The organism is Lentzea sp. NPDC004789, from assembly GCF_053601075.1.
Genome location: NZ_JBSGBE010000006.1, coordinates 1 through 114,548 on the forward strand (window position 1 = coordinate 1; position 114,548 = coordinate 114,548).

The following is a 114,548-nucleotide window of genomic DNA, read 5'->3' on the forward strand; positions in this document are numbered from 1 at the left end:
GGTCTTGCTACTCAAAGGAATACTCCTGACGAGGAGTATTCATATTACTGGCTGTGTTTCGGCACGCTGTTGAGTTCTCAAAGAACACGCGCTCACCGCAGCTCGTCTCCGAGGAGAGCCACTTCCGGGGCTGTGTCAGGCTTAGAAGTCTTTCACCGCGCTCCGTTCCGGTGTTTCCCGGCCCGTTCCGCGCTGGCAGAGAGAAATTTACACGGGCGCCTCCTGAGATCCAAATCGGGGGTCACCGACCGAGTAACCGCAGGTCAGACACCACACGGACGGCCCAAACGCGGCAAGATCGACGCGCAGTGTGACCGGGGCCACGTCGACAATCTCGCGGCCGGTCCTAGCGAGGCGCGCTCGGCAGGTGCACGGTCACCGACAGACCACCCGTCGGCACGGCCACTGCCTGCGCAAACCCGCCGTGCGCGGCCACCGCGGCGCGCACGATCGACAGCCCGAGACCCGTTCCGGACTGGCCGGTGCGGTCCTTCACCCCGCGGCGGAACGGTTCGAACAGCTCCTCGACGCGGTCCGGCGGGATGAGCTGACCCGACGACGACACCCGCAGCACCGACCACTGCGGCCCGCTCTCCACCACGGTCTCGATCCACCCGCCGACCTGGTTGTGCCGGACGGCGTTCTCCAGCAGGTTCCCCGCGATGCGCTCCAGCAGCGCGGGATCGCCGACCGCGAGCGCCGGCACGCACCGGAACACCGCGCGCAGGTTCCGTGCATCGGCTTCCACGCGCACGGCCTTCCACGCGGACTCGACGACAGCCGAGAGATCGACCGGCTCACGCACCGCGAGCCCAATACCGTCCGTGCGCGCGAGCAGCAGCAGCGCGGACACCAACTGCTCCGCACGCTCCCCGGCCGCACGCACGACACCGGCCATGCGCCGCAGCTCCTCGACGTCGGCATCCGGATCGGACAACGTCACGTCCAGCTCCGTGCGGATCACCGAGAGAGGAGTGCGCAGTTCGTGCGACGCGTTCGCCACGAACCGGCGTTGTGAGCCGAAGGCGGCCTCAAGCCGGTCGAGCATCGCGTCGAACGTGTCCGCGAGCTCCGCGACCTCGTCCCGCGGCCCCTCCAGGCGCAACCGGGACCCCAGCGACTCGGCGGACAACTGGCGCGCGGCGCCCGTGACGTCGTGCAGAGGCTTCAGCACACGGCCGGTGAACGTCCACGCCAGCACGGCCGCGGCCAGCACCATGCACGCGAACGCGATCAACCCCGCGCGCAGCAGGTCCTGCCGGGCGGCCACGGCCAACGCGTCCGTCAGCGTCTTCACGGTGACGGTGACACCGTCCACCGTCACCTGGGTGTCGGACGGGAACGACGGCGAGGCGTCGAAGACCCGCCCGACCAGCGTCCACCCGAGGAAGAGCAGCACAGCGCTCACCACCGCGACGAGCGCGGTGGTGAGGAGCGTGATCCGGAGCCGCAGTCCGGGTCCGCGCCTGCGCATGGGGCTAGTCCTCAGCTGGTCCGATCGACGCACTCGGCACCCGGTACCCGGAACCGACGACGGTGTCGATGATGCCCGGCTCGCCGAGCTTCTTGCGCAGGGTCATGACGGTGACGCGCACGGTCGTGGTGAACGGGTCGGCGTTCTCGTCCCACACCCGCTCCAGCAGCTCCTCGCTGCTCACCACCGAGCCCTTGGCCGCGAGCAGCACCTCGAGCACCCCGAACTCCTTGCGGGTCAGCTCGATCGGCTGCCCGCCGCGCGACACGGTGCGCCGCGCCGGGTCCAGTTCGACGTCCTGCGCGGACAGCACGGGAGGTGTCGCCGGCGTCGCACGCCGCGCCAACGCCCGTACGCGCGCTACGAGCTCAGGGAACGCGAACGGCTTCGCGAGGTAGTCGTCCGCGCCCAGCGACAGCCCGGCCACGCGGTCCTCGATCGTGCCGCTGGCCGTCAGCATCATGACCCTGGTCAGCGCGCCGGAGCTGAGGATCTCCTTGCACAGCTCGTCACCGGACATCCCAGGCAGGTCCCGGTCGAGCACGACGACGTCGTACCGCGTGACGGTCGACTTCTCGTGCCCGGTCTCGCCGTCGTAGGCGACGTCCACGGCCATACCTTCGCGCCTCAGGCCGCGAGCGATCGCGTCGGCCAGAGGAGCCTCGTCCTCGACTACCAGAATCCGCACGCCACAAAGGTGCCACATCAGCCTGAGAAGGCGCTTAACGACACCTTCACGTTCGCTGGTGGTAGGTGAGCAACCGCGTCAGGGTCTGCCGGTCGTCCGGCAACGGTGCGAGCAGGTCGCCCTGAACCGCGCAGGGCCAGCGGCTGCGCGAGTCGCGCACCGCGCTCAGCTGGATGCGGTGATCAGGACTTGCGGGCCGGGCGGTCCACCACGACCGTCGAGGCCGTCTGCAGTGCGCGCAGCTCCAGCAACGCCGGGTGCTCCTCCGCCAGCCGGGCCGCGTTGAGCAACGACCGCAACGCCGCCGTCTCCCCGCGCGCCCGCTCCAGAGCCGCACGTCCCTCGGACGCCGCCACCAGCTCGGCGAGCGCGGCCCGGCGCAGCTCACCGGGCATCACGACATCGCGGACGGCCACGTCGGCGACCGAAACACCCAGCTCATCGGCACGTGCGGCCACGCCCGCGAGCACCTCGGCAGCGATGACGTCGCGCTCAGGGTCAATGGCCGAGTGCGTGCGCGTGAGCACCGCACCGCGCAATGCGAGCTGCACGGCCGTGTAGAGCTCGGCCTCAGGACCGGACGCCTCCACCACGAACCTCGTAGGCGACGTCACCGCCCACCGGACGACGACCGTCACGCGGACCAGCACACCGTCGGACGTCGGCACGTCCTGCGCGGCGGGGGTCATCGTGCGCGGACGGACGTCGACGCGGTGCAGCACGGCGTACCGCGGCAGCTTGTGCTGTCCCGGGCCCACCTCGCCCACCAGCACACCGCGATCGAACCTGACGGCCCGCTCCCACGGGTACAACGTGTGCTTCATCGTCTCTACCTCCGTCCGGACAGACCACGACCCCGGCCGGCGGGGCGGCGAGCGGGAGTCCACAAGGGACTCGCAAAGCTCGGCACCCCCGTGTGCGACCGGGGTCATGGCTTTCAGGGATCGAACCTGATGCTCCATAAGGCACCCACCACCCGCCTCGATCGCGGGACCCTGACCAGGGAGACCTGCCGGGCCGCAAGAAAGCGGGCGTGAGGTGGAGACTAGCCGACCTACTTGTCCGCGGGCGCGTCGATTTCGACGGGCAGGCACTCCAGGCGGGAGGCCCACTCGGTGACGCGGCGGGCGACGTCCTGCGCGGTGATGCCGCACACCGCGAGCACCTCGCCACGCGAGCCGTGATCGTGGAACTGCTGCGGCAGAGCGATGTCGCGCAACGGCACGTCGACGTCGGCGTCGCGCAGCGCTGCCGCGAAAGACGAACCGAAGCCACCGTGCCGGCCACCGTCCTCGACGGTCACCACGAGCTTGTACGACGCGGCCATCTCCACGAGGTCGGTCGACATCGGATAGATCCACCGCGGGTCGACGACCGTCACGCCGATGCCCTGGTCCTCCAGCCGTTGCGCGGCCTCAAGACCGAGCTCGCCCAACGCGCCGACCGTCACCAGCAGCACGTCGGAACCGGACCGCCTGAGCACGTCGACGGAACCCACGCGCTCCAACGCCGGCAGGTCCGGGCCGACGGAGGCCTTCGGGTAGCGGATCACCGAAGGCGCGTCCGAGATGGCCACGGCCTCGCGCAGCTCCTCGGCGAGGGTGGCGGCGTCGCGCGGCGCGGCGACGTGGATGCCGGGGACCACGCCGCAGATGGACATGTCCCACATGCCGTGGTGCGACGCGCCGTCCGGGCCGGTGACGCCCGAGCGGTCCAGCACGACCGTGACGCCCTGCTTGTGCAGCGCGACGTCCATCAGCAGCTGGTCGAACGCGCGGTTCAGGAACGTCGCGTAGATGGCGACGACCGGGTGCAGGCCACCGATGGCGAGACCGGCGGCGGAGGTCAGCGCGTGCTGCTCGGCGATGCCGACGTCGTAGAAGCGCTCGGGGAACGCCTTGGCGAAGGCGTCCAGGCCGGTCGGTCCCTGCATCGCGGCGGTGATCGCCACGACGTCGGAGCGCTCGCGGCCGATCTCCACCAGGGAGTCGGAGAACACGTGCGTCCAGGTCCGGCCGGCGGGCTTGACGTCCTCGCCGGTGATCGGGTCGATGACGCCCGTGGCGTGCATCTGGTCCGCCTGGTGGTTCTCGGCCGGGGCGAACCCCATGCCCTTGCGGGTGACCGCGTGCACGATCACCGGACCGCCGAACGACTTCGCGCGCTGCAGCGCGGACTCCAGCGTCGTCAGGTCGTGGCCGTCGACCGGGCCGATGTACTTGAGGCCGAGGTCCTCGAACATCGCCTGCGGCGCGAGCGCGTCCTTGATGCCGCGCTTGGCGGCGTGCAGGGCGGCGTAGAGCGGCTTGCCGAAGAACGGCGTCTGCTGCAGCGCGCTCTTGCCCTTCTCCAGCACGCGCTCGTAGCCGGGACGCAACCGCAGCGAGGACAGGTGGTCCGCGAGACCACCGATCGTCGGCGAGTACGAGCGGCCGTTGTCGTTGACCACGATCACGACCGGACGCGTCTTGTCGGCCGCGATGTTGTTCAACGCCTCCCAGCACATACCGCCGGTCAACGCGCCGTCACCGACGACCGCGACCACGTGGCCGGGTCCGCCGGTGATCTGCTTCGCCTTCGCCAGACCGTCCGCGTAGGACAGTGCCGTCGAGGCGTGCGAGCTCTCCTGCACGTCGTGCTCGGACTCCGACCGCGACGGGTAGCCGGACAGCCCGCCCTGCTGGCGCAGCCGGTCGAAGCCGTCCCGGCGACCCGTGACGATCTTGTGCACGTAGGACTGGTGCCCGGTGTCGAACACGATCGGGTCCTGCGGCGAGTCGAACACCCGGTGCAGCGCAACGGTCAGCTCGACGACGCCGAGGTTCGGGCCCAGGTGCCCGCCGGTCTTGGAGACCTTGTCGACCAGAAAACGCCGGATCTCGTCGCAGAGCTGCCGCAGCTCCGCCTCCGTCATCCGTTTCAGATCAGCCGGTCCGTGCACGGACTCCAGCAGGGTCACCACGCCCACCTCACTCCTCAAGACTTCGGCCCAGTCTACGGAGGCTCACCTGAGACGACTTCTCAGCCAGTGCCAGGAACGAGCAGCGCGATGCACTCCATGTGATGCGTCATCGGGAACGCGTCGAACGCCCTCAGCTCGGCGAGGCGGTACCCCTGAACTGTGAATTCGGCCAGGTCGCGGGCCAGCGCCGCGGGGTCGCAGGCCACGTAGACGACCCGCTGCGGCCGCCGTCGTGCGACTTCAGCCACAACGACCTTCCCGGCCCCTTTCCGAGGCGGGTCGAGCACCACGACATCAGGGTCCTCAACGGGCAACGGACGCGTCACGAGACGCTCGACCTTGCCCACCACCCACTCGATCTGGGGCAGGCGGCGGAGGTTGCGGCGACCGTCCTCGACGGCACCGGCGAAGGACTCGACGACCAGCACGGATCCGGTCTCGCCGACCTGACGGGCGAGCACCGACGCGAACAACCCCGCGCCGCCGTAGAGATCCCACGCGCGCTGCCCCGGTCCAGCCGCGGCCCACTCCCCCACGACGGACGCGAACGTGTCCGCGGCGGCGGGGTGGACCTGCCAGAAACCGTCGGCGGAAATTCTCCACTTTCGTTGGGCGGCGGTCTCGACGGCCGTACCCGTTCCGGCGCGTCGCACGGTGTGTCGGCCGCGCACCTCACCCACATGCCGGTTCCCGTCACCGTCCTGGGTGATCGTCAGCTCCTGGGCGCGCCACCGTCGGTCGGTCACCGCCTCGACCATGCCCGGCCGGGAGATCACACAGTGGTCGACCGGGATCACATCGTGGGAACGGGTGCCGCGGAAACCCGGCCGCCCGTCGGCGTCGACGGCCATCCTGATCCGGGTCCGCCACTCCAGCGGGCCGCCCGGCAACGCCTCCACGACCACGTCCCGCTCGATCTTCGCGAGGCGGCTCAGCTGCTCGCGGACGACCTGAGCCTTCAGCTCCCGTTGCGCGTCCCACGACACGTGCTGGAAGTCGCAGCCGCCGCACATCCCCGGCCCGCTGAACGGGCACGGCGGCTCGACGCGGTCCGGTGACGGCACCAGGATCTCGACGGCGTCCGCACGGCAGAACGACCCGCCGTTGTCCTCGTAGACCGAGGCGATGACACGTTCACCAGGCAGTGCGTGCCGCACGAACAGAACGCGTCCCTCGTGCCGTGCGACGAAGTGCCCACCGTGAGCGACGGGTCCGACCTCGACCTCGAACTTCTCCCCAACCCAGCTCATCGGTCGTCAAGTCCCCTTCGGACGGCGCCCGGCGCGATGACGTCCTTGTCGCGGACCTTCGTCGACGACGCCAGCTGCCACGGCACGCTGGTGACCATCACACCCGGCTGGAACAACAGCCTTCCCTTGAGCCGCAACGCGCTCTGGTTGTGCAGCAGCTGCTCCCACCAGTGACCGACGACGTACTCGGGGATGAACACGGTGACGACGTCGCGCGGGTTGTCGGACTTGACGCGCCGCACGTAGTCGAGGACGGGCTTGGTGATCTCGCGGTACGGCGACTCGATCACCTTCAGCGGGATCTTGAAGTTCTCCTTCTCCCAGTCCTTCACCAGCTGGCGCGTGTCGCCGTCGTCGACGTTGACCGTGACGGCCTCCAGCACGTCCGGCCGCGTCGCCTTGGCGTAGGACAACGCCCGCAGCGTCGGCATGTGCAGTTTGGACACCAGCACCATCGCGTGGTTGCGCGCCGGCATCGTCCGCATCCGCTCCTGCTGGCGCAGCTCCTCGGCGACGGTGTCGTAGTGCTTGCGGATCGCGGTCATCAACGCGTAGATGGCGGCCATCGCGGCGATGGCGATCCACGCGCCCTTGGTGAACTTCGTGATCAGCACGATGATCAGCACGGTCGCGGTCATCACGAGGCCGAACGTGTTGATCGCCTGCGAACGGCGCATCCGGCTGCGCGTCTGGGCGTCGGTCTCGGTCTTCAGCAGCCGCTGCCAGTGCTTGATCATGCCGAGCTGGCTCAGCGTGAACGACACGAACACGCCCACGATGTAGAGCTGGATCAGGCGGGTGACCTCGGCGTCGAACGCGATCACGAGGACGACCGCGAACCCGGCCAGGAACAGGATGCCGTTGGAGAACGCCAGCCGGTCGCCGCGGGTGTGCAGCTGGCGCGGCAGGTAGCGGTCCTGGGCGAGGATCGAACCGAGCACGGGGAAGCCGTTGAACGCCGTGTTCGCCGCCAGCACCAGGATCAGGGCGGTGACGCCCGCGATGAAGAAGAAGCCGGGCGGGAAGTTGTCGAACACCGCGTGCGCGACCTGGGCCACCATCGTCTTCTGCTCGTAGCCCTTGGGGGCGCCCGCGAGCTGCTCGTCCGGGAACTCGGCCATCTTCACGCCGGTCAGCTGGGCGAGCACGATCAGGCCCATCAGCATCGTGACCGCGATCAGGCCCATCATGAGCAGCGTCGTGGCGGCGTTGCGCGACTTGGGCTTGCGGAACGCCGGCACGCCGTTGCTGATCGCCTCGACACCGGTCAAAGCGGCGCAACCGGACGAGAACGCCCGCAGCACCAGGAACACGAACGCGAGGCCCATCAGGTGGTCCTGCTCGGCGTGGATCTCGAAGCCGGCACTCTCCGCACGCATCTGGTCACCGAGCACGAACCCGCGGAACAGGCCCCACGCGATCATGGCCATAATGCCGATCATGAACGCGTAGGTCGGGACCGCGAACGCGCTGCCGGACTCGCGGATGCCGCGCAGGTTGATCGCCGTGAGGATGACGATCGCGGACACCGCGAACAGCGCCTTGTGCGTCGCGACGAACGGGATGGCCGAGCCGATGTTCGCCATCGCCGCCGAGATCGACACCGCGACCGTGAGGATGTAGTCGACGAGCAGGGCGCTCGCCACGGTCAGCCCCGCCTGGCGGCCCAGGTTGACCGTCGCGACCTCGTAGTCACCGCCGCCCGACGGGTAGGCGTGCACGTTCTGCCGGTAGCTGGCGACGACGGTGAGCATGACCACGACCACTGCCACGCCCACCCAGGGTGCGATGGCGTAGGCGCTCAGCCCCGCCACCGACAGCATCAGGAAGATCTCCTCCGGCGCGTAGGCGACCGACGACATGGCGTCGGAGGCGAACACCGGCAAAGCGATGCGTTTGGGCAGGAGGGTGTGCGCGAGGCGATCACTGCGGAACGGCCGTCCGACCAGGAGGCGTTTGGCAGCGGTGGCGAGCTTGGACACGGCCAGAGCGTAAGGGGTCCGCTCACCGGGACGGGCTAATGCTCGGTAGGTTCTGCGCAGAGTTCGCCTGAGGAGGCATGTCGTGCACGTGGTGATCATGGGGTGTGGCCGGGTGGGAGCCTCCCTGGCCAGGGCCCTCGAGCGACTCGACCACCAGGTCGCCGTGATCGACAAGGATTCGCAGTCGTTCCGCAGGCTGGGCAGCGACTTCCAGGGTCAGCAGGTCGTCGGCAACGGTTTCGACCGCAATGTCCTGATCGAGGCCGGAGTGGAGCGCGCGGGCGCGTTCGCGGCGGTCTCCAGCGGCGACAACTCGAACATCATCTCGGCGCGGGTCGCGCGCGAGACGTTCGGCGTCGAGCACGTCGTCGCGCGGATCTACGACCACAAGCGCGCGGCCGTGTACGAGCGGCTGGGCATCCCGACCGTGGCGACCGTGCCGTGGACGACGGACCGGTTCCTGCGGATGCTGCTGCCCGAGGGCACGGCCACCGCGTGGCGCGACCCGTCCGGCACCGTGGCGGTGCTGCCCGTCGAGTTCGACGAGGCCTGGGTCGGCCGCCCCGTGTTCGAGCTCGAAGGGGCCATCGGCGCCCGTGTGGCGTTCATGATGCGGTTCGGCACCGGCGTGCTGCCGGACGCCAAGACCGTCGTGCAGGCGGATGACACCATCTACGTGGCGGCGCTGTCCGGCACGATCACCGACGTCGCGGCGGCGGCGCAGCAGGCACCGGAGGAGAGCTGATGCGGGTCGCGATCGCTGGTGCGGGCGCGGTGGGGCGGTCCATCGCGCAGGAGCTCGTGCAGGACGGCCACCAGGTCATGCTGATCGAGCGGGACCGGACGCACTTCGACCCCAACTCCGTCGAGCAGGCCGAGTGGGTGCAGGCCGACGCGTGCGAGCTGTCCTCTTTGGAGGACGCGGGCATGCAGCTGTGCGACGTGGTGATCGCCGCGACCGGTGACGACAAGGTCAACCTCGTGGTGTCGCTGCTGGCGAAGACCGAGTTCGCGGTCCGTCGTGTCGTCGCGCGCGTGAACGACCCGACGAACGAATGGCTCTTCACCGAGTCGTGGGGTGTCGACGTCGCCGTGTCCACGCCACGGCTGCTCGCCGCGATGGTCGAGGAGTCCGTGACGATCGGTGACGTCGTGCGGCTGCTGACGTTGCGGCAGGGGCAGGCGAACCTCGTGGAGATCACGCTCGACGAGTCGACGCCGTTCGCCGGCCGGGCGGTCTCGGAGCTGACGCTGCCCCGCGACGCCGCGCTGGTGACGATCCTGCGCGGCGGGCGGGTCATCGTGCCGCAGCCCGACGACACCCTCGAAGGCGGCGACGAGCTGCTGTTCGTCACGACGGCCGCGGTCGAGCAGGACGTCAAGAAGGCCCTCGGGTACTGATGATCGGCAAACGGGGCCGGGTGACCGGCAGGGTCGGGCCTGGCCTCGTGGGCGAGGTGATGATTTCGGTGCGGGGTGGCGCGGAGGCCTTTTACGCCTACCCCGCCGACGAATCAAGTGTGATTGAAATCGGTCAGCAAATCCTCGTCGTGGACTTCGAAGAACCCCGAACGGTCTACGTCCAGAGGTGGCGTCCGTTGTAGAGTTCTCCCTGGTGTGCCGGGAAGCCTGGTCGGCGACTTTGTTGTCGTGGGAGGCTTCCGGGTGAGGTCTCCCTCGGACTGATAGGGGGACTGAAGAAATGGACGAAACTCTCTTATTCGGCATCGGTGGCGGCGTTGTCGCGGTACTGGTGCTCTTTTTGCTCCTGCGCGCTCTGTGGCGGGTGGCTGAGCCGAACGAGGCGTTGATCATCTCCGGCCTGGGCGCACGGGGACAGCGCGAGACCGCGGACAGCATGACGTTCAAGATCGTCACCGGTAAGGGCGTGCTGGTGCTGCCTGGGTTCCAGACCGCGCGGCGGCTCTCGCTCGACACGCGGGTCGCGGACCTGCAGGTCTCCTGCGTCACCAGCCAGGGCATCCCGGTGCACGTGCGCGGCGTGGTGATCTACAAGGTCGGCGACGACTACGCCTCGATCGCGAACTCCGCGCGGCGGTTCCTCGACCAGCAGGACCGCATGGACGACAAGACGCACTCGCTGTTCGCGGGCCATCTGCGGTCGATCGTGGGCAGCCTGACGATCGAGGACATGCTGCACAACCGCGAGGCGCTGACGGCCCAGGTGCGGCAGTCGTCCGCGGACGAGATGAGCAAGCTCGGCCTGATCGTCGACTCCCTGCAGATCCAGGAGATCGAAGACACGACCGGGTACATCACCAACCTCGGCAAGCCGCACGCCGCGGCCATCGCGGCGTCCGCGCGCATCGCCGAGGCGCAGCGCGACCAGGAGGCCACCGAGGCCGAGCAGGTCGCCAACGCCAAGAAGGCGGCCGCGTGGCGCGACTCGCAGATCAAGACGGCGGCCTACCAGGCGGAGATCGACCGGGTGAAGGCCGAGTCCCAGCAGGCGGGCCCGCTGGCCATGGCGACCGCGCGGCAGCAGGTCGTCGTGCAGGAGACCCGCGCCGTCGAGCTCGAAGCCGACCTGGCCGAGCAGAAGCTGCAGGCCCAGGTTCGCAAGCCCGCGGACGCCAAGGCGTACGAGACCCGCACCCTGGCCGACGCCGAACGCGACGCGCAGATCGCCCGCGCCGAGGCACAGGCACGGGAGATCGAGCTGCGGGCGGCCGCCGACGCGACGCGGGTGAAGGCCGCCGCCGTCGCGGAGGCCGAAGCGACGCGCGCCACCGGTGAGGCGGAGGCCGTCGCTGCCAAGGCCCGCGGTCTGGCGGTCGCGGACGCGACCAGGGCGCAGGGTCTCGCCGAGGCCGAGGCGCTCAAGGCCCAGGGCCTCGCCGAGGCGGAGGCGATCAGCGCGCGGTCCTCGGCGCTGGCCGAGAACCCCGACGCGGTCGTCGCCCAGCAGCTCGCCGAGAAGTGGCCGGAGATCGTCGAGGCGGCGTCCAAGGCGTTCGGGAACGTCGACCACATGGTCGTGTTCAACGGCGCCGACGGCGTGTCCGACCTGTTGACCAAGGCGCTGTCGATGGGCGGGACGGGCCTCGGCCTCGCCCGGCAGCTGATGGACGCGATGAAGAGCTCGCCGGAGAGCGTCTCGGGGAACGGGGTCCCCGCGAAGCTCACCAACTGAGCGCTGGGCTGATATATCGCATATCGGTGTGATCGCCGATATGCGATATATCGGATATCGGCGGTCACAGGCTCCAGCGCTGGTGGTTGCCGCCCGCGCAGTCCCACAGCTGCACGGAGGCGCCCTGCCACCAGTTGGCGCCGGAGATCTCGACGCACCGGTTGGGGCTGAGCATCGTGCGGATGCGGCCCTCCTCACCCGCCTGACCGGACTGGTAGAAGACCTGCCAGCCGCCGCCACCGCCGAAGTCGCACGTGAACATGCTCAGGCTGGCGCCGTTGTCGCCGTTGCCGATCGACGGGACCAGGCACTTGTCGCTGAAGACGTTGCGCAGCCGCCCCCGGTCCTTCACCCACTTCTGCGTGGCCGCGCCGTTGCAGTCGTACATGTGCACCGATGCACCGTCGCCCGCGTTGAAGTGCGCCACGGTCAGACACCGGTTGTTGTACCAAGACTTGATCTCGACACCCTCCTCTGCCGCTCCCGCCGACGACGACGCGGTCGCGAACACCGCCCCGGCGAGCAGTGCGAGTGCACCGAGGACCGCTGCTTTCTTCTTCATGACTCCCCCCTCCACGTGCCGGTTTTCGGCACGAAGGCATCTTCTGAGCGGCCACGGGTCGTCGTCATGAGCATGGACATGCTCAACTTGACGGGTATCTGCGCAACGGAAGCGAGCACTTACCAGCTGTGAGCGATCAGTTGCCCCTGGTCGGGCGCGAGAGTGAGCTTCGGACCGCGCTGCGGGCGCTGGGCGTGGACGGCGCGGTGCTGCTGTCCGGGCCTCCCGGGGTCGGCAAGACCCGCCTGGCCGCGGAGGTGCTCGCCGCGGTGCCGCATCCCGTGGCGCGGTGCTACGCCACGGTCGCCACGTCGCGGATTCCGCTCGGCGCGTTCGCGTCGCTCGTCCCCGCGGATCTGCCCGCCGGCCCGCACGGGCCGTCGATCCTGCCCGCGTCTTCGGTGCGCGCCGCCGCCGAGCACCTCGCACGCGGAGGGCGGCGGGTGTTGTCCATCGATGACGCTCATCTGCTCGATGACGCGTCGTTGTTGGTGTTGCAGCACGTTGTGCGTCACAGGTTGACGCGGGTCATCTGCACGGCGCGTCAGGGGTGGGGCGTCGAGGGGTTGACGGTCGTCCACGTCGACGCGCTCGACCAGGAGCGCGCGGACGCGTTGCTCACGTCGGCGCTGGGCGGGCCCGCGGACGCCTCCACGAGGCACCTGGTGTGGACGAACAGCCAGGGCAACCCGTTGTACCTCAAGGAACTCGTCGCGGCTGGGCGGCATTCGGGCGCGCTCACCGAGACCCAGGGCGGCTGGAGCTGGCACGGGCCGCTGGAGCTCGACGGACGGCTCGCCGAGCTCGTCGACCTGACGCTCGGGCGCCTGGCCGAGCCGCAACGGCGGGCACTGGAGCTGCTCGCGTACGGCGAACCGCTGGAGCCGGAGCTGATGCCGGTCCCGCAGGACCTTGTGGCCATGGGGTTCGTGCGCATCGGCGACGACGGACGCGCGCGCGTCGCGCACCCGCTCTACAGCGCGCGCCTGCGGGCCACGTGCCCGACGTTGAGAGCCAGAGCGCATCGAAGAGCGCTGGCCGACCGGCTGGAGGCGGAAGGCGCGGACCGGCCCGGCGACGCGGTGCGAGTTGCGACGTGGCGGCTGGACAGCGGGACGGCCGAGTCACCGGACGTGCTCGCCCGCGCCGCGGAGCAGGCGTTGGCCGCGCAGGACTGGGAGCTCGCCGAACGGCTCTCGCGCGCGGCCGTGGCGCGTGGGGCGACCTCACGCGTGGGGCTCGTGCTCGGACTGGTGCTGATGTACCAGCGGCAGTGCGCACAGGCCGAGGAAGTGCTCGCCGAGACGATGGCGGCGGGCGGCGACATGCTCACGTTGCTGCAGGTGGGCTGTACGCGCGCGTTCAACCTGTTCTTCGGCCTCGGCGACGAGGAGGCAGCCGTCGCGGTGCTGGACGAGGTCACCGCACGGGAGCTGCCGTCCGAGCTGGAGCACGCGGTGCTGTTCTTCGCGCTCACGTTCGCGCTGGAGTCCGCGCCGCTGCGGATCGCCCGGCTGGGCGGCGAGCTGCTGATCGCCGAGGGCGGGTGGGCGGCGACGGCGGGACGGCAGGTGCTGGCGTTCGCGGACCAGTTCGCCGGCCGCTACCCCGAGGCCATCGCGCGGATCGAGGACAACCACGAGGCGGTCGCGGCGACGGCCGGGCGGTTCCCGTCGCTGGTGAACGCGGCGAAAGGGGTGCGCAACGAGTGCATCCTGCGCTGCGGTGACCTCGCCGGGGCCGAGCTGCGGGCCGCGCAGGCGCTGGCCGAGGTGATCGAGGAGGACCGCTGGTCGGTCACCCAGGTGCCGCCGCGGGTGTTGCTGAGCCAGAGCGCGCGGTTGCGCGGGCAGGCGGCCTCGGCGGTGCGGATCACGGCCGAGGGCATCCCGGAGTCCGGTGCCCTGCCGATGATGTGGGACGTGTTGCTGCTGGCCGAGTTCGCGGCCGGCGCGGCGCTGCTGGGCCAGTCCGACCGGGCGGAACGGGCGTTGGCGCGGGCTGAGGAAGGGCTGCGTCCGGCGTGGCGGATCGCGCGGTTCGCGGTGGGTGCCGCGCGCTCGTGGGTGCTCGCGGGCGCGGGGCACGTCAACGAGGCGATGCAGGCCGCGTTGGACAACGCCGCCGCCGCACGGGAGCACGGCGCGCACTCCGAGGAGATCGGGTCGCTGCACGACGCGGCACGGTTCGGTGCGGACACCTCGCCACGGCTGCTGGAGCTGGCGAAGTCGCGCAAGGATCCGCTCACCACCGCGTACGCCTCGCACGCGCAAGCGCGCGCGTTGCGTGACCCGGCGGGGCTGGAGGAGGTTGCGGCGGCGTTCATGGCGTGCGGTGCCACCTTGTACGCGGCCGAGGCGCTCGCGGAGGCCAGCAGGCTCTCCCGGCTGCACGACCGGCCGCGCGACGCCGAACGGCTGGAACGGCAGGCCTCGTCGCTCGCGGAGTCGTTCGACGGCGCCACCACGCCCGGTCTGGTGGTGACGAGCACGCTCGCCGCGTTGACACCGCGGCAGCTGGAGATCGCGCGGCTGGCGGTGGCGGGGCTGACCAACGTGGAGATCGCCGAACGGCTCGCCATCGCCAAACGCACCGTCGACAACCATCTGCACACCACCTACGCGGCGGTGGGTGTCACCGGACGGGGTGGACTGCGCGCGCTCTTCGGGCAAGGTTGACGCCAACGCGCCCAAAACGATGTGCGCGTACGGGCGAATCTTCGGCACACTGCGGGTTGTGTGGCCGTTCGTGGGCAGGGCGCGGGAGCTTCAGGACGTGATGTCCGCGCTCACCGGACCGAACGGCAAGGGCGCCGCGCTCGTCGGACCGGCCGGGGTGGGCAAGACCAGGCTCGCGGACGAGGTCGTGGCGCGGTTGGAGAGCACCGGTGTCACCGTGCGGCGCTGTTATGCGACCGTGGCGACGTCGTCGATCCCGTTCGGGGCGTTGGCCGCGATACTGCCCTCCGACATGCGCACGGCGAACCCGCTCGGTCGTGCCGTTGAGCACCTTCTTGCAGAACCGCAGCCATTGGCGATCGTCGTGGATGACGCGCATCTGCTCGATGACGCGTCCATCGGCATGTTGCATCACGTGATCCGGCACGGACACGCACGGGTGCTGGTGACGTCACGGCCCGGTGAGCGCGCCGAGCTGTGGCAGGAGGGGCTGCTGCAGCGGTACCCGATCGGGGACCTGTCCCGTGCCGAGTCCGACGAGGTGCTGGAACGCGCGCTGCAAGGCCCGGTGGAGGCGCGGTCGTCGGCGCTGCTGTGGTCGGGCAGCGCGGGAAACCCGTTGTACCTCAGGGAACTCGTGGTGTTCGGGCGCGCGGTCGGGTCGTTGCGCGCGGCCGAGGGCATCTGGTCGTGGCACGGCGCGATCGAGCTGGGCGGCCGGCTCGGCGAGCTCGTTCAGGAGAACCTCGGCCGGTTGGAGCCGTCGCACCGGCTGGCGCTGGAGCTGCTCGCGTACTCCGAACCGGTGGAGCTGGACCTGCTGGCGTCGCTGGTGCAGGAGGAGGCGCTCGACGACCTGGAAACCCGCGCGCTGATCCGGGTCGAGTCGTCGGGGCGGCGGTCCGTGGTGCGGCTCGGACATCCCCTGTACGGCAGCCTGTTGCGGGCGACGTGTCCTCCCGTGCGCGCGCAGTCGCACCAACGCGCGTTGGCCGCCGGTCTGGAGGCGACGGGAGCCCGTCGGCGTGAAGACCTCATGCGCATCGCGACCTGGCGACTGGACGGCGGCTCGCCGATCTCGCTCGACCTGCTGGTCGCGGCCGCCGAGCAGGCGTGGGCCGCGCGGGACGTCGCTCTCGCCGAACGGCTGTGCCGTGCCGCGGTCGACGTGGGCGGGCTGAGCCGGGTCGGGCACGTGTTCGGGCAGGTGCTGATGCACGGCCGCGCGCCCGACCAGGCAGAGGCCGCGCTGGCGGACGTCATGGCCGGCCCCCTGTCGGCCGAGGACCTGAGCCGTCTCGGCGCCACCAGGTCGCTGAACCTCTACTTCGCGCTGGGCGACGCGGACGCCGCGACCGCCGTGCTCGACCGCGTCGACGTGCCGGACCTCCCGGACGAGCTGCGCGGCCTGCTGAAGGTCAGCCGAACCCTGCAGGAGGCCTACCGCGGCAACGTGGCCGAGGTTCTGCAGAGCACCTACGAGCCCCTCCCACCGCCCATGTCCGTCCACATGCGACTGGTCAGGGCGCTGTGCCTCGTCCACTCCGGCCGGTACCGCGAGGCCGCCGAGGAGGTCGACCGCTACGAGGCCGAGATCACGGCGCTGACCGGCGAGCCGGCACCGCCGGACCGGGGTGCGCTGCAGCTGCGCTGCTTCGCGCTGGTCTACAGCGGCCGCCTCGCCGAAGCGGAGAGTCTTTCGCTGGCGACGCTCGACCTGTCGTTCGACGAGTTGGCCTTCATCGGCCCGACATCGCTCTACAGCGTGTTGTCGCTTTGCGCGCGCATGCGTGGTCACGGAGCCCAAGCCCTGCGCATGGCCCGTGAAGCCAGCTCGAAGACGGAGGAGAGACCACGCACCTTCGACACGGTCGCGCTCGCGAGTCTCGCCTCGTCCGCGGCGATCTCCGGTGACACCGAGCTCGCCGGGCAGGCCCTGGCCCGTGCGGAGAAGGCACGCCGCCCGGCCTGGCGGCTGACGGGCCTCGCGGTGCCGCTGGCGCGTCCCTGGGTGCTCGCCGCCGCGGGCGACGTCCGCGGCGCCGCCGACGCGGCGATGGCGGCCGCCGACGAGTGCGCCGAACTGGGCGTGCACGGCAGCGAGGCGGTCGCCCTGCACGACGCTGCCCGCTTCGGCGTCGACACGTCCCTGCGCCTGGCGGCCCTCACGTCCACGATGGACGGCCCGCTGCCGTTGGCCTACGCGGCACACGCGACCGCCCTCGCGCACGCGGCACCGACCGTCCTGGAGGCCGTGGCGGCCGATTTCCTGCGGCTGGGCGCCAGCCTGTACGCCGCGGAGGCACTGGCTTCCGCCGCCCGCCTGCACCGGGCCCAGGGCAACGTCCGGGCCGCGTCGCAGGCCTCGGCCCGGCAGGCGTTGCTGATGCGCGACTTCGACGGCGTCCGCACCCCGGCCCTGCGCGTGGACGGCCTCACCCACCTGACGCGCCGCCAGGCGGAGGTCGCCAGGCTGGCCACGTCCGGGCTCACCAACCAGCAGATCGCCGAGAGGCTGCACACGTCCAAACGCACGGTCGACAACCACCTGCACGCGATCTACGGCGTGCTCGGCGTGACCGGACGCGACGAGCTCCGCACGGTGTTCGGGCCCGACTGAGGACACGTGTCGCACGAACCCGCCGAGACAACGCGGCCGACGCCCTGGGGGTGGCGCCGGCCGCGAAGATCAGTGCGAGATCAGTCCCGGGACTTGTCGCGGGCCTCGGCGTCGACGGCGCGCTGCAGCTCGTCCATGTCCGGCGTCAGCAGGTCGTCGGCCGTGCGGGCGAGCACCTCCTCGGCCTCGGCCTCGGCCGCGGCCGCTTCCTCGGCCTCCTTCAGGCGCTTGTCGGCCCGGCGGACCGCCCAGACGGTCGCCAGCAGGGCGACGGCCATGAGCGGGTAGCCCATGGCGAGACGGGCGACGGCGAGCCAGCCGACCTGGTCGCCCTCGTAGAGCCACCGCTGCACCACGAAGCGGGCGAAGAACACCAAGGCCCAGACGAACGTGGCGATGTCGTAGTCGCGGACGGAGGCCTTGTCGGCGCGCCAGGAGCGGTCACGGCCGTTGAGGAACGTCCAGAGCACACCCGCGAGCGGCCAGCGCACGATGATCGACAGCAGGAACGCGCTGCCGTACACGACGCTCTGCCAGATGCCGAAGAGGAAGAAGTCCTTGGCCTCGCCGGTGCGGTACGCGATGAACGCCGCGACGCCGACACCGAGGACGGCGGAGATCGCCGGCTGGACCGTGCCCTTGCGGACGGCCAGGATCACGCCGATCACGACGGCGGCGGCGAGCGCGCTGATGATCGCGGCCATGAGGTTCTTGGCGGCGAAGTTGACGATCACGAAGACGACGACGGGCAGCGACGAGTAGAGCATGCCGCTCACGCCGCCCATCTGCTCGAGGACGGTGGGCTGCTTTTCTTCGGTCTCAGCTGAAGTCATGAAGCGTTCTGCAACTCGTAATAGGGGTTGTAGAGCACCTTGCGCCCGTCGCGCACGGCGATGCGGCCTCGGGCCTTGATCGTCCGACCAGGCTCGATTCCGGCGATGCGACGGCGGCCGAGCCAGACGAGGGTCACGCCCTCGGTGCCGTCGTAGAGCTCGGCTTCCAGCGTGGCGATCGCGTCCCTGGGACAGAGCTCCACGCTGCGGAGCCTGCCTAGGACGGTGACCTCCTCACCGGACTTGCAGTCGCAGGCCTTCACCGCGCCGACGGCCTCCGCTTTTCGCGAGAGGTCGTCCGCGTCGAGCTCGGATACGTCACTGGTCAAGCGACGCACCAAGCGGCGCCAATAGCCGCTCATCCCCGACTCCTGCATTGCTCAAGTGGCCCCGTGGTGTGGACCGTCTGTGAGTGAGGGTACGCACGAGGGCCGACAATCTCGGGCGTGCCTGTCGAGACCGTCGTCCTTCTGCCCGGAACAGCCTCGGACGAGGTGTTTGTCCGTTCCGTGTTCGCCGAACCGTTGTCGCAGGTCGGCGCCGTTTTCACCGCTCCACGTGTCCGCACACTCAGTGAACGGTTGACGGCCCTCGAAAATGCCTTCACAAGCCACCCGATCGTGGTGGGTGGCGTCTCACTGGGCGCTCACGTCGCCGCCGCCTGGGCCGTGCGGAACCCGGCCAGGTGCGCGGGACTGATCCTCGCCCTGCCCGCGTGGACCGGGCCCGCGAACGGCGCGCCCGCGGCCATGGCGGCGAAAGCCAGTGCGGAGATCGTCACGCGCCACGGCCTGGACGCGGCGCTGGAAGGCACGTCCGGCTGGCTGCGCGACGAGCTGAGCAGGGCGTGGCGCGGCTACGGCGACCAGCTGGTGCCGCACCTCGAAGAAGCGGCCACGTCCGCGGCACCCACCCTCGACGAGCTGAAGACCCTCGACGTGCCGACGGGAATCGTCGGGTGCACGGACGACCCGGTGCACCCGATCGAGATCGCGCGGGAGTGGGCGGACGCCATCCCGCGCGCCGTGCTCACGACGACGACGCTGGCCGCCTACCCGCACGCGCTGGGGGGCGCGGTGCAGGCGTGGCACCAGGCGCGTTAGCCCTGCTGCTGCTGGATGTGCCGGGCGATCGCGTCCGGCAGCTCGATCGGCAGCGGGGTGCGGGGCGGCATCGGCTGCTCACCGCGCACGACCACGGTGCCGCGCAGCATGTCCCGCAGCGCCGCGGAGTTGTGCTCGAAGTGCTCCTCCGGGCCCGCCGCGACTCCGCGCAGCATCCAGCGCGGCCCGTCGACGCCGACGAAGAGGATCTGCACGCCCTGGTTGCGCGCGGTGATCTCCTCGCCCCACTCGCCGTTCTCGCGGTTGATGCGGGCGCCGTCCTCCTTGAGGCCCTGGATCAGCTCGGCGCCGACCTCCTTCCACAGGCCACCCGACTTCGGCGCGGCGAACGCGCTCACCGTCAGCTGACCAACGGACGTGAGGACGTGCACGGCGCGCACGGCGCCGGTCTGCTGGTCCATCTCGACCTGCAGCTGGGCCTCGTCCGGCATCGGCAGCTGCACCGATCCCAGGTCGAGCCGCTGCACATCGTCACGGGGCGCCACGGTCGAGTCCCACGGGCCCTCGACGTCCTCGTCGAACGCCTCGTCGTGCTCCGGACCGGTGTCGACCGCCCCCGAGGAGTGACGACCGCGCTTGCGGCGCCTTCCGAACATCCCACTACCCCTCTGTCTGCGTGCGGGCGAGCACTGCGTGCCCGCCGGTCGAGCCATAGCCTCCCGCACCGCGTGCCGTCTCCGGCAACTCGGTGACCTCGCGGAACACCGCGTGCTCGACGCGTTGCACGACGAGCTGGGCGATCCGGTCGCCGCGCGACAGCGCGATCGGCTCACGGAGATCATGGTTCACGAGGCAAACGCGGATCTCACCGCGGTAGCCCGAGTCGATCGTGCCGGGCGTGTTGACCACGCTCAGCCCGGCGCGCGCGGCCAGTCCGGAACGGGGGTGCACGAACCCCGCGTACCCGTCGGGGAGCGCGATCGCGACACCGGTGCCGACCACCGCGCGCTCACCTGGTGGAATGACCACGTCCGACGTGGTGACCAGATCGGCGCCCGCGTCGCCGGGACGGGCGTAGGCGGGCACGGGAACCCCCGGATCGAGCCGGGTCAGCAACACCTCGACGCTGGACACGGCGGCCGAGATTACCCTGACGACGTGAGTGAGACTGCCGTGACCGCCACTACGACCTTCCGCGAGCGCCTGTACGTGACGCCGTGGATCTGGCCGCTCCCGCTGCTGGCGGCGGGCCTGCTGGCCGCCGAGGTGCACATGGGCTTCCCCGGTGTCCGGTCCTGGCTGCCGTACGTGATCCTGCTGCCGCTGACGGTCGTGCTGATCGTGAAGATGGGGTCGGCGAAGGTCGAGGTGTCCGGCGGCGAGCTGAGGGCCGGCGACGCCCACATCCCGCTGAACCTGCTCGGCGACGTCGAGATCATCGCGCCGGAGGACCGGCGCAAGGCCATGGGCCCGCACCTGGACCCCGCCGCGTACGTGGTGCACCGCGGCTGGGTGAAGCCGCTCGTGCGGGTGCGCGTGAACGACCCGGACGACCCGACGCCGTACTGGATGATCAGCACGCGGCGGCCGGAGGAGCTCGTCGCCGCGATCAAGTCCTGAAAGACACAACTGGGCGCCACCCGTGCGGGTGAGCGCCCAGTCTCGACTGGCGGTTGTCAGGCGCAGTCGCGGCAGATGTACACGCCGTTGTTGTCCTCGGCGAGCCTGCTGCGGTGGTGCACCAGGAAGCACTTCGAGCACGTGAACTCGTCGGCCTGCTTGGGCAGGACCTTGAACGTGAGCTCCTCGCCGGACAGATCGGCGCCGGGCAGCTCGAAGTTCTCCGCGCTCGCGTCCTCGTCGACGTCCACGACGCCGGACTGCGTCTCGTTCCGCCGGGCCTTCAACTCCTCGAGGGAGTCTTCAGCGAGTTCGTCCGCCTCGCTGCGACGCGGCGCGTCGTAGTCGGTCGCCATCTTCTTCACCCCTGCGGTCTACGGAGACTGTTCGTGTCGCTGGTTAACGCTCCAGCGCCCTCTTTTGTGCCCCACGTCAAGGTGACGTAGGTCTCCCTCACCCGGTGGCAAGCCAACCCCCTAGACGTGACCGTCGGCTTGATCCACATGTGTGCGGAGCGCGCAGAGGGTAGCTCATTGTCCGAGTGACTCGACATCGGGTTACCCCTTACCGACCGGACGGGTGACACAACCTTTCTACGCTGGACCGATACCCTGTGCGGGAGCACGTGAACCCCGGCGTGCAACCTGGCGCCGGGCCGGTACCGTCCTGACTGTGAGCAATCAGGCCGGTGCGTTGGGTCACGCCCGCCGGGGCGCGCGACAGCCGGGCAGGGCCTAGGCTGATCACAGGGGACGGAACACGGGGAGGGCTTCGGACGTGGGACCCGCATCGGGAAGTTTGACGCCCTACAAGCGGCGTCGGCCCGTACCCGCGCTCGTCCTGTTCGCGGTGCTGTTGGTCAGTTCCGTGTTCGTGTGGGTGAAGGTGCTGGGCAACGCAGGCGACGTGGACGCGGCCATCAAGTGCAACGCGCCCGGCCACGTGCAGACCTCCGACACCCCGGGAGCCGATCCCGCGGCCACCACGACGGCGCCCCCGCCCGCCCTCGGCACCGTGCTGGAGCACGACGCGCTCGACCGCACCAACCCCGTGCCGGTCGGCGAGGTCAACTTCAAGGTCGTCAACGCCTCGACCCAGCGCAACCACGCCAAGACCGTCGCGACCCAGCTCAGCGACCTGGGCCTGAAGCAGGCGGCCGACCCCGGCAACGACCCGATCTACCCGGCCGGCGACATGAACTGCCGCGGTCAGCTCCGCTTCGGCGCCCCCGGCGCGCAGGCGGCCAGGACGCTGTCGCTGCTGGAGCCGTGCCTGGAGCTCGTGCGCGACGACCGCCAGGACGCCACCGTCGACGTCGCGGTCGGCAAGAAGTTCGACGAGGTCAAGCCGAACAGCGACGCCCGCAAGGTGCTCGACCAGCTCAAGGAGTGGGCCGAGCAGCAGCCGGAGCAGCAGGGCGGCCAGGTCGCGGCACCCACCCCGCCGACGCTGAACCCGGACAACCTGGCCGGCGCACGCGACGTGAGCTGCTGACCTCCCGCACGGTCGCTCGTCGTCTCATCGCACCCGTTCCAGCGCTTCCTCATGTTGCGCCGTCCGCGTCAATGTTGACTGAATCAACATCGGTGTTGATTCAGTCAAGCTCGACGTTGACGGCGTCCATGTCGACTCAACGGCTCACGTTGATCCGGACGCCGACGTTGACTCAGCTGTCCACGTCGACTCGGCCCGTCCACGTTGATTCGGCCGTCCACGTTGACTCGCCCCGTCCACGTCGACACGCCCCGTCCACGTCGACACGCCCCGTCCACGTCGACACGCCCCGTCCACGTCGACACGCCCCGTCCATGTTGATGCAGCTGTCCACGTTGACTCAGCTGTCCACGTTGACTCAGCTGTCCACGTTGATTCAGACCTTGCCGAACCCGGACTCGACGAGCGCGTCGTGCATCGCGTCGGCGATGCCGGGCGCGGCCGCGAACGTCGCGTCCTCCCCCAGTTCCGGCGACGACCCCGGCAACCGCACGACGGCACCGGCCTCGGCCGCGATCAACGCGCCGGCCGCCCAGTCCCACCGCCCCAGACCGTGCTCGGCGTAGGCGTCGAGCCGTCCAGCGGCGACCGAGCAGAGATCCAGCGACGCCGCACCGGCCCGGCGCATGTCGCGCACCCGCGTCGACATCGCGGCCCACGCGTCGGCCTGCCGCTGACGGCGTTCCGCCCGGTAGGCGAACCCGTAGCCGAGCAGCGACAGCGACAGGTCCGCGGTGGCGGACACCTTCAAGGGCTGCCCGTCCAGAAAAGCGCCGTGGCCGCGCGCGGCGGTCCACACGCGACCCGTCGCCGGTTCCACGACCGCACCGGCGACCGACTCGCCGTCGAGCTGCGCCGCGATCGACACCGAGTACCACGGGATTCCGTAGAGGTAGTTGACGGTGCCGTCGATCGGGTCGACGACCCACGTGACGCCCTCCACGACGGTGCCGCCCTCCTCCTCACCGAGGACCGGCTCGCCGGGACGCAACTCGGACAGACGCGTCCGGACGAGTTGTTCTGAGGCGCGATCCGCTTCCGTCACCACGTCCGTCGAGGTGCTCTTGGTGTCGAACGACACGACGGCGGAGGCGCGCATGCGCTGAACAAGAACGCCCGCTTCCCGTCCGATGGCAGTGGCGATGTCGACGAGTGGCCGGGGATCGAACACGACCGGTTCCCTCCTGCGTCACTAGCACGGGACTATCGGACAACGTCAGGCTAATGTCTGCGCACCACGGTTACTGAATCGAAGCCAACAGGATCTAGTAGGAAGGACCACGGGGCATGGGCATCACCCGCGGGTTCGGTGTGGACATCGGCGGCTCCGGCGTCAAGGGCGGCCTGGTCGATCTCGAAGCAGGAGCACTGGACGGCGAGCGCATGCGGATTCCCACGCCTCAGCCCTCGACGCCGCAGGCGGTGGCCGAGGTCGTCGCCGAGATCGTCGAGAAGTTCCAGTGGGACGGACCGGTCGGCATCACCCTTCCGTGCGTGGTCAAGCACGGTGTCGCCCTGAGCGCGGCGAACGTGGACAAGGGCTGGATCGACTGCGACGCGCAGGCCCTCTTCGCCGAACGCCTCAAGCGCAAGCCCGAGGACATCGTCGTGATGAACGACGCGGACGCGGCCGGCATCGCGGAGATGTCGTTCGGCGCGGGCGTCGGCAAGGACGGGACCGTGGTGCTGCTGACGTTCGGCACGGGCATCGGCAGCGCGGTGTTCCTCGACGGCAAGCTCGTCCCGAACACCGAGTTCGGGCACCTGCAGGTCGACGGGCACGACGCGGAGTCCCGCGCGGCCGCCTCCGTGAAGGAGGAGAAGGGCCTGTCCTGGGAGGAGTGGACGCCGCGCGTCAGCCGGTACATCAACGTGCTGGAAGACCTCATCTGGCCCGACCTGGTGATCGCCGGCGGTGGCGTGAGCAAGAAGGCGCACAAGTGGTTGCCGTTGCTCAAGGTGCGCACCGAAGTGGTTGCTGCTGCACTGAAGAACGACGCGGGCATCGTCGGCGCCGCGTGGGCGTCCGCACACGGCGTCAGGCCGTAGCGGCCGTTCGACACCGAAACGTGTCCGACTGGATCTAGCTGCGAGAACGCAGGTGAGAGCGCCTCGATGGACCTCGGGGCGCAACACCGAGTCACCGACGTCGTTACAATGGAACGCACACCCGCCAAGCAAGATCGGCGGGGAGATCCCCTGAACTCTGGCGACCGAGGTTTCGCGCCCTCTGGTTTGCCTTGAACGACCGTCGCGAAAGGGCGTACGTGGCAGCCGCAGAAACCGCAACCCGACGCTCCAGCTCCGCCGCGAGCGCCGCCAAGACGACCAAGGCGACCGCGGCCGGCGAGGCCGAGGAGAAGCCGAAGCGCAAGACGACCGCGACGGCAGCGAAGAAGCCCGCCGCCAAGGCCGCCGGCGCCAAGACCCCGCGCAAGCCGGCCGGCAAGGCCGACCCCGCCGCGAAGGGTGCCACCAAGAAGGCCGACGGCGAAGAGCCGGAGGACATGGAAGGCGCTCCGGGCGCCGAGGACCTGGTCGACGACGTCGAGCTGGTCGACGAGCCCGTCGTGGACGAGCCGGAGGAGGCGGAGGACCCCAAGAACGAGGGTGACTTCGTCTGGGACGAGGAGGAGTCCGAGGCCCTGCGCCAGGCGCGCAAGGACGCGGAGCTCACCGCTTCGGCCGACTCCGTTCGCGCCTACCTCAAGCAGATCGGCAAGGTCGCCCTCCTCAACGCCGAGGAGGAGGTCGAGCTCGCCAAGCGCATCGAGGCCGGGCTCTACGCCGCCGAGCGCGTGCGCCGCTCCGAGGAGGAGGCGGAGAAGCTCACCCCGCAGCTGCGCCGCGACCTGCGCTGGATCGTCCGCGACGGCGAGCGCGCCAAGAACCACCTGCTCGAGGCGAACCTGCGCCTCGTCGTGTCGCTGGCCAAGCGCTACACCGGCCGCGGCATGGCGTTCCTGGACCTGATCCAGGAGGGCAACCTGGGTCTGATCCGCGCCGTCGAGAAGTTCGACTACACCAAGGGCTACAAGTTCTCCACGTACGCCACCTGGTGGATCCGGCAGGCGATCACCCGCGCGATGGCCGACCAGGCCCGCACCATCCGCATCCCGGTGCACATGGTCGAGGTCATCAACAAGCTGGGCCGCATCCAGCGCGAGCTGCTGCAGGACCTGGGCCGCGAGCCCACGCCGGAAGAGCTCGCCAAGGAAATGGACATCACGCCGGAGAAGGTGCTGGAGATCCAGCAGTACGCGCGTGAGCCCATCTCGCTGGACCAGACGATCGGTGACGAGGGCGACAGCCAGCTCGGTGACTTCATCGAGGACTCCGAGGCCGTCGTGGCGGTCGACGCCGTCTCGTTCACGTTGCTGCAGGACCAGCTCCAGTCGGTGCTCGCGACGCTGTCCGAACGCGAGGCGGGCGTCGTTCGGCTGCGCTTCGGCCTCACCGACGGCCAGCCGCGCACGCTGGACGAGATCGGCCAGGTCTACGGCGTCACGCGTGAGCGCATCCGGCAGATCGAGTCCAAGACCATGTCGAAGCTGCGTCACCCGTCGCGCTCGCAGGTGCTGCGCGACTACCTCGACTAGGTCTTACCGAGGCATACGCAAACAGCCCCGCACCGGTTCGGTGCGGGGCTGTTTTCTTTTCACGCGCGTGGACGGTTCTCCGGTTTGGCGACCACCTTCGACGCCTGGCTGCCGGACAGGAGGGCGAAGGCGTCCGCCTGCTCGTTGGTGACGGTCCACCCGCCGTCGGCTTTCGCGAACGCGACGGGCAGCGTCGTCCAGTCCGGGCAACCGGTCAGTGCGAGGTCGGACCGGCCGTCGGCGTTGAAGTCGCCGGTGACGGCCTCGGCGCAGCCGGCGGCAGCCCAGTTCGAGAACGACCCGGCCTGCGCGTTCGAGATGCGCCAGGTGCCGTCGCCCACCGCGTGGGCGACCGGGATCGTCGTCCAGGTCGCATGACCGGTGAGCGCGATGTCGGTCAGCCCGTCGCCGTTGAAGTCACCGTTCATGGTCTTCACCCCCGTGCCCGAAGCCCATACCGCGAAGTCGCCGACGGGACCGTTGACCGTCTGGAACGTGCCGTCACCGCGCGACAGCGCGACCGGCGCGGTCGTCCACCCGGGATGTCCGGTCAGCGCGAGGTCGGTTCGGCCGTCGCGGTTGAAATCCCCGCCGGAGATGTGCACGCCTTGACCGCCCGCCCACTCCGGGAAGGGGTTGCCTTCCTCCACGTGAAGGCTTGTGAACGACCCGTCGCCGTTCGACAGCCCGATCGGGACGGCGGGCCACCCGCCGTCCGGGCCGATTCCGGTGGCCGCGAGATCGGTGCGGCCGTCACCGTTGTAGTCCCCCGCCAGCACTCTCGCGCCCGCCTGCCCTGACATGTGCTGGAAGTCGTAGTCCTCCGGCGAGGGCACGTTGGTCGTCGTGAAACGGCCGTCGCCGTTCGAGAACGCGACAGGCACCGAATGCCACCAGTTCACCCCGACCAGCGAGATGTCCGCTCTGCCGTCGTTGTTGTAGTCGCCGACGACGGCCTGGGCGGCCGGTTGCGCCGCCAGCTGGGCGAACTGCGCCGCCGGGAAGTTGGTGACCGCGAAGCCACCTGGCCGCGAGAACGCGACGGGGATCGTCGTCCAGCCCGCAGCTCCGGTCAGCGCGATGTCCGTGCGCCCGTCGCCGTCGAAGTCACCCGCGAGCGACTTCACGTTCGGCCCTGACGACCACGCGGCGAAATCACCTACGGGGGACGCCGAGACGCGGAACCCGCCGCTGCCGGTCGACGACGCCACCGGCAGCTGCCGCCACGACTGCTCGCCGAGGAGCGCCAGGTCGGTCCTGCCGTCACCGTCGAAGTCCGTTCCCGCCACCTTGCCGGGTACCGCGGCCGTCGCCGTGCCGCCCAGCATCATCGTCAAAGCCGCTGCCCACCCGAGAACACGTTTCACCGGATCAGGTTGGCGGGTTGCCCGGCCGCACCGCGCGGGTTGTTCCGGACATCGGAACCCACGCCGTGACCAGGCGTGATCGAACGCATGCGAAAGATGAGTACCCATGTACTCATGTGCCGCCTATGCATCCGCGACAGCATCAGTGTGTGGCTGTGCCGGAGGGGTGCACAGGGACAGTTCCGGACATCGGAACGAGGGGCGGAGAACATGGGCAGGTCAGTACTCGAAGGGGCGTTCTCGCTGCTGGACAAGCTGATGGACGAGGGTGAGCTGGGGCTCACGCAACTCGCCGACCGCTGTGAGATGCCGAAGACCACGGTGCACCGGCTGCTGGACCAGATGGAGGCGCTCGGCGCGGTCGAGAACGTGCGCGGCCGTTACCGCATCGGCGCGCAGATGTTCCGGCTCGGACAGGCCTGGGAACCTGCTCCGGGCATCCTGCGGGTGGCGCGGCAGCCGCTGCGCGCGTTGTCCGCGACGATCAGGACGTCGACGATCCTCGCGGTGCCCCGGCGTGACCGGGTGCTCGTGGCCGCGGCGAGCATCGTGCGCGCGGAGGACGTGGCACGGCTGCGTCCCGGTGCCACGGTGCCGGCGGGCATGGAGTTCGTCAGCGCTCCGGTGCGCACGCCGTCCAGCAGTGTCATCGGCACCGTCTCCGCGGTGCTCGACAGCGGCCGCAGCGCCACCGCTCTGCGGGAGGCGGTCGGACACGCCGCACGGGCGATCAGCGCGGCCCTCGCGAGCTGATCGACTAGGCCGAACGGCCGTACGACCGGGAGTTCGATCACGGTGCCGCGTCCGAATCGTGGGACGTTCGTGACCTGTTCGCTGCGGGCGGACAAAGGCAACCGATATCACACTCCCGGTCGCACGCAACCGACCGAACGGCCCGAATTCGCTGCTCCACCAGCGGGTTTCCGGTTGCTCTCCGTGCGTGTCAAGACGGAGAACCGGTGGCGAACACAGGTGTAAGCCTGCTGCAGACGGGTAAATCGCAGAGTGACGCGAGTCGCCACGCACACGGGAACACTGACTATCGCGAGAACGTCTGTCAGAGTGGAGCCAGCGAGCACCGCGCACCAGCCAGGGGCGCCGTGGTCGCAGCTTGGTAAGAGGGCACCGAAACACTCAGTTCCGGTGCTGGGACGGAGGGAGATTCATCATGACTGCAGCACTCACCCGCCCCGAGTTGACCGCTGCCGACCGCTGCGACCGCTGCGGGGCTGCTGCCCAGGTTCGCGCCGTTCTCCCGTCCGGGGGCGAGCTGCTGTTCTGCGGGCACCACGCCCGTGCGCACAGCGAGAAGTTGCGCGAGCTCGCTGCTGAGATTCAGCAGGGCTGATCCACCCCACCTAGCCGCTCGGGGCGGAGATCCTTCACGGGATCTCCGCCCCCTTCGCTTCTACAGAGCGTCCAGCACGGGTTCGAAGGCCAGTTCGGCGGCGCCGACCAGCTTCGCGTCGCGGCCCAGCGGTGACGTCACGATCTGGGTTCCGCCGACCGCCCGCGACACCAGGCTGCGCTGCTGCACGACCGCGCCCACCGCGTCCACGACCGACGTCGGCAGTGCGGTGTAGAGATCGCCCAGCACCACCAGTTCCGGGCCGAGGACGTTGACGATGTTGGCGAGCCCGAGGGCCAGCCAGCTCGCGAACTCCTCCAGCAGCGACGTGTCCTCCAGCGCCCGCAGCGCCGCCACGACGGCACCCCGCGGCGCGTCTTCCGGCAGCCCCAGGGCCCGGCACAACGCCGGTTCGCCTACCTCGGTCTCCCAGCAGCCGTCACAGCCGCAGTAGCAGCGACGGCCGCGCGGGTTGACCACCATGTGCCCGAGCTCGCCGACATAGCCGCCGCTGCCGCGCAACGGCTGCCCGGACAGGATCACGCCGCCGCCGACACCGACGTCCGCGGAGATGTAGACCATGTCCGAGGACGCCCGCGCGGCGCCGCGCACGTGTTCGGCGAGTGCGCCGAGCTCCGCGTCGTTGCCCACCCGGACGGGCAGCTTCAGCACCGCCTCCAGGCGTTTGCCGAGCGCGACACCCGTCCAGTGCAGGTTCGGCGCCTCGTGCACCTGGCCGTCCGAGCGCCGGACGACACCCGGTACCGACACGCCGACTCCGACCGCGGTGACGTCGAGGTCGTCGGCCATGAGGCGCGCCGACTCGACGATGTGCGTGATGACCTCTCCCGGATCACGCGTCCGGTGATGCAGGTTCCAGCTGTCCCGCCCGAGGATCTCCCCGCCGAGGCCGACGAACCCCATCGCCACCTGCTCCACCCGCACGTCGATCGCGATGACGACCGCGGCGTGCGGCTGGGGCAGGACGAGCAACGAGGGACGGCCCGCACCGCTGCGCAGGGCGGGCACGCGTTCGGCGACCACACCGGCTTCGGCGAGGCCGTCCACCAGGGCCTTGATCGTGCTGCGGTTGAGCCCGAGCTCGGCCGCGAGCGACGCCCTGGTGGACGGTCCGTCGACGTGCAGGCTGCGCAGCAGCGCCGTCCTGTTGTGCCTGCGGATCTCGTCGGGACGGGTGCCGGACGTAGGTCCCGTCACCTCGTCAGCGGGCCGCGTTGGCCGCCCGGCGGCGGGACAACGCGTCGACGCTCGCGGCGAGCAGCAGGACCAGGCCGGTCACGATGAACACGACCGCGGCGGGCTGCTTGAGCAGGCCCATGCCGTTGGAGATGATCGCCAGCACCGCACCACCGATGACCGCGTCGCGCAGGCGGCCCTTGCCACCGAACAGCGACGTGCCGCCGATGACGGCCGCGCCGACCGACAGCAGCAGCGTGTTGCCGCCACCGGCGTTCGGGTCGACCGAGCCGACCTTCGACGAGTACACGATCGCGCCGATCGCGGCCGCGGAGGACGCGATCACGAACACGCTCATGCGGATCCGCTCGACGTTGATACCGGCGCGGCGCGCGGCTTCCTTGTTGCCGCCGACGGCGTAGATGTGCCGGCCGTAGCTGGTGCGGTCGAGCACGAACGTGCCGATCACCAGCAGGACGAGCACCAGCGGCACCACGTACGGCACGCCCTGGATCACCACGAGGTTGCTCGGCGCCCGGTTGAGCGAGAGCGCGTAGGTGATGACCGCGGCCAGCAGCGCCAGTGCACCGATCTTGGCCAGCACCAGCGTGGTGGGCTGAGCCACGAGTCCCTTGCGCAGCCGGGAGAAGTGCCGCGTGAGCACGACCGCCGCGTAGCCGCCGACGGCGATGACGAACAACGCCCACGAGCCCGCGAAGTTCAGGTTGCCGTTGGCGACGTTGAAGATCGTGTCGTCGCGCAGGCCGAGCGTGCCGCCGTTGCCGATGAACTGCAGCACCACGCCGTTCCAGACGAGGAACAGCGCCAGGGTCACGACGAACGACGGGATGCCGACCTTCGCGACCAGGAACCCGGTGATGCAGCCGATGGCCGCGCCGACGCAGACGGCGAGCAGCATCTCCAGCCACGCGTTCGCGGGAATGCCGATCACCGCGATCAGGAACGCGACCAGCGCCAGCGCCGCTCCCGCCCAGATCCGCATCAGCACCGCGAGCACGATCGCGAGCAGCAGCAGGCCGCAGAACACGTAGAACACCGTGTCGCCCATGCCGCCGAGCAGATTGCCGTTGTGGATCAGGTGCAGTGCCATGACCGAGGCCGTCACACCGGACGCGGTACCGGCGGACAGGTCGATCTCGCCGAGCAGCAGCACGAACACCAGGCCCATCGCGATGATCGTGATGCTGGCGCCCTGCTGGAGCAGGTTGGCGAGGTTGCCGAGGGTGAAGAACGTGTCGGACAACGAGCTGAACACGATGAGCAGCACGATGAGCCCGAGCAGCGCGGGCAGCGAACCGAGCTCGCCGCCGCGGACCCTGGCCCAGTAGTCGCGCACCGCCTCACCGGTGGACATGGAGGTCGTGTCGATGCCGAAGTCGGAGATCGCGCCCTGTTGCTGCGACGTCTCGTTCTCGTGCGTTTCGGTGGTGTCGGTCATGCTCGCCTCTTCGGAACTCATCAGATCGTCGCCGCCTCGGGGCGGGCGATGCCCAGGTCACCGGAACGACCGGCGGTGATCAGCTCGACCACCTGACCGTGCGTGACGTCCTTGGACCCCACGACCGCGGCCATGCGTCCGAGGTAGAGGCACGCGATCTTGTCGGCGACCTCGAAGACGTCGTTCATGTTGTGGCTGATCAGGACGACCCCCAGGCCCTGCTCCGCGAGCCGGCGGACCAGGTCGAGCACCTGCCGCGTCTGCGCGACGCCGAGTGCCGCGGTGGGCTCGTCGAGCAGCACGACCTTGCTGTTCCACAGCACGGCCTTGGCGATCGCGACGGTCTGGCGCTGGCCACCGGACAGCGACGCGACCTGCGTGCGCACCGACTTGACCGTGCGCACCGACAGCGAGGCCAGCGTCTTGCGCGCGGCCTGCTCCATGTCCGTCTCGTCGAGCAGGCCACCCTTGGTGCGCTCGCGGCCGAGGAACATGTTCTGGACGATGTCGAGGTTGTCGGCCAGCGCGAGGTCCTGGTAGACGACCTCGATCCCGAGCGCCGCGGCGTCGCGCGGGCCCTTGATGTGCGTGGGCTGGCCCTCGAACAGGACCTCACCCGAGTCGGTCGGGTGGATGCCCGCGATGCACTTGACCAGCGTCGACTTGCCCGCGCCGTTGTCGCCGACGAGAGCGGTGACCTCGCCGGGATTCACGGTGAGGTCGATGTCGTGCAGGACGTGCACGGGGCCGAAGCTCTTGTTGATGCCGCGCAGCTCGAGAATCGGCTCGCTCACTGGGGTTTCCTCCGTGTTACCACGCGCCGAGGCGGGGTGCGCAGGTCCGCACCCCGCCTTGACGCAAGCGGTCCTACTTGATGCCGAGCTCGGTGCAGGCGGCCTGGGTCTCGGCCACGCAGATGTCCGAGGCCTTGACGAAGCCGGCGTCCACAACGGACTTCACGTTGGCCTTGGTGATCAGCTGGGGCGTGAGCAGCACGGACTTGACGTCGCGGTTGCCCTTGGGGTCCTTCTCCTTCGCGGACGCGAGCGCGTCGGCGGCGGCGGTGTCACCCTTGGCGAGCGCGGCAGCCAGCTTGGCGGCGCCCTCCGCCTCCAGGTTGATCGGCTTGAAGACCGTCATGTACTGGTCACCGCGGAGCACGGCCTGCAGGCCGTCCGGGGTGGCGTCCTGACCGGTGACCGGCACCTTGCCGTTCAGGCCGACCTTCTTGAGGATCGTGATCACCGCGCCGGCGAGGCCGTCGTTCGCGGCGACGACGCCGTCGACCTTGCCGTTGTTGCTGGTCAGGATCTGCTCGAAGACCTGGCCACCCTTCTGGTTGTCCCAGTTGTCGATCGGCTGGGACTGGACCAGCTTGAGCTTGCCCGAGTCGTACAGCGGCTGGAGGACCTTGCGCTGGCCCTGCGCGAACAGGGTGGCGTTGTTGTCCGTCGGCGCGCCCTCGATCTCGATGACGTTGGCGCCCTGCGGAGTGGACTTCATCGCGTCGGAGAAGCCCTGGCCCTGCAGTTCGCCGACCTTCACGTTGTCGAACGACACGTAGTAGGACGACGAGCCACCGAGGTTCAGGCGGTCGTAGTCGATGACCTGGATGCCCTGGGCCTGCGCCTTCTTGGCGACGGAGGCGCCGACCTCGCTGTTGGGGGTCGCGATGATCAGGACCTTGACGCCGGCGTTGATCATGCCGTCGGCCAGGGTGCTGAACTTCTGGACGTCACCCTGCGCGTTCTGGATGTCGGGGCTGAGCCCCTCCTTCTTCAACGCCGCCTCAAGCAGCGGCTTGTCGAAGCCCTCCCAGCGAGCGGAGGAGGCGGTCTCAGGAAGGATCACGCCGACCTTCGCCCCACCACTGCTGCCAGAGTTCGTGTTGCTGGTTCCACCGTTGCCGGAGGACGTGTTGGCGCCACACGCCGAGACCGCCAGGGCGAGGCCCGCGGTAACGGCGATGGAAGCGAGGCTCTTGCTGCGCATCCGCCATCCCTTTCACTGCGCTGTGTCACAGAGAATGTTGTGGCGCACAACGTATGCCCGACATATGCGTGACCGGAACCACACTGGATCGATTAAGTCGTAACGATGCGGCAACCTTGACGAAATTTGGTCACCGAGAGTCGTGAGAGCGTAACCACGGCGCTACTGCATCCAGTGGCGATATATCGGATATCGGTTACTTCGCGTTCAGGACGGACCGGACCATGCGCCGCACCACGTCCGGCGCCGGCGGGGTGTCCCGGTCGGCGAAGAGCAGGTGCCCGGTGCCGATGAGCATGGGCGCGGCGGCGTCCGGCTCGACACCGCTCACGCGACCGAACTCCCGCTCGCGCTCCAGGTAGTTCCTGATCATGATCGCGGCCTCGGTCAGCACCGGCACACCGGCGGGCCACGTCTCGCGCAACCGCCGCCGCAGGTCGTCGCGGAAGGTCACGAGGGCCACGATCGCCACGGCGACAGAACCGAAGACCGCGATGATCGCTTCGGCGAGGTTGTCGACGACGGACCCGGTACCCGCCGCCTCCAGGAGCGCCTTCGCCCGCGCGTCCATCTTGTCCACGCGGTCCATCACGAACTCGGCGAGGAACGCGTCGAAGTCGTCGAAGTGCCGGTGCAGGACCCCCTTGGCGACACCGGCCTCAGTCGTCACCGCCCGGCTGGTGAGCGCGCTCGGTCCGCCCTCGACCAGGAGGCGCTCCGCCGCGTTGAACAGCTGTTCTCGCACGTCACGCAGATGCACACCGGTCGGCACGCCGAAATCTCCTAGCTGAGTGGGCGGTTGCCCACTATGGTGGGCGCATGCCCACTTTAGGTGAGAAGCCAGAGCAGGAGAAATTCGACCCGGACCTCGCCGAGCGGCTCGCCCGCTCGTTCGGAGCGGAAGCCGTTCGCTACGACCGCACCCGGCCTCCCTACCCCGACGAGCTCGTTCAGCGGATCGTTTCGGCAAGCCCGGGACCGCGCGTCGTCGACATCGGCTGCGGCACCGGCAAGCTGTCCCGCCAGCTGATCGCCGCCGGGTGCGAGGCCCTCGGCGTCGAGCACGACGAGCGGATGGCCGGCTTCGCCCGCGAGACGGGCGTGCCCGTGGAGGTGTCGAAGTTCGAGACCTGGGACCCCGCGGGCCGCGAGTACGACGCCGTCGTCGCGGGGCAGTCGTGGCACTGGGTCGACGCCGAGGCGGGGATGCACCAGGTCGCGCGGGTGCTGCGGCCCGGCGGCCTGTTCGTCGCGTTGTGGCACGTGTTCTCGACACCGGACCCGATCGCGAACGCCCTCGGCGCCGTCTACGCGAAGGTCGCGCCGGAAGCGACGTTCCGCGTCGGCCACACCCGCGAGAAGGCGCTGGCGGGCTATCAGGTGGGCTGCCGGCAGACCGCCGACAAGTTCGTCGGCACCGGGGAGTTCACCGACCCGCAGCAGTGGAGCGCCAGCTGGGACCACACCTACACGACCGCCGAGTACATCGACATGACCCTCACCATGAGCCCGCTGGCCCTGCTCTCGAGCGAGCAGGTCACCGCACTGCTGGACGGCATCGGCGCCGCGATCGACGCTCACGGCGGCGAGTTCACGTCCCACTACGAAACGCTCGCCGTCGCCGTCACCCGCAACTGATATATCGCATATCAGCTCATGCAAAATACGTTTGCGGACGAAGTCAAAAGACTCATTGCAAAGGCAGGGAGGGCGTCCTACCTGCACTGATCTGCCTCGGGGGACGAGCTACCAGGAGCGCAACGTGGCGATGCGTTCCTCGAGCTGCTCGATGGTGGCCATCGCCGTGGGCGGCCCGCCGCAGTACTCGCGCAGCTGGTTGTGGATCTTGCCATGCGGCTTCTTGGTGCGGTGGTGGTGCATCGCGACGAGGGTGTTGAGCTCTTTGCGTAGTGAGGCGAGGCGTTCCTGCACGCTGGCGGGCCTCGCCTCACGCACCGCCACCTCGGGCTTGGGGCGCTTGGCCGCGGAGGCCATCTGCTCTTCCTGGCGTTGCAGCAGCAACGTGCGCACCTGGTCCGGTTCCAGCAGGCCCGGCAGGCCGAGGTACTCCTGCTCCTCCTCGGAGCCCGCCATGGTCGGGGCACCGAACGACGAGCCGTCGAAGATCAGCTGATCGAGCTCGGCCGTGGTGCCCAGCGCGGTGAAGGCGCGCTCGTCCTCCCCCGGCTCGTCCTTGGCCTGGTTCGCGGCCGCCATCAGCTCGTCGTCCCAGCCGTCCTTCTCGCGGTGCGGCTTGCCCAGGACGTGGTCGCGCTCGGCCTCCAGCTCGGACGCGAGCTGCAGCAGCACCGGCACCGACGGCAGGAACACCGACGCGGTCTCGCCGGGCTTGCGGGCACGCACGAACCGCCCGATGGCCTGGGCGAAGAACAGCGGGGTCGACGAGGACGTCGCGTACACGCCGACCGCGAGGCGCGGCACGTCGACGCCTTCGGACACCATCCGGACCGCGATCATCCAGCGTTCGGTGGTCGCGGCGAACTCGGCGATCTTGCCCGACGCCTTCGGGTCGTCCGAGAGGACGAGCGTGGGAATGTGGCCCGTGACGCGCTGGAGCACCTGCGCGTAGGCCTTCGCCGTCTCCTGGTCGGTCGCGATCACCAGGCCACCGGCGTCCGGCAGGCCGTTCTCCCTCTTCTGGGTGAGCCGCTGGTCGGCGGCGCGCAGCACGGACGCCATCCAGTCGCCGGCCGGGTCCAGGGCGGTGCGCCACGCCCGCGCGGTCTGCTCCTGCGTCAGCGGCTCGCCCAGGCGCGCGGTGAACTCCTCGCCCGCGCTGGTCCGCCACGACGCCTCACCGGAGTACGCCAGGAACAGCACGGGCCGGACGACGCCGTCGCGCAGCGCGTCGGAGTACCCGTACGTGTGGTCGGCCTTGGACGTCTTGAACCCGCCGGAGCTCTCCTCGTAGGTGACGAACGGGATGGGCGAGTCGTCCGAGCGGAACGGCGTACCGGTGAGGCACAGCCGGCGCACCGCGGGCGTGAACGCCTCGCGGATCGCCTCACCCCACGACTTGGCGTCACCACCGTGGTGGACCTCGTCGAGCAGCACGAGCGTCTTGCGGTTCTCCGTGCGCACCCGGTGCAACGACGGATGGGCGGCCACCTGCGCGTACGTCACGGCCACGCCGTGGTAGTCGCGGGAGGTCATCGCGTTGGTGTTGCGGAAGTTCGAGTCGATGTGGATGCCCTGCTCGGCGGCGGCCTTCGCCCACTGGTGCTTGAGGTGTTCGGTGGGCGTCACGATCGTGACGGCCTCGATCGTCCGGTCTGCCAGCAGCTCGGCGGCGACGCGCAGTCCGAAGGTCGTCTTGCCGGCACCGGGCGTCGCGACGGCGAGGAAGTCCTGGGGCTTCGCGGCCAGGTACTTGGTCAGCGCGCGGCGCTGCCATGCCCGCAGCGGTCGCATTGCTGCTGTCGCTGTCACAGACGTGTTTCTCCTCGTTTTTGCAGGTCAGACATGGCAGTGCCCTCAGGCAGGCCGGTGCCGAGGGCACTGCGACTCTACCTGTTCTCCGCGTCGATGCCGCGAAACGTGGCGGTATGCACCATGCTTGTCACTGCGATGGGTTCGCCTACCGACAACGACGCACGCAGGTCCGGCCGCAAGGGGCCGCTGCGTCTACTCGCGCGCACGCTGTCGAAGGCGTGGCAGGGCAACATCTTCTCAGAAGCCGCCGAGGCCGCGTTCTGGCAGACGCTGTCGTTCCCGCCACTCCTGCTCGGTGTGCTGGGTGCCATGGGCTATCTCGGCGACTGGTTCGGCCAGGAGGTCGTGTCCGCCGTTCAGGCGAAGATCATCGGATTCACCCGGACGATCTTCAGCGCGGACGTCGTCAACGGCGTGATCCAGCCGACCGTCGCGGAGATCCTCAGCACCGGCAAGGGCGAGATCGTCTCCGTCGGCTTCCTCATCTCGCTGTGGGCGGGCTCGTCGGCCATGTCGTCGTTCGTCGACGCCATCACCGTGGCGCACGGCCAGTACGGCGTCCGCAACGAGCTGTGGCAGCGCATCTTCGCCCTGCTGCTGTACATGGTGTCGTTGGTGGCGCTGGTCATCGGCCTGCCCGTGCTCGCGCTGGGCCCGGACGTCCTGCCGCAGTTCTTCCCGACGTCCTGGCAGCCCTACATCTCGACGTGGGTGAGCCGCTTCTACTACCCCGGCGTCGCGCTGCTGCTGGTGCTCTCGCTGTCGATGCTCTACAAGCTGGCGCTGCCGCGGAAGCTGCCGTACCACCGCGTGCTGCCGGGCGCGATCCTCGCGATGGCCGTGTTCATCCTGTCGTCCATCGGCCTGCGGCTGTACATCCAGTGGATCACCACCACCGGCTACACCTACGGCGCGCTGGCGACGCCGATCGCGTTCCTGCTCTTCGTGTTCTTCATCGGCCTGGCGATCACCATCGGCGCGTACTTCAACAGCGCCATCCAGGACATGTGGCCGGCTCGCATGACCCGCCGTCAGCGCCGCCGGTGGCGCCGGCTGGAGATGGAACGCGCGGCGTCGCGCATCCGCGAGGAGAACGCCGCGCCCGAGCAGGAGGCCGACAGCACCGCGTACTCGGCCCCGTCCCCCGCCGACACGCAGCTGACCGCGCCGCTCAAGATCCAACCGCCGCGGCCTCAGCCCGAGGAGGAAACCAGCGCGGACGACCGCAGCCGCGCCTGACGCCCCGTGTCGTCCGGGGCGCCGAGCGCGGCCGCGTGATCGATCGGTGGAGGCTTACTCGCCGCCGTCGCCGCCGGAGGGCAGGTTGTCGTAGATCTTCTTGCACTCGGGGCACACCGGCGAGCCCGGCTTCGGCGACCGCGTCACCGGGAAGACCTCGCCGCACAGGGCGACCACGTGGGTTCCCATCACGGCGCTTTCGGCGATCTTCGCCTTGCGCACGTAGTGGAACATCTTCGGGGCGTCGTCCCCGGTGTGGTCGGTGCCTTCCGGCCGTACGTCGACCTCGGGGAGAGTCTGGGTGCTCACCTGCCCAGGGTACCTGGGATGATGTCCCCTCGTGACCACGCTGCACATCGCCGACGAAGTAGCCGCCGCGCTGGCCGGGAACCGGCCTGTCGTCGCTCTTGAGAGCACCATCCTGTCCCACGGGCTGCCCGCACCGCGCAACCTCGCGGTCGCCGCACGCCTGGAGAAGGTCGTGCGGGAGGCCGGAGCCGTCCCCGCCACGATCGCCGTGCTCGACGGCGTGCCGCACATCGGCCTCACCTCCGCCGAGCTGGACCGCGTCTGCAACTCGGGTGAGCTGCTCAAGCTGTCGTTGCGCGACCTCGGCGCCGCCTACGCCCTGGGCCGCAGCGGCGCGACGACCGTGGCCTCGACCACCGCGCTGGCCCACCAGGCCGGGATCCGCGTGTTCGCGACCGGCGGTCTCGGCGGCGTGCACCGCGGTGCGCGCGAGACGTGGGACGTGTCCGCCGACCTCGACGTGGTGGCGACGACGCCGGTGCTGATCGTCTGCTCGGGCGTGAAGTCGATCCTGGACATGGGCGCGACCCTGGAGGTCCTGGAGACCCGCTCGGTGCCGGTCGTCGGCTACCAGACCTCCCGCTTCCCGGCGTTCTACCGCCGCGAGTCGGAGTTCGACGTGCCGTGGCGCGTCGAGAACGCCGCCGAGGCCGCCGCGGTGTTCGCCGCCGGTGGCCGGGGCATGCTGCTGGCGAACCCGATCCCCGCCGACTTCGAGATGGACGCCGCCCTGCACGACCGCCTCCTCGCCGAGGGTCTGCAGAAGCTCGTCGACCAGGACGTGCGCGGCAAGGACGTGAGCCCCGTCCTGCTGGAGCACTTCCACACCGCGAGCGAGGGCGTCAGCCTCGACGCCAACGAGGAACTCGTCGTCAACAACGCCGCCGTCGCCGCCGCTGTCGCCGTAGAGCTGTTCCGGTGAGGCCGGTTGTCGTCGTGGGCGACGCCGGCCTGGACGTCGTCGCCCGCCACACCGGCCCCATCGCCCACGGCGGCGACGTCCGCGCCAAGGTGACGATCGAACCAGGCGGCGCGGGCGCCAACACGGCCGTCTGGCTGGCCGCGTGCGGCGCCTCGCCGGTGCTGGTCGCCCGCGTCGGCGCCGACTCGGCCGGCCGCCAGGTGCACGCCGAACTGACCTCCGCGGGCGTCCGGTGCGCCTTCGCCGTCGACCCGGACCTGGCGACGTGCTGCGTCGTCGTGCTCGTCGACGAGAACGGCCAGCGCTCGATGCTGCCCGACCGCGGCGCGAACGCCCGGTTCTCCCCCGCGGACCTCGACCCCGGCCTGCTCGCGGGCCCCGGCGGTCACCTGCACCTGTCCGGCTACGTGCTGCTGGACGCCACGTCCCGCCCGGCCGGGCTCGCCGCGCTGGAGGCCGCCCGCGCCGCCGGGTGGACCACCTCGGTGGACCCGCAGGCGGCGGTGCTGATCCACTCCGCCGAGGCGTTCCTGGAGGACGTCCGCGGCGTCGACATCCTCATGCCGAACGCCGACGAGCTGATGGCCCTGACCGGCTCGGCCGACCCGTCCTCGGCCAAGAGCCTCCTGACGCACGTCGGCACCGTCGTCGTCACCTCGGGTGCCGACGGCGCGTCGTGGGTGGACGCGGACGAGCTGATCTCGGTCCCCACTGAACCCACCGAGTGCGTCGACTCCACCGGTGCCGGCGACGCCTTCGACGCCGGGTTCCTCGCCGCCTGGCTGTCCGGCGCGTCCAAGCGCGACGCCCTGCTCGGCGGCGTTCGCGCGGGTTCGCGTGCTGTCAGCCTCGTCGGCGCCCAGCCACCCCGCTAGTCCCCCCAACCGATATATCAGCGCACTCTGCCGCGCCCGCATGCAAAAGACGTTTGCGGACGAAGTCAAAAGACTCGTTGCAAAGGCCGACGAGCAGCACTTTTGCAATCACTCGTTTGACTTCGTCCGCAAAAGACTCATTGCAAAGAGGCCGCTGGGCAGCGCGCGGGTCAGACGGGTTTCGGCGGACTAGCCGTCGATGACGGTGGTGCTCTTGGGTGCGATGGCGCGGCGCTCGACCTCGTAGCGGTTGGCCTTCTCGGCCTTGCGCGGCGGGCGGTCGTTGGCGATCAGCACGGCCATCCACGGCAGCGGCACGGAGAGCACGATGAAGAAGAGCGCGAGCCACCAGGTGTGGGCGAACAGGGCCGCGAGGATGAGGCACGGGAAGCGCAGGCTCATCATGATCGCGTACTTGCGGCGCCGGGCGGCGTGCTGTTCCTCGTAGGACGGGGCCGCCTCGGTGATCAACACCGGGGTGTCGTTCCGATCGGGACTGCTCACGACACCACCTCCGGGTCATATGGTCCCACGTCCGAGTGACCCTCGGGACACCCGGTCGGCGGTTAACATCCGCGGGTGGTCGCCCTTGATCGCCTCGTGGACGTGCTCGGCAGTCTGGGCACGCATCTGGCGTGCGCACCGAGGGGCAGGGACGTCGAACTACGTGGGGTTGCCCTGCACGATCCAGCGGAAAACACGCCGGCCGCCGCTGGGGACGTCCTGCTCGGGCTGGGCACGCCTTCGGTGGCCGCGGCAGCGCGGCTCGTGTCCTCGACGGCCGCCTCCGCGCTCGTGCTGCACGGCAAACCACCGCTGGACGAACGCGTTGTCGCGGCAGCGAAGAAGTCCGGCGCGGCCGTGCTGCTCGTGGATCCGTCCGTGCCGTGGAGCCAGCTCGCCAACGTCACGCAGACGCTCGTCAACGGCGGCACTCGCACCGGTGACCTGTTCGGCCTGGCCGACGTGATCGCGGGCGTGGTCGGCGGGCCGGTGACGATCGAGGACCAGCAGTCCCGCGTGCTCGCGTACTCCTACCGGCAGGAGGACGTCGACCCGGTGCGGGTGCAGACGATCCTCGGCCGCCGCGTCCCGGAGGAGGCTCGGCGGGCGCTCGACGAGTTCGGCGTGTTCACCCACCTCGCGTCGTCCGACGAACCGATCTTCGTGCCGAAGCTGACCCCGCAGCTCGGCAACCGGCTCGTCGCCGCGGTCCGGGCCGGGCGGGAGCTGCTCGGGTCCGTGTGGGTCGAGGTGACCGGGCCGGTCGACGCCACCAGGTCCGCGGCGCTGGTGGACGGCGCGCGCACAGCGGCGTTGCACCTGCTTCGGTCGCGGGCGTCGACGGATCTGGAACGGCAGGCCGAGGCGGATCTCGTGATCCGGTTGCTGGAGCAGCCGGAGTCCGCCGACGTCGCCCGGCTGGGACTGCCGTCGGCCGACCTGCGGGTGATCGCCGTGCAGGCCCACGCGGGCGAGGGCGAGCACGGGGCGGCGGTGCTGGCGTTCCAACGGGCGACAGCGGGCTTCGGGTGGTCGCGACCAGGGCGCAGCGCGTTGTTCGGCAACGTTCTGTACACGGTCATCCCGGCGGCCGACGATGCCGTCGCGTGGGTGCGCGCGCTGGTTCGCGAGCTGCCCGCGGAGGCCACGGTGCTGGCGGGGATCGGCGGGCCGGCGGAGGCCGCGCAGCTGCCCACCTCGCGGCAGGAGGCCGACGAGTGCCTCGCCCTTTCGACCGGTACACCGGTGGTCTACGACGAGGCGTGGGCGCAGGTGCTGTTGCAACGGCTCGCCGCCGTGGCCGAGGCCGGACGTCTGCCGACGCGTGGACCGATATCCAATATATTGCGGTACGACGCCGAGTACGGCACGCAGTACGCGGCGACGTTGAAGGCGTGGCTCGCGGCTCAGGGCGATGTGCGGGCGGCTGCGCGCGAGCTCAACGTGCACCCGAACACGTTGCGGTACCGGATGCAGAAGATGGCGGAAGTGACGCCACTCCCCCTCGACGACCCGCAACAGCGCCTGGCGATGGCGATCGCCCTCCAGATCACGCGTTGATTTCGGCGGCGTGAAAGCATCTACCTCCGTGCACCCTGATCTTTCCGTTGACCTGTGCGCCCGTTTGCGCGAAGCGTTCGAGAACGCCGGCTACACCGCGGACGGCGTCGTCGACGCCCTCGGCCCGCAGGCCCACGCCGCGCTCGGCCGGGGCGAGCCGGAACCCGCCCGCCGCGCCAGCAGGGACGCCGGGACGCTCGGCACGCTGATCCGCCTGTTCCTGCTGGGCGACCAGGAGCCGGAGCAGGACGTCCGCAAGGCGCTCGCCGGAGTGGACCTCGACGACGCCGTCACCAACGAGATCCTGACGAAAGATCTGAAGGCCGGCCTCGACGTGCGGCCGTACGAGGACAACTGGTGGGTCATCGCCGACCTCGACTCCGACCTGCGCGGCGGAGCCGTCCCCGAGGACCACGTGCTCGGCGTCGGCCACGCGTCCATCAGCCTCGCCCGCGCCACCAAGCGCACGCCGGTCGGCACGCTGCTGGACCTCGGCACCGGCTGCGGCGTCCAGGCCCTGCACGCCGGCAAGCACGCCGAACGCATCACCGCCACCGACCTGTCCGAGCGCGCGCTGAGGCTCGCGCAGGGCACGTTCCGCATCAACGGCCTGGACGTCGAGACGCTGCAGGGCGAGTGGTTCGGGCCGGTCCGCAACCGGCGGTTCGACCAGGTCGTGTGCAATCCGCCGTTCGTCGTCGGACCGGCCCGGGTGGACTACGTGTACCGCGACGCCGGACTCGCCGGCGACGACGCGTCGGCGCTGGTGATCAGGCAGCTGCCCGCGTTCCTCAACGAAGGCGGCGTCGGCCAGCTGCTGGCGTCGTGGCTGCACCGCAAGGGCGAGGACTGGGCGGACCGCGTCTCCGGCTGGCTGCCGCGCGGCGGCGTCGACGCGTGGTTCGTGCAGCGCGACATCGCCGAGCCGGCCCTGTACGTCGGCACGTGGCTCAAGGACGCGGGCGTCGACCCGCGCAGCCCGGAGGGCCGGCAGAAGGCCGCGGCCTGGCTCGACTGGTTCGAGGAGAACCAGGTCGAGGGGGTCGGCTTCGGCTACGTGACGCTGCGGCGCACCGACGAGATGCACTCCCAGGTCGTGTGCGAAGACCTGCGCCACGCCTACGACGACCCGCTGGGCCCGGAGGCGGCGCGGTGGCTCGACAACGTCGCGTGGCTGCGCGCGAACCCGGACCTGCTGGGCCACCGGTTCCGGGTCGCCGACACCGTGCTGCTCGAAGAGGTGTCCGAGCCGAGCGAGGAGGGCTGGCGCAAGGTGGTCGCCCGGCTGCACCGCACCGACGGGCCGGGCTGGCAGCACGAGGTCGACGAGGCGACCGCCAAGCTCGTCGCCGGGTGCACGGGTGCGCTGCCGTTGGAGGACCTGCTCTCACTGCTCGAGTTCGCTTACGGAGAAATCGATGCAGAAGCGGCGTTGCCGATCGTTCGTGATCTCATCCTGCACGGAATGTTGATTCCCGCGTGAAAGCAGTTGTGGCGCGCGTCACAGAGGCGAGCGTGGAAGTCGAAGGGAAGATCGTCGGCGCGATCGACGAACCGGGATTGCTGGTGCTGCTCGGCGTCCACCACGACGACACGGCCGAGCACGCCCGCAAAATGGCGCAGAAGCTGCACGGGCTGCGCATCCTCGACGACGAGCAGTCGTGCGAGTCGACCGGTGCTCCGTTGCTGGTCGTCAGCCAGTTCACCCTCTACGGAGACACGCGCAAGGGCCGCCGTCCGTCCTGGACGGCGGCCGCCCGGCCCGAGCACGCGGAACCTTTGGTGAACGCCGTCGTTCAGGAACTCCGCCAAAAGGGCGCGCGGGTCGAAACGGGACGTTTCCGGGCCGAGATGAAGGTGCGCAGCGTGAACGACGGTCCGTTCACCGTGCTCATCGAGGTGTGACTAAACGGTTCTCAGCCAATCCTCAGATTAGTCGCGCAACCGCTGTGACAGCGGTGACGTCTTCAGGTCAGGAAGTCGGGAACGAATTCGGAATCGTGTTCGTTACCCAGGTATCAGCCAGCTAGCGATGGGATCCCGAGCGGGCCCGCCGCAACCGGTAACCAGGGCGCAGCGCCGCGCCGCCTTGACCGCCACGCGCGACTGTCCTGACCGACAGCAGCGTCGCCCGCAGCAGGGGGAGGGAGATCCATGACCGTCACGAGGATCTCCGACCGTGAAGTCGGAGAGAACACGCCCGTCGTCGTCGACCACGACCTCGACGCCCAGGGACCAGCAGCCGACCTCGTTCGAGTCTACCTGAACGGAATCGGCAAGACCGCGCTGCTCACCGCCGAGGAGGAGGTGGAGCTCGCCAAGCGGATCGAGGCCGGTGTGTTCGCGCAGCACGTCATGGAGACGGCCAAGCGCCTCACGCCCACCCGTCGCGAAGAGCTGGGGGAGCTCGTCCGCGACGGCCGCCGCGCCAAGGACCACCTGCTCAAGGCCAACCTGCGGCTCGTCGTGTCGCTGGCCAAGCGCTACACGGGCCGTGGCATGCCGCTGCTGGACCTGATCCAGGAGGGCAACCTGGGCCTCATCCGGGCGGTCGAGAAGTTCGACTACACCAAGGGCTTCAAGTTCTCGACCTACGCGACGTGGTGGATCCGCCAGGCCATCACCCGCGGCATGGCCGACCAGGGCCGCACGATCCGCCTCCCCGTCCACCTCGTCGAGCAGGTGAACAAGCTCGCGCGGATCAAGCGCGACCTGCACCAGACGCTCGGCCGCGAGGCGACGAACGAGGAGCTCGCGAAGGAGTCGGGCCTGTCCGTCGACAAGGTCGCCGACCTGCTCGACCACGCTCGGGACCCGGTATCGCTGGACATGCCGGTCGGCACGGAGGAGGACGCTCCCCTCGGCGACTTCATCGAGGACTCGGACGCGACCGACGCCGAGAGCGCCGTGATCTCCGGCCTGTTGCAGGACGACCTGCGTCGCGTGCTGGCGACCCTCGAACCGCGCGAGCAGGCCGTGATCCGGCTGCGCTACGGCCTGGAGGACGGCCAGCCGCGCACGCTCGACCAGATCGGCAAGCGGTTCGGGTTGTCGCGCGAGCGGGTGCGGCAGATCGAGCGCGAGGTCATGTCGAAGCTGCGCCAGGGTGAGCGGGCGGCGAAGCTGCGGGCGTACGCCTCGTAACTCACCCGTCCGGCAGTATTGACTTGTGACTCAACTCACGGCACGGTCGGGCGTTACCAGAGCCACGCGACGCCCCTCGTGAGTCGGGTTTCGCACACGAAGGAAGGTCGGGGCAGCCGGGGGCTGCCCCGGCCTTCCGCTGTCTGACGGGCGTGCTGACGGGCGTGCGAGCCCACGACGGGGATCACACCTCGGCCCGCGCCCGTCCGGTACGTGCCGGGTATACGGTTTCCAGATCCGAACTGCACACCGTTGGAGCTGTGTACGCCGTGCCCACCACTTTCGAGTACACCGATGTCCTGCCGCTCGCGAAGGACACCGAGACCGAGTACCGCCTCGTCACCTCGGACGGGGTGAAGCTGATCGAGGCCGGTGACCGCAAGTTCCTGCAGATCGCCCCCGAGACGCTGACGCTGCTCGCGAAGGAGGCGATCCGGGACATCCAGCACCTGCTGCGCCCGTCGCACCTGGCCCAGCTGCGCAAGATCATCGACGACCCCGAGGCGTCGGGCAACGACCGCTTCGTCGCGATGGACCTGCTGCGCAACGCGGCCATCTCGTCCGGCGGCGTGCTGCCGATGTGCCAGGACACCGGCACGGCGATCATCATGGGCAAGCGCTCGGAGACCGTGCTGACCGGTGGCGACGACGAGCAGGCTCTCGCCCGCGGCGTCTTCGAGGCCTACCAGGAGCTCAACCTCCGCTACTCGCAGATGGCGCCGGTGACGTTCTGGGACGAGAAGAACACCGGCACGAACCTGCCCGCGCAGATCGAGGTGTTCCACAAGCCCGGACAGGATCCCGTCTACGAGTTCCTGTTCATGGCCAAGGGCGGCGGCAGCGCGAACAAGACGTTCCTCTACCAGGAGACCAAGGCGCTGCTGAACCCGAAGCGCCTCGCGTCGTTCCTCGACGAGAAGCTGCGCTCGCTCGGCACCGCGGCCTGCCCGCCCTACCACCTGGCGGTCGTCGTCGGCGGCCTGTCCGCCGAGCAGAACCTCAAGGTCGCGAAGCTCGCCTCGGCCCGCTACCTCGACAACCTGCCCACCGAGGGCTCGCCGCTGGGACACGCGTTCCGCGACACCGACCTCGAGCAGCAGGTCCTGGAGCTGACCCGCAACTTCGGCATCGGCGCCCAGTTCGGCGGCAAGTACTTCTGCCACGACGTGCGCGTCATCCGCCTCCCCCGGCACGGCGCCTCGTGCCCGGTCGGCGTCGCGGTGTCGTGCTCGGCCGACCGCCAGGCCAAGGCCCGCATCACGCCCGAGGGCGTGTTCCTGGAGCAGCTGGAACGCGACCCGGCCCAGTTCCTGCCCGACGTGGAGGGCGAGGACCTGTCCGACGAGGTCGTGCGCATCGACCTCACGCGTCCGATGTCCGAGATCCGCGAGGTCCTCAGCAAGCTCCCGGTGAAGACCCGCGTCTCGCTGACCGGTCCGCTGGTCGTGGCCCGCGACATCGCGCACGCCAAGATCAAGGAACGCCTCGACGCCGGCGAGGAGATGCCGCAGTACCTCAAGGACCACCCGGTCTACTACGCCGGTCCGGCCAAGACGCCCGAGGGGTACGCCTCCGGCTCGTTCGGCCCGACCACCGCGGGCCGGATGGACTCCTACGTCGAGCAGTTCCAGGCCGCGGGCGGCTCGCTCGTGATGCTCGCCAAGGGCAACCGCTCCAAGCAGGTGACGAACGCCTGCGCGTCGCACGGCGGTTTCTACCTGGGCTCCATCGGCGGTCCCGCCGCCCGCCTGGCCCAGGACTGCATCCGCAAGGTCGAGGTGCTCGAGTACCCCGAGCTCGGCATGGAGGCGGTCTGGAAGATCGAGGTCGAGGACTTCCCCGCCTTCGTCGTCGTCGACGACAAGGGCAACGACTTCTTCGCCGAGACCTCCGCCCCCACTCTGCAGATCAGCTTCAGGCGCTAGTCACCACCGCAGCCGGGCCAGCTGATATATCGCATATCAGCTGGCCCGGCTGTCGTGCTTCTCGACCTTTGCAACAGGTCTTTTGCGGACGAAGTCCAAAGAGTCATTGCTAAGCAGCAGGTGACAACCTTGGCGTTTGACATGACATCGGCGAGCGGCTAACAGTACGCTTGTCCTGTATTCGGATGAGCGGGGGTCAGCGCGGTGATTCATCACGTGCAGGTGGCGTGTCCGGCGGGCGCGGAGGACGAGCAGCGGGCGTTCTACACAGGGGTGCTCGGGTGGGCCGAGCTGGCGAAGCCGCCATTGCTCGCCGCGCGGGGCGGGTGCTGGTTCGAGGTGCCCGGTGGTGGTGAGGTGCACGTCGGCGTCGAGGACGACTTCCGGCCCGCGCGCAAGGCGCACCCGGCGTTCGTCGTCGACGTCGAGCAGGTCGCCGCGGCGCTCGAGGCCACGGGCCATCCCGTGGTGTGGGCGGACCCGGCGGAGATCCCTGGCCGCCTCAGGTTCCACACCTTCGACGCGGTCGGCAACCGCATCGAGTTCCTCGCAGACGCCTAACGGCAGGTCGCTCGCGCAGGAGCTCAAGATTGCCGCGGTCGGCTCGGCCGGATCACACGGTGCGGAACCGAGAACGACATGCCACCGGTTGCCATCCTGGGCAGACGTTCCTCGCCGAACCGGCCGCGCTCCGTCCAGCTAGTGCCCGAGCAGCCAGTCGAGAGCGGCCTCGGCATGGTCCAGGACTGAGATGTGGCCATCTCCAGGGGTCACGCGGAGCTCGGCGCCGGGGATGAGGGAGGCGAGCCACCGGCCGTGCGAGGGCGGGTTGATGCCGTCGCGGTCGCCGTGCAGCAGGAGGGTCGGCACGGTGATGGAGGCCGGGTCGAAGCCCCACGGCCTGACGTAGGCGAGGTCGTCGTCGATCAGCGGGCCGGGACCGTTCGCGAGAGCGGGACCGACGACCTTGCCGAACCACGACCACGGGCCGTTCAACGTGGCCAGGTCGGCCTCGGAGAACTCCATGTCGTACTCGGCGCCGGACGCCTCGTACCGCTCCTTCTCCTCGCGGCCCGCCGCGGCTGCCCGCAGCGATCTCTCGGCCGCCGGGACCATGCCCGCGAACCAGTCGAGGCCGTCGGCGTCGAACGGTGCGAGAGAAGCGCCGGCGACCACGGCGGTCACGCGATCCGGCAGCAGAGCGGCGCACGCGAGGGCGTGCGGTGCGCCGCCTGAGTGGCCGAAGACCGCGAACCGCGAGATGCCGAGAGCGTCGGCGATATGCGATATATCAGTTGCCGCCGACGCCACCGGGCGATCGGGCACCGGGGTGGAGCCGCCGTAGCCGGGCCGGTCGTAGGAGATCCAGCGGACGCCAGGGCGGAACAGAGGTTCGGGCGGCAGGCCGAGGTTGGGCGTGCCGTGGTGCCAGAACACCGGTACGCCGTCGCCCGCTTCGTGCACGCGCAGCACACGGCCGTCGAACTCGAGATCCATCAGCCGGTCTCCTCACGGGACTCCAGGACCAGGCGGCGGGTGCCGAGCGGGGCGGCCAGGCGCACGGTCAGCGGCACCTGGCGGACCTCCTGCGTGCACACCGTGCCCGGCGGCTGCTTGGTGATCGTGACCAGTGTGATCTGGACGAGGTCGGCGGACTCGCCGGACACCTCGGCACGGGCCTCCTTGCAGCCGCCGCCCACGCCGAAGACCTCGACGTCGCGGCCGTCGCCGAAGACGTAGGCCTCGTCGCGGTAGGTGTCTGACAACGATGTCGTGTCGACCTTGTCCTTGGGCACCGGCGTGACGTCGGGCGGCACGACCGGCTTCTCCTCCGAGATCGAGACCGGCGGCTTCACCGGGGCGTTCGTGGAATTCGAGCCGGACGAGCCGGTGGCTCCCGGCGCGGACGTCCCCGTCGTGGGCGCGCCCCCGGAAGAGCCGGAGGAGGGCGCGCCGGACTGCGTGCCGGACGAGCACCCGGCCAGCACGCCTGCGAGAGCAACGGCAACGACGACGTGTCTCATGCGCACCATCCTTGCAAACCCGGCCAGTGGCCAGGTGAAGAAGAGATGCCCGGCCGACGGGGCAGAAGCCGACCGGGCACCGTGGGAGGGAGGTCTACTTCTGTTCCTGCCGCGAGGTCAGCACGACCGTGCGCTCACCAAGGGGCTCGGACAGCTGCACCGTCAACGGAGGGAAGCGGATGTCCATGGTGCACATCTGCTTGGTCAGCGGCGTGGTCTCGACGAGTTCGATCTTCACGGCGGACGCGGACTGCTCCAGCACGGACGCGCTGGCCTTCCCGCACCCGCCCTCCTGGGCGATGACACCAACGGTCCGGCCGTCGCCCTGGGTCCAGACCGTGTGCGGGTACTCCGGTGTCAACGCACTGGTGTCGAGCTTCGTCACCGGTTTGCCGTCCGGCGGCACCTCTCCGGGTGCGATGCCCGGCGGCACCTGTCCGGGAGAGGACTCGGAAGGGGAGGTGGCGGTCGGCAACGTCGGACCGCCACCTGCTCCAGTGCCCTGGTGTTGCGCACCGCCGCAGGCCGAGATCACCAGCAGCAGGACGCCAGTGCCAACTACGGTTCCCATGTGCCTCATGGTCAGAGGACGGAACCGCGGTCACGACGGGTTGCAGTGAGTTCCCTTCACAGTTACCGGGAAACGGCTGCGACGGCCTCCCGCAACGCCTCCAGGCGCGCAGCTGACGCCAGTCCACCGTGGTAGAGGTGGAACTCCTGCACGCCGGCGTCCAGATACGCCAGCCACTCCTTGGACAAGGCAGCACCGTCCGCGGGCTTCGGTGGCAATCCCAGCACGTATGCGGCGATCCGCGTGTCCGGAGCGACGGCGCGCAACGCCTCGATGCCCGGCACCGCGACTTCGGGACCAGGCCAGCACATCGTCGTCAGCACGTCGACGTCCACGCCCAGGCCACCGGCGACGGTCGCGAACGGCCCGGTGCCCCACGGGTCGGCGGTCGCGTGCATGCCGACCCGGACACCAGGCGCGGCAGCACGAATCTCGGACACCAGCCGCGACCGCAACGACCGCACGACACCAGTGCGTACGGCCTGGACGTCGTCCGCGAGCGCACCCAGCGCCTCCTCCACGCTGGACGCACCGCGATCAACCCCGGCTCGGACGGCATCGCGCAAGGCATCCGAGTCGGCGTGCAGGGCGGTGCACGACGAGCAGAAGCACAGCGACAACAGCTTCTGCTGCACCGGATTCCAGTCCGTGCCATCGGTCTTCTCGTGGTGCCCGCCGTGGACGAACCCGAGCGGTCCCGCGGCCTCCAGGACGATCCCGTCCGGCGCACCGAGCTCCAGCACCTCCGACACCAGCGCCGACGTGTACTCGACGACGTCGGGCTGCGCGGTGCACAACGCGTACGGGTAGCGATCCCCGAACGCGTTCACCACCGTCACGTCCGGGTGCAGGTCACCCAGCCGCGAGTTGTGCGTCAGCACCGTCCACGCGTACACGGGAAGCCCGGCCGCCCGAACCAGGGCGGCGGCCTCGCCGAAGGAGTCCGGACCGTCCACCCAGGACGGTTGCGCGGGCACGAGCCGGCCGAACCGCTCCGGCCGAACCGGCAGGTAGAAGGCCGCATGCCGCGCGTCGACCAACCGGTGCCGCGGGTGCAACGGCGTCGCGGCCCGCACGGTGTGGTACGACGCGGCAAGAGCGATCGCGTCGACCCCGAGATCCCGGTACCGCGCAACGGCTTCAGGATCCCCGATCAGGTCCCACGGATAGGCGTGGACAACCGACTTCACCACCGGGGACGCTTCCTCTCGTAACCGGGGTCGAACTTCTGCATGTAACCAGTGTCGTCACGCGAGGTGATCCCGCACCGCGTGTAGTTCTCGGCCAGGCGCGCCAACGCGTCGCGGTCCAGCGACACACCGAGCCCAGGCCCGACGGGCACCGGCACGGCACCATCCACAAAGGACAACACGCCCGGCTCGACGACCTCGTCCGCCGCGTTCCACGGGTAGTGCGTGTCGCACGCGTAGCTGAGGTTCGGTGTCGCGGCGGCCAGGTGCGTCATGGCGGCGAGGGAGATGCCCAGGTGCGAGTTCGAGTGCATCGACAGCCCGATGCCGAACGTCTGGCAGATCATGCCCAGCTGCCGCGACCGCTGCAGGCCGCCCCAGTAGTGGTGATCCGACAGCAGCACCTGCACGGCGTCCTGCGCCACCGACGGCCGCAGGTGCTCAAAGGCGACCACGCACATGTTGGTGGCCAACGGCATCGGCGCCTTCGCGGCGACCTCCGCCATCCCGGAGATCTCCGGCGTCGGATCCTCCAGGTACTCCAGCACGCCGTCCAGCTCGGCCGCGACCTTCAACGACGTCGCGGGCGACCAGGCCGCGTTCGGGTCCAGCCGCAGCGGGTGGTCCGGGAACGCCTCGCGCAACGCCCGGATCGCCTCGATCTCCTGCTCCGGCGGGAACACCCCGCCCTTGAGCTTGATCGACCCGAACCCGTACTCGCCGATCATCTTGCGCGCCTGCGCCACGATGCCGGCGGGGTCGACCGCCTCGCCCCACTCGTCCGGGTCCGCACCCGGATGCCCGTCCCACTTGTAGAACAGGTAGGCGGAGTACGGCACCGCCGGACGAACAGCGCCGCCCAGCAGGTCGTGCACCGGACGCCCGAGCGCCTTGCCCTGGATGTCCAGGCACGCGACCTCGAACGCCGAGTACACCCGGTCGACGGTGCTCTCCGCCGTGATGTTGCCGGTCAGCCCGTGCTTGTCCAGTCCGGTCGTGCCACCCAGCACAGCGGAAACCCGAGCGTGCATCTCGTTGAGGGCGAAGACGTCGAGGCCGATCAGAGAGTCCACAACGGACCGCGAGCGTTCGATGTGCCCGAGGTCGCCGTAGGTCTCCCCCAGCCCGGAGATGCCCTCGTCGGTGTGCACCTCGACGATCGTGCGCAGTGCCCACGGCTCGTGCACGCCGGCCGCGTTGAGCAGCGGCGGGTCGCGGAACGCGATCGGGGTCAGAACGATTTCGGTGATCTTCACAACCAGCGCCCCTTCAGGACAGCAGAGCCTTGCCCGCAGCGATGATCTTGTCCAGCGCGGCCAGGTGCTCGTCGGTCGGGTCGATCAACGGCGGCCGCACACCGCCGACGTCGAGACCGTTCGCGCGCACCGCGGCCTTCACGAGGGCGACGGCATAGCCGGGAACCTTGTCGCGAAGTTCGACCAGCGGCTTGTAGAACTCCAGCAGGAACCGGTTCACCAGCTCGGTGTCGCCGGCCTGCACGGCGTGGTAGAAGCCCAGCGAGATCTCCGGCGCGAAGCAGAACACCGCCGACGAGTACAGCTCGACGCCGATGCCCCGGTACGCGAGCTGCGTCATCTCCGCGGTCGGCAGTCCGTTGAAGAACTGGAACGGCTTGTCCACGCCCGCGCGGACGGAGAGCACGATCCGCTGCATCTGGTCGAGATCGCCGATGCCGTCCTTGAAGCCCACCACGTTGGGGATCCGCGCGACCTCGACGGCGGTCTCCGGCGTGAACCGGGCGTTGTTGCGCTGGTACACGATGATCGGCAGCTCGGTGACGCCCGCGACCTCGGTCACGTACCGCACGAGTCCGGCGGCCGGATTGGTCACGAGGTACGGCGGCAGCAGCAGGATGCCCTGCGCACCAGCGCGTTCGGCCGCCTGCACGAACTGCTTGGTCGCCACGACCGAACCGCCCGCACCGGCGAACACCGGCACCTTGCCCGCGGTCGCCTCGACCGCCACCGACACCGCGCGCTCGAACTCCTCCAGCCCCAGCGCGTGGAACTCGCCGGTGCCGCAGGCGACGAACACCGCGCCGGGGCCGGCGGAGACACCGTGCTTGACGTGCTCGGCCAGCACGTCGAACGCGATGTTCCCCTCGGTGTCGAACGGGGTCACCGGAAAGAACAGCACACCATCGAGTTGCATACCTACACACTCATCCCTTGATCGCTCCGGTGGTGATCCCACGCAGGAAGGACTTCTGCAGCGACAGGTACACGACCAGGCTCGGTACCAGCGCCAGCAACGCTCCGGCCAGCACGATGCCCGTCCCGACCTGGTCGTCGGACCTGAGCGCGAGAAGTGCGACCGTGAGCGTGTAATCGGAGGGGTCAGCGGCGACGATCAGGGGGAGCAGGTACTGCTCCCAAATCATGTTGAAGCCGAACACGGCGATCACGCCGAGCGCGGGCCTGCACAGGGGGAGGATGATCTGCGCGAAGAGACGCAGCTCCCCGGCACCGTCCACTTTGGCCGCCTCCTCCAGTTCGGCGGGGATCTCCCTCATGAACTCGGTCATGACGAAGATGGAGAAACCCCACGCCCCCAGGGGGAGGATGACACCGAGCAGGGTGCCCTTGAGACTCACGTGCACCAGCGGTAGGTCTCCGATCACCAGCGACAGCGGGATCGCGATGACCTCCTCCGGCAACATCATCGTGGCGAGGATGACCAACAGCGCGATGGCCTGACCGCGGAACTTCTTGCGCGCCAACGCGTACGCGGCGAAAACACTCACCGCCAACTGCAACAGCAGGGCACCGCCGGCGATGACCAACGAGTTCGCCAGGTAGTGCCAGATCTTGTTCTCCGTCGCCACCTGGAAGTTGATGAGCGACGGCTTGTCCGGGATGACCGACAGCTGGGTCGGGTCGGGGTTGTGGTCGAACGCGCCGGAGAAGATGACCAGCAGCGGACCGCAGAACAGGATCACCGCGAGGGCGCTCAGCAGGACCCGGATGCCCTTGCTGAGCCACGCGTCCGGGCGGGTGGACCAGCCGATGGCGCTGTCGAAGCGGCTCGAGTTGACGCTCATCGGGCCTCCTTCCTCCGGCGGTACACCTGCACGCTGACCGTGAGAACCAAGGTAACCAGGAACAACAGCACGGAACCAGCCGAGGCGAGGCCGGCTTCGGACTGCTCGAACGCCGTGGTGTAGACGCGGGTCATCCAGACGTCGGTCGATCCCGCGGGACCACCGCCGGTCAGCACGTAGACCTCGGTGAACACGCGCAGGCCGCGGATGGCCGCCAAGGTCAGCAGGATCGTGATGACCGGGCGCAACGCGGGCAGCGTCACGTTCCAGATCCGCTGCCGCGTCGAGGCGCCGTCGATCGCGGCGGCCTCGTACTGCTGGCGGTCGATGCCGGCGAGCCCGGCGAGGATGAGCACCATGTCGTACGGCGCGTTCTTCCAGATGCCGACGAACATGACCGACACCAGCGAGGTGTCCGGGTTGCTGATGTACTCCCACGGCCCCAGGCCGACCCAGGAGATGAGGTCGTTCAGGAACCCTTCCGGCGCAGGGTAGAAGAACAGCCGCCAGATCTCGCCGATGACCGCGGTCGCGGCGACCACCGGCAGGAACACCGCGGACCGGACGAACCACAGCGACTTGGCGTGGCCTTCCAGCAGCAGTGCCAGCAAGAAGCCGATGAGCATCGCACCGAGCGTCTGCCCACCGGCCAGGACCAGCGTGTGCCAGCTCGCCGTCAGGAACTTCTCGTCCTGCAGGATCGTGGCGTAGTTCTTGAAGCCGACGAAGATGTCGCCGAGGAAGGGCCGGACCTCGAACAGCGAGAGCCGGATCCCCTCCGCCATCGGGATGAACTTGAAGACCAGGAAGATCAGCGCGGCGGGAAGCAGGAACAACCACGGGATGAACGTGGCTCCCGTGAGGCGGCGCCGGCGGCGCCGCCTCACGGGGTGGGTTTCGACGGCACCGCCGCCACTAGCCGTCGAGCCCACGTCTCGGGTGTCGCTGTGTTGCTGAACCGCCGTCACTGCGACGCCTTCTGGTTCTCAAGCTCCTTCTTCAAGGCGTCCGCCAGGGACTTCAGCTCGGCCGAGGAGTCGGCCGGGCACTTGGCGAAGATGGAGTTCAGGGTCTCCGAGGTCTTCTGCCGGAAGGGCGTGAAGTTCGGGACGCTGGGGAACGGCCGCGCCTCGCTCTTGTACACGCCCGCCACGGTCGCCCAGCGCGGGTCGTTGTAGGTCGCGTTGACGTCGACGTTCTTGTTGACGGGCAGGCGGACCACCGGCTGCGGGTCGCCCTTCATGCCGGCCTGCTGCGCCTCGGGCGTGATCAGGTACTCGGCGAGCTTCTTCTGGTCGGCGGTCTTCGCGGAACCGGCCATCAGGTAGATGTCCTCGCCCTCGCCGAGCACGGTGGCACCGGCCGGGCCGCGCGGCGACGCGATGACCTCGTACTTGTCCTTGCCGACCGACTTGTCGAAGCGGCCGATCATGTACGGACCGGTCAGGTAGATGCCGCTCTTGCCCGACTCGAACAGCGGGTGGGCGTCGTTGGTGCTCAACGTGAGCGAGCCCGGCTGCATGACCTTGTCCTCGCAGAAGAGCTTGCGCAGCCGTTCGATCGCCTTGGTCGACTCCGGAGAGTCGATGCCGACGGAGAACTTGCCGCCGCCTTCTTCTTCGAGGATGTCGCCGCCGCCCTGCCAGATGTAGCTGGCCGCCCACCACGCGAGGTAGCCGCGGTCGACCGTGCCGGGCACGAGCATGCCGTAGGTGTCGTTCTGCCCGTTGCCGTCCGGGTCGTCACGGGTGAACGCGCGGGCCAGGTCGTCGAGCTCCTCCCACGTCGTCGGGATCGGCTTGTGCAGCTTCTCGCGCCAGTCCTTGCGGATCAGCGTGACCATCGCCTGCGTGGAGAACGGGACGCCGTAGTACTTGCCGTCCGCGCCCTTGCCGTTGTTCCAGGCCCGGTCGACGACGTCGCCGCCGCCCGCGAGGTCCTCGCGCTTGATCTCGGTCGTCCAGCCCTGCTTGACGAAGTTGCCCAGCGAGCCGGTGTCGGTGATGACGACGTCGGGGAGGTCCTTCGACGCGGCGCGCTGCTGCACCTGCTTGTCGAAGTCGTTGTAGATCGGCTTGTAGTCGACCTGCACACCGGTCTTCTCGGTGAACGTCTTGAAGATCTTCTCGTAGACCTTCGCGGTCGCCTCCGTCGAGCGGGTCCACACCTCGAGGGGCTTGTTCGGGTCCTTGTTCGACGCGGCCGGGGTCGAACTTCCACAGCCCGCGAGCAGGGCGGCCACGCTGAGCGTGGCGATCGTTGTGGCAGTTCTACGGCGCATCGTCGCAGCCCTTCGTTTTCACGTATGTGAACCGGGGTCGTACTTGTGAACCTGGTGCAGGACTGTAAGAATCAGCACAGCAACGTGTCAAGGGCAAGTTGCTTAACGGTTTCGAGGAGGCCAGGTGGCGTCGCCGATCGACAAGGGCACGGCTCGTCCGGGCGCGGTCAAGTCCGCCGACCGAACGGTGGAGCTGCTCGAAGTGCTCTCCGCGTCAGATCGCAGGCTGACGCTCACGGAGCTCCACCGCGAGCTCAGCTACCCCAAGTCGAGCCTCTACATGCTGCTGCAGACGCTGGTGGCGCGCGGCTGGGTGGAGGTCGACTCCGACCGCGGCACGTACGGCATCGGCGTGCGCGCACTGCTCGTCGGTACGTCCTATTTGGACCACGACCCGGTGGTGCGCGCGGCGATCCGCGTGATGGAGCAGGTGCGGCAGGAGATCAACGAGACCGTGCACCTCGCCCGTTTGGACGGCGCGGACGTCGTCTACCTGGCGAGCCGCGAGTCCGAGCACCACCTGCGCGTCGTCTCCCGCGTCGGCCGCCGGCTGCCCGCGCACTCGACGTCGCTGGGCAAGGCCGTGCTCTCGACGCGGACGCCGGAGGAGGTCGACCTGATCCTCCCGGACGTGCTCACGCCGCTGACCCCCAACACGGTGACCGATCGGGCCGCGTTGCACGAGCAGCTCGCCGGGTTCCGCAACGTCGGGTACGCCCACGAACGCGAGGAGAACACGCCGGGACTGGGCTGTTTCGCGGTCGCGCTGCCCTACCGGAACCCCGTTCTGGACGCCATGAGCTGCTCGGTCCCGCTGGGCAGACTGGACCCCGAGCACGAGCGGCAGGTCGTCGCCGCCCTGCTCGACGCCGCCCGGACCATCACCGAGCTTCTCCGCCAGTTCGGTAGGTGAAAAGGTTTACTGAAACATCTGCACACGACGGAGGGGTCCATCCCGTGACCGCACGCATCCTGATCACCGGCGCCGGTGGCGGGGTGGGAACGCTCATGCGTTCTCGCCTCGCGGCGGACGGCCGCGTCCTGCGGCTGCTGGACATCGCGGAGCTACCCGCGGCCGCCGACGGCGAGAACGTCGAGCTCGTCCAGGCGTCGGTGACCGACATGGCCGCGATGGAGGCGGCGATGAAGGACGTCGACGCCGTGATCCACCTCGGCGGCCACAGCCTCGAGGAGGCGTGGGACAAGATCCTGTCCGTCAACATCGACGGCACCCACACCGTGCTCGAAGCCGCGCGGCGGTCCGGGGTCGGCCGGGTGGTCCTGGCCAGCTCCAACCACGCCGTCGGATACGTCGAGCGGGCCAGCGGAGAGGCCGGTGACTACCTCTTCCCGCGCCCGGACACCTACTACGGCGTGTCCAAGGTGGCGCTGGAGGCGTTGGGGTCGCTGTACGCCGACCGCTACGGCATGGACGTGATCGCGATCCGCATCGGCTCGTGCTTCGAGAAGCCGCGTGACGTGCGGATGCTGTCGACGTGGATGTCGCCGGACGACGGCGCGCGCCTGTTCGAGGCGTGCCTGTCCGTGCCGTCCCCGGGATTCCGGATCGTGTGGGGCGTTTCGGACAACAAGCGCGGCTGGTTCTCGCTGGACGAGGCCCGCGCGCTGGGTTACGAGCCGCAGGACGACTCCGAGGTGTACGCCGCCGAAGTCCTGGAGAGGCACGGCGGCGAGCTCGATCCCTCGTCTTACGCGGCGAAGTACGTGGGCGGGGCCTGGTGCGGCCCCGATTTCGACACGGCAGTCAAGGAGGCAGGGCGTTGAGCCACGTCGTGCAGGGATACAACCCGCGCACCGGTGAGCCGTTCGGCGAACCGGTTGCGAAGACCCCCGACAGCGAGGTGGACCGGATCGCCTCGGCCGCGGCCACCGCGTTCTCGGCGTGGTCGGTCGTTGCGGCGGCCGACCGCGCCGTGGTGCTGGAGAAGGTCGCGGACGCGCTGGACGCCGAGTCGGAGCTGCTGGTCGCGACGGCCGACGGCGAGACGGCGCTGGGCGTGCCGCGGTTGACGACGGAGCTGAAGCGCACGACGAACCAGCTGCGGTTGTTCGCGGAGGTGCTGCGCGAGGGCAGCTACGTCGAGGCCACTTTGGACTCGGCGAACCCGGACATCATCCCGCCGCGGCCGGTGCTGCGGCGCGTTCTCCGCCCACTGGGGACGGTCGCGGTGTTCTCCGCGTCGAACTTCCCGTTCGCGTTCTCGGTGGCCGGCGGTGACACCGCCTCCGCGCTGGCGTCCGGTTGTTCCGTTGTGGTGAAGGCACATTCGGCGCACCCGTCGACCTCGCGCGAGACCGCGCGGGTGGTGATCGACGCTCTTCGTGACGCCGGTGCGCCGGAAGGCGTGTTCGGCATCGTGTACGGCACCGAGGCCGGTGTCGCACTGGTGCAGCACCCCGTCGTCCGCGCGGTCGGGTTCACCGGGTCGACCGGTGGCGGGCGGGCGCTGTTCGACCTGGCGCAGGGCCGGCCGGACCCGATCCCGTTCTATGGCGAGCTGGGCAGCGTGAACCCGACGGTGATCCTGCCGGGTGCGGCCGAGCGCGACGACATCGCCGCCGGGTTCGCCCAGTCGCTCACGATGGGGGTCGGGCAGTTCTGCACGAATCCCGGCCTGGTGTTCGCGCCTTCGTCGCTCGTGCCGGCGCTCGGTGAGGCGGTCGCGGCGACCGCCGGCGGCGCGATGCTGAACGAGCGGATGTGCGAGTCCTACACGGCTTCGACGGACGCGCTGGCCGCGTCGGACCTCGTGTCGGTCGTGTCCACGGGCACGCGCCCGGACGAGGCGTGGGCGGTGTCGCCGCGCCTGTTCAGCGTTCCGGTGGCGGTGTTCGAGGACAACCTCGAGAAGCTGACCGAGGAGCACTTCGGGCCGGCGGCGCTGGTCGTGACCTATTCCTCGCCGGCCGAGCTGCACTCGGTGCTGGCGAAGCTGCCGGGCACGCTGACCGGCACGGTGCACGCGGCCGAGTCGGACCACGCGGAGGCCGGTGAGATCGCCGAGATCCTGCGGCGCGTCGCGGGCCGGTTGATCTTCAACGCCTGGCCGACCGGTGTCGCGGTGGCGTGGGGGCAGCACCACGGCGGGCCGTGGCCGTCGACGACGAACCCGCTGCACACGTCGGTGGGTGCGACGTCGATCCGCCGGTGGATCGCGCCGGTGACCTACCAGTCGTGGCCGGACGAGTTGCTGCCGCCGGAGCTGCAGGACGCGAACCCGCTGGGCATTCCGCGCCGGGTGGACGGTGTGCTGGGCGTGCACTGAGCTCGTGGACGAGCGGGGCCGCCGACGCCGGACGTCGGCGGCCCTTTTGCATCTCGGCTTGGAGTGGGCAGTTCACACCAATCCGGTGAGGCGACCGCCGGATTCGTGTCGACGACATGTCACCGGGGCAACATCAGTTCGATGTTTAAACGAATTCGACAGCTCCATTCGGGACTCTCCGGGGCAAGATGGTCTTCGCACGGCGACGTCCAGGGGAGCGGGACATGACCGACCTGCGTTTCGCATGGCTTGAGATCACCGGAAAATGTCAGCTGAGCTGCACGCACTGCTACGCGGACTCCGGTCCGCACGGCACAGAGGGCGCGATGACGACACGGGATTGGTTCCGGGTCGTCGACCACACAGCCGAACTCGGCGCTCAGTCGGTTCAGTTCATCGGCGGGGAACCGACATTGCACCCCGATTTGCCCTCGTTGGTGGACCATGCACTCGACGCGGGGCTCACCGTCGAAGTCTTCAGCAATCTCGTGCACGTCGGCCCTCGCCTCTGGGACACCTTCTCCCGTCCCGGTGTGCGCCTGGCGACGAGCTACTACTCCGACACGGCGGCCGAGCACGAGGCCGTCACCGGCCGGCGCGGCAGCCACGCCCGCACCAGGGCCAACATCGCCGAGGCCCTGAGCCGCGACATCCCGTTGCGCGCCGGTGTCATCGATGTCAGCTCGTCAGGCCAAATCGGCCGGCAGCGCACGCACGCCGCCCAGGCCGATCTCGCGTCGCTCGGCGTCACCGCCGTCGGTGCCGACCGCCTGCGCGGAGTCGGACGTGGCGCAAACGCTTCCCCCGGCAGGGACCAGCTGTGCGGCCGTTGCGGTCACGGCGCCGTGGCCATCTCCCCCACCGGTGAAGTGTGGCCCTGCGTGTTCGCGCGCTGGATCCCGCTCGGCAATGTATTGGACATGGATCTATCGACGATCCTGTCCACGGCGGCCGTCCCGTCGCCCGCGATCGCCGGCCCTTCCTGCTGGCCGCAGGGCGGCGGCTCCTGCGCGCCGAACGATCCCCCTCGTCCCTAGCCGATCCTGTCCGCGATGGCCTTCGCGCACTCGATCGCCTCGGTGCGCGTCGTGTCGACCTCGATGTCGTAGGTCATCCCGCGATGCACCAGCTCGGCCTGCACCTCGGCCATCCCGGCGACCCTGTCGCCGCGGGCGAGCTCCCGGCCCGCGGCGACGGCGGCGTCACACCGCACCCCGACCCACACCACGTCGAGCCCCTGCAGCACCTTCTCCCACCGTTGCCGCGACTCGGTCCCGCCGAGGAACACGTCGTCCACGATCACCCGCGCTCCCGCGCGAACCATCGCGGCGACGCCCTCCATCCACGCGTCCTCCAGCGTCCGGAACTCCGCCCCGACGGTGACCTCACCGTCGTCGGCGAAACCGATCCCGTCCGCCCCGAGCCGCAACCGCGGCGGCATCACGTCGATCAACGTGTCGACCCCGATCGCCAGCCACGCCTCGGGCAGCACGGCCTGCAGACACCGCGCGATCCCCGACTTGCCGGAGCTGGATCCTCCGTTGAGCACGATCACCTGAGCACTTGATCCCACTCGCCGACCGTACCCAGTGCCAGTTCTTTGCAATGGGTCTTTTGACGACGAAGTCAAAAGACCCATTGCTAGGGTGCAGGTCAGACGGTGTATCGAGCGCGATATATCAGTTCAGCGGCGCGCGGCGCCGGTTCGGCGCTCCTCCGCGAGCTCGCGGAGGTACCCGAGGAAGTCGACCTCCAGCGTGTGCCGCTTCGACTTCACGTACTTGCTGCGCAGCGACTCGCGGTAGGCGGTGATCTCCGCCTTCATCTCCGGCAGCGGGGGCAGCGCCGCTCGGCCCGACACCAGATCCGCGATCCACTCGGACTGGGCCTCGGCCAGCGGCATGATCGCCCCGAGCGGCTGGATGAGCCCGAGGAAGTACAGGCCGGGGTGAGCCGGGTCCACGACCCGCCGGTACAGCGACACCTCGTTGTCCGCGGACGACACGGCCGGGAACTCGGCGGCGTCCAGGAACGGGAAGTCGACCTTGTAGCCGGTGCAGTAGACGATGACGTCGACGTCCTCGCGGCTGCCGTCGGCGAAGACGACCCCGGAGCCGTCCAGCCGGGCGATGTTCGGCTTGACGGTGATGTCCCCGTGCCCGAGCCGGGTCAGCAGGTCGTCGGACACGGTCGGGTGCGCGGCGAGGATCCCGTGCGAGGGCTCCGGCAGCCCGTAGTCCGAGAGCTTGCCCCGAGCGAGCCTCAGCATCGCCCGAACGGACAGGGCCTGCAGCCAGGCGGGCGCGAACCGGGCGAGCGGCGAGGTCGTCAGGTGGTCCGTCGGCATCCCGAACAGGTACTTCGGCATGATGTGCGCACCGCGCCGCATCGCCAGAAAGGTCCGCGAAGCGACCCTGGACGCCTCGACCGCGATGTCGCACGCGGAATTCCCTATGCCGAGAACCAGCACTTTCTTGTCCGCGAAACGTTCCGGCGTCTTGTAGAAGTGCGCGTGCAGCTCTTCACCGTCGAAGGAACCGGGAAACGCGGGCTCCGGCAGACGCGGCGACCAGTGGTGCCCGTTCGCGACGATGACCGAGCGGTACGGCGTGGAAACTTCCGAACCGGTATCGCGATCGCGCGTCGTGACCGAATAGCCACCGGAACCGACGGAAACCGAAACGACCTCGGTCCGGAACCGGATGCGGTCGCGGAACCCGTGGTGCTTCACGAAGTCGTCGAAGTACTCGGCGATCTGGAAGTGCGAGGGGTAGACCGGCAGATGCGCGGGCATCGGAAAGGACTTGAACTCCATCATCTGCCGCGAGGTGTTGATGTGCAGCGACCGGTAGGCCGACGACATGCCGTTGTCGTTGAGGTAGCGCCAGTTGCCGCCGATCTCGGACCCGGTCTCGTAGCAGTCGTAGTCGATACCGCGGGCGCTGAGCACCTGACATGCGGCGATGCCGGAAGAGCCTGCCCCGATGACGCACACGCGGTCCATGACCCTGAAGTATTTTCACGTTCAAAGCGGCTGTCAATCACCTGATTCAGGACCACTCAGTGGAACGGGGTGTGGTTCGTGCACCCAGGACCAATACGTTGTCGCACATGCGAAAGCTTCTGGTGGCAGTCACGTCGGTACTGGCGATCGCGGTCTCCACGGGCACGGCGGCGGGCGCGCCGCTGCCGTGCCCGGAGATCTTCGCGACGAACAACACCGCGATCATCACCGATCCGGACGACCCGCGCCTGCAGGACAGGCTGGTCAGGTTCGACCGGGAGGTCCGCGGCATCGTGCACGCCAACGGCGGTCTCACCACCCGTTCCACGCTGCTCGACGGCGTGTTCTGGTCGAGCAGCCTGAACCGGACGACGTTCGAGCGTTCCCGCAGGTTCGACGTCACGCTCGACGAGGAGAGCCTGCGCCACACGGCCTCGACGATCGCCAAGCAGTTCCGGCAGGAGTCGGTGCTGACGTTCCGCTTCCTGCCCGCGAGCTCGCCGAAGGTCGACGCCGTCCAGGTCGAGGTCGACGGCATCACCGCCCAGCAGGTCCGCGACGGGCTCCTCAAGGACGCCGTCGCGCGCGAGAAGCTCGGCGGCGGCAGCGTCACGTTGCAGAACAAGGCGATCCTCATCGCGGACGTCAACGACCTGCCGACGGTGCGCGCGTTCGTGACGAACATCGGCGGCGACATGAGCAAGGCCAAGGTGCGCAAAGGTGCGTGGGAGTTCGTGAGCGCGAGCGAGACCTCCCGCGAAACTCCTTTGTGGATCAGGCAAAGCGCCGCCTAACCTCGTGGCATGGCAGCAACCGTCGTCCGCGGCCAGAACGTGGACATCCGCATGTGGACTCGACCGGACGAGGTCGAGGAGTTCGCCATGCGACAGCTCCAGAACATCTCCGCGCTGCCGTGGGCCGTCAAGCACATCGCCGTGATGCCGGACGTGCATTACGGGAAGGGCGCCACGGTGGGTTCGGTGATCGCGTTGCGCGACGCCGTCTCCCCCGCGGCGGTCGGCGTGGACATCGGCTGCGGCATGGCCGCCGTGCGCACCTCGCTCACGGCCGGCGACCTGCCGGCGACACTGCGCGGACTCCGGTCGCGCATGGAGGCCGTGGTCCCCGTCGGTTTCGCCCAGCACAAGGCCACCGCGTTCACCGAGCGCGACGCGTCCGACTGGGCGCCGTTCTGGCGGAGGTTCGACGACCTGACGCCTGCCGTGAAGGCGCGTGCCGACAAGGCGATGCACCAGATGGGCACGCTCGGCGGCGGCAACCACTTCCTCGAGGTCTGCCTGGACACCGACCAGAACGTGTGGGTGATGCTGCACTCCGGGTCGCGTGGCATCGGCAACGAGCTGGCGCAGCACCACATCTCGGTGGCGCGCACGCTCGCGCACAACGCCGAGCTGCCGGACCCGGACCTCGCCGTGTTCCTCGCGGGCACGCCCGAGATGGCGGCGTACCGGCACGACCTGTACTGGGCCCAGGACTACGCGCGCCGCAACCGCGCGGTCATGCTGCGCCTGGTCTGCGACGTGCTGCGCGCCGAGTTCCCGCACGTGCGGTTCGAGGAGCCGATCTCCTGCCACCACAACTACGTGGCGGAGGAGACGCACTTCGGCGAGGACGTGCTGGTCACCCGCAAGGGCGCGATCCGGGCCGGACGCGGCGAGCTGGGCATCATCCCCGGTTCGATGGGCACCGGCTCGTACATCGTGCGCGGCCTCGGGAACCCGGACTCGTTCGAGTCGGCGTCGCACGGCGCCGGCCGGAGGATGTCGCGCAACAAGGCCCGCAAGACGTTCACGGAGCAGGATCTCGCCGCCCAGACAAGTGGGGTCGAGTGCCGCAAGGACGCCGGTGTGGTCGACGAGATCCCAGGCGCCTACAAGGACATCGACACCGTGATGGCGAACCAGTCCGACCTCGTCGAGATCGTCGCCAAGCTCAAGCAGGTGGTTTGTATCAAGGGTTGATGTTTCCCTTGCGCAGCATGCGGGAAAGCCTCCAGGACAGCAGAGTTCCAAAGCCTGTCTTGGAGGTTTTTCCATGTCAACGGGCGCCATCATCGGCCTGGTGGTCGCGGTTCTCGTGGTGCTGGCGGTCCTCGTCTTCGTGCTGAGGCCCGCCTTGCAGCGCAAGAAGCTGCGCGACCGCTTCGGCCCCGAGTACGACCGCGCGGTCTCCGACAGCGACAGCAGAACCGCCGCGGAGAAGGAGCTCGCCGAGCGGGAACACCGCCACAGCGAGTTCGACCTGAAGCCGCTTTCCCCTTCGGCACAAGAAAGTTACCGCCGCCACTGGGCGGAGGTGCAGGCGAAGTTCGTGGACTCGCCGGACAGCGCGATCGCGGACGCCGACCGGCTGGTCACCGACCTGATGGCCGAGCGCGGCTATCCCACCGAGGGTTACGAGGCACAGCTGAGCGTGCTGTCCGTCGAGCACGCACGCACTCTTGAGCACTACCGCAAGGCCCACGACATCTCCGAACGCCAGGAGATCGGCGAGGCCAGCACCGAGGACCTGCGCACCGCGATGGTGCACTACCGCGAGTTGTTCACCGATCTGCTCGAACGTGGCGCGGCTCCGCGCAAGGACCGCGAGGCCGTGAGGAAGGAGAAGACGGATGTCTGAGGCACCTGTCAGGAAGGCGCCGGTGACCCACGACCCCGCGTCCGCTCCCCCTCAGCAGGCCGCTCACTCCCAGCAGCAGCAACAGCAGCAGCCTGTGACGCCGCAGCAGCGGCCGGACTCGTCCCAGGAGCGCACGGACGTGCAGCATCAGCGCACGGACATGCCGCAGCAGCGTCCGGACTCGCGCGAGGAGCGCACGGACGCGCGAACGGACGTGCCCCAGCAACGACCTGACGCGCCGCAGCACTCGGCGGCCCCGCAGCGGGCGGCCGGTCGGCTGGAGGACGAGTGGCAGGCCGTGCAGTACGAGTTCGTCGACGACCCGAAGGCGGCCGTGCGCAAGGCCGACGAGCTCGTCAAGCGGGCGATCGACGAGCTCACCACCCGGCACCGTTCCCTCTCCCAGCAGCTCGAGGGAAACGGTGATCCGCAGACGGAAGACCTGCGACTGACTCTTCACCGCTATCGGGAACTGTTCAAGTCGCTCGTCGCCGTCAAATAGACGCAGTGCTCGACAGTGGCCCCGGCGCCGTGACCGTGACAGGTGACGGCGCCGGCAGGCACGTCCAGCCCCGTTCGATCAGCTGTGTCCGATCAGCTGTGTTCGATCAGCTGGGCAGCTCGCGGATTTCCATCTCCAGCACGTCGATCTCGTCGCTGATGGCCTCGTCGAGCATGTCGTCGAGCAACTTGCGGCACTCCGCCGATCCGCAACGCGGCAGGCCCGCACCGAACCGCGGCACCTGCTCCCACCACACCGCCGGGTTGTTCCAGAACGACCCGGAGCCCTGGTCGACGCCTTCGAGGCACCGCAGCCGCTGGTCGCTTTCCGGAAGGGCTCGCACGAACTCGATGAACAGCGCGAGAGCATCGGGATTTCTCACCGGGACCGCGCCGTAGCCGCGCAGACAGTCCTCGAGTTCAGCGAGGAACTCCGCCTTGAAGGACACGGCACACCCCCGCTCCTCCGCACCGTCGCGGACATCCTGAGTTCGTACCACCAACAGTACCTCCGCGACTTGAGCGGGAAACGAGTGCGAACGGGCGGTGTTCTCCTGCGCTCCCACCGGGTTCGGTGACCCGCAGTCACTTCGCCGAACCGTTACGAACCCTCGTGGGCCACGTATCGAGACACGAGAAACCCGTTGTCCAGCTTGACGATCTGGCCCACGACCAGCTTGTCGGCCGGGTCCGCGCCGGACAGGCCCGCGGGGCCGGGCCGGGCGAACGTCAGCCTCCCGGACGCGCCGGGGAAGTCACTCAAAGTGCGCAGCTTCCCGAAAACGTCTTCTCGTGACGCCCCAACGGGGGTCGAGCGTGCGACGACGCTGACGGCGTCATAGGCAAGAAGAATGTGTCCGTTGGGGCCCGAAAGGAAAGCCTTGCGCGCATACCGCTTCTGCGCCGCTTCGTAGGTGGTGAAGAACTGTTGTGTCGGCTGGGGAATCGGCTCGCTACCGGGTGTCCACGCGAACGTCGTGAAGTAGAGCCGGCCGTCGGCGAATCGTTTGACGTCTTCCAGATCCGTGAAGTTCGTCGTCTCCAGCTGGGTCAGGTCGTCACCGCCGAACACCACGGGGTCGGCGCAGTTGCTCCTGCTCAGCTCGGTCAGCAGCCCGCCGACCTCCGCCGTGCGGCCGGTGTAGAGGATGAGCGGGTTCGGTGACTTCTGGCAGATGTGCCTCACCAGGTCGCCGAGCTGCGCGGCCACCGCGTTCGCCGTCTCGTCGTAGTCGTGCACCTCCGGCTTGAGCACGGCCAGGAACCCTTCCGAGAGGTCCGAGCTGTACTCGTCCCCGGTGCTGCGCAGCAGGTGCAGCGGGCGGCCGCGCAACGCCTCGGTGCGGTCGATGATCCCGGCGGCCACCTGGGCCTGGCGCTTGTTGGGCGGCGCGATGCGGAAGAAGTACGGCTTCTGGCTGAAGTGCGTCGACGACAGCGACGAGCCGACCATCGGGATGCCGTTCGGGTGTTCCTTCGACGGTCCGAGGACGCCGAGCGCGGACAACGTGGTGCCGCGGCTCTGCCCGAGACCGGTCACCGCGACCACCGACGGGTCCCGCTCGGCGTACGCGCGGATCTGCTCGGCGACCTTCTCGGCGTACTTGGACTCGCCGCCGAAGTTGGCGAGCACGAGGCGCACCAACGGGTTGCGGCCCAGCCCGTCGAGCTGGTTCCAGTCGTGCTGGGCGAGGTACGCGCCGCGCAGCTCGTTCACGCCCGCGGACAGGTCGCGCTTCACCCGCTCGGTGGAGCTGAGCATCGTGGCGACGACGATGGTGACGACGCTGCGGTCCGGCACCTTCGCGGCGCGGTCGTTCTCCTCGGCGATGAGCTTCGCGAGCTCCTCGACCTCGGCGTCGTCGTTGTTCTGCAGCGTCGGGTCACCGTAGGCGAACCGGCCCGGTCTCTCGCTCAGACCGATGCACTGCACACCATCCATTTTGGACAGATGTGGTCGCGTGCCGGCGAGGTCCGCGATGAGCTCCTTCGGGTCGTAGATGCCGTAGCGCAGGCAGTTGTTGCTCGTCTGGAGGTAGAAAGCCGCGCCGTACAACACGAGCAGGGTGGCGATGAGGTAGACCGCCACGCGCCGCACCGCGTTGCGACCGGGCCAGCTGCGCGGATACGGGTAGCGGGTGACGGTGGACGAGCGCGGCAACGACGCCGGTGGCGACGCGGGTGTGTTGTGTTCGAGCGCTCGTTTCGTTGCGCGGTAAGCGGTCAGGCGTTCCTCGGCGCCGTGGAGGTCCTGGTGGGTGCGCAGCACCCGGTCGTACATCTCGACCGTCGGCCGCACGATCCGGCTGCGCGAGCGGAGCTCCCAGGTGGCGATGACGGCGTCTTCGAGCAGACCGGTCTCGGGCCGCACCACGCGGTCGTAGCGGCGGTGCAGGTTGCGCCTCGTTCCCCCGGTTCTGATGTCGCTGCGCAGACGTTCCCACCAGGTGTTGGGCGGGTCCTCGAACTCCGATTCGCCTTCCCCCGGTGGCATCGGGGCCTCGGCGATGGCGGCGAGCTCGGCGATCCAGCGGTCGCTGCGTTCGTCGACGTGCGGGCGCAGGCGATGCGCGACGAGGTGGACTTCGCCGAGCGCGAGGGCGTGGTACAGCGCGTCTTCGCGTTGCCCAAGGCTGTCGTAGCGGTCCTTCAGCAACCGATGGACGTTGGTGTGGGAGAACGGCCGGCCTTCCGGAACCTCGCGCAGCCGGCGCGCCAGCAGGTCGCGCAGCAACGGGTGCAGCACGAAGTTCTCGCCCTGCTGGCTCACGAAGCTGAGCTGGGCCAGCAGGGCGCGCATGTTCTCCGCCGACCACGTCGCCGGCAGCAGCGCGCGGATCACGTGCCGGTCGAGCACGCGCGGAGCGGCGAGGCGGGCGAAGATCTCGCGCGCGGCCTCCCGTTCCGGCATTTCCTCGGCGCCGGGAATCCGTTGGAAGAAGCGGAGAAGGAGGTAGTCGCCGACCGTGGCGTCCTGGAACGTCGTGGTCTCGTCGACCGGCAGCCGTTCGTCGAACACCGAGCGCACCGACGGCAGCACCTGGTCGCGCGCGAACACGAACTGCACGAGCTGGATGGCGAGCCGGACCGCGAGCGGATGGCCGTGCGTGACCTCCTGCAGCTCCTCGACGAGCGCCTCGGACTCCACGGTGCTGTTGCGGGCGCGGTTCCACTCGGCGAGGAACTGCCGCGTCTGCGCGAGCGTGAAGGGTTCGAGGTGCACCGGTTTGAACACCGGCGAGTCCGGCAGGGACGGCGCCGACTGCTTGGTGGCGATGACGAGCAACGGCACATGTGGTTCCTGGGCGCGCCTTTCGGCCAGCAGGCTCAGGAAGTCGGTGGCCCGCGCGGCGGGGCGCGGCCGTTTCGGTGGCAGGTAGGAGTCGATGCCGTCGAGCAGGTCGGCGCCGTCGAGCAGCAGCAGGCTGTTCAGCCTGCGGTAGCGGCGGAACCGGTAGGCGGCGGTGATGTCGGCGAGGAACGCGGCGACGAGCAGCCGGTCGATCTCCAGCGTGTCGCCCGCGCGGTTGAGGCTCCACATGTGCACGAGAGCGGCGTCGAACTTCGGGCGCCCCGCGTAGTTCTCGAACCACCGCAGCGCACTCGCCACGCGCGGCCCGCCGAGCAGCCAGCGCAACGGCCGCGGCGCGACGACGGAAAGCCCGATGAGCCACAGCAGAAGCGGTCTCAGCACCTTCCCGAGGCCCTGGGCGGGCGGCAGCACCTCGACGACCTCGGCGGCGTCGGCGACCGCGACGAGCCGGGTCATCTGCTTCGCGGCGAGCTCGCGGGCGCGGTGATGCGGGTCGTCGCCGATATCGGTGAACAGCGCGAGGCGGGCCAGGTCGTAGCGGGGCAACCGCAGGCGGCCGAACTCGGCGTGCCGGTAGGAGCGCAGCTGCTCGGCCGCGACGTCGAGGATGTCCTTGCAGGAACGGGAACCGGCCTTGTCGAGGTCGACTCTGGCCGTCGGCGCGTCGCGGTAGCGCCGGTGGACGTGGTCGAGCAGCGACGTCTTGCCGCTGCCGCCGGGCCCGAAGGCGACGATCACCGGCAGGGTGTGCTTCTTGCGGCGTTCCACCAGGGACTCCACCAGTGCGGTGAGGTCGTCCCTGCCGACGAGCCCGATCTCCGGTTCCAGCGCCATGATCCTCAGACGCTTCGGAGACCGATTCTGTTCCGTGCCTAACGGTCGGCGTGCAGCCTGGCCACGAAGCTGAAGCGGTCACCTCGGTAGAGCGATCGGGCGCGTTCGATCGGGTGCCCGTCCGCGTCGTAGGAGACGCGGTGCAGCAGCAACATCGGCAGCGCGGGGTTCGTGCCGATCAGCAGCGCCTCGCGGGGCGTGGCGAGGACGGTCTCGACGCGTTCCTCGGCCTCCGCGAACCGCACGCCGAGCCGTTCGGTGAGGCACGCGTAGAGCGATCCGGCCGGGTCGAGCTTGTCCATCAGCTCCGGGAAGCGGCGGCTGCTCAGGTACGTCGACTCCAGGCCGATGCGCTCGTCGTCGGCGAGCAGGACGCGTTCGAGGTGGACGACGGCGTCGCCCGGTTCGAGCATCAGGTCGCGGGCGAGGCCCTCGTCGGCGCCGATCTGCTCGACCGTGATCACGTTCCGGTTCGGCTCGACTCCCTGACGCCGCATGCCTTCGGTGTAGCTGACCAGCGACAACGGCTGGACCAGCTTCGGCGGTGCGACGAACGTGCCGCTGCCCTGGCGGCGGATCAGCTTGCCTTCGAGCACCAGCTCGCTGACGGCCTGGCGGAGCGTGACACGGGAGACGGAGAACCGTTCGGCGAGCTCGCGCTCGGACGGCAGGACCGTTCCTTCGCCCAGGGTCTCGACGAGGTCGAACAGCTCGGCCTTGACCGCGTAGTAACGCGGGACGCGGCCGTGTTCTGGAATGCCCGCGCGAACGGGTCGATCAGCGCGGTGCGGCGGCACTCGGTTCACGTGGCGTGAGCATACGTCACCGCCTGTGTGATCAGGGCGCGATCTTCGGCGGGTCCGGGATCTTGTAGCCGGAAGATCCGATGTTGGCCTCCAGCGACTTGCGCCAGGCACCGGTGTCGATCATCTTCTGCAGCGCCGCGTGGACCTTGGCCTTGCTGGTGGGGTCGTTGCGGCGCAGGCCGACGCCGTACTCCTCCTTGCTGAACGGGGCACCGACGACCCGCAGGAGCTCGGGGTTCTGCGCGGCGTACCCGGCGAGCAGGACGTCGTCCGTGGTGACGGCGTCGACGTTGTCGGCCAGCAGCGCCGTCACGCAGTCGCTGAACTTGGCGTACTCGACCAGGTTCACGTCCTTGGCGAACTGGTCCTTCACGTAGGCCGCGGACGTGGAGCCCGCGGTGGAACACAGGTCCAGGCCCTTGACGAGCGACTTCGGGCCGTCGATGCGGTTCTCGTGCATGCGCACCAGCAGGTCCTGGCCGGCGACGAAGTACGGGCCGACGAAGTCGACGAGCTGCTTGCGCTTGTCCGTGATCGAGTAGGTGGAGACGACCATGTCGGCCTCACCGCTGGTCAGCAGCGTCTCCCGGTTGCCGGGCTGCGCTTCCTTCCAGATGATGTCCTGGTCCGCGACGCCCAGCTCGTTCGCGATGAACTTGGCGACGTCGACGTCGAAGCCGCGGAAGCTGCCGTCGAGCCTGCGCAGCCCCAGGCCGGGCTGGTCGAACGACACGCCGATCGTCATGTGGCCGGCGGAGCTCACCTTGCCGACCATCGTGGACTTGTCACCACCTGCGCACGAGGCGAGGAGGAGCACGGCCGCGCATGTCGTCGCCACCAGGCGGAGGAGCGCTCTCGGCGTCATTCTTCCCTCTTACAGCGTTATTCCACGGGCATGCGCCGACGCACCTTGGCAGCGTTGCTCGGCGATGCCGGAAACCTAGGCGGCGATCGGACGCATGTCCATACCTCGGGCTGAATGAAACTTCGGAATCGTTGCGGTGAACCGATCAGCGCAAGCGGCGTGGACCGGCGTCGTGCAGCGAGGGCGGAGGGCCGATGACCACACGTGCGCTGCTCACGAAAGCCCCTGCGGCAGAAGCAAGAACGGGCTCGAGCTTGAGCGAACGGACCTCGGGGAGATCTTCGGCCAGTGCCGCCAAACGGAGTACCAGGTCCTGAAGTGCTTTCAGGTCTGCGGGTTCGTCGCCGCGGTAACCGGTGAGCAGAGGTGCGGCTTTCGGTGCGGCAACGAGTTCCGCCGCGTCGGTGTCGGTGAGGGGTACCGCCCGGTAGGCGCGGTCGCCGAGGAGATCGCTGACGAGGCCGGACAGTCCGAACCAGACCAGCGTGCCGAAGCTCGGATCGTCCTGCAGGCCGAGGACGCAGCTGACTCCCTTGGGCGCCATGCGTTGCACGTACACGCCCGGTTTGCCGCTCAGTGCCGCGAGGTCGTGGTACGCGGCCTTGACCGATTCCTGCTGCGCGATGTCCAGCCTGACGCCGACGAGGTCCGTGCGGTGGCGCAGGCGTTCGCTGGTGGCCTTCATGGCGACCGGGTAGCCGAGCTCGTCGGCGGCCGCCGCGGCCTCCTCCGCGCTGTGGGCGATGCGGAACGGGACGACGTCGATGCCGTAGCAGTTCAGCAGTTCGACGGCGGTGTGGTCGTCGAGCAGCCGTTCGGAGCCGGTGTTGTCCACAATGGACCGTGCGCGGGCGGCGTCGATGCCGTCCGGGCGGGTGAAATTGCCCTGGGGCGCGGCGCGCCAGCGCGCGTAGCGGATGACGCGGGCCAATGCGAGAACGGCGCGTTCCGGGCTGGCGTAGCTGGGGATCGAACCCTTTCCCGGCATCTTCAGCTCGTCCGGGATGCCCTCGACGGCGAGGAACGTGGACACGATCGGCTTCGGCCCGTGCGCGGCTTCCTTGAGGGCGCGCGCGTAGGCCGCGCCGGGGACCGCGATCGGTGGCACGAACACGACGACGAGGGCGTCGGTGTCCGGGCGGCTGAGCGCCTCCTGGACGGCCTTGGCGAACTCCTCGGGGGTGGCCTGGGCGCCGACGTCGACGGGCTCGCCCGCGAGCTCCAGGTCCTGGGCGAGCAGCGTGTCCGCGGCGAGCAGGCCGATCGCGGTGGAGTTGCCGACGACGGCGACGCGCCTGCCCTTCGGCAGCGGCTGGTGGGCCAGCAGGAGCGCGGTGTCGAACATCTGGGCCAGCGAGTCGACCCTGATCACGCCGGCCTGCTCGAACAACGCCTGGACGCTCGCCTCGTCGACCTTCGCGGCGGTGGCGGCGAGACCGGGGACCACGGCGTGCCGGCCGGACTTCACCGCGACGATCGGCTTGGTGCGGCCGAGCCGCCGGGCGAGCCTCGCGAACTTGCGCGGGTTGCCGAAGGACTCCAGGTAGAGCAGGACGACGTCGGTGGCGGGATCGGTCTCCCAGTACTGCAGCAGGTCGTTGCCGGAGACGTCGGCGCGGTTGCCCGCCGAGACGAACGTGGACAGGCCGAGGCCCCAGCCCGCGGCGTTGGCGAGGATGGCGGTGCCGAGCGCGCCCGACTGGCAGAAGAAGCCCGCACGGCCGCGTGCCGGGAGCTTCGGGGCGAGGCTCGCGTTGAGCCGGACCTTGGGGTCAAGGTTGAGCACACCGAGGGCGTTGGGGCCGACGACACGCATGCCGTGCGCTCTCGCCTCCGCCGCGAGCCTGCGTTCGGCCGACAGCCCGTCCGGACCCGTTTCGCCGTAGCCCGAACTGACGACGACGAGCGCTTTCACGCCCTTGGCGAGGCACGCGTCCATGACCTCGTCGACGCTGGCCGCCGGTACGGCGACGACGGCGAGATCGACGTCGTCGGGAATGTCCAGCACCGTCGGATACGCCCGGACGCCTCTGACCGCGCGGTGCTCGGCGTTGACCGGGTACACGGGCCCGTTGAAGTCGGCTTCGAGGAGGTTCTTGAGGACCGCGTGCCCGATCTTGGTCGGGTCGGTGGAGGCACCGATGACGGCGACCGACTTCGGGTGCAGCAGGTTGTGCACGCTGCGGGCCTCGGCGGCCTGCTCGCGGGCCCTGGCGACAGCGACGGACTCGTCGGTGGGATCGATGGCGAACTCCAGGTGCAGCACGCCCTCCTCGAACGCCCTGCTGACCTGGTAACCGGCGTCGCGGAACACCCGGACCATCTGCCCGTTCTCGGCGAGCACCTCGGCCTCGAACCGCACCAGCCCGACCTCGCGCGCGGCCGCCGCGAGGTGTTCGAGCAGGATGCTGCCCAGCCCGCGCCCCTGGTGCCCGTCCTCGACGACGAACGCGACCTCGGCGCTCTCCCCGTGATGCAGCCGGTCGAACCTGCCGACCGCGACGATGTCGTCGCCGAGCAGCGCGATGAGCGCCACCCGGTCGTGGTGGTCGACGGTGCTGAACCGCTCGAGGTCCCGTTGCGGGATCCGCGGGTAGGGCCCGAAGTAGCGGAAGTACCGCGTCCGCTCGGACAGCCGCCCGTGGAACTCCCGCAGCTTCTCGCCGTCGTCCGGCGTGATCGGTCGCAGGTGGACGGTGCCGCCGTCGCTGAGCACGACGTCCGCCTCCCACTGCCGCGGGAAGTCGAACGGATCTCTGGCGGTCTGTTCTGCCGGCACTTTCTCTGGCACTGGCCGTCAGTCCCTGGGGTCGTCGGGATCAAGTCCGTGCAACGGGAACACCGCGCGGCGCGTGTCGCGAATCGCCTTGTCCACCGGCTCCTGCGCGTCCCCGCCCCACGGCTGGTGCCCAGGGTCGCACTCATCGGTCATCGACGCAGGCAAAGGCCAGTCAGGCGCGATGCGTGTCGCGTGCGCCACCCAGTCGGCGGGCAACGACCGGTTCGGGTCCACGTCCCGGTCCAGCACCGTCGCGAGCAGGTGCGTCCACGACCGCGGCACCACCCTGAGCAGCTCGTACCCGCCGCCCCCGAGCGCCAGCCACTTGAACCCGTGCTCGTTCACCAGGTCCCGGAAGGCCTGGTAGATCGCCCGATGCCCGTCCACGCTCAACGCCAGGTCCGCGAGCGGATCCTCCTTGTGAGTGTCCACACCGCACTGCGTGACGAGCACCTGCGGCCGGAACGCCTTCAGCAACGACGGCACCGTCGCGTGGAACGCCCGCAACCACGCCCCGTCCTTCGTGCCCGCGGGCAACGCGACGTTGACCGCACTCCCCTCGGCCCCCGGACCGCCGACCTCACCGGCCCACCCGGTCCCCGGCCACAGGCTCATCGGATGTTGATGCAACGACACCGTCAACACGCGCGGGTCGTCCCAGAACGCCGTCTGCACCCCGTCCCCGTGATGCACGTCGACATCCACGTACGCGATGCGCTCCACACCGCTGCGCAACAACCACTCGATGGCCACCGCGCAGTCGTTGTAGACGCAGAACCCGGCCGCACTGTCCGGCATCGCGTGGTGCAGCCCGCCGGCGATGTTGACCGCCCGGTCCGCCTCCCCCGACGCAATGGCCCGAGCCGCCGCCAGCGACCCGCCGACCACCAACGCCGAAGCTTCGTGCATCCGCTCGAAGACCGGGTTGTCCGGCGTCCCCAGCCCGTGCCCGACGTCCCACCCGGCCGTGGGCGCCGCCTGCACGGCACTCAAGTACCCCGGCAGGTGCACCAGCTCGATCTCTTCTTCGCTGGCAGGCTCCGGCACCCGCACGTCCACGCCGTCCAGCACCCCGAGAGCCGTGGCGAGCCGTACCGTGAGATCGAGCCGAACTGGATTGAGCGGATGGTCGCCACCGAGGTCGTACCCGAGGAAGGACCGATCCCAGACAACCGCGGCTGGCTTACCCATGACCAGCAACCTACCTACCGACCCGCACAACCGGCGATCACGCCGCCTGCAGTCCTCCGCCAGCCCGCAATCACCGGCGCCAAGGAACCGATCTCAGCGAACAGGGGTCAGAGGCGACATGCACCTGCGACCAACGGCCATCCTCCTCGCCCTGGGCCTGACCCTCGCCGCCGTCACGGGCTGCAGTGAACAGGTCAAGGGCTCAGCCGCGGCCGACCCCAACGCCGCCGAAGCCGCGACCACCGCGCCCTCGACCACGAAGAAGTCCTCCACCAGCACCTCGCCCTCGAAGCCCGCTGACCCCACCGCGAAGAAGCAGGGCGACATCAAGATCACCAAGAAGAAGAAAACGGCCGGCCTGGAAACCTGCGGCGTGCTCACGAAGGCGGACGTCGAAGCCGCCACCGGCGGCAAGTCCTCAGCGGACGGCGGTTGCATCCACGCCACCACCGACCCGTCCACCGTCGTCACCCAGATGGTCACGGTCCCCGAGGTGGCGGACCAGGACGGTGAGAAGAAGCAGATCGAGATCGGCGGCAACACCGCCTGGCAGATCAGCTCCTCCAAAGAGGACTGCCAGGTCACCGTCATGCTGACCGACGACCCGTCGGCCATCGCCTCGGCCTTCTCGGTGAGCGTCGTGGCCATCGAGGAGCTCGACGCGTGCGCCGCGGCCCTGAAGCTCGTCACGCAAGGCTTCGACCGCATCCCGAACGCCTGACCCAGGTCTTCCCGGCACAGTCCGGCCGGCCACCTCACGCCCACGGGCGCGGCACACGACACGGACCGCGCACGTCGTCCCGCCGGCGTCAGCCGCCGGTGGCGACCTCCCGGTCCAAGGCGCACCAGTTGGACCAGGACCCCGCGTACAGCGCCGCAGGCTTCTCCGCCGACGTGATCCCCGCGACCTCCAGCGCCAGCACGACGGACGAGGCGGTCACGCCGGACCCGCAGTACGCGCCCACGGCCACGTCACCCGACACGCCGAGGCCCTCGAACCGCTCCGCCAGCTCGGACGCGCCGAGCCAACGCCCGTCCGCACCCACGTGCCCGGTCGTCGGCGCGTTGAGCGCACCTGGAATGTGCCCGGCCTTCGGGTCCACCGGCTCGGTCTCGCCGCGGTAGCGCGCCGCCGCCCGCGCGTCGAGCAGCACGCCCTCCCGCGCGAGCACCGCCGCTCCGTCCGCGTCCAGCACCGGCATCTGGCCAGGACGAACCACCACGTCACCCACCGCAGGCTCCGGCACCTCAGCCGTCACCGGCAGCCCCGCGGCCTCCCACGCGGCGAACCCGCCGTCCAGCACCGCGACCTCGCCGTAGCCGGCCCACCGCAGCAGCCACCACACCCGCGCGGCCACCGAACCGTCCCCCGCGTCGTACGCCACGACCTGGCCGCCCTCGCGCACGCCCGCGCGGCGCAGCACCTCCTGCAAAAGCTCCGGATCCGGCAGTGGATGCCTGCCGCCGACGCCCGGCGGAGCGGAGAGCTCGGTGTCCAGATCCACGTATGTCGCGCCGGGCACGTGGCTGACCTCGTAGTCTTGGCGTCCGGGTGGTCCACCGAGACGCCACCGGACGTCCAGCACGACGGTGGCCGGCCGCGCACTCAGCGCGTCGGAGAGGTCCTCGGGAGTGATCAAGGGATGCACAGCTCACATCCTGCACCCGCGCGGACACCTGTGTCCCCCGGCACGACTACCATTGACACCATACGAAGGGGAGCGGGTGTGAACGACCTCATCGACACCACGGAGATGTATCTCCGCACGATCTACGAGCTCGAAGAAGAGGGCGTCGTGCCTCTGCGCGCCCGCATCGCGGAGCGTCTCGGCCAAAGTGGACCGACGGTGAGCCAGACCGTCGGCCGGATGGAGCGGGACGGCCTGGTCGTCGTGGCGGAGGACCGTCACCTCGAGCTCACCGAGCAGGGCCGCAACCTCGCGATCGCCGTCATGCGCAAGCACCGGCTCGCCGAGCGCCTCCTCGTGGACATCATCGGGCTCGAGTGGGAGCACGTGCACAGCGAGGCCTGCCGCTGGGAGCACGTGATGAGCGAGGCGGTCGAGCGCAAGCTCGTCAAGCTGCTCGGCAACCCGACCACCTCGCCCTACGGCAACCCGATCCCGGGCCTCGACAAGCTGGGCGACGGCGAACCCGCTCCGCCCGCCGAGGCGGACCTGGTGCGCGTGGACGAGGTCGCCCGCCGCGGCGGCGGCCGCGTCGAGGTGCGCCGCATCGCCGAGCACGTCCAGCTCGACCCGGACCTCATGTCCGAGCTGAAGGACGCCGGTGTGGTGCCCGGCGGCACGGTGCAGGTCGAGGCGCTCGCCGGCGCCAAGGTCGTCCACGTCCGCGGCGGCAACGGCACCGTGGCGGAACTCGACCCCGCGGTCGCCCACGCCGTTCTGGTGCTCGCCCGGTGACCCAGGCGGCGACACCGGCACAGAAGGCGGCCGCGGCGTTCCAGCGCCTGCACGGACGCGCTCCCGAGGGGGTCTGGTCGGCACCCGGCCGCGTCAACCTCATCGGTGAGCACACCGACTACAACGACGGCTACGTGCTGCCGTTCGCGTTGCCCCACCGCCTCGCGGTCGCGGCGTCGCCCCGTGCTGACGGCCGGCTGACCGTCAGCACGCTCGGCGACGACGGAGGGGTGCAGGACGCGGACCCGGTCGTGGTGGCCGACCTAGTCCCCGGAACCGTCAAGGGGTGGGCCGCGTACCCCAGCGGTGTGGCCTGGGCCCTGCGGGAGCAGGGAATCGCCGTCACCGGCGGAGCGGACCTCGTCCTCGCGGGTGACGTACCCGCCGGAGCCGGTCTCTCCTCGTCGCACGCCCTGGAATGCGCCGTCGCCCTCGCTCTGCTCGGTCTCGCCGGCGTCGACGCCGAACGGCCCGACATCGCCCGCTGGGTGCAGCGTTCCGAGAACGCCTTCGTCGGCGCGCCGACGGGAATCCTGGATCAGACGGCATCGCTGTGCTGCGTCGAAGCGCACGCCCTGTTTTACGACGTGCGCTCCGGCAAGTCGGAGCAGATCCCGTTCGACGCGGCTGCCAGTGGACTCGAGGTGCTGGTGGTCGACACCCGCGCCAGCCACTCCCACGTCGACGGCGGCTACGGCGCCCGGCGGGCGGGCTGCGAGCGGGCCGCGGACCTCCTGGGTGTCCCCGCGCTGCGTGATGTCGACATCGCCGAGCTCGACGCCACGCTCGTCCGGCTGCCCGAAGAGCTGCGTCCGCTGGTGCGGCACGTCGTGACCGAGAACGACAGGGTCCTGCGCACCGTCGAGCTGCTCCGCGCGGGCAGGCTCGCCGGCATCGGCCCCCTCATCTCGGCCTCCCACGCGAGCCTGCGGGACGACTACCGGGTCTCCTGCCTGGAGCTCGACGTCGCCGTCGACTCCGCGATGGAGGCCGGGGCGCTCGGCGCCCGCATGATCGGCGGCGGCTTCGGCGGCTCGGCCATCGCTCTCGTCCCAGTCGAGCGACGCGACGAGGTCGAAAGCCGGGTGCTCGCCGGCTTTGCCTCTCGCTCGCTGACGCGGCCGAGGCTTTTCAAGGCGGTTCCGTCCGCGGGCGCGGGCAGGGACCGGTAGCGAAGAACGATCCTGATCAGGAATGCGAGGACTGCGGTGAAGCTGCTCGTCACGGGCGGGGCCGGATACGTCGGCAGCGTGTGCGCTGCCAGGCTGCTCGAAGCCGGACACGAGGTCGTCGTCCTCGACGACCTGTCGACCGGGCACGAGGACGCCGTCCCCTCGGGAGCGCGCTTCATCCGGGGCGACATCGCGGAGGTGATCGGCGATGTCCTCGCAGAAGGGTTCGACGGCGTTCTGCACTTCGCGGCCAAGTCGCTGGTCGGCGAGTCCATGCAGGACCCCGGCAAGTATTGGACGGGTAACGTCCTCACAGCGATTCATCTGCTCGACGCGATGAAGGATCACGGCACGCCGAAGCTCGTCTTCTCCTCGACTGCCGCGACGTACGGCGAGCCGCGGGAGGTGCCGATCCCCGAGACCGCGCCGACCGCGCCGACCAACACCTACGGCGCCACCAAGCTGGCCATCGACCACGCGATCACGTCGTACGCCGCCGCGCACGGCCTGGCGGCGACGAGCCTTCGGTACTTCAACGTCGCCGGCGCCTACGGCAGCATCGGCGAGCGTCACGCGACCGAGACCCACCTCATCCCGCTCGTCCTCCAGGTCGCCCTGGGACAGCGCGAGCACATCTCGATCTACGGCGAGGACTGGCCCACCGAGGACGGCACCTGCGTCCGCGACTACATCCACGTCGCGGACCTCGCGGACGCCCACCTCCTGGCGCTCGCCCACGCCACCGCCGGCGAGCACCGGATCTACAACCTCGGCAACGGCACCGGCTTCTCGGTCAAGCAGGTCATCGACACCTGCCGCGAGGTCACCGGCCACCCGATCCCCGCCGTCGTCGCCCCCAGGCGCGCCGGTGATCCGGCCGTCCTCGTCGCCTCCGCCGAGCGGGCCCGCACGGAGCTCGGCTGGAAGCCGGAACGCGCCGGCCTCGCCGGCATCGTCCGCGACGCGTGGGAGTTCACCCGCGCCCGGCACGGAGCCTGATCGGGCATGACCGACTTCGCCTCCTTCGAGAGCTACAACGCCACACCGAGGCTCACATCGCTCACGCTGTCCCCGGACGGCACGCGGCTCGTCACGGTCGTCTCCTCGCTCGCTCCTGACGGCAAGACCTGGCAGGGCGCTCTCTGGGAGATCGACCCCACCGGCGAGCGGGACGCCGTCCGGCTCACCCGCTCCGCCAAGGGCGACTCCTCCCCCGTCTTCGCACCGGACGGGTCGCTGCTGTTCCTGTCGGCGCGCCCGGATCCACTCGCGAAGCCGGGCGAGACCAACGAGCGGAAGGCGCTGTGGCGGCTTCCGGTCCGCGGTGAGGCCGCCGAGGTCCTGCGGCCGGGAGGCGGAGTCGGCCACGTCCGCGCCGCGGGCGAGACGCTGCTGTTCACGTCGTCGGCGTACCGCTTCACGGAGTTCGGCGACCAGGACGACGCCAAGCGCAAGGCCCGCGAGGACGCCGGCGTGACAGCGATCCTGCACGAGTCGTACCCGATCAGGTACTGGGACGCGGACCTCGGTCCGAGCTACCCGCGCCTGTTCTCGGTTCCTCTCACCGACATCACCACCGGGAACGTCACAACCCTCAGCGAGGACGCGGAAAGCAGGCTCAGCGACGAGGACATCGCGCTGAGCCCGGACGGCAAGTGGGCCGTTCACGGCCACGACGTCGACGTCAGCGCCTCCTACGGCCGCAGGACCGAACTGCGGCTCGTGGCGACGGATGGCAGCTCCTCGCGCGCCATCGCCTCCGAGGACGGCTTCTCCTTCTTCGAACCCGCCTTCACCCCGGACGGCACCGCTGTGATCGCCATCCGGTTCCGCGAGTCCACAGCGGACTCCCCGTACCGGCGCGACCTGGTGCGCATCGACCTGGCGGACGACTCGATCACGCCACTGGCGCCCGACTTCCCGGAGGAACCGGATCACCTGGTGGTGAACCCTGACGGGTCCGCGGCGTTCTTCACCGCGAGCCACCTCGGGCACCAGCCGGTGTGGCGGCTGGACCTCACGACCGGCGAGATCACGAAGCTGACGGTCTCGGGTTACTACAGCGACGTGGTCGTGAGCCCGGACGGCAAGACGCTGTACGCACTCCGCAACTCGATCGACCACCCGCCACAGCCCGTGCGGTTCGCCTCCACCGGAGCCGACCAGGATCCAGAACGGCTGCGCGCTCCCGGCGCCATCGCCTCGGTGCCCGGCACCCTCACCGAGATCTCCACGGTCGTCGCCGACGGCAGGACCGTCCGCGCGTGGCTCGTGCTGCCCGAGGGTGCCTCCGCCGACTCGCCCGCTCCCCTGGTGCTGTGGGTCCACGGTGGTCCGGTGATGAGCTGGAACGGCTGGACCTGGCGTTGGAACCCGTGGCTGATGGCCGCCCGGGGTTACGCCGTCCTGCTGCCCGACCCGGCCCTGTCCACCGGGTACGGACCGGACTTCATCAAGGCCGGCTGGGGTCGCTGGGGCGCCGAGCCCTACACCGACCTCATGGCCATCACGGACGTCGCGGTCGAGCGGGCCGACATCGACGCCTCCCGGACCGCCGCCATGGGTGGTTCGTTCGGCGGCTACATGGCCAACTGGATCGCCACCCAGACCGACAGGTTCCGCGCGATCGTCACCCACGCGTCGTTGTGGCACCTCGACGCGTTCACCGGCGGCACCGACAGCTCCTACTTCTGGATGCGGGAGATGGGCGACCCCCTCACCCAGCCGGAACGGATCCAGGCCAACTCCCCGCACCTGCGGGTCGCCGACATCAAGACCCCGATGCTCGTCATCCACGGGGACAAGGACTACCGGGTCCCCATCGGCGAGGGGCATCGGCTGTACTTCGACCTCCTCCGCCACGGGGTCACCGCGAAGTACCTCTACTTCCCCACCGAAAACCACTGGATCCTCACCCCCGGAAACTCTCGAGTCTGGTACGAGACGGTGTGGGCGTTCCTGGCCGAGCACGTCCTGGATCAGGACTGGGAGCGGCCAGAACTGCTCTGAGCGCCGGCATCGAGCAACTGGCGGGCGATGTCCAGGTACGTCGTGGACATCGCCCGCAGCTTCTCCGGCGGGAGCGCGGCGCTGACAGCCGCACGCAGGAGCTTGGTCAGCGCGTGGCCGGGACAGGCGTCCTCGGCGACGTCGAGCGCGATGGACGCGATCCCACCGTCACCACGCTGGTAGGCGTAGAACGCGAGCAGACACGCGGGCTCCGCGCGTTCTGGAGCCGGACACGACCTGGTGAGCTCCAGCCACAGGCTCTCGGCCGTCCTCGACCTCGGCTGCGCCGCGAACGCCATGCTCGCGTCCCGCACGTCCGGCACCGCCAAGGCCCTCGCCAGCGCGACGATCTCCGCGTCGGGCAACGGTCCCTTGCGCTCGCTCACGGCGTCGATCGCATCGAGCACGCGGCGCAGCTCGGTGCTCGGATCAGGTTCGCCGGAGCTCGCCACGAGCTCGTCCAGCAACGCTGATCTGCGTTCCAGCGCCTCCGACGGGTCCAGCGCCGCGATCGCGGCCATCGCCGCACGCGACTCGAACGTCACGTTGCCCTCGTGCGCGGACGCGGCGGCAACCGCGGACAGCCGGGGATCGGGCAGCGTTCCGTGGCAGTCGATGTCGAGATAGCAGAGCCACTGCGCGTCCTTCTGGCACGACGGCAGCCACACCGCCTCGACGACCTCGATGCCCACGCCGCCCAGCTTGTTCCTGAGCGTGGTGACCAGTGGTTCGTGCGGCAGTTCTTCCGGCATGTGCTCGGACGGGGCGCACACGACCGCGAGGATCACTTCCGCGGCACCGTGTTCGAGCAGCGGCGCTTCCAGTTGAGCCGCGAGCATTCCCCTATGTCGTGGGCGCGGTAGATCGACCCGCATGGTCATGCTGATCACGTGGTCTTTCAGCACCAGCACGACGAGCGAGTCGGCCGGGTGAAATCCCATCAGGTGCGGGATCGCGGCGTAGAGGTCGCCGGCGCCGCGGACTCGGATCGGTTTCGGGAGGGTTGTGGGCATGGTGCCCACTTTGGCGGGTGGGGCGGGTAAGTGATCGGGGGTGATGGGAAGTTGTGGACAACTCAGCGGTTGTGGACAGGTTGAGATCTTGACCCGCTCGGGAGCGGGGTTTTGTCGGGGGTGGGTGGTAGGGTGCCGCGCCTCGGTCCCTGGTCACCGAGAACCAAGACGCGGCATCACCGTCAGAACGTCTGGAACACCGCGCGCCAGCCACCGACGACCGGCAGCTCTACCGACGTGCGGGCGAGGTCCAGCGAAAGGCCGACGCCCGGCTTCGGGCGAAGCGTGTAGTCGTAGTCGCTGGAGATCAGCACGAACTCCAGCCGGTGCCCCGTCTGCAGGACGTAGTCGTCGGGCACGATCGGCACGGCGACGTCGTAGAACTTGCCCGGCTTGATCGGCGACGTCCGGTCCGGGCGCTCCCGGTTCTGCGGGTCGGTCGAGCCGCGGGTGATGACGTGCGACTTCCCGTCCGGGGCGCGGTCGACGAGCAGCGCCGTCACGTTGGCCGCGGGCCGGTCGAAGGCGATCCGCAGGTTCGCGGTCGACTTGCCGGACAACCGCACCGGCCGCCGCGTCGGCTGGGTCGCGTAGGACAACCGGTTCGGCGACGTCGGCTGGTCGATCAACGACTCCGCGGTCTTCGTCGCGTCATCGGTGAGCGTCTCGACGCCGTGGCCGGGCCAGATCCCGAGACCGCCCTTGGCGGATCCGCCGGAGGACAGCCGCAGCCGCACGTCGGACGTGCCGGGAGCCGGCCAGTCCTTCTCGTCCACCCACGTCTTGTCCTCGCGCTGCAACGTCGCACGCGGCTCCTTGTCGATGCCGTTGCGGTGACCCCACAGGTACTGCGTGAACCAGCGGTTCAGCGTGCGCCGCCACTCGACCGAACGCAGCGTGTCGGGATCGGTGTGCCCGGACTGGTGCAGCCAGATCTTGTGCGGCACACCGACCTTCTTCAACGCCGAGTACCACTGCTCGACGTGCGTCATCTTGACGTTCCAGTCGTTCAGGCCGTGCACCGCCAGCACGGCCGCGTGGACCTTGCCGACGTCGTTCAGGTAGTTCCGCTTGTCCCAGAACCTGTTGTAGTCGCCGGTGATCCGGTCCTGGTCCTTCGCGATCTCGGCGATGATCGGCTTGCAGATCTCCCGGTCCGCGCGGGTGTAGACGTACTCGGCGAGCACGTCGGCGTCCTCGCCCTGGAACGTGCCGGGCGCGACCACGGCGCCGTCCGCGCGGTAGTAGTCGTACCAGCTGGAGATCGCGGCGATCGGCACGATCGCCTCGAGGCCGCGCACCCCCGTGGAGGCGACGGCGTTGGGCAGCGTTCCGTTGTAGGAGACGCCCATCATGCCGGTCTTGCCGGTCGTCCACGTCGCCTTGACGGCCTCGCCGGTAGCAGTACGCGCCGGCGCACGACCGTTGAGCCAGTCGACGACAACACGCGCACCGATCGTCTCGTTGACGTCGCCCGTCGTCGGGCAGCCCGTCGACTTGCCGGTGCCGAGCGATTCCGCGTACACGACGGCGTACCCGCGCGCGATGAAGTAGGCCTCGTAACGAGCCGATGTGATCGGGTTCGGACCGAGGGCAGCGGTGACGCGTTCATCGGAGGAGGCCTTCAACAAGCGGCCGTTGCGCTTGTCGGGCACGTACAGCTCGACGTCGACGTTGTGGTTCGCCACGTCGTTGCCGCCGGAGAAGTACGGGCTGACCATGTAGACGACGGGGACCTTGAGGCCGCGTTCGGTGGCGCGTGGACGGACGACCTCGGTGTACACCTCGTCGTCCTTGCCGTCGCGGTCGCTGTCGACCGGCGCGCGGACCCAGAGGCTTTCCTTGACCACGTCCTTCGGGTCGAAGACGGGTTGCGCCTCACCGTCGGAGAACACCGGCCCTTCGGCGGCCTGGGCCGTCGCCGGCAGGAAAGGCAGGACTAGCACCGCCGTCAGCAGTGCTGCTCTTCGTGCGCCCCTCACGAGGCACCCCCAATGCAGGCCAGGTACAGGGATTCGTCCTGAACCCTTCCCGTTGACCGCAAGACATGTCACCCGTCGATCGGCTCTTGACCTGAGAGCATGGGCCGTGCCAATTTCCGACTTCGTCCACGCGCTGCCGAAGACCGAGCTGCACGTCCACCTGGTGGGTGCGGCTTCTCTCGACACCGTCCTCGCGCTCGCCCGCAACCACCCCGGCGGACCGGTGCCGACCGACGAGGCCGCGTTGCGGAAGTTCTACGAGTTCAGGGACTTCCGGCATTTCATCAACGTGTACGGCGTCGTCAACGACCTCGTCACCACTGGGGAGGACGTCCGGACGCTCGTCGTCGGCTACGCCCGTGACGCCGCGCGAACCAATATCCGATATGCGGAACTCACCATCAGCGCGACGAGCCACCTGCGGGCAGGTATCGAGCCCGACGAACTCGTCGAGGCCCTCACGGCAGGGCGTGAAGAAGCGCTCGCCGTGCACGGCGTGGCGCTGCAGTGGATCTTCGACGTGCCCGGCGTCTGGGATCGCGACTGGGGCATGACGAGCGCGCGGTTCGCATCCGAGTACCGGCCGGAGGGCCTCGTCGGGTTCGGGCTGGGCGGGTTCGAGTCGGACTCGCCGAGGGCGAAGTTCCGGGAGGCGTTCGCCTTGGCGCGCGACGCCGGGCTGCACATGGTGCCGCATGCCGGCGAGACGACGCCGCCCAGCGAGATCTGGGCCGCGCTGCACGATCTGCGTGCCGAACGGATCGGGCACGGCGTGAGCGCGGTGCGGGATCCCGAGCTGCTGCGGCACCTCGCCGACGAAGGCGTCGTCGTCGAGGTGTGCCCGACGTCGAACATCCGCACCGGAGCGGTGGCGTCGCTGGACGAGCACCCGCTGCCGCGGCTCGTGGAGGCCGGGGTGCCGGTGACGATCAGCACCGACGACCCCGGCATGTTCCACACCGACCTCGACCGCGAGTACCTGGTGTGCCACGAGCGGTTCGGCTTCGGCCGCGGCGAGCTCGCCGAGCTCGCACGGGCCTCGGTGCGGGCGTCGTTCGCACCGGCCGAGTTGAAGGACCAGCTGCTGAAGGAGATCGACGCGCTGTGAGCGATGCGAGTGTGGTGACGACGACCGTCGACTCGGCCGAAGCCGCGGAGTCGCTGGCGAAGGGCATTGTCGAAGCGCGGCTCGGCGCGTGCGTGCAGATAGTGCCGATTCGCAGCGTCTACCGGTGGGACGGCGAGGTGCGCGTCGACGCGGAATGGCAGTGCGTCGTGAAGACGTCCGCCATCCGCGTCGACGACCTCGTCGCGCACATCAAGGCGCATCACACCTACGACGTGCCCGAAGTCGTCGTCACCCCCGTGGTCGGAGGCAACGACGACTACCTCGCGTGGGTCTCAGAGGAGACCTCGTAGGTGACGCGGCAACGGCTCGGTGTGCAGGACGCCGAGCCGTTGCGTCGCCCTCGTCAACGCCACGTACAGCTCGCTGGGCGACATGCGTTGGGGTTCGACGACGAGGACGACGTCGAACTCCAACCCTTTCGACGCACGCGGCGACATCCAGCCCTCGCCGATGACCGCGATCGTGCGTCCGTTGCGTTCGTCGGCATGTGCGTCGAGTTCGTCGCGCACGGCCGCCGATATATCAGTGACGCGGCGCGCCCACGGGCGGATGCCGGTCTTGCGCACCGACACCGGCGCCGACGCGTCGTGGTCGACGAGCTTCAGGACCGGCGTGGCGACGGCCATGATCTCGCCGGGCGTGCGGTAGTTGACCTCTAGCCGGCGGTAGGTGAACCGGTCGAACACCGAACCCCAGCTGCGGACACCGCCGGCGGCCTGACGCTGGGCCAGATCGCCGACGACGGTCATCGACCTGTTGGGGCATCGGCGCAGCAGCACGCGCCAATCCATCGCGGACAGTTCCTGCGCCTCGTCGACCACGACGTGGCCGTACGTCCACGTGCGGTCTTCGACGGCGCGTTCGGCGAGAGTGCGGTGATCGCGCACCTCGTGCCGGACGGCCAGCACCTCGGCGTTGACGAAGTCGGTGACGATGTACTCGTCGTCATCGGCGCGTTCGTCGATCGACAGGACGTCCATCACGCCGCAGGCGTATGCCAGCTGCTCCTCTTCTTCCCTCCTGGCGGCGCGTTCCGCGGCGCCATCGGATCCGAGCAGTTCGGCGAGCTCGTCGAGCAACGGCACGTCGGACACCGTCCAGGCCTCGGCATCCTCCCGGTACAGCTCCGGCACCCCGATCCGGAAGCAGCGGCCCGCGTACAGGTCGGCGAGCAGCTGTTCCGGCGTGAGCTGCGGCCACAACCTGTCGACGGCGTCGCGCAACGCGGTGCTGTGCCGGAGCTCGTGACGCACGTCCTCCTCGATCTCCGGCCAGTCGACGCCGATCAGCTTCAACGCCGGCGCGACGAGCTCCTCGGCGAGCGCGAGGAAGAAGTACTTGCGGGCGGCGTTGTGCGGCAGACCGTAGTACCGCGTCTTCTCGCGTGCGACGGCGGCGATGTGCGCGTCGAGCGGGATGACGACGTCCTCCAGCTCGATCTCGACGGGCTCGTCGGGAAGCTCCTGCCGGTCGGCGACGGCGACCGCCAGCAGGTCCAGAACTGATATATCGCCTTTCAGCCGTTGCAACGGTGGCGTGTCCTCGACGTCGGTGCTCACGCCTGGGTAGAGCTCGCCGGGGGTGGCGAACACGACGTCGGTCTCTCCCAACGACGGCAGGACGTCGCCGACGTAGTTGAGGAAGCCGGTGTTCGGGCCGACGATCAACACGCCGTGCCGGGACAGGCGTTCACGACGCGTGTACAGCAGGTATGCCACGCGGTGCAGGGCCACGGCGGTCTTGCCGGTGCCGGGACCACCTTCGATCACCAGCACGCCGGGGCCCGAGTAGCGGATGATCTCGTCCTGCTCGGCCTGAATGGTCGAGACGATGTCGCGCATCGTCGCCGTCCGCGGCGCGTTGAGGGCGTCGAGCAATGCCGTCGTGTCGGTCAGCAGCTCGTCGTCGTGGAAATCGCGCAGCTCCCGGTCGCGGACGCGGAAGTGGCGGCGCAAGACCAGTCCTTCCGGGTTCGCGGCGGTCGCGGTGTAGAACGGCCGTGCCGCCGGCGCCCGCCAGTCCAGCAGCAGCGGTTCGAAATCGTCGTCGAACAACCCGACGCGTCCGATGTACGTGCGTGCGCCTTTCTCCGAATCGATGCGGCCGAAGACGAGACCCTCCTCCGCCGCCCGGTACTTCCCGACTTCCCTGGTCAGCACGTAGACGGCGGCTTCGCGGTCCAGCCTCTGGGTGGTGGCGTCCCGCAGCACGGCCGCAAGGTCGGCGGCCGCTTTGTTCCGTTCCTGGTCGAGCTTTTCATACAGAGAGGTGATTCGTGCCTGTTCGCTCGCCAACACCTTGCCCCCTGTGATACAATAGATCTGTCTTCCCGGAAAATTCATTCCGAAAATACAAAGCCATTCTTTGTATCACAGATCAGCCGTACGCGGCACCCTTTTCGAGATCCGCGACGAAATTGCGTGCGCCGGCGAGGAAGACGATCAGCACGCCGCGGGAAGCTGGAGCGGACGTGGCCGAAGCAGACACGGGGAGCGCATGAAGCTGGTCATTCTCGGCGGCGGAGGCTTCCGGGTACCGCTGGTATATCGCGCGTTGCTCGCCGATCGGTCGCCCGGCCGCGTCACCGAGGTGGTGCTGCACGATCTCGACGCCACACGACTTGCGGCGGTCAGCGGCGTTCTCGCTGAGCTGGCGGCTGATATATCGGATACGGGTTCCGCTGCTGTGGCCGTGACGGCGTCGACGGATCTGGACGAGGCGCTGCGCGGGGCCGACTTCGTGTTCTCCGCGATACGGGTCGGCGGGCTCGACGGACGCGCGGCCGACGAGAGCGTCGCGGCGGGTTGCGGTGTGCTCGGACAGGAGACCGTCGGCGCGGGTGGCGTCGCATACGGTCTGCGTACCGTTCCTGTCGCGCTCGACATCGCACGTCGTATATCAGTTCACGCGCCGGACGCGTGGGTCATCAACTTCACCAACCCGGCCGGCATGGTGACCGAGGCGATGTCGGCGCATCTCGGCAACCGCGTCATCGGCATCTGCGACTCCCCCGTCGGACTCGGCCGGCGGGTGGCGCGCGCCGTCGGTGTCGATCTTGAGGACGCCTGGCTGGACTACGCCGGACTCAATCACCTGGGCTGGTTGCGGGGCGTTCACGTGCTCGGCCGCGATGTGCTGCCGGAACTGCTCGCGGACACCGCGCGGCTGGAGTCGTTCGAGGAGGGCAAGCTCTTCGGGGCGGAGTGGCTGCGGACGTTGGGCGCCATCCCGAACGAGTACCTGCACTACTACTACTTCACGCGCGAGGCGGTGGAGTCCGGCGCGTCACGTGGGGCGTTTCTGCGAGAGCAGCAGAAACAGTTCTACGCGTCACCGTCGCTGGAGAGCTGGGAGCGAACCCGTCTCGAACGCGAGCAGACCTACATGGCGGAGACGCGCGACGACGAACGTGACGCCAACGACCTCGACGGCGGTGGCTACGAACAGGTCGCGCTCAAACTGATGCATGCGATCGCGTCCGACAAACGCACCACCCTGATCCTCAACGTGCCGAACAAGACAACGTTGTCATGCCTGGATGCCGACGCCATCGTCGAGGTCCCGAGCCTCGTTGACGCCAACGGCGCACGACCTGTCGCGGTCAGTCAGGTGCCCGACGAAGGCATCGGTCTTGTCACCGCGCTGAAGGTCGTCGAGCGCGCCACCATCCAGGCGGCCATCAGCGGTGAGCGCGCACATGCGGTCAAAGCGTTGGCGTTGCACCCGCTCGTCGACAGCGTCACCGTCGCCCGGAAGATCGTCGACAGCCATCCGTTCCTGGCCGGGGCGTTCCGCGCACGATGACCGGCGCATTGTCGACCGTCGAGATGCTGTGGTGTCCGCGCTAGCTCCGGCAGCGTGGACACCGACCTGTTGCGGCAGCTCAACAACAACCCCAGCACTTGCTTGGCCGGTCCGCCGGCGCGGATCAGCCCGGGTGCGTGCAGTGCCAGGAACACCGGTGCGTCGAGCTCGGCGTAGGCGAGCCGGAACGGGTGCCAGATGTCGGTGGCGCATCTGCGCCGACTACGACACCGGCGAACGGCCGGCAACGCTGCAGGAGGAGTTCCTCGCGGGGACCGAGGTCGACGACGCCGAGGCGTTCAGCGCACAGGACACGACCAACGCTTGATTGCGGGGTCTGATGCCGAGCGGCGTCGTCCTTAACTACGCTCGTCGGCAAATGGACACCACCACCTCTCGCCGCGCGCCGCTCGTGATGGGCATCGCCGTGTTCGTGCTGCTGCTGGACCAGGCCACGAAGTTCTGGGCCGAGAGCGCGCTGACCGGCCGCGCGCCCATCCCGATCCTCGGAGAGTTCCTGCAGCTCAGGCTCCTCTACAACCCCGGTGCCGCGTTCTCGATCGGCGCGGGGTCGACGTGGGTCTTCACCATCGTCGCGGCCGTCGCGGTCGTGCTGCTCGCTCGGTACGGACTGCAGCCGCAGACCAAGCTCCGGGCGACCGCGCTCGCGATGATGCTCGGTGGCGCGACGACGCACCTGCTCGACCGGCTGTTCCGGCCGCCGGGTTTCGCGCGCGGGCACGTCGTCGATTTCATCGACTACAACGGCTGGTTCGTCGGCAACGTCGCGGACATCGCACTGGTCTGCGGCGCGATCTTGCTCGTGCTGCTGAGCTTCAGCGCGTCGAAGCAGCCTGCTTCGTGAGCGCGTCCGCGCGACGGGTGGTCTCGGGCAGGCGGTAGCGCGGGGCGAGACGCAGCACCTCGGCGCACGCCCGGTCCAGGTCGATCTTGTGGCCGACCGACACGAAGACCGGCTTCACGCCGTCCTGCGTCCGCAGCGCCCTGCCCACGACCTCGCCGTCCATGACGAGGTCGCTGGTCGACCCGCGGGCGTGGCCGGGCGGGTCGAACTCGCCCATCGCGGTCTTCGCGACGCCGATGCTCGGGATGCCCGTGTGCACACCGAGATGGCACGCCAGGCCGAACCGGCGCGGGTGCGCGAGGCCTTGACCGTCCGCGACCAACAGGTCCGGGGTGACCGTCACCTGATCGAGTGCCCGCAGCAGCACCGGCATCTCGCGGAACGCGAAGAGCCCGGCAATATATGGGAAGTCCGTCGTACCTCCGACGACCACCTCGTCCAGGACGACCAGCGTCTTTGCATCGAACACCACGCAGACGCCCGCAACTGTGTCATTGCTACGGTAACCGACGTCGAGGCCGGCGACGGTGTCCACGCGCAGGTCAGGGGCGCTGGTGGTGATCACCTGGGTGCGCAGGCGTTCCTGCAGCGCGACGGCGGCATCAACTGTTCTGGGCCACTCCACGACCGACAGTGTGCCGTGACGCCTCGTAGTGGGCGGCAAGGAGGTCGTCGCCGAAGTCACCCGAATGACGCCGCCAGACGGTGTGGACGTGGTTGGCCTCGTTGGCCGTGTTGTCGTACTCGATGAGCAGCTCCGGGCCCTGGACGCGGTAGTAGTGGCCCTCGCCGCGGCGCAGCGAACCCTCCCACGAGAAGTGCAGGCGCTCCAGGTCGATGCGTTCGAACTCGTCGTCGGCGAGCTCGAACGCGAGACGGTCGAGGTAGAAGCGGACGATGTCGACGAGCAACTCCCCCGCCGGCTTGCCGAGCTGCGCCGGCGTCACGCCGACGGGTTCGGACGGGCTGATGCGCGGGGAGTTGCCGCTGCGGATGTCGTGTGGCGCGGTGTCCGACACGACGGCCAGGCGGCGCGCGGTCGGGCCCATCCGGTCGAGCAGTTCGCGAGCGAGTTCTTCTTCGAGCCGCAACGGCTGGCCGACGACGCGGCCGCGGTAGGTGACGCGGGCCGGGTTGGCGCCGAGGAAGAACGGCGTCGCCGAGACGCGGCCGTCGGCGACGACGACGTTCACGGACAGGTGGTGCCCCTCGACCCGCCATCCCCACGGCTCGTCGCCGCCCGGCGTGCCGAAGAGAACCGTCCAGAAGTCGCCGCTGTGCCGGTCGCGGTGTCCGCCCTCGCGGTGGTCGAGCACGTCCTCCAGCGCCATCACCGCCGCGGCCTGCGCGTAGGCGTGCGGACTGAGGACGGTGGCCAGCATCCCGTGCACGGCTTTGCGCTGGTCACGCCGGAGCTCGCCGAGCACGAGCCCGGCTCGTGCTCCGGGCGTGTACGCCCAGCGGTGCCTCAGGTCGTCGTCGGTGACCGCGCGAATGCCGTGTTCGCGCTGGTCACCGTCGAGCAAACTAATATATTGGTGCGTGGCGTCGGCGACGTCGTGCAGCATCATTCGAACTTATAGGCCTTGAGGTTGCGGAGCAGCAGGTAGCAGTTCTGCAGTGAGCCCGAGGTGTCGCCGAGCGAGCGGTAGATGCCCCATTTGGGGCGCAGCCGGTCGTCGAGCCACGTGTCGACGTTGTTCTTCGTCGCGTCGAGCACGGTGCGGCCGCCTTCGCGGACGACCCACCGCACGCGTCCGGTGCCGTTGCCGACCTTGATCTCCACCTCGGTGTCGATCCACTTGTTGTGCAGCGGTTCGAGGTCGACCTCGCCGACGAGCACGTTGCCCTCGGTGACCTTGAACTCGATCTTCTGCACCCCACTGGTGCGGCGCAGCGACATGACCGTCACGGGTGCGGAACCGAGGCCGGGCATCTTGGTCTGCATGATGTGGGTGAACGACGTCGTCGACTTCAACGAGCTCGGGATGAACATGGAGTAGGTCCACTTCCACGTCTCACCGTTGTCGATCACGAGGTTCTGCCCGCCCGCCTTCATGCCGCGGACCTCGTTGCGCTGCCGGTCGGTCGACGTGTCCCGGTCGCGGGTGTGCATGTCGAACCGGTAGTCGTTGCCCGACACGTAGATGTGCTTCGTGCCCGGATGCGACCCTGCCCGGTCGTCCTCGACGCCCTCGAAGGCACCGAGCCCGTCCTTGTTCGCCTGCGGACTCCACCTGAGCTTCCAGGCGGCCGCCTGCGCGAAGCCCGAACCGGCCGCGAGCAGCGGAACAGCCACCACTCCGCCGATCAACGCCGAACGCCGAGAGATCTCCACGCTCGTTCCTCCCCAACATCCATGGCGGCGGATTTAGGGAAAAGGTCTGCACCACCTCAGGTGCGGGCGTGATCACATCATCGACTGACCCGAGAGTCAATCGGTCGCACGAGACATGGCGTGCTCTCGCGCACCTCGGCGTGCTTCGCGAGGCCGATCTGGTGCTCGCGGGGCCGGAAGCGGGTCAACCCTGAACCCCGTGCCCGTTCAGCAGATCCACCACTGGTGGGTCGCGCACTACGAGCAGGACACGACCCGGAAGGGCATCCTCGCCGCGCTCAAGCAGGTGGTCGAGTCCGGCGACGTCGGCGCGGGCCTGAAGCTCCAGTACGCGCAGGCCAGCAGGGGTTCATGAACCGATATATCAGTTGTGGCCACCGAGGCGCGCAACGGGGTTGCGCGCCTCGGCTGGGTCCACGAGCGGCGAAGTCCTGGGCAGGATTCACCCGATCAAGCGTCGTCGGCCAGGCGGTCAGCCCTGGACGATGTAGGCCTGCAGCTGGTCCTGCGACTGCTCCAGCTGCCCGATCCGGCTCTTCACGACGTCTCCGATGCTGACGATGCCGACCAGCTGACCGTCGGACATCACGGGCACGTGGCGGAAGCGCCGCTCGGTCATGACGACCGTGAGACTGTCCACCGTGTCCGATGGGGAGCAGGTGAACACGTCGGCGGTCATGATCGACGACACGGGTGAAGACAGCAGGTCAGCGCCGGATTCGTGCAGACGGCGCACGACGTCGCGTTCGGACACGATCCCCTCGACGCCGGACTGGCCGACGACCACGATCGCGCCGACGTTGTGTTCGGCCAGGGCTCTGAGCAACTCGGTGATCGGTACGTCCGGGTCGATCGTCGCGACCGCAGATCCCTTGGTCCGCAAAACGTCAGCGATCCTCATCTGGCGCCTCCGATCCTGTCGGTCCGGTAGCACCTCAGGCTAGATCGGATTCGGACAGAACGGGAGATCGAGGCCACGAAGAGAGCAGGGGACGCATTCGGGTGAATGCGTCCCCTGCGGCGTCGCGCCTGGTTCGGCGTCGGCTACGCGGTTCCTCCGCGGCGACGGGTCGCGAACTGGCGCGGCTGGACCATCGGCACTCGCTGCTGCGGCAGCGGGAAGTGCGCGTTCTGATCGGTCTTGCCCCGCTTCTGCGCACGGCGCGCAGCGCGGTTGGACGGATCGGGCGGAGTGGTGGCAGGCATGCCAAAGCCTCCTCACGAAGAGGGCGTGCAAGGACACGGCGGAACACGGCCGTGGAAAGAAGGACCCGCGGAAGGGTCACCGAGGCGACAGCGGAGTCATGAGGGCAGCGTCGAGAGCGCTGCGGGCTTCATCAGATGAAGAACATGCCGCAACGGTAGCGACGCCGCCGGATCACGCCAACCGATTTATCGGCGAGCTCGCGCAGCCGCCGCGCCGGCGCCCAGCATCACCAGGACGACCGTGACCATCGCCCACTTGCGCGACTTCGTCAGCGGCGTGGACTCGGCCTGCACCGCGATCTCCTTGACAGGCTTGGGTTTCTGCCGTGCGGCGTGCACCGGGGCGGGCTGCGGCGGCGCGGACGACGACGGCGCGGTGGTCGTCACCGGCGGCGGCGGAACCACCGGAGCCGGAGTCCGCGAGGGAGTCGGCGCCGGTTTCGGGGCGGGCGGCGGAGGCGGCACCTCGGGGCGGGGCGCGGGCGGGTCGATGCGCGGCGGCATCGGGTTCGGCAGGCAGCCCGCCGCGTCGATCATGCCCTGCTGCGGGCCCGCCGACAGTTCGGCCGCGGTGGTGCCGGTGATCCGGTAGACGCGGCTGCGGCCCTGATAACCGTTGTTGACGGCGAAGATCGTGCCCGCGGAGTCGATCACCACGGCGCCGTAGGTGGACTTGCCGGGCAGGTCCTTGATCTCCCTTCGGCTCAGCACGCGCCCGGTCGCCGGGTCGAACGACACGACCTCGCCGGGGCCGTGGCCCGCGGCCGACACACCGGTCAGCCCGCCGGTCGGGCCGGCGGTGAAGTCGTCGAGCGCGAGGGCGGGCCAGTCCAGCACGACAGTGCGCACGACCTTGAGGTACGAGGGGCTGTCCGGGTCGATGTCGATCGAGTGCAGGCGTGCGTTGTCACGCACGTAGAACGTGGTGCCGACGACCGTTCCCGCGGACACGTCGTCGGTGCGGAACCAGCGGGCGTCAACGGCTCCGAGATCGCTGACCGCACCCTTCTGGTCGATCAGGACGACGTGCGACGGGTTCTTCCACCAGGCGTGACCCTTGGAGGTGAGTCCGACCAGACGGCCCAACGCGGCGGAGTACCCCAGCGCGTTCACCGCGTAGTCCAGCCGAGCTATCTCCGTCACCCCACCGGATGACACGTCGAGTTTCGTGAACATCGACAGTGCGCCCCGATCGGATGAACGAACTTGAAATGCGTCACAGTTCGGCGGTGCAGCCTGAGCAACAGCGCTGGTGAACGGCACGGAAAGCACCAGCAGAGACGAGACCGCGCTCAACACGAGCAAATCCTGTCGCCACCGGGATGGAGCAGCCCAATACGACAACCGGGTATCTCTGCTGTTGCCGCGCATTCCCACCTGACCATTACTCGTTAACCAGACCGTGCTGTACCGGCCACAGTAGACCGTGGTCTAATCGCACACCAGAAAGGAGCCGAATTGAGCATTTACGTCTCCGGCCTGCTCTGGGTTCTCGGCGCGGCCGCAGTCTCGTCCATCATCGTCGTCGTCACACGGCGGTTCGGCTCGGAGGAGGTCGGCGAGAAGAACCTCGGCGCCGGCGGCTCGGTGTTCAGCATCGTCGCGGGCCTGCACGCCGTACTCGTCGCGTTCATCCTCATCTCGCTGTTCGACGCGTCCAACAACGCCGGGGAACAGGTGCAGAAGGAGGCCAACGCGCTCGTCGCCGTCGACTGGGCGTCCGACTCGCTGCCCGAACCCGCGAAGTCCAAGGTCGAGCAGCTGATCAGGGATTACGTCGCCACCGTCGTGGACGACGAGTGGCCGCGGATGCGCGAGGGCGAGAACGTCGCCAACCAGGGCTGGACCACGTTGAACCAGCTCAGGGAGACCATTGCGGCGGCGGCGCCGGACGGCGACTGGCAGCAGGACCGCAAGACCGAGGCCGCGAACCAGCTGTGGGAGGTCTACCAGGCCAGGCAGGAGCGGCTGGACGCGGCGGGCAACGGCGTCAACCCGGTCGTGTGGCTCGCGCTGCTGATCGGCACCGCGCTGTCGTTGCTGTTCCCGTACCTGTTCGGCGGGCCGAACCTGATCTCGCAGCTGCTGATCACGGTGACGCTGAGCTCGACGCTCGTTCTGCTGCTGTTCGCCATCTACCAGCTGCAGAACCCGTTCAGCGGGGGTGTGCACATCACGCCGGACGCGTTCAGCGCCGCACTGGACCGGCTGAGCTAGCGCGAATCGGTCATTCCGTCCGCGTCTTCGATCTCCACGGACAGCACCTCGCCGTCGATGACCTTCGGCAATGGGTCCGTGCTGGCGAAGTAGCGATTTGCAAATGCGCCGACCGCTCTGGTAGAGGCGGCGTCAACGCCACCACCGATGACGCCGCCCAGTACCGGAACACCCTTCGCCGCGAGGGTGCCGATTTTCTTTGTACCGTATTTTGTGATGAGTGTCGACGCGGCCTTCTTGGTGAACTGCTTGATGCCGACTTTCTTGAACAGCTCGGTTCCGGCGTTGCCCAGCAGGCACAGCAGGATCGCCGTCTGCACCTCTTCGCTGTCCACGTCGTGGCCGCGCAACGACGCGATGGACGCGATGAGGTGCGTCTGGATCACGTAGGTGGCCGCGACGTTCGACGGCAACGAGACCGGCAGCGTGATCAGGCCGCCGAGGTTCGTGATGAAGCCCTGCGCGCCGGCCAGCGCCACGTGGGTGCGGATCAGGTGCTTGATCGCGTCGGTCTCGTCGCCCTTCTTGACCAGCGCGTCGGACGCGGCCTCGCGGGCGCTCTTGAACGGGCCGAACCCGTCCACTCCGGCGCGCAGCAAGTAGTCGGCGATGCCCTGCTGGACCTTGTTCAGCTCACCTTTGGACTCAGCCACGAACCCGACATTACGCGTCCAGCGTCGTCACCGCGCCGGTACTGCCGTCCACCGTGATCCGCTCGCCGGTCCTGATCCGCGTCACGGCCTCCCGGACGCCCACCACCGCCGGAATCCCGTACTCGCGCGCCACGACCGCGCCGTGCGAGTTCGCCCCGCCCATCTCCATCACGAGGCCGCCCGCCGTCAGGAACAACGGCGTCCAACCCGGATCCGTCGACGGCGCCACGAGGATCTCGCCGGGTTCGAGGTGCGCGCCGACCGGGTCCATCACGACCCGCGCGATGCCCGTGATCGTGCCCGCCGACGCCGGGGTGCCGACGAGGTCGCCCTCGGCCGGAGCGCCGTGGCTCACGGCTTCGGGTTCCGTGCCGTCCGACAGCAGCACGCGCGGGATGTGCCGGCGCCGCATCTCCCGTTCGTAGACCTCTCGCCGCTCCGCCACGACCGCGCGCAGATCCCCTTGCGTGGAGCGCATTTCCTCGAAGCCGAGGAAGAAGACGTCGTCCGCCGTGTCGAGCCTGCCGTCCGCGACGAGCTGGGCGCCGATCTCGGACACCCGCTTCCGCAGCGCGCCGAACAGCGTGATGACCAGGTACTTCGGGTACTCGCGCAGACCGGCGAGCAACCTGGTGCGGCGCAACGCGAAACGCACGAGCCAGCCGCGGCCCCGGGCGCGACGAGCCAGGGTCTCGATCATCGCTTCGGCCTCGGCGGCGCCGCGGGCGAAGACCACGTCCGGTGCGGCGTTCTCGTCCTCCACGCGCAGGAAGTTCCGCACGACGCCGATGACGTGCGTCGGGTCGTCGGACCACCGGGGCAGGCCGAGGTCGATCTCCGCGACCGCCCGGTGGCCCCACCTCGCGAGGAACCGGTCGAGCGCCGCGGGGCGTTCGCCGTTCTGGAACTGGCGCAGCGCAACGGGATCGCGCCGGATCTCCTGCGCGAGATCCCACATCGCCATGTCCATCTCGGTGGTGATGTTGTTCGGCAGGCCGCGCAGCACGGTCTGGAGCTCGCCCGGCCGCACCTTCACGATCTTGCCGACGAGGCCGAGCATCGCGAAGCCCATCAGGGCGGTGGGCGCGAGCCGCGGCAGCACGGGAACGACGCACTGGCGCAGCGCCTGCTCGATCGACAGGGACGCGGACCTCTCGAGGACCTCGCGCTCCATCAGCAACGCGTCGCGCACCGCCTTCTCCGGGTTCACCAACGCTTTCGCCGCGATGACCGGCACGTGGAAGCGGCGCGCGAGCCGCAGCACCCGCCTGAGCGCGGGCGTCGGAGACGAGTTCCTGATCGCGAACCGCGGGTCGTCGAACAGGCCGCGCAGCACCTCGGACGAGCGTGCCTCCATCACGCCGAGCAGCCGCGTCACGAACTCGCGGCCCACCCGGCTCTGCAGGACCTTGGTGACGTCGAAGAAAATGCGCTCGCCGGTCTCCACATAGGACTTGCTCGCCGGGTCGCCGATCACGATCTCGAAGGCGGACTTGGCGATCTCGCGGAACGCCGCGCGGCCGATCGGCGTGATCGGGCGTTCGAGGCCCTGCGCGAGGCTGAAGCAGAAGTAGACGTGCGCGCCGCCGTCGGGGTTGTCCGGCAACGGGAACAGCGTCGTGATCGGCCGCGCCTGGGTGAGGTGCAGCTCGCCGTCGGCGTCGATCGCCCACTCGGTGTCCTGCGGCGACCCGTAGTGCGCCTGCACCTTGCGGCCGAGGACGGCGAGCGCGTGGATCTGCCCGTCGGTCAGGCACGGTTCGTCGTTCTCCCCGACCTCGACGTGCTCGGTGCCGCCGCCGGGCAGTGAGCGGATCAGGAACCTCTTGTCCCCCAGCCGCCTTTCCACGATCTCACCGCCGTCGACGACGAAGTGGTCCGGGTTGACCGCGCCCGACACCACCGCCTCGCCGAGGCCGGCGCTCGCGTCGATGACGATCTGGTCGCGCTTGCCGGTGACCGGGTTCGCGGTGAACATCACGCCGGAGACAGCGGACTGCACCATCCGTTGCACCACAACGGCGAGGTATGTGGTGGTGTGGTCGATGCCGTTCGTCTCGCGGTAGCTGACCGCGCGATCGGTCCACAGCGACGCCCAGCAACGGCGCACCGCGTCGACCACCGCGTCCTCACCGACGACGTTCAGGAACGTGTCCTGCTGGCCCGCGAAGCTCGCGAACGGCAGGTCCTCGGCCGTGGCACTGGACCGCACCGCCACCGCAACGCCGTCACCGAGCTTGCGGTACCCGGCCACGATCGCGTCCCGGATCTCCTGCGGCACAGAGGTTTCCAGCAACGTGCGGCGCGCGTTCTCCGGCGTGGTCCTCGCGAGCTCGTCCGCCTCCGCGACGACGCGGTAGGCGTCTGTCGTGACGCAGAAGCCCTGCGGCACCGGCAGACCGGCCTTCGTGAGCTCGCCGAGGTTCGCGGCTTTGCCGCCCACGGTCGCGAGCATGGTGCCGTCGATGGCCCCGAAGTCCACGCAGTAGTCATCCATGACCGTGAGGCTACGAGCGTCCGGCCAAAAACTCAACACGTGATGAATAAATCACACCGCCGGGGTAAAGCCCCTGATCAGAGCCGCGATCTCGGCCAGGTCCTCCTCCAGCGCGAAGTGCCCGGTGTCGAGCAGGTGCAGCTGCGCGTCCGGCAGGTCGCGCAGGTACGCCGTCGCGCCGGGCACGAGGAAGAACGGGTCGCCCTTGCCCCACACGATCAACGTCGGCGGCCGGTGCTCGCGCAGGTACGCCTGCCATTCCGGGTACTTGGCCACGTTGGAGTGGTAGTCGAGAGCGAGGTCGACCTGCGGTTCCGGGCGCAGGTCGAGGTAGTGCTGGTCCAGCGTCCAGGTGTCGGGCGAGATCGTCTCGGGGTCGCGCGCGCCTTCGAGGTAGCCGAACCTGGTGTACTCCAGCGCGAGCATGCCGCGGGCGGCCTGCGGGTCGCGGTTGGCGATGAAGCCGCGAGCGAGGTCCGACAGGCCGTCCTCGTAGGCGTTGCCGTTCTGCACGATCAGACCCTCGACCCACTCGGGGTGGCGGGTGGCGACGCGGAAGCCGACCGGGGCGCCGAAGTCGAAGACGTACATCCGGAAGCCCGTGAAACCGATGGTCCGCAGGAACTTCTCGAGGGTGTCGGCGAGGAAGTCGAACGTGTAGGGCCGCTCGGGCGCGTCACTGTGCCCGGAACCGGGGTTGTCGGGCGCGACGACGTGGAAGTCGTCCTTGAGCTCCTCGATGAGCCGCGCGTACTGGTGCGAGGCAGACGGGAAGCCGTGCAGCAGCAGAAGCTTGGGCGCATCCGGGTCGCCGGCCTCCCGGTAGAAGACCTTGATGCCGTCGACGTCGGCGAACCGGTGCCGTGTCACATGCTTCTTTGTCGTCATGACGCATTAGGCTAATGGGTAAGTTGGATGATGTACAGTTAGTTTGTGCTCGCGATCGACTTCGTCAACACGCTCACGGCCGAGGACGACCGCTTGAAGGAGTGGTTGTCGTCGCAGGATCTGCCCTGGTCGGAGGCGTTCAGGGAACTGCGCGGCCAGGTCGAGGCGGCGGTGCTCGCGGTGCGGGACGGCCTGGAGCCGGACCTGGCGCCGTTGAACGCCGCCCTGCGCGGTGCTCCGTCGTTCGAGGTGCTGACGTGGTCCGGCGCGGTGGAGGTCAGGCGCGAACGAGAAGGCGACGAGGTCGCACGGGGGCTCGCACTGCTGGCGGGCGCGGCGGCGGAACTGCTGGCGTCACCGGCCGCGCGGAAGGTGAAGACGTGCGAGGCACCGGGGTGCCGGCTGCTGTTCGTGCCCGCGCACCCGCGACGCCGGTGGTGCGATCCCGCGACGTGCGGGAACCGGGTGCGGGTGGCGCGGTACTACCAGCGGCACAAGGACTAGCGCTGCGCCCAGTCCGGAAGGGCTTCGCGTTCGGCGACCCACTCCGGCGGTGGCGTGGCGATGATGCCGCCCACGATCGCGGCGGTGGTGTCGACGTCTCCCCCGGCCCGCACGCAGGTCGTGATGGCCGCGCGGTAGTCACCGAGGTGGTGCGCCGCCACCCACAGCGTGAACGGGACCGTGTCCTGAGCCGTGACGCGGGAACCGTTGCCGAGGACGTACGCGGCCTCCTCGGCGGTGGCGATCTTGCGCGCCTTCTCGATCCCCTTGCGCACGAACGAGTTCCCGTCGAGGCGGTCGAGCACGCCGCCGAGGAGATCTTGTTCCGCGCCTGTCAGGCGTGCTCTCGCCGCGATGGCCGCGGCGTGCGCCACGGCCACACCGCCCGCGATGCCCTCCGGATGCTGATGGGTGACCTCACTGGCCTGGATCGCTTTCACCGTCAGGGTTTCCGGCTCGTCGGCGAAGTACGCGCCGAGCGGTGCGATCCGCATGGCGGCGCCGTTGCCGCACGATCCCTGGCCGTCGAACGCGCTCGCGGCCGCTTCTTTCCACGGCGTGCCCTGCCGGATCTTGCGCAGGATGGTGAAGGCCCCTGCGCCATAACCGCGATAGGGCTCGCAACGGTCGGCGAACGTCGCCGCGAGCCGGTCGGGGTCGATGTCGCCGTGGTCACGCAGCTCGGTGACGAGGTTGCAGGCCATCTCGGTGTCGTCGGTCCACTCCCAGGGCCCTCGTGGCGGCTTGCCGGCCACGAGGTCGGACAGCGAGCGGCCGGCCATGAAGAACTGTGCGCCCAGAGCGTCGCCGACGGAGAGCCCGTCGAGCGAGCGGTATGCGAGGTCCAGGCGCGCACGTGCATGCAGAACTATGCGCATCACGTGCGATTTTACCTTGCCGCGCAGCGGATTTCAGGCGATCACGGTGCCGCCGTCGACCGTGAGGACCGTGCCGGTGGTCCACGGCTGCGTGATCAGGTACAGGTACGCGTGGGCGATCTCCTCGACCTCGCCGACCCGCCCCAGTGGCAGCGTCCTGCCGACGTCGGCGTAGAGCTGCTCGGCGTCCGGCCCCCACAACGGGCTGCGCACCACGCCGGGGCTGACCGCGTTGACCCGCACCGGCGCGAGCTCGACCGCAAGGGCCTTCGTCAGCGCCTCGACCGCGCCGCAGACGCTCGCCGCGACCGCCCAGCCCGGTCCCGGCCGGTCCTTCGCGATGCCCGTGGTCAGCGTGATCGAGGTGGTGACGTCCGCCGCCTTCACCGCGTCGAGCACGCTGAAGTACCGCAGACCGAAGAAGGTTCGCGCGCGGTCCCGGTCGAGCGCGCTGATCTCCATCAGCTCCAGCGGCTCCCCCGCCGTGTAGACGAGGTGGTCGATCTCGCCGAGCGCGCGGAACGTCTCAGCGACGGCCTCGGGGTCGGTCAGGTCGGCTGCGTGCGTGGCGATGCCGGGCAGGGGCTGCGGTTTGCGCGAGACGATCGTGACCGCGGCGCCCGCGTCCCGTGCCGCCTGAGCCGTGGCGAGGCCGATTCCCGAGGAGCCACCGAGGATCGCGACCCGTTGTCCGTCCAGTGTGGATTTCATGGTGCCAGCGTGCTCCCGCGGTCGGCGCGCGGTCCAAGACCTGTCCGGTCGTCTGCCATACCCTGGAGGTATGGACCTGGACCTCCGGAAGCTGCGGTACTTCGTGGCGGTCGCGGAGCACCTCAGCTTCGGCCGCGCGGCTGAGGCGTTGCACATCGCGCAGCCCGTGCTGTCGCGGCAGATCCGCGCTTTCGAGGCGGAGCTGAAGGTGCGGCTGTTCGAGCGGTCGTCGAAGGGCACGACGCTGACCCCGGCCGGCGCGCAGCTGCTGGCCGACGCACGCCCGTTGCTCGCGCAGGCCTCGGCGTTGCTGCGGAGGGTCGGCGTGGCGGACACGTTCACGGTCGGGTTCATGCCGGGGCTGATCGTGACGCCCGCCGTGCGCGTGCTGGCGTCGCGGCATCCCGGCCTGCGCGTCGACGTCCTGCGCACCACGTGGGAGGACCAGGTCGAGGTGATCCACGACGGCCGCGTGGACGTGAGCTACGTGCGGCTGCCGGTCGCACTGGACGGGTTGCGCGTCGTGCCGCTGTTCACCGAGCCGCGCATGGCGGTGGTGCCGGCGACGCATCGGTTGGCCGGCAAGGAGAGCGTGCTGGAGACGGACCTGTCCGGCGAGCGGCGCGTGCAGCACACCGACCCGCCGGGGTTCCGGTCCGTGGAGGAGAAGCTGGAGCACGTGGCGATGCACGGCGGGGTGGCGATCCTGCCGTTGTCGACCGCGGTCTTCTACTCGCGCGACGACCTGGTGCACGTGCCGATCGACGACATCGCACCGAACGAGGTCGCGCTGGCGTGGGCCGAACACCGGCACACGCCGCTCATCGCGGAGTTCAGCGAGATTGCCCGGCAGGTGTGAACACGAAGCTGTCGCGGAACGCGCCGTCCCCACGCCGCGTCGCCATCAACCGCAGCTCCGGCATGAAGTGGAAGAACACCAGCGATCCCGACCGGTCCGGGTAGCCGAGCGTCTTCGAGTACTTCGGGTTGGTGCCGCCCAGCCACAACGGCGGCTCGCCGTACTCGGCGATCACGTCGTCGAGCACGCAGTCCTGCTCGCCCAGCACACCGGGAATCCGGCTGTCCGCGTCGAGCGACAACCAGCCCTGCCGGTGCGCGAGATCCGCGTACACCGAGGCCATGACGTCCTCGCTGCGGTGCCCGAGCACCTCGTGCACCGCGCCGCTCACCATCGCCGCGTTGGCGGCACCGCGCGCGACGAGGGCGTCGAGCTCGACCTGCCACCGGTCCGTGCGGTCGTCGGCGAACGCCAGCGCGTCGAGCAGGGTGAGGATCACCGGCTCGCCGCCGTACATGCCGGGGCGCCGGACAGCCGCGTTCAGCTGGCCGAGCAGGTAACCGCGTAAGTCGTCGAACGAGCGCACTCGCGTTGTTCTACCAGTTGTGCCGAGGTGAACCGCAATCGCCTTCGTCACGTCACCGCACGTCCCACAACGCCAGCGGAGGGGGTGGCTCCGCGCTGAGGCGCCGGAACTGATCGGCCAGCTCCGCACGAGTGGTCACCCTGTGCCCTCCCGCCGCGATCAGTCGCTCGTTTCCGGGGAACGAACCGCTTCGCCCGTCGAGCACGAGCAGCGGACGTTCGCCGCGCAACGCGACCTCGCCTGCTTTCATCGTGCCCCCGGACTCGCCCGCCTCGATCACCACGACGGCGTGCGACAAACCCGTGATCACCTGATTGCGCGTCATCGCGGCGCCCGCCGTCCACCGTTGCCTCGGCGGGAACTGGGACACCACGAGCAGTCGGCGCGCCACGTCCGCAGACAGTTCTCGGTAGGGCACCTTCAGGCGGAAGTGATCGACGCCTTCCGCGAGCACGGCAACAGTCGATCCGCCTGCCCTCAGCACGGCCAGATGGGACTCCGTGTCCACGCCTTTGGCATAACCGGACACGACGGTGACACCGAAACGGGCTGCTTCCTCTCCACAGGCACGAGCGGCGCGAAGCCCGTTGTCGCCCGCTGCCCTCGACCCGCAGACAGCCACGGACACCGTGCTCAGCAGGTCGATGTCGCCTTGGCAGAACAGAGCCGGCGGAGCACCCGCGAACCTGCGCAGGCGATCTGGGTACTGGGGATCATCGCACAGCAGTGCCGCGTACCCCTGGTTCCACAGGCGTTCTGCGGTTTCCGCCGCTTCGTCCCGTTCAGCCTGAGGCAGCTTCTCGATCTGATCGAGCAACTGCGCTCGGCCGGACAACATGCTCCGAGTTGCATGACGAGCCCCTCCCGCCGCACGCGGAGCGAGCAGCGCGAGAAGCAGATCAGGCTTGCTCACCAAGGTCCCACCCCAACTGGATTGCCGCTGTGCTGAGGAAATGCCTCCAACGGAGATTTCCGGAACTCTCCCACAGCGCCTTGCCGGCGTGGAAGGCTCAGTGCCGAGAGGGACGTTCGCCACAGGGGGTTTCACGCTTGGCCCAACGAGACCGCTTCATCCCAGATCGCCGTGCCAACCGGCTCGAGGCGTCAAAGCTCGAACAGTCGGGCTCGAACTGGCTCTTGAAATACCGCGGTTCGCCGGAAACATCTCTGCACATCGTCGGAGCCCTCCCGCGGGCCAAGGTCATGCCCTCGTGGCCGAACGATGTGGACCTACCTCACCGGATCAGGTTCGACTTCACCCCTCCCGCAGATCTGAAGGACTTCCTCCAGCTGCTGCAGGAGGTTCTGGTGATCGAGATGAAGGTGAAGCCGCCACGACTGCTCGACGCGGCCATCGCACTCGACTTCTACCAGGACCGAATCGGACCCGACGAGCTGCGATGCACGCCGGCAGGTGAACTCGTCAGAAAGGCGAAGGGCTACGGAGGTACCTCGTCCGCCGCGAGCCGCGAGGCGGGAATGGAATTGTGCGACCGGCTCTGCGAGGTCGTGGTGAGACATCAGTGGCTGATCAACAGCACCCGCATCGTGCCGGTTCCCGGTCACCGTCCAGACGTCTGGGCCACCAGTCAGCGAATGGGCGTCCAGCTCTCGCGCGATCTCGGCATTCCACTCGTGGAAGTCGTCCCGAAGAGCGGCCGGAGAACGCCTGCCAAGAACATGACCCGCTTCGAGCGAGAAGCGCTGCGGAACGAGTTCACGATCAAAGAGGACCTCGACGGTCAAACCGTGTTGATCGTCGACGACTTCTACGAGACCGGCCACACGATGGCGGGTCTCGCCAGCGCGGCCAAACGCGCAGGAGCCAAGACCGCGCTCGGCCTGGCCGGCGTCAGGAACATGACGCCTTAGCCGGGTTCATCGGTGGGGGACCGGCGTGAAACCGGTCCCCCACCGCGTCAGATCAGCTGCAGCCGGAGGTGCTGCCGCAGCCCTCGCACAGGTAGCAGGACCCGGCCGGACGCATCTTCGTGCCGCACGTCATGCACAGCGGCGCGTCAGCGGCCTTGCCCAGGTGCAGCTCCAGCAGCTCCGTCGAGCTGCCGACCTGCTTCGGCGCGGCGGCCTCGGCCTGAGCCGGAGCGGCCTCCACCGACCCGCGCAGGCCCTCGATGTCCACTTCGGACGACGTGGGCGCGCCGTACTCGCCCGCGACCTGCGCGGAACGCTCGTCGGCGGTGAAGATGCCGAGCTGCGCGCGCTTGTCGTACGGCAGGTAGTCCAGCGCCAGGCGGCGGAACAGGTAGTCGAGCACCGAGGTCGCGATCCGCACGTCCGGGTCGTCGGTCATGCCCGCCGGCTCGAAGCGCAGGTTCTGGAACTTCGAGACGTAGAACTCCAGCGGGATGCCGTACTGCAGACCCACCGAGATGGACATCGAGAACGCGTCCATCACACCGGCCAGCGTCGAGCCCTGCTTGCCCAGCTTGACGAAGATCTCGCCGAGGCCGTTGTCGGGGTACGAACCGGCGTGCAGGTAGCCCTCGGCGCCACCGACCGTGAACGACACGGTCTGCGACGGGCGCTTCTTCGGCAGGCGCTTGCGGACCGGGCGGTACTCGACGACGGCCTCGGAGGACTTCTTCTCGTCGGCGGCCTTGGCGGACTTGCCGGCCGACAGCGGCTGGCCGACCTTGCAGTTGTCGCGGTAGATCGCGAGCGCCTTCAGGCCGAGCTTCCAGCCCTGGTAGTAGATCTCCTCGACGTCCTCGACGGTCGCCGTCTCCGGCATGTTGACCGTCTTGGAGATCGCGCCGGACAGGAACGGCTGCGTGGCCGCCATCATCCGCACGTGGCCCATGGGCGCGATGGAACGCTCGCCCATCGCGCAGTCGAAGACCTCGTAGTGCTCGCGGCGCAGGCCGGGCGCGTCCACGACGTGGCCGTGCTCGCCGATGTACTCGACGATCGCCTCGATCTGCTCTTCCTGGTAGCCCAACGCCTTCAGCGCGCGCGGCACCGTCTGGTTGACGATCTGCATCGAGCCGCCGCCGACGAGCTTCTTGAACTTGACCAGGGCCAGGTCCGGCTCGATACCGGTGGTGTCGCAGTCCATCATCAGGCCGATGGTGCCGGTGGGGGCCAGCACGGACGCCTGAGCGTTGCGCCAGCCGTTCTTCGCGCCGATCTCCAGCGCCTGCTGCCACGCCTCGGTCGCGACCTTGTGCACCGCCGAGTCGTTCGCGTGGTAGGTGCGGATCAGGTCGTTGGCGGCGGCGTGCTTGCGCATGACGCGCTGGTGCGCGGTCTCGTTGCGCTTGTAGCCCTCGTACGCGCCGACGATGCCGGCGAGCTCCGCGGAACGGCGGTACGACACACCGGTCATCAACGAGGTGATGGTCGCGGCGAGCGCGCGGCCGCCTTCGGAGTCGTACGCGTGGCCGGTCGCCATCAGCAGCGCGCCGAGGTTGGCGTAGCCGATGCCGAGCTGGCGGAACTTGCGGGTGGTGTCCGCGATCGGCTCGGTCGGGAAGTCCGCGAAGCAGATCGAGATGTCCATCGCGGTGATGATCAGCTCGACGGCCTTGGCGAACGTGACGGCGTCGAACTTGCCGTCGTCACCGAGGAACTTGAGCAGGTTCAGCGACGCGAGGTTGCAGCTGGAGTTGTCCAGGTGCATGTACTCCGAGCACGGGTTGGACGCGGTGATGCGGCCCGACTCGGGGCAGGTGTGCCAGTCGTTGATCGTGTCGTCGTACTGGATGCCGGGGTCGGCGCACTCCCACGCGGCCTTCGCGAGCTTGCCGAACAGCGTCTTGGCGTCGACGCGCTCGATGACCTCACCGGTCTGGCGGGCGCGCAGGCCGAAGTCCGAGCCGTTCTCGTAGGCGTGCATGAACTCGTCCGACACGCGGATCGAGTTGTTCGCGTTCTGGTACTGCACCGACACGATGTCCGCGCCGCCGAGGTCCATGTCGAACCCGGCGTCGCGCAGCGCGCGGATCTTGTCCTCTTCGCGCGCCTTGGTCTCGATGAACTCCTCGACATCCGGGTGGTCGACGTCGAGCACGACCATCTTCGCGGCACGACGGGTGGCGCCACCGGACTTGATGGTGCCCGCGGACGCGTCGGCGCCGCGCATGAACGAGACCGGGCCGGAGGCGGTGCCGCCGGAGGACAGCAGCTCCTTCGACGAACGGATGCGCGAGAGGTTCAGGCCGGCACCGGAGCCGCCCTTGAAGATCAGGCCCTCCTCGCGGTACCAGTTCAGGATCGACTCCATCGTGTCGTCGACCGCGAGGATGAAGCACGCGCTGACCTGCTGCGGCGAGGACGTGCCGACGTTGAACCACACCGGCGAGTTGAAGCTGAACACCTGGTGCAGAAGCATGTAGGTGAGCTCGTGCTCGAAGATCTCGGCGTCCGCGTCGTTCGCGAAGTAGCCGTGCTCCTTGCCCGCGCCCACGTAGGTCTTCACCACGCGGTCGATCAGCTGGCGCAGCGACTGCTCGCGCTTGTCGCTGCCGACCGCACCGCGGAAGTACTTGCTGGTGACGATGTTGGTGGCGTTCACCGACCAGAACTCGGGGAACTCGACACCGCGCTGCTCGAAGTTCACCGAGCCGTCACGCCAGTTCGTCATGACGACGTCGCGGCGCTCCCAGGTGACCTCGTCGTAGGGGTGGCGGCCTTCGGTGGTGTAGACGCGCTGGACCTTCAGCGCGGCAGGCTTGGCAGCCGCCCGTGCGGCTGTCTTCTTCGCTGAGCCGCCGACGGTCTCGGTCACGGTGGATCTCCCTCGTGCTGGTGCTTGGAAAAGATGATGTGGGCGCGCGCTCGTGCGCGCGGATCACTGCTCTTGAGCCGCTTCGGCCCGGGCAGTGCGAAGATCAAGGATCTCCTTCTCGAAGTCCTCGACGGACGAGAAGGACCTGTAGACGCTCGCGAAGCGCAGATATGCGACCTCGTCGAGCTCGCGCAGGGGGCCGAGAATGGCGAGGCCCACCTCGTGACTCGGGATTTCCGCACATCCCGTCGACCGGATCGACTCTTCCACTCGCTGGGCGAGCTGCTGGAACGCGTCCTCGTCGACCGGGCGGCCCTGGCACGCCCTGCGCACACCGACGACCACCTTGTCGCGGCTGAAGGGCTCCGTCACGCCGGAGCGCTTGACCACGGCGAGAACCGCTTCTTCGACCGTGGTGAACCTGCGGCTGCAGCTGTTGCAGGAGCGACGACGACGGATCACCTGACCCTCGTCGACCTCACGGGAGTCCACCACCCGTGAGTCCGAATGGCGGCAGAACGGACACCGCACGCCAACTCACCCCTTCCCCAGCGCAGCACCCGTCACAGCAGCCACACTGGTCGGGTTACCCACAACCTGTGGACTACTTACAACGGTGTAACCACTAGATGTAGGGGTAGAACCTAGATCGCCACGCAAGAGGTTGCAACTCGACACGGCGTGTCGGGCGACACTCGGATGGAGGAATCCGAGATGAACTGCGACTACTACGCACCGGCGTCGACAGGTGACCGTCGCGCAACCTCCGAGGCGCCGCGCGCGTCGTACTTCTGCGACGCGTCACTCTAGTGGCGCAACGACCAGAGGGAGATCTTCTTGGGGTCTGGGGTGAAGAGGGCCGGTCTGGCGGCCCTGCTGGTGGCCGCGAGCAGCGCACTGGCACCGGCGGCACACGCCGCCACTTCGTCGGTGACGGCCACGTGCACGGAGGGTGGCTTCAGCGGCACGTTCACGCTCGCCTACGACAAGGACACCACGCAGTACCGGCTGAGGACGGCCAGGGGCGCGGCCGGTCCGTACATCGCCGACACCGGTGCGATGCACGTCCGGGTCTACCACCGGGTGGGCACCACGCAGAGCACCGTGCTCGCGCACACGGAGTCCGGTCTGAAGTCGGACGAGGTCGGTGAGGTCGCCGTCAACGGCACGTCGGTGTCCCGCTCGGGGCGTGCCTGGGTCGAGGTCCAGTTCGCCGACAGCAGCGGCGTGAAGTGCACGGCGGCGAAGGACCTGCGCTGAGATATCTGCTGCTCGGACCGGTCATGGTCCTCGGCCCGGCCGGTCCCGTGCGTCCGGCCGGGCCGAAACAGGCGTCGGTGCTGGCGGCGCTGCTGCTCAGCCCGGGCCGCGTCGTGCCGGAGGACCGGCTGATCGACCTGACCTGGGGCGAGCGGGCGCCGCGCAGCGCCCGCGGACGGTTGCAGGTGCACGTGTCCGACCTGCGCAAGCTGATCGGGGACGACGTGATCACGCGCGGCGCCTCCGGGTACTCGATCGAGGTCGCGCCGGGTGAACGCGACCTCGACGTGGCCGACGACGCCGTCGCCCGTGCCAGGACGCTGACCGGCGAGGCCGCCATCGCACGGCTGCGCGAGGCGCTCGCGCTGTGGACGGGCACGCCGCTGGACGGCGTGAGCGACGAGCTGGCCGAGCTGGAACGCCCGGCGCTGGTCGAACGACGGCTCGCGATCGCCGAGGAACTGCACGAGCTCCAGCTCGCCGAGGGCCACCACCGGGAGGCGGCCGGCGGTCTGCGCAAGCTCGTTGACGAGCACCCGTACCGCGAACGGCCGCGCGCCGCGTTGATGCTCGCACTGCACCGGTGTGGACGGACCGCCGAGGCGCTGGAGGTGTACTCCCAGGGCCACGAGCTGCTGACGTCCGAGCTCGGCATCGAGCCGGGGCAGGCGTTGCGGGACGCGCAGCTGCACGTTCTGCGCGGCGAGGAACACGCTCCGGCCCGGACGTTCACCGAGGTGCGGCCGGCCGAACTCCCTTTCGCCGCAAGGGGTTTCGCGGGCCGTGCCGCGGAGCTGGCCGCGTTGGAGGACGGCGAGGACGGCGTGTGGCTCATCACCGGCACCGCGGGCGTCGGGAAGACCGCGCTCGCCGTGCAGTGGGCGCATGCCGCTCGCGACCGCTACCCCGACGGGCAGCTGTACGTGAACCTGCGCGGGTTCGACGCCGACAACGAACCGCTCAGCCCGGCCGCCGCACTGGCGCAGCTGCTGCGCGCGCTCGGCGTCACTCCGTCCGAATCGGACGACCAAAGTGGACTCTTCCGGTCGCTGCTGGCGGACCGGAAGGCCTTGGTGGTGCTGGACAACGCACGTGACGCCGCTCAGGTGCTGCCGCTGCTGCCGTCGTCCGGCCGCGTGCTGGTGACCAGCAGGCACCGGCTGAGCGACCTCGTGGCCCGCACCGGCGCCCGCACGGTCACCCTGGCCCAGCTCCCGCCACCGGACTCGCGCGCGCTGCTGGTCTCGGCGCTCGGCGCGGACCGCGTCGCCGCCGAACCCACCGCCGCGGCCGACCTGGCCGAGGTCTGCGGCCACCACCCGCTGGCGTTGCGCATCGCCGCGGCGGGCGTGGGCACCAGCATCGAGTCAGCGGTCGCGGAGCTGCGCGCTGACCCGTTGCTCGCCTTCGACGGTGCGGAGCGCAGCGCGGTCGCCACGGCGTTCTCCGTGTCCTACCAAGCACTTCCCGCGGATCAGCAGCGCCTGTTCCGGTTGCTCGGGCTCGTGCCGGGGCCGGACTTCACGCCGCACGACGCGGCCGCACTGCTCGACGAGGAGACCTGTGTGGCGACCCGGCTGCTGCGCGGTCTGAGCGCCGCGAACCTGGTCGAGGCGCATGCGCCGGGCCGCTACCGGTTCCACGACCTGGTGCGCCGCTACGCCGAGGAACACTCAGGCGCGGAGGAGACCACGCCTGCGTGGGAGAGGTTGTTCTCGGTCTACCTGGCGGCCGCCGACGCGGCTGTGGCGCAGCTGGGCAAGCGGGTCGTGTCCCTCCCGCGCGACGACGAACCGGCCGAAAGCCCCGTGCGGTTCGCGAACAGCGCGGAAGCCGTCGCGTGGCTGGACGTGGAGGCACCCAACCTGGTCGCCGCGTTGCGACGGGCCGCGGTGACCGGCCCGCGCCCGCAGGTCTGGTATCTCGCCGACGCGGTGCGGCGGTTCTTCCACGACCACGGCAGGCGAGCCGAGTGGCTTGAGCTCGCGTCGGTGCTGTTGCCCGCAGCCCGGCGGCACGAGGCGCACGCCGCGGAAGCGTTGCTGCGCCTGACCATGGGCGGCGCCGCCTTCCGCGAGGGGCGGCACACCGACGGCATCGCGCACACCGAGGAGGCGGCGCGGGCCAGCCGGACGTGCGGGTGGCGCGAGTGCGAGGCGACGGCGGTGTCGAACCTCGGGTCGATGCTGGACTGGACGGGCAGGCTCCCCGAAGCGGTCGAGCACAGCCTGCGAGCGATTGAGCTATTCCGCGAGCTCGGCAACCCGTCGGGCGAAAGTCACGCGCTGAACTCATTGAGCTGTCACTACCGGCAGCTCGGCAGGCTGGCCGACGCCAGGAAGTGCCTCGACGAATCGGTTCGGTTGTGCCGCAAGAGCTCTCTCACTTTCTGGGAGGCCGCCAACCTGGCGGATCTGGGCGCGGTGCTGCTGGCGCTCGGCGACGTCGCGGACGCCGAGCACACGTTGCTGCTCGCGCTGGAGTCGTTCCGCGACCAGGGCTCCCGCTTCGGTGAGGCGACCGCACTGAGCGGACTGTCCGCCGTGCACCTGGCCCGCGACGATCACGACACCGCAGGGAGGACCGCCGCCGAGGCGCTGGAGTGCGCCCGGCAGGACGGTGACAAGCAGGCGGAAGCGGTGGCGTTGATCGGGTTGGGCCGGGCGACGCCCGAGCGGGAACACCTGGTGCGGGCGCTGGAGATCGCGACGCGGTCCGGCCTGCGCGGACTGGAGGCGGAAGCGTCCGCCGCACTCGCCCACGTCCTCGCCGGTGCCGATCCGGCGGTGGCGCGGCGCCACGCGGCCACTGCCCTCGACGTGGCGCGAGCGGGCGGGTTCCGGCTCCTGGAGGCGGAGGCGCTGCTCGCCGTCGCCGCCGTGGAGTCGGCCTCCGGTGCACAGGCGCAGGCCGGACACACGGCGCGGGAGGCCCTGCGAATCTGGCGCGAGACCGGGCACGTCACCGGTGCCGCACGCACGATCCACATGCTGGAAGGCCTCACCGCGCGGTCGTGAACGGGGTTGTCCGCCACCCGCTCACGACCGAGCTGACCGTCAGGCCTCGCCGGTGTCGGTGTCGCAGTACTTGAGCGGCGCACCCTTCTCCGTCTGCAGGCACACCTGCAGGTACACCTTCACGCCCTCGGGAATCTCGATGTCGTCCGGGTACGTGTTGCAGTTCAACCGCGGGTCCTGGTGGTGGCCCGAGTGGTGCCACAACTTGTACTCGTGCGTGACACCGCGGTAGGTGTAGGTGAGGCGTCCGCGCACACCGAGGTCGTCGTAGTCGCGGTCGCAGATGCCGAAGTGCTCGCCGTAGGCCCTGAACCAGGCCATGCCGCCCTTGGTGCCGGGGTCGTCGGTGTAGACCTCGACGTCCTTGGCGGCGTGGGCGGCCGGCGTCATCGACAGCGCGGTGCCCACGGCGATCGCCGCCGCAGCAGCGATTCGTCCCATTCTCATGCTTGTTTCCCTCTCGGTGTTTCCACCGGGTTCGTTGACGACGACGTCGCCGGGATGCAGCCGACGGCCGAGCCCAACCCCAGGGGGCTCGCCACGACGGTCATGGCCGAACTCGGCCGGTACGCGGCTCAGCGCGCCATCGAGCGCGGATCCGTGACGTCCGGCCGGGATGAGGAGAGCTGCACGCGCGGGAGCTGCGCTGGTGGCGCTCACCGCGGGCATCACACCCGATGATCGCGAGTCTCGTCGCGACGTCAGCTGGTCACCGGGGTGGTGGGTCTGCTTTTGCCATAGCGCCTCCTGAGTGGTCTTGTCTGTCGCACCGAATGGTGGACAGGGCCACTTCCGCGAGGCTTCGGTTTCGCTTCGGTCCTACGGGGTGACGCCGGCCTGCTGGAGGTAGAGCACACCGAGCGCGATGACCGTCAGGGCGCTCAGCACACCGACGGCGACGAGTTCGAGCGCCGACTCGCGCTTGGGCCGGACCTCGCACGAGCTCGACTCGCGCGAGCTGGGCACCGCGACCGGCCGCGGCTTGGTCGCCGGGCGCCGCGGCATGACGCGGGGACCCGAACGGAGGGGACGTCCCGCTGCGACGTCCGCGTCCTCAACGACGCGCAACCGCTTCTCGACGAGCACCGCCATGACGCCCTCCACCGCAGGTCAGCCACCATGATCGAACAGGGGTTCGATCGAACGTCCGTGCGAATTTCTACCAGACCACCCCGCCGAACGCCACAACACGCGCCCAAATACCTCGAACAGGTGTTTGATCTGTGCAG

107 protein-coding genes are annotated in these 114,548 nt (G+C 69.3%); 47 read left to right on the forward strand and 60 right to left on the reverse strand.

Going from position 1 to position 114,548, the window contains the following annotated elements; translation table 11 throughout:
* Nucleotides 1-346 precede the first annotated feature (346 nt).
* The 6 genes from ACWEIJ_RS15175 to ACWEIJ_RS15200 all read right to left on the reverse strand — a co-directional run bounded on the left by ACWEIJ_RS15175 (nt 347) and on the right by ACWEIJ_RS15200 (nt 8,356).
* On the reverse strand, nt 347-1,474 hold the full coding sequence (locus ACWEIJ_RS15175) for a sensor histidine kinase (RefSeq protein WP_449837780.1): 1,128 nt from the start codon (nt 1,472-1,474) through the stop codon (nt 347-349).
* A 4-nt stretch (nt 1,475-1,478) separates the two neighbouring features.
* Nucleotides 1,479-2,162 (reverse strand): response regulator transcription factor, encoded by a 684-nt coding sequence (locus tag ACWEIJ_RS15180; protein WP_030464810.1) that lies wholly within the window; start codon nt 2,160-2,162, stop codon nt 1,479-1,481.
* 182 nt (nt 2,163-2,344) lie between these two features.
* The gene (locus ACWEIJ_RS15185; protein WP_449837781.1) at nt 2,345-2,986 is read right to left on the reverse strand and encodes an SPFH domain-containing protein; all 642 of its coding nucleotides are present in this window, start codon (nt 2,984-2,986) and stop codon (nt 2,345-2,347) included.
* A 230-nt stretch (nt 2,987-3,216) separates the two neighbouring features.
* Nucleotides 3,217-5,121 carry a 1-deoxy-D-xylulose-5-phosphate synthase gene (dxs, locus tag ACWEIJ_RS15190; protein WP_449838190.1) on the reverse strand — a complete coding sequence of 635 codons (1,905 nt, stop codon included), beginning with the start codon at nt 5,119-5,121 and terminating at the stop codon, nt 3,217-3,219.
* A gap of 62 nt (nt 5,122-5,183) precedes the next feature.
* Nucleotides 5,184-6,374, reverse strand: a complete 1,191-nt coding sequence (locus tag ACWEIJ_RS15195) for a class I SAM-dependent RNA methyltransferase (protein WP_449837782.1) — start codon at nt 6,372-6,374, stop codon at nt 5,184-5,186.
* Nucleotides 6,371-8,356, reverse strand: coding sequence for an APC family permease (locus ACWEIJ_RS15200; RefSeq protein ID WP_449837783.1), 1,986 nt, complete (start codon nt 8,354-8,356; stop codon nt 6,371-6,373). Before ACWEIJ_RS15200 ends, ACWEIJ_RS15195 begins: the two co-directional genes overlap by 4 nt.
* An 82-nt stretch (nt 8,357-8,438) precedes the next feature.
* Between ACWEIJ_RS15200 and ACWEIJ_RS15205 the strand changes: the two genes are divergently transcribed.
* The 3 genes from ACWEIJ_RS15205 (at nt 8,439) to ACWEIJ_RS15215 (ending at nt 11,510) form a co-directional block, all read left to right on the forward strand.
* Entirely contained in the window at nt 8,439-9,101 is a 663-nt protein-coding gene (locus ACWEIJ_RS15205; RefSeq protein ID WP_449837784.1) for a potassium channel family protein, read from the forward strand.
* Nucleotides 9,101-9,757, forward strand: a complete 657-nt coding sequence (locus ACWEIJ_RS15210) for a potassium channel family protein (protein ID WP_449837785.1) — start codon at nt 9,101-9,103, stop codon at nt 9,755-9,757. Before ACWEIJ_RS15205 ends, ACWEIJ_RS15210 begins: the two co-directional genes overlap by 1 nt.
* A 301-nt stretch (nt 9,758-10,058) precedes the next feature.
* Nucleotides 10,059-11,510 carry an SPFH domain-containing protein gene (locus tag ACWEIJ_RS15215; RefSeq protein ID WP_449837786.1) on the forward strand — a complete coding sequence of 484 codons (1,452 nt, stop codon included), beginning with the start codon at nt 10,059-10,061 and terminating at the stop codon, nt 11,508-11,510.
* A 64-nt stretch (nt 11,511-11,574) separates the two neighbouring features.
* Here the strand turns inward: ACWEIJ_RS15215 and ACWEIJ_RS15220 are convergent, their stop codons facing one another.
* Nucleotides 11,575-12,072 (reverse strand): RICIN domain-containing protein, encoded by a 498-nt coding sequence (locus tag ACWEIJ_RS15220; RefSeq protein WP_449837787.1) that lies wholly within the window; start codon nt 12,070-12,072, stop codon nt 11,575-11,577.
* Between the two features lie 128 nt (nt 12,073-12,200).
* Here ACWEIJ_RS15220 and ACWEIJ_RS15225 point away from each other — a divergent pair, with 128 nt between their 5' ends.
* Together ACWEIJ_RS15225 and ACWEIJ_RS15230 are read left to right on the forward strand one after the other, a co-directional pair.
* A complete protein-coding gene (locus ACWEIJ_RS15225) occupies nt 12,201-14,750 on the forward strand; it encodes an AAA family ATPase (RefSeq protein ID WP_449837788.1) in 2,550 nt (849 codons plus the stop codon).
* A 58-nt stretch (nt 14,751-14,808) separates the two neighbouring features.
* A complete protein-coding gene (locus ACWEIJ_RS15230) occupies nt 14,809-17,370 on the forward strand; it encodes a LuxR C-terminal-related transcriptional regulator (RefSeq protein ID WP_449837789.1) in 2,562 nt (853 codons plus the stop codon).
* Between the two features lie 80 nt (nt 17,371-17,450).
* On the opposite strand, the gene ACWEIJ_RS15235 is transcribed toward ACWEIJ_RS15230, so the two are convergent.
* Entirely contained in the window at nt 17,451-18,203 is a 753-nt protein-coding gene (locus ACWEIJ_RS15235) for a DUF3159 domain-containing protein (protein WP_449837790.1), read from the reverse strand.
* Entirely contained in the window at nt 18,200-18,580 is a 381-nt protein-coding gene (locus ACWEIJ_RS15240) for an OB-fold nucleic acid binding domain-containing protein (RefSeq protein WP_449837791.1), read from the reverse strand. The genes ACWEIJ_RS15235 and ACWEIJ_RS15240 overlap by 4 nt, the downstream gene beginning before the upstream one ends.
* A 132-nt stretch (nt 18,581-18,712) precedes the next feature.
* Between ACWEIJ_RS15240 and ACWEIJ_RS15245 the strand changes: the two genes are divergently transcribed.
* Nucleotides 18,713-19,306, forward strand: a complete 594-nt coding sequence (locus ACWEIJ_RS15245) for an alpha/beta fold hydrolase (protein WP_449838191.1) — start codon at nt 18,713-18,715, stop codon at nt 19,304-19,306.
* Here the strand turns inward: ACWEIJ_RS15245 and ACWEIJ_RS15250 are convergent.
* Together ACWEIJ_RS15250 and dut are read right to left on the reverse strand one after the other, a co-directional pair.
* Complete coding sequence (locus ACWEIJ_RS15250; RefSeq protein ID WP_449837792.1) at nt 19,303-19,923, reverse strand: DUF3710 domain-containing protein; 621 nt, start codon at nt 19,921-19,923, stop codon at nt 19,303-19,305. The genes ACWEIJ_RS15245 and ACWEIJ_RS15250 overlap by 4 nt on opposite strands.
* 4 nt (nt 19,924-19,927) lie before the next feature.
* Nucleotides 19,928-20,401: a dUTP diphosphatase gene (dut, locus tag ACWEIJ_RS15255; RefSeq protein ID WP_449837793.1), complete on the reverse strand. Its 474-nt coding sequence runs from the start codon at nt 20,399-20,401 to the stop codon at nt 19,928-19,930.
* Between the two features lie 24 nt (nt 20,402-20,425).
* Here dut and ACWEIJ_RS15260 point away from each other — a divergent pair, with 24 nt between their 5' ends.
* The gene (locus ACWEIJ_RS15260; RefSeq protein WP_449837794.1) at nt 20,426-20,887 is read left to right on the forward strand and encodes a DUF3093 domain-containing protein; all 462 of its coding nucleotides are present in this window, start codon (nt 20,426-20,428) and stop codon (nt 20,885-20,887) included.
* Nucleotides 20,888-20,943: 56 nt separating this feature from the next.
* Here the strand turns inward: ACWEIJ_RS15260 and ACWEIJ_RS15265 are convergent, their stop codons facing one another.
* Nucleotides 20,944-21,243, reverse strand: coding sequence for a DUF4193 domain-containing protein (locus ACWEIJ_RS15265; RefSeq protein WP_030464829.1), 300 nt, complete (start codon nt 21,241-21,243; stop codon nt 20,944-20,946).
* 421 nt (nt 21,244-21,664) lie between these two features.
* Here ACWEIJ_RS15265 and cei point away from each other — a divergent pair, with 421 nt between their 5' ends.
* Nucleotides 21,665-22,381, forward strand: a complete 717-nt coding sequence (gene cei / locus ACWEIJ_RS15270; protein WP_449837795.1) for an envelope integrity protein Cei — start codon at nt 21,665-21,667, stop codon at nt 22,379-22,381.
* A gap of 376 nt (nt 22,382-22,757) precedes the next feature.
* Here cei and ACWEIJ_RS15275 read toward each other — a convergent pair whose 3' ends face one another.
* Nucleotides 22,758-23,552, reverse strand: coding sequence for an inositol monophosphatase family protein (locus ACWEIJ_RS15275; RefSeq protein ID WP_449837796.1), 795 nt, complete (start codon nt 23,550-23,552; stop codon nt 22,758-22,760).
* Nucleotides 23,553-23,668: 116 nt separating this feature from the next.
* On the opposite strand from ACWEIJ_RS15275, the gene ppgK reads away from it, so the two are divergent.
* Nucleotides 23,669-24,430, forward strand: coding sequence for a polyphosphate--glucose phosphotransferase (ppgK, locus tag ACWEIJ_RS15280; RefSeq protein WP_449837797.1), 762 nt, complete (start codon nt 23,669-23,671; stop codon nt 24,428-24,430).
* Between the two features lie 218 nt (nt 24,431-24,648).
* A complete protein-coding gene (locus ACWEIJ_RS15285; RefSeq protein ID WP_355447492.1) occupies nt 24,649-25,980 on the forward strand; it encodes an RNA polymerase sigma factor in 1,332 nt (443 codons plus the stop codon).
* Between the two features lie 59 nt (nt 25,981-26,039).
* Here ACWEIJ_RS15285 and ACWEIJ_RS15290 read toward each other — a convergent pair whose 3' ends face one another.
* The gene (locus ACWEIJ_RS15290; protein ID WP_449837798.1) at nt 26,040-27,347 is read right to left on the reverse strand and encodes an FG-GAP repeat domain-containing protein; all 1,308 of its coding nucleotides are present in this window, start codon (nt 27,345-27,347) and stop codon (nt 26,040-26,042) included.
* A 210-nt stretch (nt 27,348-27,557) separates the two neighbouring features.
* On the opposite strand from ACWEIJ_RS15290, the gene ACWEIJ_RS15295 reads away from it, so the two are divergent.
* Complete coding sequence (locus ACWEIJ_RS15295; protein ID WP_449837799.1) at nt 27,558-28,100, forward strand: helix-turn-helix domain-containing protein; 543 nt, start codon at nt 27,558-27,560, stop codon at nt 28,098-28,100.
* 415 nt (nt 28,101-28,515) lie between these two features.
* Nucleotides 28,516-28,695, forward strand: a complete 180-nt coding sequence (locus tag ACWEIJ_RS15300; RefSeq protein WP_239569355.1) for a DUF7455 domain-containing protein — start codon at nt 28,516-28,518, stop codon at nt 28,693-28,695.
* 60 nt (nt 28,696-28,755) lie between these two features.
* Here the strand turns inward: ACWEIJ_RS15300 and ACWEIJ_RS15305 are convergent, their stop codons facing one another.
* The 5 genes from ACWEIJ_RS15305 to ACWEIJ_RS15325 form a co-directional block, all read right to left on the reverse strand.
* Nucleotides 28,756-29,913: an ROK family protein gene (locus ACWEIJ_RS15305; protein ID WP_449837800.1), complete on the reverse strand. Its 1,158-nt coding sequence runs from the start codon at nt 29,911-29,913 to the stop codon at nt 28,756-28,758.
* A 4-nt stretch (nt 29,914-29,917) separates the two neighbouring features.
* Nucleotides 29,918-31,351 carry a sugar ABC transporter permease gene (locus ACWEIJ_RS15310; RefSeq protein WP_449837801.1) on the reverse strand — a complete coding sequence of 478 codons (1,434 nt, stop codon included), beginning with the start codon at nt 31,349-31,351 and terminating at the stop codon, nt 29,918-29,920.
* 20 nt (nt 31,352-31,371) lie between these two features.
* Nucleotides 31,372-32,145: an ATP-binding cassette domain-containing protein gene (locus ACWEIJ_RS15315; RefSeq protein WP_449837802.1), complete on the reverse strand. Its 774-nt coding sequence runs from the start codon at nt 32,143-32,145 to the stop codon at nt 31,372-31,374.
* A 73-nt stretch (nt 32,146-32,218) separates the two neighbouring features.
* Complete coding sequence (locus ACWEIJ_RS15320) at nt 32,219-33,343, reverse strand: sugar ABC transporter substrate-binding protein (RefSeq protein WP_449837803.1); 1,125 nt, start codon at nt 33,341-33,343, stop codon at nt 32,219-32,221.
* A gap of 196 nt (nt 33,344-33,539) precedes the next feature.
* Nucleotides 33,540-34,115: a TetR/AcrR family transcriptional regulator gene (locus ACWEIJ_RS15325; protein ID WP_449837804.1), complete on the reverse strand. Its 576-nt coding sequence runs from the start codon at nt 34,113-34,115 to the stop codon at nt 33,540-33,542.
* 47 nt (nt 34,116-34,162) lie between these two features.
* On the opposite strand from ACWEIJ_RS15325, the gene ACWEIJ_RS15330 reads away from it, so the two are divergent.
* The gene (locus ACWEIJ_RS15330; protein ID WP_449837805.1) at nt 34,163-34,981 is read left to right on the forward strand and encodes a class I SAM-dependent methyltransferase; all 819 of its coding nucleotides are present in this window, start codon (nt 34,163-34,165) and stop codon (nt 34,979-34,981) included.
* Between the two features lie 108 nt (nt 34,982-35,089).
* On the opposite strand, the gene ACWEIJ_RS15335 is transcribed toward ACWEIJ_RS15330, so the two are convergent.
* A complete protein-coding gene (locus ACWEIJ_RS15335; RefSeq protein WP_449838192.1) occupies nt 35,090-36,775 on the reverse strand; it encodes a DEAD/DEAH box helicase in 1,686 nt (561 codons plus the stop codon).
* A 141-nt stretch (nt 36,776-36,916) separates the two neighbouring features.
* Between ACWEIJ_RS15335 and ACWEIJ_RS15340 the strand changes: the two genes are divergently transcribed.
* The gene (locus tag ACWEIJ_RS15340; protein ID WP_449837806.1) at nt 36,917-38,035 is read left to right on the forward strand and encodes a YihY/virulence factor BrkB family protein; all 1,119 of its coding nucleotides are present in this window, start codon (nt 36,917-36,919) and stop codon (nt 38,033-38,035) included.
* Between the two features lie 54 nt (nt 38,036-38,089).
* On the opposite strand, the gene ACWEIJ_RS15345 is transcribed toward ACWEIJ_RS15340, so the two are convergent.
* Nucleotides 38,090-38,344, reverse strand: a complete 255-nt coding sequence (locus ACWEIJ_RS15345; protein ID WP_449837807.1) for a DUF3039 domain-containing protein — start codon at nt 38,342-38,344, stop codon at nt 38,090-38,092.
* Nucleotides 38,345-38,375: 31 nt separating this feature from the next.
* Here ACWEIJ_RS15345 and ACWEIJ_RS15350 point away from each other — a divergent pair, with 31 nt between their 5' ends.
* Complete coding sequence (locus ACWEIJ_RS15350; RefSeq protein ID WP_449837808.1) at nt 38,376-39,266, forward strand: pseudouridine-5'-phosphate glycosidase; 891 nt, start codon at nt 38,376-38,378, stop codon at nt 39,264-39,266.
* The gene (locus ACWEIJ_RS15355) at nt 39,263-40,141 is read left to right on the forward strand and encodes a carbohydrate kinase family protein (RefSeq protein WP_449837809.1); all 879 of its coding nucleotides are present in this window, start codon (nt 39,263-39,265) and stop codon (nt 40,139-40,141) included. The genes ACWEIJ_RS15350 and ACWEIJ_RS15355 overlap by 4 nt, the downstream gene beginning before the upstream one ends.
* A gap of 189 nt (nt 40,142-40,330) precedes the next feature.
* On the opposite strand, the gene ACWEIJ_RS15360 is transcribed toward ACWEIJ_RS15355, so the two are convergent.
* Nucleotides 40,331-40,645: a DUF3099 domain-containing protein gene (locus tag ACWEIJ_RS15360; protein WP_204765383.1), complete on the reverse strand. Its 315-nt coding sequence runs from the start codon at nt 40,643-40,645 to the stop codon at nt 40,331-40,333.
* Between the two features lie 75 nt (nt 40,646-40,720).
* Here ACWEIJ_RS15360 and ACWEIJ_RS15365 point away from each other — a divergent pair, with 75 nt between their 5' ends.
* The 6 genes from ACWEIJ_RS15365 to ACWEIJ_RS15390 all read left to right on the forward strand — a co-directional run bounded on the left by ACWEIJ_RS15365 (nt 40,721) and on the right by ACWEIJ_RS15390 (nt 47,835).
* Nucleotides 40,721-42,205, forward strand: coding sequence for a PucR family transcriptional regulator (locus tag ACWEIJ_RS15365; protein ID WP_449837810.1), 1,485 nt, complete (start codon nt 40,721-40,723; stop codon nt 42,203-42,205).
* A 28-nt stretch (nt 42,206-42,233) separates the two neighbouring features.
* Nucleotides 42,234-43,688 carry a DUF7782 domain-containing protein gene (locus ACWEIJ_RS15370; RefSeq protein WP_449837811.1) on the forward strand — a complete coding sequence of 485 codons (1,455 nt, stop codon included), beginning with the start codon at nt 42,234-42,236 and terminating at the stop codon, nt 43,686-43,688.
* On the forward strand, nt 43,685-44,110 hold the full coding sequence (gene dtd, locus ACWEIJ_RS15375) for a D-aminoacyl-tRNA deacylase (protein ID WP_449837812.1): 426 nt from the start codon (nt 43,685-43,687) through the stop codon (nt 44,108-44,110). Before ACWEIJ_RS15370 ends, dtd begins: the two co-directional genes overlap by 4 nt.
* Before the next feature lie 249 nt (nt 44,111-44,359).
* Complete coding sequence (locus tag ACWEIJ_RS15380) at nt 44,360-45,349, forward strand: sigma-70 family RNA polymerase sigma factor (RefSeq protein ID WP_449837813.1); 990 nt, start codon at nt 44,360-44,362, stop codon at nt 45,347-45,349.
* A gap of 260 nt (nt 45,350-45,609) precedes the next feature.
* Nucleotides 45,610-47,274 carry a fumarate hydratase gene (locus ACWEIJ_RS15385; protein WP_449837814.1) on the forward strand — a complete coding sequence of 555 codons (1,665 nt, stop codon included), beginning with the start codon at nt 45,610-45,612 and terminating at the stop codon, nt 47,272-47,274.
* Nucleotides 47,275-47,478: 204 nt separating this feature from the next.
* Complete coding sequence (locus ACWEIJ_RS15390; protein WP_449837815.1) at nt 47,479-47,835, forward strand: glyoxalase; 357 nt, start codon at nt 47,479-47,481, stop codon at nt 47,833-47,835.
* A gap of 138 nt (nt 47,836-47,973) precedes the next feature.
* Here the strand turns inward: ACWEIJ_RS15390 and ACWEIJ_RS15395 are convergent, their stop codons facing one another.
* The 9 genes from ACWEIJ_RS15395 to ACWEIJ_RS15435 all read right to left on the reverse strand — a co-directional run bounded on the left by ACWEIJ_RS15395 (nt 47,974) and on the right by ACWEIJ_RS15435 (nt 56,401).
* Nucleotides 47,974-48,771, reverse strand: coding sequence for an alpha/beta fold hydrolase (locus ACWEIJ_RS15395; RefSeq protein ID WP_449837816.1), 798 nt, complete (start codon nt 48,769-48,771; stop codon nt 47,974-47,976).
* Nucleotides 48,771-49,298: a hypothetical protein gene (locus ACWEIJ_RS15400; RefSeq protein WP_449837817.1), complete on the reverse strand. Its 528-nt coding sequence runs from the start codon at nt 49,296-49,298 to the stop codon at nt 48,771-48,773. The genes ACWEIJ_RS15395 and ACWEIJ_RS15400 overlap by 1 nt, the downstream gene beginning before the upstream one ends.
* 94 nt (nt 49,299-49,392) lie before the next feature.
* Entirely contained in the window at nt 49,393-49,869 is a 477-nt protein-coding gene (locus ACWEIJ_RS15405; protein ID WP_449837818.1) for a hypothetical protein, read from the reverse strand.
* Between the two features lie 62 nt (nt 49,870-49,931).
* The gene (locus tag ACWEIJ_RS15410; protein WP_449837819.1) at nt 49,932-51,059 is read right to left on the reverse strand and encodes a hypothetical protein; all 1,128 of its coding nucleotides are present in this window, start codon (nt 51,057-51,059) and stop codon (nt 49,932-49,934) included.
* Nucleotides 51,056-52,315 (reverse strand): glucarate dehydratase family protein, encoded by a 1,260-nt coding sequence (locus ACWEIJ_RS15415; RefSeq protein ID WP_449837820.1) that lies wholly within the window; start codon nt 52,313-52,315, stop codon nt 51,056-51,058. The genes ACWEIJ_RS15410 and ACWEIJ_RS15415 overlap by 4 nt, the downstream gene beginning before the upstream one ends.
* A gap of 13 nt (nt 52,316-52,328) precedes the next feature.
* On the reverse strand, nt 52,329-53,231 hold the full coding sequence (locus ACWEIJ_RS15420; protein WP_449837821.1) for a 5-dehydro-4-deoxyglucarate dehydratase: 903 nt from the start codon (nt 53,229-53,231) through the stop codon (nt 52,329-52,331).
* A 10-nt stretch (nt 53,232-53,241) separates the two neighbouring features.
* Entirely contained in the window at nt 53,242-54,120 is an 879-nt protein-coding gene (locus tag ACWEIJ_RS15425; RefSeq protein ID WP_449837822.1) for a carbohydrate ABC transporter permease, read from the reverse strand.
* Entirely contained in the window at nt 54,117-55,007 is an 891-nt protein-coding gene (locus tag ACWEIJ_RS15430; protein WP_449837823.1) for a carbohydrate ABC transporter permease, read from the reverse strand. Before ACWEIJ_RS15430 ends, ACWEIJ_RS15425 begins: the two co-directional genes overlap by 4 nt.
* A 77-nt stretch (nt 55,008-55,084) precedes the next feature.
* The gene (locus ACWEIJ_RS15435) at nt 55,085-56,401 is read right to left on the reverse strand and encodes an ABC transporter substrate-binding protein (protein WP_449837824.1); all 1,317 of its coding nucleotides are present in this window, start codon (nt 56,399-56,401) and stop codon (nt 55,085-55,087) included.
* A gap of 124 nt (nt 56,402-56,525) precedes the next feature.
* On the opposite strand from ACWEIJ_RS15435, the gene ACWEIJ_RS15440 reads away from it, so the two are divergent.
* From ACWEIJ_RS15440 to ACWEIJ_RS15455, 4 genes are all read left to right on the forward strand, one after another.
* Complete coding sequence (locus ACWEIJ_RS15440; protein WP_236703245.1) at nt 56,526-57,314, forward strand: IclR family transcriptional regulator; 789 nt, start codon at nt 56,526-56,528, stop codon at nt 57,312-57,314.
* A 44-nt stretch (nt 57,315-57,358) separates the two neighbouring features.
* Entirely contained in the window at nt 57,359-58,186 is an 828-nt protein-coding gene (locus tag ACWEIJ_RS15445) for an NAD-dependent epimerase/dehydratase family protein (RefSeq protein ID WP_449837825.1), read from the forward strand.
* Nucleotides 58,183-59,688: an aldehyde dehydrogenase (NADP(+)) gene (locus tag ACWEIJ_RS15450; RefSeq protein ID WP_449837826.1), complete on the forward strand. Its 1,506-nt coding sequence runs from the start codon at nt 58,183-58,185 to the stop codon at nt 59,686-59,688. The genes ACWEIJ_RS15445 and ACWEIJ_RS15450 overlap by 4 nt, the downstream gene beginning before the upstream one ends.
* A gap of 224 nt (nt 59,689-59,912) precedes the next feature.
* Entirely contained in the window at nt 59,913-60,725 is an 813-nt protein-coding gene (locus ACWEIJ_RS15455; protein WP_449837827.1) for a radical SAM/SPASM domain-containing protein, read from the forward strand.
* On the opposite strand, the gene cpt is transcribed toward ACWEIJ_RS15455, so the two are convergent.
* Both cpt and ACWEIJ_RS15465 read right to left on the reverse strand, forming a co-directional pair.
* Entirely contained in the window at nt 60,722-61,261 is a 540-nt protein-coding gene (cpt, locus tag ACWEIJ_RS15460) for a chloramphenicol phosphotransferase CPT (RefSeq protein WP_449837828.1), read from the reverse strand. The two genes, ACWEIJ_RS15455 and cpt, sit on opposite strands and share 4 nt — an antisense overlap.
* Before the next feature lie 111 nt (nt 61,262-61,372).
* Nucleotides 61,373-62,692 carry an NAD(P)-binding domain-containing protein gene (locus ACWEIJ_RS15465; protein ID WP_449837829.1) on the reverse strand — a complete coding sequence of 440 codons (1,320 nt, stop codon included), beginning with the start codon at nt 62,690-62,692 and terminating at the stop codon, nt 61,373-61,375.
* Nucleotides 62,693-62,799: 107 nt separating this feature from the next.
* On the opposite strand from ACWEIJ_RS15465, the gene ACWEIJ_RS15470 reads away from it, so the two are divergent.
* From ACWEIJ_RS15470 to ACWEIJ_RS15485, 4 genes are all read left to right on the forward strand, one after another.
* On the forward strand, nt 62,800-63,486 hold the full coding sequence (locus ACWEIJ_RS15470; RefSeq protein ID WP_449837830.1) for a hypothetical protein: 687 nt from the start codon (nt 62,800-62,802) through the stop codon (nt 63,484-63,486).
* Between the two features lie 9 nt (nt 63,487-63,495).
* Nucleotides 63,496-64,674, forward strand: coding sequence for an RtcB family protein (locus ACWEIJ_RS15475; protein WP_449837831.1), 1,179 nt, complete (start codon nt 63,496-63,498; stop codon nt 64,672-64,674).
* 73 nt (nt 64,675-64,747) lie between these two features.
* Complete coding sequence (locus tag ACWEIJ_RS15480; RefSeq protein ID WP_449837832.1) at nt 64,748-65,332, forward strand: hypothetical protein; 585 nt, start codon at nt 64,748-64,750, stop codon at nt 65,330-65,332.
* A complete protein-coding gene (locus tag ACWEIJ_RS15485) occupies nt 65,325-65,834 on the forward strand; it encodes a hypothetical protein (protein ID WP_449837833.1) in 510 nt (169 codons plus the stop codon). Before ACWEIJ_RS15480 ends, ACWEIJ_RS15485 begins: the two co-directional genes overlap by 8 nt.
* Nucleotides 65,835-65,940: 106 nt before the next feature.
* Here the strand turns inward: ACWEIJ_RS15485 and ACWEIJ_RS15490 are convergent, their stop codons facing one another.
* The 6 genes from ACWEIJ_RS15490 to ACWEIJ_RS15515 form a co-directional block, all read right to left on the reverse strand.
* A complete protein-coding gene (locus tag ACWEIJ_RS15490) occupies nt 65,941-66,282 on the reverse strand; it encodes a hypothetical protein (RefSeq protein WP_355447601.1) in 342 nt (113 codons plus the stop codon).
* A gap of 152 nt (nt 66,283-66,434) precedes the next feature.
* Nucleotides 66,435-69,980, reverse strand: a complete 3,546-nt coding sequence (locus ACWEIJ_RS15495; protein ID WP_449837834.1) for a hypothetical protein — start codon at nt 69,978-69,980, stop codon at nt 66,435-66,437.
* A 38-nt stretch (nt 69,981-70,018) separates the two neighbouring features.
* Nucleotides 70,019-70,786 (reverse strand): GntR family transcriptional regulator, encoded by a 768-nt coding sequence (locus ACWEIJ_RS15500; RefSeq protein WP_449837835.1) that lies wholly within the window; start codon nt 70,784-70,786, stop codon nt 70,019-70,021.
* A gap of 31 nt (nt 70,787-70,817) precedes the next feature.
* A complete protein-coding gene (locus ACWEIJ_RS15505) occupies nt 70,818-71,651 on the reverse strand; it encodes a glutamate ABC transporter substrate-binding protein (RefSeq protein WP_449837836.1) in 834 nt (277 codons plus the stop codon).
* A gap of 145 nt (nt 71,652-71,796) precedes the next feature.
* A complete protein-coding gene (locus tag ACWEIJ_RS15510) occupies nt 71,797-74,442 on the reverse strand; it encodes a bifunctional acetate--CoA ligase family protein/GNAT family N-acetyltransferase (protein ID WP_449837837.1) in 2,646 nt (881 codons plus the stop codon).
* 6 nt (nt 74,443-74,448) lie between these two features.
* A complete protein-coding gene (locus ACWEIJ_RS15515) occupies nt 74,449-75,621 on the reverse strand; it encodes an acetoin utilization protein AcuC (protein ID WP_449837838.1) in 1,173 nt (390 codons plus the stop codon).
* Nucleotides 75,622-75,739: 118 nt separating this feature from the next.
* On the opposite strand from ACWEIJ_RS15515, the gene ACWEIJ_RS15520 reads away from it, so the two are divergent.
* Complete coding sequence (locus tag ACWEIJ_RS15520) at nt 75,740-76,342, forward strand: hypothetical protein (RefSeq protein WP_449837839.1); 603 nt, start codon at nt 75,740-75,742, stop codon at nt 76,340-76,342.
* 88 nt (nt 76,343-76,430) lie between these two features.
* Here ACWEIJ_RS15520 and ACWEIJ_RS15525 read toward each other — a convergent pair whose 3' ends face one another.
* A complete protein-coding gene (locus ACWEIJ_RS15525) occupies nt 76,431-77,270 on the reverse strand; it encodes a sulfurtransferase (RefSeq protein ID WP_449837840.1) in 840 nt (279 codons plus the stop codon).
* A 78-nt stretch (nt 77,271-77,348) separates the two neighbouring features.
* Here ACWEIJ_RS15525 and ACWEIJ_RS15530 point away from each other — a divergent pair, with 78 nt between their 5' ends.
* From ACWEIJ_RS15530 to ACWEIJ_RS15545, 4 genes are read left to right on the forward strand one after another with little or no spacing between them, the layout of a single operon-like run.
* Nucleotides 77,349-78,044 (forward strand): iron dependent repressor, metal binding and dimerization domain protein, encoded by a 696-nt coding sequence (locus ACWEIJ_RS15530; protein ID WP_449837841.1) that lies wholly within the window; start codon nt 77,349-77,351, stop codon nt 78,042-78,044.
* Nucleotides 78,041-79,216, forward strand: a complete 1,176-nt coding sequence (gene galK, locus ACWEIJ_RS15535) for a galactokinase (RefSeq protein ID WP_449837842.1) — start codon at nt 78,041-78,043, stop codon at nt 79,214-79,216. The genes ACWEIJ_RS15530 and galK overlap by 4 nt, the downstream gene beginning before the upstream one ends.
* 36 nt (nt 79,217-79,252) lie before the next feature.
* Nucleotides 79,253-80,215 (forward strand): UDP-glucose 4-epimerase GalE, encoded by a 963-nt coding sequence (gene galE, locus ACWEIJ_RS15540; RefSeq protein WP_449837843.1) that lies wholly within the window; start codon nt 79,253-79,255, stop codon nt 80,213-80,215.
* Nucleotides 80,216-80,221: 6 nt separating this feature from the next.
* Nucleotides 80,222-82,225 (forward strand): prolyl oligopeptidase family serine peptidase, encoded by a 2,004-nt coding sequence (locus ACWEIJ_RS15545; protein WP_449837844.1) that lies wholly within the window; start codon nt 80,222-80,224, stop codon nt 82,223-82,225.
* Here ACWEIJ_RS15545 and ACWEIJ_RS15550 read toward each other — a convergent pair.
* Nucleotides 82,195-83,238, reverse strand: coding sequence for a DUF4192 domain-containing protein (locus ACWEIJ_RS15550; protein WP_449837845.1), 1,044 nt, complete (start codon nt 83,236-83,238; stop codon nt 82,195-82,197). The two genes, ACWEIJ_RS15545 and ACWEIJ_RS15550, sit on opposite strands and share 31 nt — an antisense overlap.
* Before the next feature lie 182 nt (nt 83,239-83,420).
* The gene (locus tag ACWEIJ_RS15555) at nt 83,421-85,220 is read right to left on the reverse strand and encodes a Xaa-Pro dipeptidyl-peptidase (protein WP_449837846.1); all 1,800 of its coding nucleotides are present in this window, start codon (nt 85,218-85,220) and stop codon (nt 83,421-83,423) included.
* Nucleotides 85,221-85,326: 106 nt separating this feature from the next.
* Here ACWEIJ_RS15555 and add point away from each other — a divergent pair, with 106 nt between their 5' ends.
* Nucleotides 85,327-86,328, forward strand: a complete 1,002-nt coding sequence (add, locus tag ACWEIJ_RS15560; RefSeq protein ID WP_449837847.1) for an adenosine deaminase — start codon at nt 85,327-85,329, stop codon at nt 86,326-86,328.
* Nucleotides 86,325-86,639 carry a divalent-cation tolerance protein CutA gene (cutA, locus tag ACWEIJ_RS15565; protein ID WP_449837848.1) on the forward strand — a complete coding sequence of 105 codons (315 nt, stop codon included), beginning with the start codon at nt 86,325-86,327 and terminating at the stop codon, nt 86,637-86,639. The genes add and cutA overlap by 4 nt, the downstream gene beginning before the upstream one ends.
* On the opposite strand, the gene ACWEIJ_RS15570 is transcribed toward cutA, so the two are convergent.
* Complete coding sequence (locus ACWEIJ_RS15570) at nt 86,622-88,559, reverse strand: helicase (protein WP_449837849.1); 1,938 nt, start codon at nt 88,557-88,559, stop codon at nt 86,622-86,624. The genes cutA and ACWEIJ_RS15570 overlap by 18 nt on opposite strands.
* Nucleotides 88,560-88,845: 286 nt before the next feature.
* Here ACWEIJ_RS15570 and ACWEIJ_RS15575 point away from each other — a divergent pair, with 286 nt between their 5' ends.
* From ACWEIJ_RS15575 to lspA, 3 genes are all read left to right on the forward strand, one after another.
* Complete coding sequence (locus ACWEIJ_RS15575; RefSeq protein WP_449837850.1) at nt 88,846-90,153, forward strand: 6-phospho-beta-glucosidase; 1,308 nt, start codon at nt 88,846-88,848, stop codon at nt 90,151-90,153.
* 157 nt (nt 90,154-90,310) lie between these two features.
* Nucleotides 90,311-90,481 (forward strand): hypothetical protein, encoded by a 171-nt coding sequence (locus ACWEIJ_RS15580; protein WP_449837851.1) that lies wholly within the window; start codon nt 90,311-90,313, stop codon nt 90,479-90,481.
* Between the two features lie 51 nt (nt 90,482-90,532).
* Entirely contained in the window at nt 90,533-91,018 is a 486-nt protein-coding gene (lspA, locus tag ACWEIJ_RS15585; protein WP_449837852.1) for a signal peptidase II, read from the forward strand.
* Here lspA and ACWEIJ_RS15590 read toward each other — a convergent pair.
* Genes ACWEIJ_RS15590 through ACWEIJ_RS15600 form a run of 3 tightly spaced genes read right to left on the reverse strand, consistent with a single transcriptional unit; the run spans nt 90,990 to nt 93,356 of the window.
* On the reverse strand, nt 90,990-91,643 hold the full coding sequence (locus tag ACWEIJ_RS15590) for an endonuclease V (protein ID WP_449837853.1): 654 nt from the start codon (nt 91,641-91,643) through the stop codon (nt 90,990-90,992). The genes lspA and ACWEIJ_RS15590 overlap by 29 nt on opposite strands.
* A complete protein-coding gene (locus ACWEIJ_RS15595) occupies nt 91,621-92,586 on the reverse strand; it encodes a DUF3500 domain-containing protein (protein ID WP_449837854.1) in 966 nt (321 codons plus the stop codon). Before ACWEIJ_RS15595 ends, ACWEIJ_RS15590 begins: the two co-directional genes overlap by 23 nt.
* Nucleotides 92,586-93,356, reverse strand: a complete 771-nt coding sequence (locus ACWEIJ_RS15600) for a Tat pathway signal sequence domain protein (RefSeq protein ID WP_449837855.1) — start codon at nt 93,354-93,356, stop codon at nt 92,586-92,588. The genes ACWEIJ_RS15595 and ACWEIJ_RS15600 overlap by 1 nt, the downstream gene beginning before the upstream one ends.
* Nucleotides 93,357-93,555: 199 nt before the next feature.
* Here ACWEIJ_RS15600 and ACWEIJ_RS15605 point away from each other — a divergent pair, with 199 nt between their 5' ends.
* A complete protein-coding gene (locus ACWEIJ_RS15605) occupies nt 93,556-93,711 on the forward strand; it encodes a hypothetical protein (RefSeq protein WP_449837856.1) in 156 nt (51 codons plus the stop codon).
* Between the two features lie 117 nt (nt 93,712-93,828).
* Here ACWEIJ_RS15605 and ACWEIJ_RS15610 read toward each other — a convergent pair whose 3' ends face one another.
* The 3 genes from ACWEIJ_RS15610 to ACWEIJ_RS15620 all read right to left on the reverse strand — a co-directional run bounded on the left by ACWEIJ_RS15610 (nt 93,829) and on the right by ACWEIJ_RS15620 (nt 95,705).
* Nucleotides 93,829-94,257: a CBS domain-containing protein gene (locus tag ACWEIJ_RS15610; RefSeq protein ID WP_449837857.1), complete on the reverse strand. Its 429-nt coding sequence runs from the start codon at nt 94,255-94,257 to the stop codon at nt 93,829-93,831.
* A gap of 143 nt (nt 94,258-94,400) precedes the next feature.
* Complete coding sequence (locus tag ACWEIJ_RS15615; protein WP_355447665.1) at nt 94,401-94,562, reverse strand: hypothetical protein; 162 nt, start codon at nt 94,560-94,562, stop codon at nt 94,401-94,403.
* Nucleotides 94,563-94,748: 186 nt separating this feature from the next.
* Nucleotides 94,749-95,705 carry a DUF6923 family protein gene (locus ACWEIJ_RS15620; RefSeq protein WP_449837858.1) on the reverse strand — a complete coding sequence of 319 codons (957 nt, stop codon included), beginning with the start codon at nt 95,703-95,705 and terminating at the stop codon, nt 94,749-94,751.
* Between the two features lie 315 nt (nt 95,706-96,020).
* Here ACWEIJ_RS15620 and ACWEIJ_RS15625 point away from each other — a divergent pair, with 315 nt between their 5' ends.
* Nucleotides 96,021-96,779 carry a bestrophin-like domain gene (locus ACWEIJ_RS15625; protein WP_449837859.1) on the forward strand — a complete coding sequence of 253 codons (759 nt, stop codon included), beginning with the start codon at nt 96,021-96,023 and terminating at the stop codon, nt 96,777-96,779.
* On the opposite strand, the gene ACWEIJ_RS15630 is transcribed toward ACWEIJ_RS15625, so the two are convergent.
* Genes ACWEIJ_RS15630 through ACWEIJ_RS15640 form a run of 3 tightly spaced genes read right to left on the reverse strand, consistent with a single transcriptional unit; the run spans nt 96,776 to nt 100,817 of the window.
* Nucleotides 96,776-97,432, reverse strand: a complete 657-nt coding sequence (locus ACWEIJ_RS15630; RefSeq protein WP_449837860.1) for an EcsC family protein — start codon at nt 97,430-97,432, stop codon at nt 96,776-96,778. The two genes, ACWEIJ_RS15625 and ACWEIJ_RS15630, sit on opposite strands and share 4 nt — an antisense overlap.
* Nucleotides 97,433-97,442: 10 nt before the next feature.
* Nucleotides 97,443-99,929: a PEP/pyruvate-binding domain-containing protein gene (locus ACWEIJ_RS15635; protein ID WP_449837861.1), complete on the reverse strand. Its 2,487-nt coding sequence runs from the start codon at nt 99,927-99,929 to the stop codon at nt 97,443-97,445.
* Between the two features lie 51 nt (nt 99,930-99,980).
* Nucleotides 99,981-100,817: an alpha/beta fold hydrolase gene (locus ACWEIJ_RS15640; protein WP_449837862.1), complete on the reverse strand. Its 837-nt coding sequence runs from the start codon at nt 100,815-100,817 to the stop codon at nt 99,981-99,983.
* 45 nt (nt 100,818-100,862) lie between these two features.
* Between ACWEIJ_RS15640 and ACWEIJ_RS15645 the strand changes: the two genes are divergently transcribed.
* The gene (locus tag ACWEIJ_RS15645; RefSeq protein WP_449837863.1) at nt 100,863-101,321 is read left to right on the forward strand and encodes a CGNR zinc finger domain-containing protein; all 459 of its coding nucleotides are present in this window, start codon (nt 100,863-100,865) and stop codon (nt 101,319-101,321) included.
* Here the strand turns inward: ACWEIJ_RS15645 and ACWEIJ_RS15650 are convergent.
* Together ACWEIJ_RS15650 and ACWEIJ_RS15655 are read right to left on the reverse strand one after the other, a co-directional pair.
* The gene (locus ACWEIJ_RS15650; protein ID WP_449837864.1) at nt 101,318-102,199 is read right to left on the reverse strand and encodes an ADP-ribosylglycohydrolase family protein; all 882 of its coding nucleotides are present in this window, start codon (nt 102,197-102,199) and stop codon (nt 101,318-101,320) included. The genes ACWEIJ_RS15645 and ACWEIJ_RS15650 overlap by 4 nt on opposite strands.
* Nucleotides 102,200-102,232: 33 nt before the next feature.
* Nucleotides 102,233-102,910, reverse strand: a complete 678-nt coding sequence (locus ACWEIJ_RS15655) for an SDR family oxidoreductase (protein WP_449837865.1) — start codon at nt 102,908-102,910, stop codon at nt 102,233-102,235.
* Nucleotides 102,911-102,980: 70 nt separating this feature from the next.
* Here ACWEIJ_RS15655 and ACWEIJ_RS15660 point away from each other — a divergent pair, with 70 nt between their 5' ends.
* Nucleotides 102,981-103,769, forward strand: coding sequence for a LysR family transcriptional regulator (locus ACWEIJ_RS15660; RefSeq protein WP_449837866.1), 789 nt, complete (start codon nt 102,981-102,983; stop codon nt 103,767-103,769).
* On the opposite strand, the gene ACWEIJ_RS15665 is transcribed toward ACWEIJ_RS15660, so the two are convergent.
* Together ACWEIJ_RS15665 and ACWEIJ_RS15670 are read right to left on the reverse strand one after the other, a co-directional pair.
* Nucleotides 103,744-104,295 carry a hypothetical protein gene (locus tag ACWEIJ_RS15665; RefSeq protein WP_449837867.1) on the reverse strand — a complete coding sequence of 184 codons (552 nt, stop codon included), beginning with the start codon at nt 104,293-104,295 and terminating at the stop codon, nt 103,744-103,746. The two genes, ACWEIJ_RS15660 and ACWEIJ_RS15665, sit on opposite strands and share 26 nt — an antisense overlap.
* A gap of 52 nt (nt 104,296-104,347) precedes the next feature.
* Nucleotides 104,348-105,112, reverse strand: a complete 765-nt coding sequence (locus ACWEIJ_RS15670) for a DNA-processing protein DprA (RefSeq protein ID WP_449837868.1) — start codon at nt 105,110-105,112, stop codon at nt 104,348-104,350.
* A gap of 176 nt (nt 105,113-105,288) precedes the next feature.
* Here ACWEIJ_RS15670 and ACWEIJ_RS15675 point away from each other — a divergent pair, with 176 nt between their 5' ends.
* Nucleotides 105,289-106,167 carry a ComF family protein gene (locus tag ACWEIJ_RS15675; protein ID WP_449837869.1) on the forward strand — a complete coding sequence of 293 codons (879 nt, stop codon included), beginning with the start codon at nt 105,289-105,291 and terminating at the stop codon, nt 106,165-106,167.
* Between the two features lie 52 nt (nt 106,168-106,219).
* On the opposite strand, the gene ACWEIJ_RS15680 is transcribed toward ACWEIJ_RS15675, so the two are convergent.
* Both ACWEIJ_RS15680 and nrdR read right to left on the reverse strand, forming a co-directional pair.
* Nucleotides 106,220-109,042, reverse strand: a complete 2,823-nt coding sequence (locus ACWEIJ_RS15680) for a vitamin B12-dependent ribonucleotide reductase (RefSeq protein ID WP_449837870.1) — start codon at nt 109,040-109,042, stop codon at nt 106,220-106,222.
* Between the two features lie 63 nt (nt 109,043-109,105).
* Entirely contained in the window at nt 109,106-109,573 is a 468-nt protein-coding gene (nrdR, locus tag ACWEIJ_RS15685; RefSeq protein ID WP_053738461.1) for a transcriptional regulator NrdR, read from the reverse strand.
* Between the two features lie 306 nt (nt 109,574-109,879).
* Between nrdR and ACWEIJ_RS15690 the strand changes: the two genes are divergently transcribed.
* Nucleotides 109,880-110,302: a hypothetical protein gene (locus ACWEIJ_RS15690; protein WP_449837871.1), complete on the forward strand. Its 423-nt coding sequence runs from the start codon at nt 109,880-109,882 to the stop codon at nt 110,300-110,302.
* A complete protein-coding gene (locus ACWEIJ_RS15695; protein ID WP_449837872.1) occupies nt 110,275-113,319 on the forward strand; it encodes a BTAD domain-containing putative transcriptional regulator in 3,045 nt (1,014 codons plus the stop codon). The genes ACWEIJ_RS15690 and ACWEIJ_RS15695 overlap by 28 nt, the downstream gene beginning before the upstream one ends.
* Before the next feature lie 39 nt (nt 113,320-113,358).
* Here ACWEIJ_RS15695 and ACWEIJ_RS15700 read toward each other — a convergent pair whose 3' ends face one another.
* Nucleotides 113,359-113,766, reverse strand: coding sequence for a hypothetical protein (locus ACWEIJ_RS15700; RefSeq protein ID WP_449837873.1), 408 nt, complete (start codon nt 113,764-113,766; stop codon nt 113,359-113,361).
* Between the two features lie 372 nt (nt 113,767-114,138).
* Nucleotides 114,139-114,411, reverse strand: a complete 273-nt coding sequence (locus ACWEIJ_RS15705) for a hypothetical protein (RefSeq protein WP_449837874.1) — start codon at nt 114,409-114,411, stop codon at nt 114,139-114,141.
* Nucleotides 114,412-114,548 lie beyond the last annotated feature (137 nt).

Coding starts and splice junctions, on each gene's coding strand:
- ACWEIJ_RS15175 (WP_449837780.1), bottom strand. CDS start 1,474: ATGCGCAGGCGCGGACCCGGACTGCGGCTCCGGATCACGCTCCTCACC.
- ACWEIJ_RS15185 (WP_449837781.1), bottom strand. CDS start 2,986: ATGAAGCACACGTTGTACCCGTGGGAGCGGGCCGTCAGGTTCGATCGC.
- ACWEIJ_RS15195 (WP_449837782.1), bottom strand. CDS start 6,374: ATGAGCTGGGTTGGGGAGAAGTTCGAGGTCGAGGTCGGACCCGTCGCT.
- ACWEIJ_RS15210 (WP_449837785.1), top strand. CDS start 9,101: ATGCGGGTCGCGATCGCTGGTGCGGGCGCGGTGGGGCGGTCCATCGCG.
- ACWEIJ_RS15215 (WP_449837786.1), top strand. CDS start 10,059: ATGGACGAAACTCTCTTATTCGGCATCGGTGGCGGCGTTGTCGCGGTA.
- ACWEIJ_RS15220 (WP_449837787.1), bottom strand. CDS start 12,072: ATGAAGAAGAAAGCAGCGGTCCTCGGTGCACTCGCACTGCTCGCCGGG.
- ACWEIJ_RS15235 (WP_449837790.1), bottom strand. CDS start 18,203: ATGACTTCAGCTGAGACCGAAGAAAAGCAGCCCACCGTCCTCGAGCAG.
- ACWEIJ_RS15240 (WP_449837791.1), bottom strand. CDS start 18,580: ATGCAGGAGTCGGGGATGAGCGGCTATTGGCGCCGCTTGGTGCGTCGC.
- ACWEIJ_RS15250 (WP_449837792.1), bottom strand. CDS start 19,923: ATGTTCGGAAGGCGCCGCAAGCGCGGTCGTCACTCCTCGGGGGCGGTC.
- ACWEIJ_RS15265 (WP_030464829.1), bottom strand. CDS start 21,243: ATGGCGACCGACTACGACGCGCCGCGTCGCAGCGAGGCGGACGAACTC.
- ppgK (WP_449837797.1), top strand. CDS start 23,669: ATGGGCATCACCCGCGGGTTCGGTGTGGACATCGGCGGCTCCGGCGTC.
- ACWEIJ_RS15295 (WP_449837799.1), top strand. CDS start 27,558: ATGGGCAGGTCAGTACTCGAAGGGGCGTTCTCGCTGCTGGACAAGCTG.
- ACWEIJ_RS15300 (WP_239569355.1), top strand. CDS start 28,516: ATGACTGCAGCACTCACCCGCCCCGAGTTGACCGCTGCCGACCGCTGC.
- ACWEIJ_RS15310 (WP_449837801.1), bottom strand. CDS start 31,351: ATGACCGACACCACCGAAACGCACGAGAACGAGACGTCGCAGCAACAG.
- ACWEIJ_RS15320 (WP_449837803.1), bottom strand. CDS start 33,343: ATGCGCAGCAAGAGCCTCGCTTCCATCGCCGTTACCGCGGGCCTCGCC.
- ACWEIJ_RS15330 (WP_449837805.1), top strand. CDS start 34,163: ATGCCCACTTTAGGTGAGAAGCCAGAGCAGGAGAAATTCGACCCGGAC.
- ACWEIJ_RS15335 (WP_449838192.1), bottom strand. CDS start 36,775: ATGCGACCGCTGCGGGCATGGCAGCGCCGCGCGCTGACCAAGTACCTG.
- ACWEIJ_RS15340 (WP_449837806.1), top strand. CDS start 36,917: ATGCTTGTCACTGCGATGGGTTCGCCTACCGACAACGACGCACGCAGG.
- ACWEIJ_RS15380 (WP_449837813.1), top strand. CDS start 44,360: ATGACCGTCACGAGGATCTCCGACCGTGAAGTCGGAGAGAACACGCCC.
- ACWEIJ_RS15395 (WP_449837816.1), bottom strand. CDS start 48,771: ATGGATCTCGAGTTCGACGGCCGTGTGCTGCGCGTGCACGAAGCGGGC.
- ACWEIJ_RS15400 (WP_449837817.1), bottom strand. CDS start 49,298: ATGAGACACGTCGTCGTTGCCGTTGCTCTCGCAGGCGTGCTGGCCGGG.
- ACWEIJ_RS15405 (WP_449837818.1), bottom strand. CDS start 49,869: ATGGGAACCGTAGTTGGCACTGGCGTCCTGCTGCTGGTGATCTCGGCC.
- ACWEIJ_RS15420 (WP_449837821.1), bottom strand. CDS start 53,231: ATGCAACTCGATGGTGTGCTGTTCTTTCCGGTGACCCCGTTCGACACC.
- ACWEIJ_RS15425 (WP_449837822.1), bottom strand. CDS start 54,120: ATGAGCGTCAACTCGAGCCGCTTCGACAGCGCCATCGGCTGGTCCACC.
- ACWEIJ_RS15435 (WP_449837824.1), bottom strand. CDS start 56,401: ATGCGCCGTAGAACTGCCACAACGATCGCCACGCTCAGCGTGGCCGCC.
- ACWEIJ_RS15455 (WP_449837827.1), top strand. CDS start 59,913: ATGACCGACCTGCGTTTCGCATGGCTTGAGATCACCGGAAAATGTCAG.
- ACWEIJ_RS15465 (WP_449837829.1), bottom strand. CDS start 62,692: ATGGACCGCGTGTGCGTCATCGGGGCAGGCTCTTCCGGCATCGCCGCA.
- ACWEIJ_RS15470 (WP_449837830.1), top strand. CDS start 62,800: ATGCGAAAGCTTCTGGTGGCAGTCACGTCGGTACTGGCGATCGCGGTC.
- ACWEIJ_RS15475 (WP_449837831.1), top strand. CDS start 63,496: ATGGCAGCAACCGTCGTCCGCGGCCAGAACGTGGACATCCGCATGTGG.
- ACWEIJ_RS15480 (WP_449837832.1), top strand. CDS start 64,748: ATGTCAACGGGCGCCATCATCGGCCTGGTGGTCGCGGTTCTCGTGGTG.
- ACWEIJ_RS15485 (WP_449837833.1), top strand. CDS start 65,325: ATGTCTGAGGCACCTGTCAGGAAGGCGCCGGTGACCCACGACCCCGCG.
- ACWEIJ_RS15495 (WP_449837834.1), bottom strand. CDS start 69,980: ATGGCGCTGGAACCGGAGATCGGGCTCGTCGGCAGGGACGACCTCACC.
- ACWEIJ_RS15505 (WP_449837836.1), bottom strand. CDS start 71,651: ATGACGCCGAGAGCGCTCCTCCGCCTGGTGGCGACGACATGCGCGGCC.
- ACWEIJ_RS15515 (WP_449837838.1), bottom strand. CDS start 75,621: ATGGGTAAGCCAGCCGCGGTTGTCTGGGATCGGTCCTTCCTCGGGTAC.
- ACWEIJ_RS15520 (WP_449837839.1), top strand. CDS start 75,740: ATGCACCTGCGACCAACGGCCATCCTCCTCGCCCTGGGCCTGACCCTC.
- ACWEIJ_RS15545 (WP_449837844.1), top strand. CDS start 80,222: ATGACCGACTTCGCCTCCTTCGAGAGCTACAACGCCACACCGAGGCTC.
- ACWEIJ_RS15550 (WP_449837845.1), bottom strand. CDS start 83,238: ATGCCCACAACCCTCCCGAAACCGATCCGAGTCCGCGGCGCCGGCGAC.
- ACWEIJ_RS15575 (WP_449837850.1), top strand. CDS start 88,846: ATGAAGCTGGTCATTCTCGGCGGCGGAGGCTTCCGGGTACCGCTGGTA.
- lspA (WP_449837852.1), top strand. CDS start 90,533: ATGGACACCACCACCTCTCGCCGCGCGCCGCTCGTGATGGGCATCGCC.
- ACWEIJ_RS15595 (WP_449837854.1), bottom strand. CDS start 92,586: ATGCTGCACGACGTCGCCGACGCCACGCACCAATATATTAGTTTGCTC.
- ACWEIJ_RS15610 (WP_449837857.1), bottom strand. CDS start 94,257: ATGAGGATCGCTGACGTTTTGCGGACCAAGGGATCTGCGGTCGCGACG.
- ACWEIJ_RS15615 (WP_355447665.1), bottom strand. CDS start 94,562: ATGCCTGCCACCACTCCGCCCGATCCGTCCAACCGCGCTGCGCGCCGT.
- ACWEIJ_RS15635 (WP_449837861.1), bottom strand. CDS start 99,929: ATGGATGACTACTGCGTGGACTTCGGGGCCATCGACGGCACCATGCTC.
- ACWEIJ_RS15640 (WP_449837862.1), bottom strand. CDS start 100,817: ATGACGACAAAGAAGCATGTGACACGGCACCGGTTCGCCGACGTCGAC.
- ACWEIJ_RS15650 (WP_449837864.1), bottom strand. CDS start 102,199: ATGCGCATAGTTCTGCATGCACGTGCGCGCCTGGACCTCGCATACCGC.
- ACWEIJ_RS15655 (WP_449837865.1), bottom strand. CDS start 102,910: ATGAAATCCACACTGGACGGACAACGGGTCGCGATCCTCGGTGGCTCC.
- ACWEIJ_RS15660 (WP_449837866.1), top strand. CDS start 102,981: ATGGACCTGGACCTCCGGAAGCTGCGGTACTTCGTGGCGGTCGCGGAG.
- ACWEIJ_RS15700 (WP_449837873.1), bottom strand. CDS start 113,766: ATGAGAATGGGACGAATCGCTGCTGCGGCGGCGATCGCCGTGGGCACC.
- ACWEIJ_RS15705 (WP_449837874.1), bottom strand. CDS start 114,411: ATGGCGGTGCTCGTCGAGAAGCGGTTGCGCGTCGTTGAGGACGCGGAC.